This window comes from Amycolatopsis sp. NPDC041971, assembly GCF_055588925.1.
Genome location: NZ_JBVJCE010000001.1, coordinates 735,953 through 847,913, shown reverse-complemented (window position 1 = coordinate 847,913; position 111,961 = coordinate 735,953). Strand labels below are relative to the sequence as shown.

Below are 111,961 nucleotides of genomic sequence, written 5' to 3'. Positions count from 1 at the left end.
GACCGGACGTAGTTCTCGTCGCAGTTCCGGTCGTCCTGGACGATCTCCGTGTCCTTGGTGGCGCAGACCGCGGTGACCTCTTCCGGCTTCGCGGCGGTGTAGTACGTCGCCACCAAACCGACCAGGCCGACGGTCACGCCGGTGCCGATCAGGATCTTCTTCTTGGTCGAAGACTTCTTCTCGGCGGCGCGAGCGGCTTCGGCTTCGAGCGCCTCCTGGCGTTCCTGCTCGGCCAGAGCCTGCTGGCGTGCCCGCTGCTCGGCCAGCGAAGGCTGCCGCGCCTGTGTGCTGTCGTCCTGGAAGCGCATCGAGCCGCGCTTCGGTGGCTCCTGGGGCGGCTGCGCCCCCTGGTTGTCATCCTGCGTCATCGAAGCTCCGTAAATCGCCCTCGCCACGAACCCGTGTCCAACACTAACCACCCGGTACACGCACCTTACGTGCGGCGCGGGCATCATGGAGTCGATGTCTCAACAGGCCGAGCGGTTCCGTGATCCGCGAAACGCGCTGAGCACCCTGCGCATCCGGCTCGTCATGGCCGGTGTGTTCATGGGCGCGATCATCGCGCTTTCGCTGAGTGTGGCGTTCTCGTGGAACGTAGGCCCGGAGGGCGGTGCGGGCGGCGGCGCCCCCAAACTGTCGCCCGCCGCGGTCGAAGCGTTCCAATCTCCCCCGGGCACCTGCCTGACCTGGAACAACCCGGACGCCGCCGACGCGCGGCGCGTGCCGTGCGCGGAGGCGCACCTGTTCGAGGTCACCAGCATCGTCGACATCGGCGCGCAGTACCCGCCGGGGGTACCGAGCCCGAACCTGGAGCAGTGGCAGGAGATCTCCCGCTCCCGTTGCACCATCGACGTCAAGCCGTATCTCGGTCGCAACCTGGATCCGTACGGCAAACTGAGCATGAACCTGCTCCGGCCGACGCCCGCGCAGTGGGCGGACGGTGACCGGCAGTTGCGATGCGGTCTGCAATGGGCGGGTCAGGGCGGCAAGCTCCAGCCGACCAAGGGGCCGGCGAAGGAGCAGAACCAGTCCGCGGTGTGGGAGCCGGGCACCTGCCTCGCGCTGCTCAACAACAGCTTCGGCGACCCCGTCGACTGCGCCAAGCCGCATTCGTACGAGATGATCGCCACGATCGACCTCAAGACGAAGTTCAAAGACGGCTACCCGTCGCAGGAGCAGCAGAACACCTGGCTGGACACCGAATGCTCGACGGCCGCGCAGGAGTACACCGGCAACGCGGACCTGGCGGCGAAGAAGCTCATCCTCAGCTGGGACGTCCGTGAGCAGGAGAGCTGGGACGCGGGGTCGACGCTGGTGAACTGCAAGGTGGCGGCGGTCCTGCCGGACAACAAGGGGCTCGCGCCGGTCACCGGAAGCGTGAAGGTCGGCAAGGGCGACGCCCCGCCGCCGGAGAGCGGCCAGACGAGCCCGCCGACGTCCTCTTCGGCCCCGAAGACCGGAGGATGAGCCCGTGCCCGTCGAGATGACCCAGCAGCGCTTCGAAGAGCTGGTTTCGGAGGCACTGGACGAGCTCCCGCCCGAATTCGCGGACGCGATGGACAACGTCGTGGTACTCGTGGAGGAGTTCAACGAGGAGTCGCCCACGATTCTGGGGCTTTACCACGGGGTCGCCCTGACGGAGCGGACCCACGAGTATGGCGGGGTGCTGCCGGACCGGATCTCGATCTACCGGCGTCCGCTGCTGCAGATGTGCGACACCGAGGAGGACGTCGTCGAGGAGGTGCTGATCACGGTGATCCACGAGGTCGGCCACCACTTCGGCATCGACGACGCGCGGCTGCACGAACTCGGCTGGGGCTGAGCCGGTGGACGAGCGATAGCAAAGGTCCCTTGCTCCCCCGGCGGCGGATTCCGTGCCGAAGGCGGCGTGGTCGGTGATTTTTGTGCGTCGGGCACCAAGGGTTCTCCGGATTCTTAACTCGGTGTAACAACACCGCCACTTTGGGCGACAGCCCCGCTAAACTTTTCGACACGTTGTCGTCGGCCGGCGCCGGCGAATGCCTGGGGAGGCGGTGCATGGCCGAGTCGACGGCGCGCAGGAGGGGTGACCGTCGGTTGCGCTGGCTGCTCGCCTCCAGTGCGGCGTCGAACCTCGGCGACGGGATCGGCAAGGTCGCGTTCCCGCTGCTCGCGGTCACCCTGACCCGCGATCCGCTGCTCATCGCCGGGCTCTCGGCGACCCAGTTCCTGCCCTGGCTGTTGTTCGCGCTCCCGGCGGGCGCGCTCCTCGACCGGATCGACCGGCGGCGGGCGATGATCCTCGCGAACAGTGCCCGCGCGGTGGTCGTCGGCGGGACGGCCGTCCTGGTCGCGGTGGGCGGGGTGACGATCTGGGCGGTCTACGCCGCCGCACTGCTCATCGGCTTCGCGGAAGTGGTCGCCGACAGCGCCGCGAACGTGCTCATCCCGGCGGTCGTCGGCAAGGGCTCGCTCGACAGCGCGAACAGCAAACTCCAGGCCTGCGAGATCGTCGGTCAGACCTTCCTCGGCGGGCCGGTCGGCAGCCTCACCTTCGCGCTCTTCGCGACGTTTCCGTTCTTGCTCAATTCGGTGGGTTTCGCGATCGCGGCGGTCGTGCTGATCGGCCTCGCCGGAAGCTACCGGCCGAAGGCCGCGGAAGGCACCAACACCGACCTTCGCGCCGAACTGGCGGAGGGTTTCCGCTGGTTGAAGGGCAACCGGCTGGTACTGCGCCTGGTCGTCATCGCCGGGTTGATCAGCCTGGTCAGCGAACTCGCGCAGGCGCAGCTGGTGCTGTACGCGATCGAGTACCTGCGTCTCAGCGAAGCGGCCTTCGGGCTCTTCGCGTTCGTCGGTGGCATCGGCGGCCTGCTCGGCGCGGCCGTCGCCCCGCGGCTGGTGAAGGCGACCAGTCGTCGCGCGGTGCTCCTCGGGGGCACGGCCTGCTGCGGCGCGGCGTTCACCGGCATGGGCCTGACGAATTCGCCGGTGGCGGGGGCGGCGCTGTTCGGCCTGTTCGCGGCGGCCGTCGTCGCGGTGAACGTCGTGCTCGGGACGGCGCGGCACAAGCTTGTCCCCGGCGAGCTGCTCGGCCGGGTCCTCGGCGTGTGGCGCACCGTCGTCTGGGGTGCGATCCCGATCGGCGCGCTGCTCGGCGGCGTCCTCACCCACGTCCTCGGTTCCCCCGCCCGGACGTTCCTCACGTCCGGGCTTCTGCTGTTCGCCGTGGCCGGTTTCGCGTTCGTCTCGTTACGCCGAGGAGCCTTCGATGACGAATCGGCCACGGAGGTGCGGGTTCTCCACCAAGACCGATGAAAACAACGGACTTCGGTGCTGAAATAGCCCATCACCGCCACTGGTGACGGGAGGTCCGCGATGCGGCAGACACTGGTGCCGGAGGCCGGCGTGGGGACGAAAGAACCTTCCAGACGTCCGCAAGTCCTCACCGGAGTCGCCGGTTTCGTGATCGGCGGCGGCGTGATCGGCATGCTGTGGGCGCTCTCGGGCGTCAACGCGGGAGCTCTCGAAGACGCGCAGGACGCGTGCCGGGCACTGGCCAGGGTCGGCACGATCCCGGACACCACGGACTCCGCGCCCGGCGAACGGACCGTCGCCGTACTGGCCCCCGAGGTCCTGCACCGGATGACGGCCGCCCGCGAACTCTCCGCCGCGGCGGCCGCCGCCAACGTCACCTACCGCCCGCTGGCCGACCACATCGACGGCGTCAGCCGGATGGTGTTCAGCCTGCACTTCAACCAGATCGCCGGTCAGCGGCACCTGGCGCAGGCCGAACAGCTCTGCACCCAGCTCTAACCCTGGTGGACGGTCTTGACGGTCAGCTGGTTGCCGGGGATCTTCCCCGCGCAGCCGAGGCCCTGCACCGGCACGAAGTTCGACGCCGTCTCCTGCGGCAGGTACACCCGCAGCCCCCGGGTCTCGGTGGGCTTGCAGACCGCCTCGTCGTAGTTGCGGACGTTCACGAAACCGACGTCCGCGATCGCGCTCTCGCCGTTGCCGAGCTGGACCGGCGCGCCCTTCTCGCCGTCGCGGAAGGCGGCCTCGCCGACCTGACGGCCGTCCGCGCCGGTCACGTACGAGACGCCGGGGAAACCCTGAATGGTGCAGGGGTGCCCGCTCGCGTTGGTGATGACGAGCTTCCGGTACACCGTGCCCGCGGCGGCGTCACTGTCCTTGATGGACAGCTTGACGTCGCCCGCCTTGCAGAGCCCGTCGTTCTTCGGCTCCTGCGCGGGCTGCTGGACCGGCTGCGAGGCCGGTGCCGGGTTCGAAGAACTCACGCTGGGCGCGGCCGAGGTTTCCGGCGCCGAAGTGGACGGTGACGCGGAGGTGTTCTGCGCGACGGGTGCGGTTTCCGAACCGCAGGCGCTGAGCAGCAGGAGCCCGGCGGTACCCGCGATGAGACCGCCGATGGAGATCATCTTCGAACGAACCATGGTCATTCGCCTCCCTGTAGTCGGACGCTGCCGGACGCTGCCGAACCCTCCCGGGTGACCCACCGTCCAGTAGACGGGTTGTCCGCCGCGCGGGTTGCGCCGTCCCGGTTAATTCCCCACAAGGTGTTAATAGATCTTGTGGGTGTATTCCCCGGCGGGAGTGGAGGCAAACGTTCCCGGTCAGCCTTCGACGGGGACGTCGGCCCAGGTGAGGCAGGTCCAGCCGGTGGGGTTCGCGACGAGTTCGACGACACCGGTGTTCGGGATGAGACCCTGGTTGGCGATCTCGGCGGTCACGTTCCCGGCGAGCCATTCGCCACCCAGCCGGATCGCGCCGCCGTGGCTCACCAGCACCACCGTGCCGTCGGGGTCTGCCTGCTCGTGCTCGGCCCGCAGCCGGGCGACCGCGTCGAGCATCCGGGCGCGGACCCGTGCGCCGGTCTCGCCGCCGGGGATCGGCTGGTCGAGCTCGCCGAGGGTCCACCGGCGCACGACGCTCATGTAGGTCGTGACCGAGTCCTTGTCCGTCTTGCCTTCGAGGTCACCCGCCGCGACCTCGTGCACCCCGTCGAGCACCTGGACCTCGAAGCCGAGTTCGGCGGCCAGCGGCGCGGCGGTCTGCTGCGCGCGGACCGCCTGGGAGGCGTAGACCGCGACGATGGGCTCGCCGTCCAGCCGCGTCACGAGATCCCGGGCCTGCTCGCGGCCCAGATCGGTGAGTGGCGGACCGGGCAACGCGGTGTCGAGCGCTCCTCGCACGTTGCCCTCGGTCTGGCCGTGGCGGACAAGGAGAAGTTTCACGCCTGTACCCCCTTCCGGACCGACTCGACCCAGTCGATCGCGTCGGTGAAATCGTCGTTGGCGGCACCCGGTTCGATCTCGGTGGTGCCGTTGCCCGCGCGCGGGTGGGAACCGAGGAACCGCACGTTGCCGCACCGGCGGCGCAACGCGGCCAGCGCGTCGCCGATCCGGGGCTCGGCCACGTGGCCCTCGAAGTCGATGAAGAAGCGATACTCACCGAAGTTGTTCCTGGTCGGGCGGGCGTCCAGCTTGGTCAGGTTGATGCCGCGGACCGCCAGTTCGGTGAGCAGTTCCGCCAGCGCGCCGGTCCGGTTCGTCGCGGCGGCGACGATCGACGTGCGGTCGGCCCCGGTCGGCTCCGGCAGCACGCCGGGCGCGCGGACCAGCAGGAACCGGGTCTTGGCGTCGCGGACGTCGGCGACCTCGGTGGCCAGCACCTCCAGCGGATAGTGTTCGACGGCGACCGGCGCGGTGACGGCGGCGTCGAACTCGCCGGCGTCGACCGCGACCGCGGCCGCGGCGGTGGACGACGTCGCGACCGGATGCGCGCCGGGGAAGTTCGCTTCGACCCAGTGCCGGACCTGCGCGAGCGCGTGCGGATGGCTCGCCACGGTGCGGATCTCGGTCGTGCCCGGCCGGGTCAGCACGCTGAAGTGGACCGGCAGCAGCACCTCAGCCACCGCGACGAGCGGCTCGGCCTCGCTCAGGCTGTCGAGGGTGGCCGTGACCGCGCCCTCCACGGAGTTCTCGATCGGGACGCAGGCCGCGTCGGCCGCGCCCGAACGCACCGCGGCGAGTGCCGCCGGGATCGTCTCCGCGGGGATCAACTCCTCACCGGGGACGAGCCGGCGCGCGGCCTGTTCGGTGAAGGTTCCCTGGGGGCCGAAGTACGCGATCCGTGACACCCCGCCAGATTACGCACGACATGAGTGGCCACTTTCACTCGGACAGCCGGTACGCGCACCGGTTACGCCGGGTGCCTTTTTTTGCCATGCTTAAGGCGTGACCGCCGAACCGGGCACGCACACCGGCCACGACGACGTCGGCTCTTCGCACGCCCCCCTGACGGACCGTCCCACTCCGGAGCTGGTGCTGTGCGCCGTCGATGACCTGCTCGCGCAAGCCTGGACCACCGTCGCGGACACCGTGGACGGCCGGGTCTTCGTGCACCGCGGGTCGGTGCTCGACGTCTTCGCGCAAGCCGTCGTCAGCCCCGCGAACTCCTACGGCTGGATGCGTGGCGGCATCGACGCCGTCTACGCCCGCGCCTATCCCGAGGTCGAGCAGAACGTGCGCAGCGCCGTCCTCGCCTACCACGGCGGAGAGCTCCCGATCGGCGAAGCGGTGATCGTGCCCACCGGTGAGGCGGAGCCCGCCTGGCTGATCAGCGCGCCGACGATGCGGGAACCCGGCGAACGCCTCCCGCGCGACACCGTGCACCCGTACCTGGCCGCCAGGGCGGTCTTCCGGCAGTGGCGCGACGGGAGACTCGACCAGGGCCGGGTCCGTGACCTCGTGCACACGATCGCGATGCCCGGACTCGGTACCGGCGTCGGCGGGGTCACGCCCGCCGCCTGCGCCCGGCAGGTCGCCGCGGCGTGGAGCGAGGTCTTCACCCCCGACCGCCTTCGTAACGGACGGTAACGCCCCGAAGCGGGGTACATCACATCGCAGCGCGTTCACGAGCCCTAAGCCCTACCGTTGAAACGGCTTCATCCGGTTCGCGGCACGTTCACCCGCCGAGAACTCGTCAACACCGTTTTGTACGGCGCCAGCGCTGGCGACGGGCGAGGAGTGTGCGATGCCGCGGGTCCGTGAGCTCAGTCCCTACGTCGAGCTGCACCGTGAGCAGTGGCGCGAGTTGCGAAGGTCGACTCCTCTGCCGCTGACCGCCGCGGAACTGCTGCGGCTGCGCGGTCTCGGCGAACAGGTCGACCTGGCCGAGGTCGCCGAGGTCTATCTGCCGCTCTCCCGGCTGATCAATCTCCAGGTCGCCGCCCGGCAACGGTTGCACGAAGCCACCACCACCTTTCTCGGTGAAGACAGCCGGGGCACCAAGGTGCCGTACATCATCGGCATCGCCGGCAGCGTCGCCGTCGGCAAATCGACCACCGCGCGCATCCTGCGCACCCTGCTCGCCCGCTGGCCGGACCACCCCAGGGTCGACCTGGTCACCACCGACGGTTTCCTGCACCCGCGGGCGGAACTGGTCCGGCGCGGGATCATGCACCGCAAGGGTTTCCCGGAAAGCTACGACCGGCGGGCGCTGCTGCGGTTCGTCACCGACGTGAAGTCCGGTGCGGAACGGGTCAGCGCGCCGGTGTACTCGCACCTCGCCTACGACATCCTTCCCGACGAGGAGCAGGTCGTTCAGCGACCCGACATCCTGATCCTCGAAGGACTGAACGTCCTCCAGCCCGGCCCTCGGCTCACCGTCTCCGATCTGTTCGACTTCTCGATCTACGTGGACGCGCCGACGACCGACATCGAACGCTGGTACATCGAGCGCTTCCTCAAGTTGCGGCACACCGCCTTCGCGGACCCGGCGTCACACTTCCACCACTTCGCCGGCCTCCCGGACGACGAGGCCCGGGCCGAGGCGCGCCACCTGTGGCGCACGATCAACGAGCCCAACCTGATGGAGAACATCAAGCCGACCCGGCCCAGGGCGACCCTCGTCCTCCGCAAGGACGCCGACCACACGATCAACCGGGTCCGGCTGCGGAAGCTCTGAGGGAGCCTTCGGCCCTGATGTCGCCGTCAGTCACATCGGCTGCTTGACCTTCGCCCCTTCCCCTGTACATGAAGCCCCCTTCCTTGCGCCTAGGTCAGGGCCCCGGCAAAGTCGCATAGCCGCTGGTCGGTGGCGCTTTCGGTGATCCGAATTGGACTTCCTACGAGAGCGGATGACAGGGTGCCTTGAGCGTCAAGTGTCCACAAAGGACACCATTCGGCCGCTGAATGTCCATTTGATGCTTTTAGGTACGTTTTTCGACTGGGTCGTAAGTGAAATTTAGGGCTAGAACCCTCTTTGTCACTCACGACCCGGTCGAAAAACGCCCAAATCGGGCACCGTAGCCCTGGAGGTGTTCTATGTGGACAGTCGAGAAAGATGTCAGGCGACTGTGACGAGCCCGCCTCTGTCACCGCAACACCCACTCGACCAGCGGCTATGCGACTTTGCCGGGACCCTGGCGACTAGGTACAGGAAGGGGGCCTTCATGTACTGAGGCGCAAGGCATAGAGACGCAGGCCGCGGTGGTCGCACGGCCGTTCCCTCACAAGGACCAGCCTTCGCACCACCGGCGAGTCGGCGGTGCGCACCGGTCGCGCACCGCCACCGGTGAGCGGTGCTCCTCGGCCGATCGGCCGATCCACGCTCCGTACGTGTAACCGGTTGGCCGATACCGGCTACAGGCCCCCGAGGCGACCCTTGTGTCAGGGGAACAAGAGGTCCGAAAAAGGACCTTGAGCAGGGAGGAGGGTCACGATGTTCTCGATCATCCTGACCTGGATCGGCTCGATTCTCGGCCTCGCGCTCCTGGTGGCCATGGCCGCCGGCGCCTTCGTCGTCGACTTCGACGACGCCCGCGGGGACCGCCGCTGGAAGAAGTCCGAAGTCACGGAGAGCAAGGGCACCCCGGCCGCACCCCTGGGCTGAACCCGGCCTGAAGACGGCCTGAAGACGGCTCAGTCGAACGGATTGTGCACCTGCGCACCGAGCCCGGCCATGTCGGCGAGGTTGCGGGTGACCAGGGTCAGTTCGTGGACCCGGGCGGTCGCGGCGATCAGCCCGTCGATGGACGGCACTTTCCGCGGCGCGTACTGCCTGCCCCATTCGGCCGCGATTTCGGCGGTCACCGGAAGGATCCGTTCCGAGAACTGCCTGGTGAGCCCGGCCAGCCAATCGCCCAGCGCGTCCGCCCGCTCGGTGTCCTGATCCCCTCGATGTCTGAGTTTGCTTATCCCCCGCTCGATCTCCCCCACGCTCAGCGCGCTCAAATAGAGCCTGCTCGACGAAACCCCGCCCCACCAGCGGGCGAATCCCGGGTTCTGGGTGCGCCGCCGAGCTTCGGACACGATGTTCGTGTCCAGCAGAAAGCTCACCCGCTCACCTCCACGACATCTCTCGGCAGGTCCTCGGCGCGTTCGGCGGCGATCTCCTCCAGCACGTCGGCCAGCGCCTCCCCGTACTCGGGATGGTGCTGCTCACCGGAGAGCACGAGCTTGAAATCGACGGCTTCGCCGCCTCCTGCCAGCCTGCGGTAATCCACGATGTCCAGCACCACGGCCACCTCCTCCCCATGCTTGGTGACGAACTGCGGCCCGTCGGACGCGGCCCGGCGCAGCAGCTCACTCAGCCGCTGCTTGGCGTCCTGCACTTGCCAGGTTGCTGCTTCCATCTAGACAGACTAGATTTATTCGATGGGAGCTGCAAGCGGCTGACCCGTGTCGTCGCGTCGGGCGGCCGAGCCGGGTTCAGACGAGCAAGGCACGCGCCCGGGCGAGTGCGTCGTGGAGGTCGGCGGCGGCGTGAGCCTCCCAGGATCGAGTCGTCACGACCATGCTCGCGGGGTCCGGGTCGCCGATGCAGTGCGGGGCCAACGCCGCGTAGACGTCACCAGGGTCCAGAAGGGTCTCCGGAGTCCCGACTCCTGGTCGCGCACCGGCCAGCAGGCCGATCGCGACACCGAGGGGGATACCGGTGACCTCGCCCATCGTGAGGCCACCGGGAATCTGGGCGAGGGCGCAGCCCGCCGATGCCGGTTCGCCGTGACGGGTGCCGATCGCGAGGCCGAACAGGGGCGGAAGCCGCCGTCCCCGGAACGCGGGTTTGGCGGACGACCATCGATCGACGCGTTCGGCGATCAGTGCGGCGCGACGGGCCGACACGAGCCGTCGGTCGACGGCCGCGCGGATAAGGCGCAACCCGGCGATGGTGGCGGGGTCGCCGAACGCCACGTTGAGGCTGGTCGTGACCGACGGGAACGCCGCGGGCATCGTGAGCGCTTCGGGATGCCCGAAGGTCCAAGCCGTCCGCCGCCCGACCCCCGGGTAGTCGAGGCGCGTGCGCCGCAAGGCCGGTTCGTCGACCGGACGACCGCCTCTGGTCACGCGGATCGTCCCGGTGATCTGCTCGATGGCGTGGACGACAGCCGCACTCGGCACACCCGGTATCGACGCGGCGTCGAGTCCGCCGGTCGTGAGATCCCACCCGGTGATGATCTCGTCCACCCGATCGAGCTCACGCGCCGCCGAGACGGCCAGCAGATTCGACACCCCCGGACTCGCGCCCATCCCGACCAACGCGGTGCTCCCGGCCGCCTTCGCGGCCTCGTTCAGGCCGAGCATCTCGACGGTCGGCTCCCAGTCGTCGCAGATGTCGATGTAGTCGCGGCCCTGCGCGATCGCGGCACGCAGGATCGGCACGCCGAACCGGAAGAAGGGCCCGACCGTGTTCATCACGACGTCGGCGCGGCGTATCGCCTCGGTGAGGGCCGCGGCATCGGTGACGTCCAGGCCGATACTGCTCGCCCGGTCACCGAGGCCCGCCGCGACCTCGGCGGCTCGCCCGGCGTCGAGGTCGGCGACGATCAGCTCGGCATCTTCGTGGACCTTGGCGACGGTGCGGCACGCATGGACCCCCATCGCCCCGGCACCGCCGAGGGCCAGTACTCGCATGGTCGCTCCCCCTAGTATATTTACTGTCATGTCAGTAAATAAAGTAGGCCGTCCGGCCATGACCCGTCAACGACGGAGGCAGATCCTCGAAGCGATGGCCTCGGTCGTCGCCAGGGACGGCTTGGCAGGCACGACGATGGTGAACGTCGCCGCGGCGGCCGGCCTGCAGCGAACACTGGTGCTGCACTACTTCCGCGACCGCGACGAGCTGATGACCGCGTTCATCGCCGAAGCCGTCGCGGCCTACGGCGAACGGATGGTCTTGGGCGAGGAGGGGGACAGTGTCGAAGAGCGGCTGGATCGCTTGTTCGAGCCCGGGGCGTACCGGCACGCCGAAGACCTCGTCGTGTGGACCGAACTGGTGGCGCTCGCGGCCAGGGACACCGGCGTCCGACACCAACTGCACGAACTGTGGACACGGCGGTGGCTCCCCGCGGCCGAACAGCAGCTCCAGGCGGCGTACGCCACCGCATCGGCCGATCGCGTCGCCGGGACGGCCTATGCCATCGCCGGCCTCGTCGAGGCACAGTGGGCGTTCCACCTGCAAGGACTCACTGACAGCACGCGCCGCGGGCAACTGCGGAACGCGGCCAGGGCGCTGGTCGCCCAGCTCGGCGAACGACCTTGAGCCCGGCGACGGGCCTCCGGGTGGTCAGGCGAGTTCGCCGAGCGCCGTCCGGTAGTCGTCGACGTCGTAGTCCATCTCGTGTTCGCCGGTTTCGGTCAGCTGGGCGGACAGCGCGTCGATGAGGCGGTCGAAGATCTCGTCGCGTTCCTGCCCGGTGTCTCTCAGCCGCCGCACGGCCTGCCAGACCTCGGCGGGCTCGTCGGCCCAGAGCTGGTCGACGATCGTGGTCTTGAGCGCCAGCCGCATCCTCGGCTCACCGTCGAAGGTCTCTTCGGCCAGCGCCTCGTGGTACTCGGGGTGCTCGGCGATCACCAGCAGGCGACGCTGTTCGGGATCGGCGGGCTCGAGTTCCAGTTCCTCGTCGCCGATCTCCGCGTAGACGGTCGGGACGGCGAACATCCGGCGGGCGAGGGCTTCCGCGAGGTCCCCCGGGTCCTCGATGCCCTCGGAGCCGTCGAAGTAGACGTCGAGTGCGGAGTCCTCGTCCTCCGCGAACTCCTCCAGGAACTCGGTCGCGCCCTCGAGCAGCGCCACGCGCGCGGCCTCGGGGAGCCCGGCACGGTCGGCGGCCCAGGTGACCCAGGCGAGCAGGGCGGGCTCCAGCGCGCCTTCGTACGCCTCGTCGATCTCCATCTCGCCGTCCAGCAGCGACTCGAGGAACCGGGCGAGCTTCTCGGGCCCCACCCGCAGCGGGCTGCCCGGCTCGGTCGCGCAGCCGAAATCGACGAGCAGGCGCGCGTAGAACCGCGTCGCTTCGGTGTCGTCCACGAGCCCGGATCCGATGAAGTCGGCGACGACCTCTTCACGGGTCTGTTCGGGCCATTCGGTGATCTCGGGCGACGGTTCGGGAGCGGGAAGCGCCCGGATCCAGGCCAGCGCGAGCGCGTGGAACCGCGCGTAGTCCTCGCTGACGTCGGGTTCTTCGACGACGTCCGTCGCGGCGAGCCCGTCCGCGAGCAGCTGGTGGGCGCGCTCGGGCAGCACCCGCTCCAACGTGACCAGCTCCGGGTCGTCGGCGGCCTGCTGCCGCATCTCGCCCAAGACCTCCTGCGGCTTGTCGACCACGACGACGTCGCGGATCCGGCCGCCCTCGGTGAAGTCGACCAGCGCGAGCAGCCCGTGCTCGACACCGCCGCGCGAGAAGACGCAGAGAAGAGAGGACTCGTCACCGAAGACGTCACCGGTCCGCCAGCAGTCCCCGACGGTCACGGCGGCCAGGTCGCCCACCCATTCCGGCTCCGGGATCCCGCGCGCCAGGACCGTGTTCAGCGCCGCGGCGGCCGCCTCACGCTCCTCTTCGGTCTCGGCGAAGACCTTCAGCCCGGCGAGCAGCGCGGCCGCGGCGGGCGTGATCTTCCGCTCGGCGAACGCGATGAGTTCCATGCCGAGCGGCTGTTCGCTCTCCTCGACCTCGATCTCCCACCACTGGCCGAGCACCTCGGAGGTCAGCAATTCGACGTCGAGCACCTCGGGTTCGGCACCCAGGGTCGAGAAGTCCCGGAGGACGTCCTTGAAGAGGCCCGTCACACTCGGGGTGGAGGGCTGGGCTGCCTTCTTGCGGGCACGGCTGACCGGACTCATGGCGACATGTTTTCACGCGGGTCCGGCCGGGCTCGTCGCGGTGGTCCTGGGCGCGAAACACGGGGTCCCGGACGCGGGCGGACACCGGTTTTCCGGACCACCGCGACGACAACGGCCCGCCAGGGTGGCTCGACCTGCTTCGCCGGGTTTCCTCGGTTCGCTTCGAATAACGAAGGACGGCGGCCGCGGTTACGCCCTCACCGGTTTCGGAATCGCGATCCTCGCCGCCTTGACCTCGGCGAGCAGCCGTGTCTTGCGTTTGTGTATTTCCACCAAGGTGCTCAGGTACGAGCTGAATTCTTCAGCCGTACCGGCCTTTTTGTGCACGGTGCGCAATTTGCGCAGTTGCCGGGCCGCCTCGCGGTAGGAGTTCGGATCTTTCCGCGTGATCAATTCTTCGACATGGTCCCGATATACGGGAATGGTTTCAGCGGGATGGGCGACGGAACGCGATTCCGCGAGTTCGACGCGCACCGGCAAAGAGGCCTCGAAACGCACCGCCGCCCGCCAGGCCTCGTCCGCGCGATCCTCGCCGAGAAGCGCGTGGACGAGTTCGTCGGCGGCCTCCGTGGTTTCGGCGGCGAGCTCGCGCAACCGGGCCAGCGCGGTCTTCCGTTGCGCGACCCAGCGCCCTGTTTCCAGCGATTCCTCGCGCAGGGCAAGATAGGTCGTGGCCACGGGGTTCTCGTCGAAATCTTTGCGCGACAAGGGAACCGGCTCCGCTTCCGGCGGCGCCTCCTCCTTCTTGTCGTGTGTGAGCGCCCGTGCCGCGTGCGCGATGGCCTCGCTGTGCCGTCCCGCCGCGCGCAGCACGCGCACGATCTTGAGGCTGACGTCGACCCGCGGCGGCTTGGCGGTGAGGATCGCGACGAGCGCGTCGACGTCGCCGGACACCTCCGCCAGCTCCTCGCGCAACCGTTCCGCCGTCTCGCGTTTCGCACCGGAGGGATGCTCGGCCAGCACGCTGTCCACAGTGGACCGGATGCGTGCGAGCCCGTTGTCTCCCAACGCGGAAGCGAAGTCGGCCAGCTCGATGGCGGGCCAGCCGGGCCCGTCGAACTCGACTTCGAGGATCCAGGCGGCCAGGCTCTCCGGATCCGGCGGGCGCGCGACGCAGGCCCGCGCGTACAGCTCGACGGCCCTGTCCAGCCTGTCCGCGACCTCGCCGGAGGTGTCGTCGATCTGCTCCAGCATCTCGCTGATGTCGTCCACGGTCCGGCGGGCGAGCGGGGCGAGATCGGCACGGCTGCCGGCGTCGAGAAGCCGCTGTAGCGTGTCGAGGACGGAACCGACCTTCGCGGCGTACTCGACGTTGCCCGACATCACCGCGGTGTCGAGAAGACGGTGCACCTCGGCGAGATCACTCCCCTGGGTGGCGAAGCGGTTTTCCAGGGCATGCCGTAACACAGGGTCACGCTCGGCCTGGGCATGAAGCAGGTCCGCCAGCGTTTCCGCGTCCAAGGTACGCAGGTAGGGGCGCAGATCCGTCGGGGCACTCACCCGGACAAGTCTGCCCGAACGGTTCGCCGACTCGTGTGGGCCAACCGCGTGCTCTTTTCGGCGTAATCGCTCACCGGGTGTGACCAGGCCGGTGGCGTCGCTTCGAGCCGCGAAGGGCACCGGATGATCGAGATCGGGAGCCGCAGGACGATCGCCCTCACCACCCCACGAGCAGGCGAGATCACCGCGGCGACGGCCAGGCACGCGGCGTCCGCCGTCGATCGCGAGCTGCGCCGAGTGCTCGATCTGCCGCGCGGCGAGGAGGTCCGGCGGCTACTTTCCGTCAGGTGTCGATGCGCTCGGCATACGCGGCGTAGGTGGCGGAACGGCCGGCCGCTGCGCTTTCGGCGTCGTCGCGGGTCTGAACGGCTTACTGGACCGGGAATCCGCCAAGGAACAACGCGACGAGGACCCAGGCTCGTCCGCCATACGGCCGTTAGCGCACCGTGACGATCTGGTAGGCACGACACGTGACACTCGACGACCTCCACCAGCGCCTCCGTGACTTCGCCGCGGCACGGGCCTGGGAGCCTTTCCACACCCCGAAGAACCTGGTCATGGCCCTGTCCGGCGAAGTCGGCGAGCTGACCTCGCTGTTCCAGTGGCTCACCCCGGAGGAATCCGCGGAGTGGCGCTCCGACCCTGAACTGGCACACAACGTCGTCGACGAGATCGCCGACGTCACGCTGTATCTCCTCCAGCTGGCGAACAGTCTCGGGGTGGACCTGATCGAAGCGGCCAACGCCAAAATCGACCGGAACGAAATCCGCTTCCCGGCGCCCGATTAGACGCCTTTCGGAGCTTGTGGCGCGTTCGATCCACGGAAAGACTGGGCCGACGTCCCTGGAGGTGGCCCTTGTCGCGTTCGGCTCGCACCGTAATCCTGGCCCTGATGCTTTCCCTGAGCGCGGTCGCCGCGCCGTCGTACGCGGCGCCGCCGCCGACGTCTCCGCACCGGGATCCCGGCAACGGACCGGAACGCAACGACGTCGCCGCGACCGACCCGCCGATGAGTGCCGCGCGGGCCGCGGCGGGCGAGAACGTCGCGGGCGACCGTTCCGGCTATCCGCGCAAGACCAAGCTGCGCGTGTACCCGGAGAACACGGCCGACAAGTCGATCAAGCTCGGGCTCGCGCCGTACCACGCGATCGCGCCGAAGCTGAACGCGTTGCAGGCCCGCAGCGATCGGATCTCGGTCGAGATCGCCGGGCAGTCCGGCCTCGGCCGCGACCTCTACCTGGTGACGCTCACCGCGCCGGAGCACCCGGGCGAGGCACGGCGGCAGGACGCGTGGCGCTCGCTGATCGAGAACGACCCGGCCCGCGCCGCGCGTGACCCGTTCCTGCGTCACGGCTACAAGGCGCCGGTGTGGCTCAACAACAACATCCACGGCAACGAATGGGAAGGCACCGACGGCGCGCTCCGCGTCATCGAGAAGCTGGCGACGTCGAACGATCCCAAGACCGTCGAACTGCTGAAGCGCAACCGCTTCTACTTCAACGTCACGGCCAATCCGGACGGTCGCGTCGCCGGCACGCGGCAGACGTCGCAGGGCTTCGATCCCAACCGCGACTTCGTCACCGCGTCGCAGCCCGAGGTGCGGGCCATGCGCGGCATCGCCATCGGCAAGCAGCCGTTGATGATGCTGGACGAACACGGCTACGTCGAGAACACGCTCATCGAGCCGACCACCCCACCGCACGGCCAGAACTACGACTTCGACCTCTACCTCAAGCACGGCTACGCCAACGGCCTCGGCATGGAGAAGGCGGTCAAGGCGCTCGGACGGCCGGAGACGGCGAAGCCGGAGATCCCGTTCCGCGACTACGAACCCGGCAGCTGGGACGGCTGGGCACCGATCTACACCGCCCAGTACGCGATGTACCACGGCGCGGTGTCCTTCACGATCGAGATCCCGATGCGGGTCAACAACGCGGACTACGAGACGCAGCCGGTGGCGGAACTCCAGCGGCGCGCGGTGATCAACACCGAGGTCGTCGAGGCCACCATCGGCAGCACGCTGGACTACGTCGACCGCAACCGCCGCGAGCTCATCGCGAACCAGATCGAGATGTTCCGCCGCGGCGAGGCAGGCGAAGCGCAGCGCGAGATCCCCGACGGATTCGTGCCCGGCTTCGGGCCGGAAGACCGCTACCGCACGGAGTTCCCGCGCGCGTACGTCATCCCCGCCGGTGCGGACCAGCGTTCGGGCGTCGCCGCTTCCCGGCTCGTCGACCACCTGGTGGCCAACGACATCCGCGTGCGGCAGGCCGATCGCCCGTTCTCGCTGGCCGGACGCCGGTACCCGGCCGGTTCGTACCTGGTCGACATGCACCAGCCGAAACGCGGCCTGGCGAACGTGATGCTGGAGCGGGGCAGCGACATCTCGGCGAAGGTGCCGGTCATGTACGACATCTCCGGCTGGAGCCACCGCCTGCTGTGGGGCGCGTCGGTGGACATCGTGAAGCAGGGCAGGCTCGACGTCCGGGCGCACGACGTCGTCGCGGCGTCGCCGACCGGCGGCATCGACGCCGCGCCCGGCCGTGACCTCGCGCTGAAGCTCGTCGGCGAGCTGGACGTCAGCGCCGCCAACGACCTGCTGAACCGGGGCCTCGCACTGGGGCGTACGGACGACGGCACGATCGTCGTCCCCGCGTCGGCGCGCCCGGCCGCCGCCGAGGTGGCGGACCGTTACGGCGTCCGGTTCACCGAGGCGAGCGGGACGGCGACGCCGTTGACCCGCAAGACGATCGCGGCCGCCGTCGGCGCGGACGAGCTGAAAGCGCTGCGGGACATGGGCTTCGACGTGCGGCCGGTGTCGGCGGCGGTGCTCAACGCGGGCTTCGACTGGTCCAAGGTGGACTTGCTGTTCGTCTCTTCGGGACTACGGTACCCGGACCTCGATCCGGCCGCGAAGGACGCTTTGCGCGCCTTCCTCGCCCGCGGTGGCGTGGTCACCCGCGGCGCCACGGGCGCCCGATTCAACACTGACGTCGGACTTCTGGAAGCCCGCCCGGTGGCGGGCTGGGAGGACGGGAACGGCGTCGTCTCGGTCGTCAACGGGACCGGCCCGGTGGGTGGCGGTGCGCTGCCGGACTCGTTCGTCTACGGGCCGTTCTGGTTCACCGATCTCGGCTCCTCGGTCCGGGTCGAGCAGCATTACGCGAGTGGGAATCCACTGGTCGCCGGTCATTGGCGGACCCGGGACGACGGGACGGGCGGACCGCTGCAGGCGGCGGGCCAGGCCGCCGTCGTGTCCGGGACCTCGGGGTTCGGCGGGCGGGCGGTGCTGTTCGGCACCGAGCCGCTGTTCCGTGATCACCCGAAGGGCTTGTACTCGCAGGTGGCACGGGCGATCTACTGGGCGGCCCCGAAGTAACGTGCGGGGTATGGCCGTATCCCGTGGCCGGAAGCCGAAGAGGAACAAGAAGACCAAGAGGACGAAGAAGCCGCAGGTCGTGGAGCCGGCGGCACTGCCGGATTGGATGGAGGGATCGATCGAGAACGTCCTCGACGAGGCGGGCGTTCTCCTGAAGGCGCGAAACCCGCGCGAACTCGAGGAGGCGACGGCCTCGCTGCTCGGAGCCGAGCTGCACCGGGCACTGCAAGGCGAGAACGACGGCCTGGACTTCGATCTGTTCTTCGAAGCCGTCGTGCTCGCGACGGCGAACGCGGAGCCGCGCCAGGAGCTTTGGCTGCTGCTGCAGGGGATGAGCGCGATCTCCCCACCGGGCTTCGAGTCGTTCGTGCGCGCGAGCGTGAGCAGGCTGCGGAAGGCGTTGCGGTCGGAGGTCCTGCCCGAATGGGCTCGGCTGGCCGCGAAGATCAAGGCGACCGGTGACGTCTGGGAACTCCAGGATGTCTACGGAACGCGCCTCGGCGTGCTCGCGACCTTCTTCTATCCCGGTGACGCGGCCACAACGGTCTACGTGTTCGAAATCGACATATCGTGGATCCCACGCCTCGTCGGTGGCGGCGTCTACGACTCTCTCGATCAGGCGGCAGAAGCATGGCGGAACCGTTTCGGCGGGACGGCGGTGCCCGAGCCGGTCACGGATACGGGCCGTCTGGAAGGTCTCGTCAACCGCTCGGTGGATCTCCTCGGCGACGAATCGCGCACCACCCTCGACAATTGGTACCGCGCCGAGCGGCGGTACCTGGCCCTCGACACCGCGCTGACGAACCACGGCCCGCGGTTGCCGCCGAGCGACTCCTACTACACCGGCATCGACCCGACGGTGATGACCGTCCCCTTCACCGCCTGGCACCTCGAGACCTTCGGCGACGAGCCCGACGATCTGGTGATCGAAGATCTGGCCGCCGAATGGATGGAGGGGATCGTCCCCGCCACGTGGTTCGCCGTGTCGCCGGACCGGATCGGCCATATCCGCGCACTGATCGGTGACTGGGCGGACGGCCCCGTCCGTCCCGCCGCGCAAGCGTTGCTGCCGACGTGGGCGCGCTGGCTGGGCGAGCGGGCCGGTCTGCCGTCCACGCTGGTGGAAGGGTTGGTCGCCGACGCGACGAAGTAACGTGGGGGTATGCCGATCCAGGTGCTGCTCATCGACGACCACGAGGTGGTGAGGCGCGGCCTGCGTGACCTCCTCACCGACGAGCCCGACATCGAGGTCGTCGCCGAAGCGAGCGGGGTCGACGAAGCCCTCGCCGTGGCGATGCACGTCGAGCCGGACGTCGCGGTGGTCGACGTGCGGCTCGGCGACGGCGACGGCATCGCGCTCTGCCGCGAGCTGCGTTCGAAGCCGAACCCGCCGCAGTGCCTGATGCTGACCGCGTTCGACGACGACGAGGCCATGGTCGGCGCGATCATGGCGGGCGCGGCCGGGTACCTGCTGAAACAGGTCCGCGGCCAGGACGTCGTCAACGCGGTCCGCGAGGTCGCGGCGGGCCGGTCGCTGCTCGACCCGCTGTCGACGGCGCGGGTGCTGGACAAGCTGCGGCATCCGCCCGAGGACGAACTCGGTTCCCTCACCGAACGCGAGCGCGAGGTGCTGGACCTGATCGGGCAGGGCATGTCGAACCGCGAGATCGCGGAACGCCTGTTCCTCGCCGAGAAGACGGTGAAGAACTACGTGACGTCGGTCCTCGCGAAGCTGGGCATGCAGCGCCGCACACAGGCCGCGGCGTGGATCGCGCGCCGGGACAGGTAGTGCGCGAAAAAGGTACCCCCCCCCCGTCGTTTTGGGCGAAAGTCCCGCTCGACCCGGAGTTCCGCTCTTGGTTGACCAACTCGCCGGAACGACAGCTTCTCGTGGTCGTCCGGACGTTGACGACGCTGAACCGGCTCCAGGACATCTTGACGCTGACGCGTCCCGACCTCCGTATCCAGACGACCTTCACCTTCGACGAGGCCCGGCCCGCGATCCTCTCGGCCGGTGTGCGCGAAGCGTTGCGTGATCTTCGTGTCGCCGTCATCCCTTGGGAACAGGCCGCGAAGAACACCTTCGACCTCATCCTCGCGGCGAGCGAAAACGACGCCCTGCACGAACTGAACGGGCCTGTTCTGCTGGTGCCGCACGGCATCGGCTATCAGAAGTATTACCCAGGAGGACGGGTCACGTCGGGCATGGACCCGAGCAGGCTCGTGCGCCACGACCGGGTGATCCCGGCGGCGATCGCGCTCTCGCACTCGGTACAACGGGAGCAGCTGAGGTCGGCTTGCCCCGAGGCGCTGGACAGGGCGGTCGTCGTCGGCGACCCCTGTCACGACCGGATGATGGCGAGCAGGCACCGCGTGGCGGCTTACCGCGCCGCGCTCGGCACCGGGGACCGGAAACTCGTCGCGATCGCGTCCACCTGGGGCACGAATTCGCTGTACGCGCGGCATCCGCGGCTGCTTCGCGAACTGCTCAACGAATTGCCGCTGGACGACTACCAGCTCGTCCTCACCCTGCATTCCGGCGTGTGGGCGGCGCACAGTCCGTGGCAGCTGGAGTCCTGGCTGCACCCGGAACTCAGCGGCGGGGTCACGCTCATCCCTCCGGATCACGGCTGGCAGGCGGCCCTGCTGGCCGCGGATTGCGTGCTCTCCGACCAGGGGTCCGCCGCGCTGTACGCCGCCGCGGCCGACAAACCGGTGCTGCTCACCGCCTCCGGCGCCACCACCACGGTGGACGACTCACCACTGGCCCTCCTGACCCGGGCCGTGGCCGAACTGGCGGACACCGGACTGCGTGGCCAGATCGACGCGGCCATCGAAAGCCACGTGCCGGGGCGTTACCGGTCGATCATCGACCGGGCCGTCGAGGACGCCGCGAGCGGTCCGCGGCTGGGCGATGTGCTCTACGACCTCTTGGACCTGAACAAGCCCGAGCCTCCTCCCGATTTCCCGCCGGTGCCGGATCCGGCACCGGTGAGCCATCCCGTGGCCGCGCTCGCCGCCGGAATCGACGAAACCGGGAAATTCGTCCGCTTCCCCGCGTCGACACGACCGGAAGGCCTGAGTCACCGGCATGTTCTCGCGCACGCGGATCAAGCGACCCTTCGCGAACTCGACGGCGCGGACATCGTGTTCGTGGAGAACCCGGCCCGCTTCGACGAGCTACTCGCACACTGGCCGCTCGCTCGCCTGGTCGCCGCTCCCACGCCCGGCGGCTGTCTCGCCCGTGTCCGGGGCGACGGGGATTTCCTGCTGTCCGCGGAAATCGACCCGACGCTGCTGGCGAGTCATCTCTACACGAAACTCGCCGTGCTCACCGATCGCGCGGGGACGCACGAGATCAACGGGCAGCCGGTCACCGTAACCCGGCGTTAGCCAGCACCGCGCGGAACTCCGCCTCCCGTGGATGTCCCGCGTCGAAGTACGTCTGCCAGGCGCGTTGGAAATGCGTATACGCCCGGGCGTGGTCACCACGGCCCGCGCAGAGCCTGCCGAACTCCTCCTCGAATTCGGCCGTGTACTGCGTCGCACCGGACACCAGCCGCCACGCCTCGAGCAATTCGAGTTCGGCGTCGTCGTGCCGGCCGATCGTCCGGAGGTACTTGGCGCGCACCATGGACACCCGGCCGAGGTTCCGCGAATCCGTTGCGGGGAACTGCTGCGCGGATTCGGCGAGCAACGCCCAGACCTGGTCGTACGCACCGGCTTTCAGCAGCACGTTCGCCAGCATGCGACTGTGGATACCGAGCGACCGGCGTCCCGCGTCGGCCATCGCCCGGTCCAGCGTCACGGCTCGCCAGAGGAAATCCGCGGCGGCCGGGAGGAGTCCCTTCTCCTCGTGGAACCGGCCGCAGAACTCCTGCACGGACGATTCCAGTGCCGGGTTGTCCAGCGTCCGGACCGTCTCGAGAGCTTCTTCCAGCAGTGGCTGGGCGCGGTCGAATTCGTGCAGCAGGAAGAAGGTACGGCCTTGCTGACTGAGGATTCTCGTGGTGAGCGCCGGCTCGCCGAGCCGCTTCGCCGCGAGCAGACCCCAGTGGTTGATGTGGGCGAAGAGCCGATGATGCCCGCGGTTGAGCATGAGCACTTCCAGCGCGCCGCAGATCTGCCCGAGTTCGACATCCCGTTCCCGTTCGAACGCCTGCCGCGCCAACGCTCCGTAGGTCTCCCGGGCGTCGTCGACCCAGTCGAGCGGATGCTTGCCTTCGAAATCCGGGGCAGGCACGGAAATCGGCGCGTAACAACGCAAGCGGTCCGGGCTCGTGCGGTGATCCGCGGCGACGGCCTGGTCCCGGTAGAACTCCAGAGCCCTGGTGACCGCGACGTCCTTTTCGCCGCGGCGCAGCGCCCCTTCGCGGATCAAGTTGAACAGTTGCTGCCGGGGCGACCCCGTGGGAGCCAGGAATCCCGCGTCCGCGAGTTCGTCCAGCGCGTCGCCCACCGGTTTCCCGAAAACGGCCGTCGCCGAGGCGGTGGTGAAGTCGGGGCCGGGGTGCGACGCCAGCAGACGGCAGAGTTCGGCCGCGTCGGGCGACAGTTCGGCGAACGACTGCTCGAACGCCATCGCGATGACGTCGATCCCGCCCAGTGCCCCGGTTTCCCGGAAACCGGCCAGCACCGACGCGACCGCGCCCGGCCCGCGCCGCAGCCGCTTGCCGACGCGGATTCCCGCCAGCACCAGGGCGAACGGCATGTGATCGCACAGACCCGCCAGTTCGATGGCGGCGGCACGTTCCGCTTCGATCGCCGCCGGATCGGAGAACCTGCCGAGAAGTTCGAGGGAAAAGTCGCGTTCGAGGCCGCCGATCTCGATCGGCGGCGCCGGGTACTCGGCCAGCAGATCGTCGCCCGGTCGGATCGCGGTCACCAGCACCAGGCTCGATGGCGAAGGGGGCACCAGCTCACGGAGGTCCGCGGCCACCTCGGCGTTGTCGAGTGCCAGGAGAAACCGTCGTCTCGCGGTCACCGAGCGATACTGCGCCCACAGGTCGGCCGTGCCGGTGGACACCAGATTCGCCTCGACCCCGAGGCCGCGCAGGATCCGGGCCGCGACATCGGACCGGCGTACCACGCTGCCGTCGCGGTAGCCGCTCAGATCGACATACAGCTGTCCGTCCGGATAGCGGTCACGGAGATCTTCCGCGAGCTTGCAGACCAGCGCGCTCTTCCCCGCTCCCCGGGGGCCGGTGATCAGGCGGACGCCCGACTCCGCGGCCCTTCGCCGTTCAACGTCCCTGTCGACGAAATGCGCGGGCGCCCCTGGCACGTCACGCTCGCCGGCCGCGCCTTGGGCGAGAATCTCCTGAAGCCGCTCGGCGAAGGCGGGGTCGGATTCGAGCAGTTCCCGGACCGCGGTCTCCGCGCGGTCGGTGTCCGCGAGCAGCGACTCGACGTCTTGGGCCGCACGGCGCCGGGCGAGCCGCTTCGTGACCAGATCCTTCAGGCCACCGGCCGCGCCGGCCGCCAAGGTCTTCGCCACCTCGCCCGCAATGACTTCCCACACGACGTGTTCCCCTCGTCACGGCTTGTGCCGAGGCTACCAACCGGAGGGCCGCCCCGTACCGGCGAGCGTCACGACCTGCCGGTTGTGGAAGTAGTCGTCCTCACGCAGCACCGTGACGCTGCCGGGTGAACCGCGGAAGTCGACGTACCCGGCCGACTCGAGCGGCATCCGGATCCAGGCGGCGATCACGAAGGTGAGCGCGCCACCGTGCGTGACGACGATCTGGTGCGCACAGCGGCTGTCCAGGATCGACTCCATGGCCGAGTACACCCTCGCGGCCATCGCGCCTTTCGTTTCGGCGCCGGGGATTCCTTCGTCGTGTCCGAGCCGGTCGCCGACGGCGGGAGGCGGGACGAACCGGCTGTCCAGCCACTCCTGCGGCCGGCCACCGGCTTCTCCGTACGATTTCTCGCGCAGCCGCCGGTCCAGGATCGGTGTCACGCCGAGCCGTTCGCCGATCACTTCCGCCGTCCGCGCGGTGCGGCGCAGGTCCGAGGAGTAGAGCTCCACCTCTTCCGGCACCCTCGCCCGCAGCGATTCGGCGATGGCGGCGGCCGCGCGTTCACCGTCGGGAGTGAGTTCGGCGTCGAACCATCCGCCCACGAGGCGATCGACGTGATGGGTGGCCTCCGGATGCGTGACGACGTAGACGGTGCGCATGTCTCGAATCTAAACGCGGGTGAGCGTCGCGTAGGCGATGACGTTGTCGAGGTAGTTGCCGGTCGAGGAGTCGAAATCCCCGCCGCAGGTGATCAGGCGCAGTTCGGGCCCGGTCGTGTCCCCGTAGACCTTCTCCGTGGGGAACGACGCCTTCGAGTGCCGTTCGACCGCGTACACGGTGAACGTCGCGGTGCTCCCGTCCGCGCGGTGGACGAAGGCCTCGTCGCCGGTCTTCAGTTCCTTGAGCCGGACGAAGACACCGGGGACCTTCTTGTAGTCGACGTGCCCGGCGAGGACGGCGGGCCCGAGCTCGCCGGGTGCCGGGCCGCCGGTGAACCAGCCGGTGGTGATCGCGTCGTGCGGTACCTGCAGGGTGCCGTCACCGGCCAGGCCGAGGTCGACGATCTCGCCGGTGCGGACCCCGATCGCCGGGATCTCGAGCCTCGCCGGTTTGGCGCGCGCGAGCGGAGGCACTTCCACGGCCGAAGACACCGTGGAGGGTGGCGCCGGCGACGCGACCTTGCCCGACGGCGAGACGGCGCATGCGGCCAGCGCAGCCGCGAGCACCATCCCGAGGAGCGTGCCGATGACCAGCGGAAACGGCCAGCGGCGCCAGGAGGCCGGTGTCATCGTTCGGCACGCCGCCTGAGCGCCAGGGACGCACCCGCGCCCGCGGCGGTCAACAACGCCGCGCCGGCCAGCGCGACGGTGCTGGCCGCGACAATCTCCAGGGGACCGCCGTTGGCTTCTCCGCCGCCGGTCGCGACCCCTCCGACAGGTTTGACCTTCACCTGGCCGGATTTCGCGGGCTCGCCGAACCGGGATTCGCAGGCGTACCCGTCGTGATCACCGTCGAGCTTGTGCGGGTCTCGCGGGTTCCTCTTGAGCTCGGCCTGCGCGGCGGCCTGCGAGGGGAAATCCGCGCAATCCTTGTCGGCGGATTTCGCCGGTTTGGTTTCCGTGACGGTCGGCGGAACGGTGGGGGTGATCGTTGTGGTCGGCGCTGTTCCCCGTTTGGGCAGCGTTTCGCAAGCGATTCCGTCGTTGTCGTCGTCCAGGCGATGCGGATCGGACCGATCTTTTTCGAGTTCGGCCTGCGCGTCTTCCTGATATCGGAAGTCGCCACAGTCGAGATCGGCGATCGCGGGCGCCTCTACCAGCGCGAACGCGACGGAAGCGGGACCGAACAAGGAGAATCCGGCAAGGATGACGGCCGTGCCGAGGGCGCGACGAACCGAGGACATAGGGAGTCCTTTCGCTGGGAATCCGCGCTGTGAGCGCGTTCGATGCCTTTGAAGTCGCGCACCGGCCCCAGCCGTTACGGATTAATCCGAAAACGCTGATGATCACTCGAACGAGCGACAAAGAACCGTTAATTTCACACGGCTTGGTCGAGCGGCACGTCGAAAGCGACCAAAGTTCCCAGACTCGGCGAAGAATTGATCGAAAAGCGTCCGCCGGACGTCGTCGCGCGTTCGGCGAGATGACGCAGACCGCGTTTGGCGACCCCCTGCGGGACACCGGATCCGTTGTCCCGGACGCGCAGTTTGACGCCTTCCGCGTCTCGGCTGAGCGTCACACGGGTCTCGCTCGCCCCGGAATGTCTGACCACATTGGACAGTGCTTCGCGCAGGGCGGCGCGGATGTGGTCCGCCTGTTCGGCGGGGATGTCGGCCAGTTCCCCGGAAAGTTCGAGGGTCGGCGGGTAGCCGAGCAGCTCGCCCGCGATACGCACCTCGCCCCGCGCGGATTCGGCGAGGTCGGTGGCGGTGACCGTCTCGTTCGCGGGTTCCGGGCTGCGCAGGGCGCGCACGGTGCCGCGGATCTCTTCGATGGTCTGGTCGAGCTGGTCGATCGCCTCGGACAGCCGCGCGCCGTCGGCCTGCGCGAACCGCTTCCGCATGTTCTTGCGGACGCGGTCGAGCTGCATCCCGGCGCCGTAGAGCCGCTGCACGATGACATCGTGCAGCTCGCGCGCGATACGTTCGCGCTCTTGGTACAGGGTCACGCGGTGCCGCGCGTTGGCGCCTTCGGCCAGTGCGAGTACCACGCCAGCCTGCGCCGCGAAGGCCGTCAGGACCTCGACCGTGCTGGCGGAGAACGGCTCCCCGCCGTGGCGGCGGTACACGGTGAGCGCACCGAGGACGCGCCCGCCCGCGCCGAACGCCGACGCCGCGAAAGGCCCGAAGCCCTGGAGCTCCGGCGGCACGAACGGCGCTGTGCGAGGATCGACGGTGAAGTCCTCGCTGACCACCGGTTTCCCGCCCCGGGCGACCTGGCCCGCGGCGGAATCGGCGGAAAAGGCCAGCCCTCGAAGGCCCTGGGTGGTGTCCCCGTGCGCGGCCTCGGCGACCACCTGGCCGTCGTCCGCGCGCACCATGACGAGACCGAGGTCGGCCTCGGCCAGTTCGACGGCGCGGGCGACCACGGTCTCCAGCACGTCGCCCGGGTCTTCGCCGGACAGGGCGGTGCCGGTGATCTCGGTGGCGGCGGACAGTGCGCGCGCGGCAAGCGTGGGATCCATGAGCGCTATCGACATTAGCCCGCTCCGGCTCGTGTTCGCGCTGTGACCCGGCCCTCCCGCACCTCCAGGATCACGTCCGCGTCGCCGGCTTCTGCGGCGTTGTGCGTGACGTGGACGACGGTCTTCCCGGCGAGCGCCTCGCCGAGCCGTTCGCGGACGCTGCGCGCGGTCGGTTCGTCGAGATGGGCGGTGGGCTCGTCGAGCAGGACGAGGTCGGCCCGTGCGGCGCCGAGGACGGCACGTGCCAGCGCGACCCGCTGTGCCTGCCCGCCCGACAGTCCGGCGCCCGCGCTGTCCAGCATCGTGGCGAGCTCGACATCCTCGAGAACGGCCTGATACAGGGCTTTTCGCAGATCGGCCTCGGACGCCGCCGGCTTGGCCAGACGCAGGTTCTCGGCGACCGTGGTCGAGACGAGCATCGGTTCCTGCGGCGCCCAGGCGACGTTCTCGGGCGCGACGACCTCGCCTTTGCTCGGCTCGAGGAAACCGAGCAGGGCCGCGACGAGCGTCGACTTCCCGGCACCACTCGGGCCGACGACGGCGACGTGCGTACCGGGCGCGATGTCGAGGTCGACTCCGGTGAGGACCGGACGCTCGGTGCCGGGCCAGCCGAGGTCGGCGTTCCGGATCCGCACCCCGCCGGTGCCAGGAACGGTCCGTTCCTTGCGAATTTTGCAAGTAACGGTCCGTTCATTGCACGCGGCGAGGCGCAGACGGGCCTGGCGAAGGGTGTCCCAGTGCTGCGCGGCGGGCGGAAGAAGGGAGAGAACCTCCGCCAGCGCGAGCGGCACCAGGGCGACCACGGGCGCGAGTACCGGGTTCAGCGCGCCGGCGGCGACGGCGCTCACGGCGAATCCGGTGCTCACGACCGTGGCGGCCCCCGTCGCCAGGATGATCAGGGCGTCGGCCGCGCCGGCACCGAAAGCCTGTCGCCGTGCTTCGGTGGTCAGTGCGGCGTCGGTGGTGGCGATTCGGCGACGTCGCTCTTTGTCGGCCCCGTACGCGATCAGCTCGGCGGCGGCTTCGAACAGGCTCAGCACCTGCGCCGACACCGAACGCCGTCCGGCGGCCAGCGCGCTGGTCGCGCGGCGTTCCGCCCGAAGCGCGAGCAGCGGTGCGAACGCGCTGACCAGCACGGCCGCGGCCAGCGCGAGTCCGGCTTCTGGCAGCACGGCGGCCTGGACCGCGACGGCGCCCGCGGCCACCAGCGCGACCACGACCAGCGGCGTGATCACGCGCGGGAGCAGGTCACGCACGGTGTCGGTGTCGCCGACCAGCCGCCGCTGCTCCTCACCGGCCCGAAGCGCGCGTGCCGGCCCGAGCCGCACCAGCGACTCCCACAGCCGGACGCGCAGGCTCCCGGCGATCCGGAACGCGGCGTCGTGCGTGACCAGCCGTTCGAGGTAACGCAGCCCCGCGCGGCCGAGGCCGAACGTCCGCACGCCGACGATCAGCACCGTCAGGGTCAGGATCGGCGGCTGTTGCGACGCCTTGGCGATCAGCCAGCCCGAAAGCGCGGTCAGCGCGACCCCGGCGAGCAAGGCGGCGGCACCGAGCAGCGCCCCGCCGAAGAATCTGGGACGCAGCAGGTCGCGCCAGGGCAGCGGCTTGGTCGCCCGCACCACTTCCACGACCCCGGCTTCCGCCGCAACGGCAGTCGACATGTCGATACCGGACGTGCGTTCGTGTGCGGCGATGATCGCGGCGGCGCCGCCGTCGGCGGCTTTGCGGACCGCGGTCATGACCAGTCCGGCGTTGACCTCGTCGAGGTGGGCGGTGGGTTCGTCGAGCAGGAGCAGCCACGCGCCCGAGCGGATCCGCACCAAGGCTCGCGCCACCGCGACGCGCTGCCGTTGTCCCTGCGACAACTTGGAAACCGGCCGTTCCGCGAGTCCGGAGAGCCCGAGTTCGCCGAGGATGTCGTCGGCGCCGACCTCTTCGCGGACCGTGCCCCCGCCGAACACCGGCGACTGCGGCACCCAGGCGACGTTCTCGCGCCACTTCTCCAGATCGGCGTCGGTGAGGTCGGTACCACCGACGGTGATCGTGCCGTCGTGGGCCTGCACGAAGCCGAGCAGCGTGGCGAGCGTCGTCGATTTGCCGCCGCCGCTGGGCGCGCGCAACCAGGTGATCTCACCGGGCCGGACGCTGAACGTGTCGCCGTCGGGCGCGAATTTGCCGCGCCTCGCGACACGCAGTCCGACGGCATGGACGTCGCCCTTGGCCGGTGACTCGGAACCGTTGGGAGACAGGGGTTCCGCGAGCACGTCCGCGACCCGGCGCACGGCCTCGACGCCGTCTTCGCTGGCGTGGAACGCGGCGCCGACCGCGCGCAGCGGCTGGTAGCACTCCGGCACGAGGATCAACACGCCGAGCCCGATGGCCAGCGGCAAGTCTCCGGAGACCAGCCGGACGCCGATGACGACCGCGACCAGCGCGACCGAAAGCGTCGCGATCAGTTCCAGCGCGAACGCCGACCCGAACGCGACCTTCAACGTTTCGAGCGTCGTGCGGCGATGGCGTTCGGAGATCTTCCGCACCGTCTCGGCCTGCGCTTCGGCGCGGCGGAACGCGCTGAGGATCGGCAGCGCGCGGACGAGTTCCAGTAGATGCCCCGACAGCCGTTGTTCGGCGTCGGCGGCTTCGGCGACCCGCTCGGCGGTGTGCTTGCCGATCAAGATCGCGAACAGGGGGACCAGCGGCACGGTGAGCACGACGAGCACGGCCGACGGCCAGTCGGCGAACAGGATCGCGACACCGGCGGCGAGTGGCACGATCGCGGCGGCCACCAGCGCCGGGAGGTACTGGGTGAAGTAGGCGTCGAGCGCGTCGAGTCCCTTGGTGGTCAACGACGTCAGCTCGCCGTGACCACGGCGCGCGATCCATTCCGGGCCGAGTTTCAAGGCGTGATCGAGGGCCTTCGCGCGCAATTCCTCCTTCGCGCGGGCGGCCGCGCGAGCGGAAGCGATCCGCACCGCCCAGCCGGTCGACGCGCGCCCCGCGACGAGCGCGAGCAGCACGGCCAGCTGGGCGGTGCGGTCCCCCGGTGTTCCGCGGACGACCGCGGAGAGGACGTCGGCCAGCAGGAAAGCCTGTCCCACCAGCAAGATCGCGTTGACGAAAGAGAGTATTCCGACGAGTCGTAGGGCAGCTCGGCGCGCCGCACTCGAAAGTGGAGCCAGCGCGCCGAGCGGCCCCTTCCCGGGGCGCGCTGGGTCCATTGTGGACCCCGTGGCGGAAAGGGTGTCGCGGCCGGGAAGTTTGGTCATGGTGCGTGCACCGGTGGGATGTGCCGGGTGCCGATGCGCTTGCGGAACACCCAGTACGTCCAACCCTGGTAGATCAGTACGGCGGGCGCGCCGAACAGCGCGACCCAGGTCATCACGGTCAACGTGTACGGGCTCGACGCCTCGCCCGCGATCGTCAACGTGTTCGCCGGGTCCACAGTGGACGGCAGGACGTTCGGGTACAGGGCGGCGAAGATCGCGACGGCGGAAGCCGCGATGACCCCGCCGAGCGCGGCGAACGCCTGCCCTTCGCGGCCCATGCGAATCTTGAACCACGCGAGGACCGCGGCGAGGACGGCGATGCCGACGAGGAGCAGCGTCCACAGGTCGCCCGAGCGCAGTTGCACGAGGATGAGGAACGCGAGCAACGGCAGCAACGCGACCGGGAGCAGGCGAGTGGCCAGGTTCCGCGCCCGGTGACGGAGGTCGCCTTCGGTCTTGAGCGCGAGGAACGCGGCGCCGTGGACCAGCGAGAACCCGACGACCGCGAGCGCGCCGAGCAGCGTTTCGAAGCGGACGGCGGCGAACGCGCCGCCGACCCGGTCACCGTCGGCGTCGAGCGGGAGGCCGAGGACGGTGGTCGCGAGCAGCAGGCCGACGCCGAACGGCGGGAGCCACGAGCCGATCCCGATGACGCGGTCCCAGTCGCGGCGCCAGCGATCGGAGTCGACCTTGCCGCGGTATTCGAACGCGACGCCGCGGCCGATGAGGGCGAGCAGGACCATCAGGAGCGGGAGATACGCGGCCGAGAACAGCGACGCGTACCAGCCGGGGAACGCGGCGAACATCGCGCCGCCGGCGACGATCAGCCAGACCTCGTTGCCGTCCCAGACCGGGCCGATCGTGTTGACCATGACGCGGCGCTCGGTGTTGTCCTTCGCGAGGACCGGCATGAGCATGCCGACGCCGAAGTCGAAGCCTTCGAGGAAGAGGTAGCCGAGCCAGAACAGGGCGATGACGCAGAACCAGATCGTTTCGAGGGTCATCGGGCACTCCTGCTTGCTTCGTTCACTTCGAGTGCTTGCACTGCTTCGCGGGGGTTTGCCGACCGCCCTGCCGCTGCTCGTCCTGAGCCGTCGCGAAAGCCACTTTCACAACCTTGAGCGTGGCGAAAGCCACTTTCGCAACCCGCTCTGACCACCCGAGCCCGCCCCCGCCACCCCCGGTCGCCCTGAGTTATCCACAACCGGCGGAGTTGTCCACAGATTGGCTGTGGGTAACCCACCTGAGCGATACCCCCGATACGCTGGGTGCGGGGCCGTCCCCCGGGAAGGGCGGGGGGCTGGGTAGGTGAGGTCAAGAGGAGATCAGTAGGCGAAGGCCAGCGCGTCATCATCGCTGTCACCGCCTTCGGGGTCGCCGTTCTTGCTGGTCGAGGCCGGTTTTTCGGGTGGCATGACGGCGTCGACGCCGCCGCGTACGTATTTGCGCATCAGGAAGACCTCGACGACGCCCAGCACCGCGTAGACGGTCGTCAGAGCGATCAGCGACGTCCACACCTCGCCTGTGGACAACTTCGAAACCGCTTGCGCGGTGAACATCCACACGCCGTCGACACCGGTCGGATTCGGCACCACCACGAACGGCTGACGACCCATCTCGGTGAAGATCCAGCCGGCGCTGTTGCCGATGAACGGGGTCGCGATGCCGCCGAGCACGAGCCACGGGAACCACCGCTGCCCGGGGATCCGCCCGCGCCGCGTCAGCCACAGTGCGAGCAGCCCGATCCCGGCCGACATCGCGCCGAAGCCGATCATCGCGCGGAAACCCCAGTAGGTCACCGGCAGGTTGGGCACGTAGTCGATCGGCTTGCCCGCGAGCGAACCGAGTTGCGGGTCGTCCGGATAGTTCGTGCCGTACTTCGCCTGGTATTCGGCGACCAGGTTCTCCACGCCCTTGACCTCGGTCGAGAAGTCGTTGTGCGCCAAGAACGAGAGCAGGGCGGGCACGTTGAACGTCTTGACGTCCTCACAATTGGCGCCTCGGACGTCCCCGATCGCGATGATCGAGAAGCTCGCCGGTTTTTCCGTGTGGCATAACGCTTCCGCCGAGGCCATCTTCATCGGCTGCTGTTCGAACATCAGCTTGCCCTGCATGTCGCCGGTGATCGCCAGCACCGCGAACGCCACCACGCCGGTCCAGCCGCCGAGACGCAACGACGAACGCCACACCGTGCGGTGCTCGTCGTCCTCCGAACGCTTGCGCCACAGCTGCCAGCCCGCCACGCCGACCAGGAACGCCGCCGCCACCGAGAAAGCGCCCGCCAGCGTATGCGGGATCGCGGCCAGCGCGGTGTTGTTCGTCAGCACCGCCCAGATCGAGTTCATCGTCGGTTTCCCGTCGACGAACTCGACCCCGACCGGATGCTGCATCCACGAGTTCGCCGCCAGGATGAAATACGCGGACGCCACGGTCGCCAGCGAATACGCCCACGCGCACCCCAGGTGGACCTTCTTCGGCAGCTTGTCCCAGCCGAAGATCCACAGCCCCAAGAAGGTCGACTCGACGAAGAAGGCGACGAGCCCTTCCATCGCCAGCGGCGCACCGAAAACGTCGCCGACGAACCGCGAGTACGCGCTCCAGTTCATCCCGAACTGGAACTCCTGCACGATGCCGGTGACCACGCCCATCGCGAAGTTGACCAGCAGGAGTTTCCCCCAGAACTTGGTCATCTTCAGATAGCGCCGGTCACCGGTCCGGACCCACGCCGTCTGCATCCCGGCGACCAGGACCGAAAGCCCGATGGTCAGCGGGACCATCAGGAAGTGATAGACGGTGGTTATGCCGAACTGCCACCGAGCGAGATCGAGAACCTCCACGCCTCAAGCCTGCTCACCCAGGGGCGGGCACACCAGTTCAAGTGGTCCCGATCTCGCCGGGACGTAGGTCCCGCGTCCGGCTCAGCCGAGGCCCGCGAGCGTGAACCGTGCCTCATCGGCGATCTGCCGCCGCGCACCCGAATCCCCCAGTGTCAGCACGTGGACCAGCGCCAACGCGTACGCAGTGTCGAAAGCGGCCTCGACGTCGACGGTGATGTCGGGCCGGACGCCGACACCTTCCCAGTTGGTCCCCGTGACCGGGTTCACGGCCCGTCCACCCGGGACGGTGACATCCAGGTGAGTGTCCACTTTGTACTGCCGCCGCGGGTTCGCGCCGCCGACGGTGACCGCGCCGACCGTCTTCGCCCGCCCCAGTTGCTGCAACGAGTAGCTCAGATCCTCGGCACCGGAGAAGGTGTTCGGTCCGGTCAGCACCCACACCGGCTTGTCCGCGCCGAACTTCCGCCCCGGTACGTACGGCAGCGTCCAGAACTGGTTCGTCACGTCACCGTCGCGCAGATAGAGACTGTTGAAGTGCGTTGGCTCGTCGACCAGGTAACTGATCAGCAGCGCGACCGCCATCGGATCCCCGCCCCGGTTCTCCCGGACGTCGAGGAGCAGCGCGTCGGTGGTCGCGAGCAACGTCATCGCGGCGACCATCGCCTCGCCCGCGATGTCCGGCCCGTAGAACAGCTTGGTCTCCAGGTAGCCGACGTTCCCGGCCAGTCGGCGCGCCGACGCGATGCCGTGGCCGTTCAGTTCCGCCTCGCGCCGGAACTGCTCGGGATCGAACGACTCCCCGTTCACGTCGGGCAGGGGGTCGACGTGATGCCGTAGCCGCAGGTGCTTGTCCCCGTTGACCGACTGCAGGTCCTGGGTGACCGCGACGGCGAACGCCTGATCGTCGAGACCCGCGTACGCGCCGTCACTCCGCCTCGTCCGCAGGAGCACGGTCAGCTTCTCGGCGACGTCGGGGAACACATAGTGGTCCTTCAGCCGCTTGCACACCGCTTCGATCCGCGCTCTTTCGTCCATGATCACGGACGCTACCAGCGGAGCCTGAAAAAAGAATTCGGTATACCGAAACCTCAATTCCGCCCCGCCGCGAAATACAATTCGCCCGTACAGGCCGTGCGATTCGGAAAAGCCATCAGCTTGCCTTTCTCTGAATCACGCCTTTATCGTTGCAGTGAAAGGGGTGAAGAACCATCATGTCTAGCTCGATGCTGGCGCTGATCAGCGCGTTCGGCCTGGTACTGGCCGTGGAGCTGCCGGACAAGACCCTCGTCGCTACCCTGGTTCTCACCACCCGTTTCCGCGCGTGGCCGGTATTCGTCGGGGTCACCGCCGCATTCGCCGTGCAATCCGCGATCGCCGCCACCTTCGGCAGTGTGCTCACTTTGCTGCCGGAGACGCTGGTGACCGCGATCGTCGCCGCGATGTTCGGTATCGGCGCGTTCATGCTCCTTCGTGAAGGGTTCAGTCCCGGCAAGGACGGCGGAGAGGACGCGTCGCGGTCCGGGCCGAGCCCCGCGACCTTCTTCCGCTCCGCGCTGACGTCGTTCGGCGTGCTGTTCGCCGCCGAATGGGGCGACGCCTCCCAGCTCGCGACGGCCAGCCTGACCGCCCGCTTCGGCAACCCGTTCGCTGTCGCGCTCGGCTCCTTCGTCGCATTGGTCGCCGTCGCAGGCCTCGCCGTCTTTATCGGCGCGAAGGTGCGGAGCCGCATCCGCCCGAAGCTCATCCAGCGAGTCGCGGGCTTCGTCTTCGCCGGGTTCTCCCTGTTCGCGCTGACCCAGCTCGCGTTCTGAGGCGCACGGGGTTTTCACAGGTTCGCCGGGTAACCTTTCGGAAACGAAAAGGTGAACACCCGCCCCGACGTGCCTGGAGAAACCGGTCGTGACCTCCCCGAAGATCCTCGCGGCCCGTGCCGTCTCCCCCGTGCACGGCAGGCTCGCGATCTTCGGCATGGCCGTCGCCGTCGCCATCTCGATCGACCTGCATCTGCGGCTGTCCGGCCAGGTCAGCCCCATCTGGCAGACGCTGTCGGAGTACGTCTACGGCTACCTCTCGCCCGGCTCGACGGCGGCCCCGCTGTTCGGCGCGATGTGCCTGGCGCTGGGGTTCGGTTCGCTCGCGCTGCTCGGCGGGATCGCGAAGGCGCACCGCGGCGGCTACGAGTCCGTTCTCGTCCTGCTCGGTGTGTGGTGCGTCGGCCTGTTCGTCCTCGCGCTGGTCCCCGTCGACCCCGAGGGCCAGGCCCGTTCGCTGGCCGGGCAGATCCACAACTACGCCGCGCTGGCGGCCTTCCTCGCCCTTCCCGCCGCCGCGTGGCTGCTGACCCGTCCCGGCCGGGCGCGCTGCCCGTGGGAGCCACGCCGCACGACGATCAGGCGGCTTTCGGTGGCCAGCTTCGCCGCGGTGGTGATCGTGCTCGGTGGCTTCGTCTGGACGATGCTCACCGGGCCGTCGCAGCAGGAGGTGACGCTCGGTCTGTTCGAGCGGCTGCTGTTCGCGGTGGACCTCACCCTGCTGGCGACCATGGTGCGCCCGCTGCTCAGCGACCGCTGACGCGCTACTCGGGCTGTTTCAGCACCTCGGCCAGCCGGACGGCGGCCACGACGACCGCCGGGCCCACCACGGAGGCGTCCAGCGGCTCCAGCGACACGACGCCGATGCTGGCCTTCAAGCCCGGTACCCCGCGCACGGGCGCGGCGACTCCGGACGCGCCCGCCTCCAGTTCACCGGACGAGGTGACCCAGCCTTCGCCGCCGGGGCGCAGCGTGATCGCCTTGCCCGCCGCGCCGGCCGACAGCGGATGCCGGGTGCCGACGCGATAGGCCACGTGGAAGCTCGTCCACGACGGTTCGACGACCGCGACGGCCTGCGCCTGGTCCCCCTGCGCGACCGACAGGTGCGCCGTCGCGCCGACCTTCTCCGCCAGTTCGCGCAAGACCGGCCTGGCCGCCTCCCGCAGCTGCGGGAGGACCTGCCCGGCGAGCCGGAGCAGGCCGACACCCAGCCGCACCTTGTTGCCGTCGCGCCACACCAGGCCGCGTTCGGACAGCGGGACGAGCAGCCGGTAGACGGCGGCTCGGCTCGCGCCGATGGCGACGGCGAGTTCGGAGATCGTCGCCGCCTCGCCCCCGGCGTCCGCCACCGCCTGCAACAGCGCGAGCCCTCTGTCCAGAGTCAGCGACCCTTCGCGAGTCACAGCAACCCCGGCCAAGACTGACTCGACCGAGACTCACGCAACCAAGCCTCCCGCAACCGAGGGTTCCGCAACCGAGGCTCACGCGACCAAAAGTCCCTTGATCCCTTGAAGTCGCGCCTTTCGGCCGAAGGCCCCGCTATCGCGATGACAGGGCGCCCTCCAAGCACACGCGACCTCCTACGCTCACGAGCGCCCTGGCAGCGCGATCGCGGCAGCGCGATAGACAACACCGCGATGTTCAATGCAGCAGTCCGAGTTCTCCGAGGTCGGCGACGGGCTCCTCGAACGACGCCGCCGCGTACGAGGCGAAGAACCCGCGAACGGCTTTCGCGGCCGGTTCCGACAATCCCTTGGCCTCGGCGGCCAGTGCGGCGGCGTCGGTCGACGCGAGGGCGGCGCGCACGTCGCCGCCCGAGAGGCACCGCGCGGACGCGACGATCAGGTTCAGGAATCCGTGGTGGGTGAAGCCGCTCGTCTCCTCGGTGTGCCGGACGGCGCGGTGCAGGCTGTTCGTCGCCTTGAACGACGCCCCGCTCGAGCCGCTGACCACCGCGAGGAAGTCGGCGACCTCGTCGACGCTGGGGAAGTTCTCGCCCGCCTTGCCGCCGCAGCGGATCTTCGGCCAGCTGCCATGCTCGATCACCTTCCGCACGCCGTCCAGCCAGCCGACGCCGCGGCGTGGTTCGACCACGCGGATGACGTCCTCGGGCACGAACTCGGAGACGCGCTCCAGCCAGACCTCGTCGACGTCCGAGGGCGCCGGCATCTCCACCATGCGCAGCGCGAGGATCTCGCTGCGCGATTCGACGATGGAGATCGCCTTCGGGACCCCGCCGAGGCCGGTGTCGATGATCAGCGACAGCGGCAGCGGTTCCTTGGGTTTGATCTTGATGAGTTCGGTGATGAGCTCGGGCAGCCTCGACGCCTGGCACAGGAACACACCGAGGATGCCGGAGTGTTCACCGGCCCTCGACGCGAAGTACGCGCGCAGCGCTTCGGGCATGGACGCCTCGCCGGGCGGGAACAACGCCGAGTCGTCGACGAGCCGCGCGAACAGGGGAGGGATTCCTCGGGGGCCGGGTGGCGTGAGTTCCACAGCGCTTGACACGACTGACACGCTAGTAGCGTACGACATGAGGACAAAATCGTTCGCACAACGGACACGTTCCGGGGAGATTCCGATGCCTTACTACCGGCAGGTAGGCGAGATCCCGCACAAGCGCCACACCGCGTTCCGCAAGCCCGACGGGGGCCTGTACGCCGAGGAACTGATGGGTGTCGAGGGCTTCTCGGCGGACTCGGCGCTGCTCTATCACCGCGGGCTGCCCACCGCGATCGTCGACGCCGTCGCGGTCGAGGACGAACGCGGCCCGATCACCCCGAACCATCCGCTCAAGCCGCGCGCCTTCAAGACCCACGACCTCGAGTTCGGCGACGCCGACGCGGTCACCGACCGGCGGCGGCTGTTCGGCAACGCCGACGTCACCATCGGCTTCGTCCACGCGACCAAGCCGTCGCCGCTGTACCGCAACGCGGCCGGCGACGAGCTGTTCTACGTCCAGGGCGGCGGCGCGACCGTCGAGACGATCTACGGCTCGCTCGAGGTCGGCGACGGCGACTACCTCGTCATCCCGACGTCGTGCACCTACCGGGTGCTCCCGCACGACGACGGCGGAGTCAAGCTGCTGACCATCGAGGCGCGCGGCCACATCGGCCCGCCGAAGCGGTACCTGTCGGCGAAGGGCCAGTTCCTGGAGCACTCGCCGTACTGCGAACGCGACCTCCGCGGCCCGTCCGAGCCGCTGGTCGTCGACGGCACCGACGTCGAGGTCCTCGTGCGGCACCGCGCCGGGCTGACCCGCTACACCTACGCGACCCACCCGTTCGACGTCGTCGGCTGGGACGGTTGCCTGTACCCGTGGGTGTTCAACATCGACGACTTCGAGCCGATCACCGGCCGCGTGCACCAGCCGCCGCCCGTGCACCAGACGTTCGAGGGACCGAACTTCGTGGTCTGCTCGTTCTGCCCGCGCAAGGTCGACTACCACCCCGAGTCGATCCCGGTGCCGTACAACCACGCGAACGTCGACTCCGACGAGTTGATGTTCTACGTCCGCGGGAATTACGAGGCGCGTAAGGGGTCCGGGATCGAGGTCGGCTCGCTTTCACTGCACCCGTCCGGCTTCACGCACGGGCCGCAGCCCGGCGCCGCGGAGGCGTCGATCGGCGCCCAGTTCTTCGACGAGACCGCGGTCATGGTGGACACCTTCGCACCGCTGGAACTCGGCGAAGCGGCCGAGGCCTCGGAGGACCCCGGTTACGCGTGGACCTGGTCCGGACGCGGCCCCGACGCCTGAAGCGCCATGCATTCAGTCCTCTGAATGCGGCGTTTCGAGGCAGGCGCGAGCAGGTGCCCACGCATTCAGAGGACTGAATGCGGCGGGGTGGCGGGATAACTACCGCCACGGCCGCAACGGTTCGGCAACGCGATGCCTGGCAAGGCGAAACCTCCGGATAATCGGTGTCCCCACCGCTGGAGGTCCCCATGGTCGTGAATCCCGGGCAGTCCCGAGGCGGCCGGAAGGTGCTGGCGTTCGTGGCCGCGGCGGTGGTCGCCATCGGCCTGATCATCGGCTTGCGCGCGCTCACGAGCGATTCCGGCGAGGAGGCCGCGGAAGCGAAGTGCACGACGGGCGACGCGGTCAAGTTGCAGGTGTCGTCGTCGCCGGAGAAAGCGGGCGTCGTCACCGAGATCGCCAAGGGCTACAGCGGCCGCACGGTGGCCGGCCGCTGCGTCGACGTGCTCGTGCAGTCGAAATCGTCCGGAACCGCGATGCAGGCGTTGTCCCGAGGCTGGAACGAGGCGGTGGACGGCCCGCGGCCGGATGTCTGGACACCCGCGGCGTCCGGCTGGGTGAACCTGCTGCGCCAGAACCTCACCGGCACCGACCACCCCGCACTGGTCCCCGAAGGCGACCCGGAATCGGTCGCGAACGCTCCGCTGGTCGTCGCCATGCCGAAACCGATGGCCGAAGCGCTCGGCTGGCCTGGCAAGGGCATCGGCTGGAAGGATCTCGCCGCGCTCGCCACGGATCCGCAGGGCTGGGCCAAGTACGGCCACCCGGAGTGGGGGAAATTCCGGCTGGGTAAGACGAATCCGAACATCTCGACCTCCGGCCTCAACGCCACCATCGGCGCCTACTACGCGGCGACGGGTACGTCTTCGGACCTCACCGCGAACGCGCTCGCGAAACCGGAGGCGCGGACGTTCGTACAGAACGTCGAGCAGGCCATCGTCCACTACGGCGACAACACGCTGACGTTCCTGACGAACCTGCAGAAGGCCGACGACCGCGGTGCCGCGATGTCGTACATCTCGGCGGTGACGGTCGAGGAGAACTCGCTCGTCGGCTACAACCAGGGCAATCCCACCAACGACCCGGGGAAACGCGGGCAGCACGCGCCGCCGAAGGTGCCGCTCGTGGGGATCTACCCGAGCGACGGCACGCTCAACTCCGATCACCCGTTCACCGTGCTGAACTGGGCCGACGACCTCCACAAGCAGGTCGCGGCGGACTTCCTCGCCCATCTGCGTGGCGCCGAGGCGCAGCAGAAGTTCAGCGACATCGGCTTCCGCACGTTCGACGGGAAGCCCGGCTCGCAGACCACGAAGGAGAACGGCGCCGAGCCGGATGCGAAGCTCAACCTCATCCGCCCGCCGAGCCCGCCGGTGCTGACCGAGGTGCTGAAGTCGTGGAAGGACCTGCGGAAGAAGGCGAACGTGCTGCTGGTCGTCGACGTCTCCGGCTCGATGGGCGACGGTGTCGGCGGGACGGGGAAGAACAAGATGGATCTCGCGAAACAGGCGGCCGTGGCATCGTTGCCGCAGTTCAGCGACGCGGACAAGGTCGGGCTGTGGATGTTCTCGACGAAACTGAGCGGCGACAAGGACTACGTCGAACTCCGGCCGGTGTCGCCGATCGGCGGTGAGCCGGGCAGGCAGGAACTCGCGTCGCGGCTGAACGGGCTGACCCCCCAGAACGGGACGGGACTCTACGACTCGTCGCTCGCGGCCTACGAATTCATGAAGCAGCGGCTGGATCCGAACGCGATCAACGCCGTCGTCGTGCTCACCGACGGCCGGAACGAGGATCCGGGCGGCATCGATCTGCCGAACCTCATCGGGCAACTGCGGACCGAGGGTGGTGGCGAAGCGGTGCGCATGTTCACCATCGCCTACGGCTCCGACGCGGACTTGGACGTGCTCAAGGAAATCGCCGAAACCACCCAGGGCGTCGGGTACGACTCGTCCAAACCGGACTCGATCGACCAGGTCTTCACCGCCGTCATCTCGAATTTCTGAGATCCTCGGATATGCGTTTCGTCCGTGAGTTGGGTGAGCCGTGGGGACTGCTCCTCGCGGCGACGTCGGCCGGTGCGGCCTGGGCGGTGCAACTGCCGGTGCTCGCCGCGCTCGGCGTCGGCGTGACCGTGCTCGCCGCCCGCGCCGGGGTCGCCGCCGCCACGCGGCCGAAACCGGAGCCCGAACCCGAAGAGCGGGCTCTTCCCGACGTCGAGCCGAACTCACCGGAGGCGGGCTGGTTGCGGCGCGCGGAAGCCGCGGCCGAAGGATTCCGGTCGATTTCCGGGTCGCTCGGCACCGGCCCGCTCGCCGACCGGGTGGCCGACATGGAGCCGGTGGTGCGGGAAACCGTCGAGACCCTGCGGCGGCTGGCAGGCCGCACCTCCGCCACCGGGAAGGCGTTGGCACGCGTGGATCTCGGCGCGGTGTCGGCCGAGAAAGCCCGGCTGCGCAAGGAGTTGAAGACCGCCGACGACGACATCCGCGGTGACCTGACCCAGTCGCTCGAAGCCGTGCGGGCACAGGAAGACGTACACGGGCGGCTTTCGAGCGCACAGCGGAAACTGCTGGCACAGCTGCGCTCCGGTGCGCTCGGACTCGACGGCCTGGTCGCCAGGGCGGCCGAACTTTCGACCGCCGCCGGCGATTCGCTGCTCGACACCACGACCATCGGCGAGCTGAGCGAGCAGCTCGAAGGGATCCGGCGGGGTGTCGTGGAGACCGAAGAAGCGACGCGGCGCTCGCTCAGTTGACCGGTAGGGACGGTGGGAACGTGAATCGTCGCGGCTGAGGCTGGTGTGGGTGCGCGAGGCATCTACCCGAACGACTCACCACTTACCGCCCGAACTTGACCGGCCCGAAAACCGCGTGCCCGGGCACTCCGGCCTTCGCCACCTTCCCGGCCACCGGCACGCCGAGCACCCACAGCCGCCCGGTCGCGGCGATGTTCGCGGCCAGCGACGGATCCGAACCACCGGCTCGGACGGCGACCTCGCGACCGTCGGGCAGGACCGTCCGGCCTTTCACGGTCACCATGCCGAAGAGGTTGACCGACGCCGGTCCGGAAATGACGGCGAGTTCGGTCCACCGCGGCTCGGGCACCGGCCTGGACAGCACGAGCGCCGCGATGGCGATGCCGATCACCGCCAGTGCGCAGAGACCCGCGAGGATCCGCGCGTCCAGCACGATGACGCTGCGGCGGTCCGGGAAATCGACGACCACCCAGACCGAGAAGGCGGCCGCGGCCAGGGCGAGCCCGGCGCCGAGAAGGTAGTACGACGCCAGCAGCCGCCGTTGCAGCGAAAGCAGCCGTCCCGGCGAGACCGGCTCCGCGCCGAACTGCGTCGATCCCTTCGGCGGCGCGTCGCGGAATGAGCCGCGCCGTCCGGTGATGACGCCGGGAAGCAGGACGAACCGGCCCAGCACCCACAGCCTTCGCTGGGCCGCGAGTTGCGCGCGAAGCGGAGCGGGCAGCCGTACGACCAGCCAGCGTCCGTCGAGCGGGACGCTCACCTTCGCACCGGCCACGACGGCGCTGTCCAGCACGTTAACCAGGCGGAACGGCTCTTGGACAAGCTTCCGCATCGACAAGGATCCGGCAACCGTGAGAAAGCCGTAGTAAGCCGAAATCGGTGTCATGTAGGCAAGGAGGAAGACCGGCACGGCGATCCCGTACCGGCCCGTGGCCAGCAGGACCGCGCCCAGTACTCCGAACAGTCCGGTCGCGCAGGCCAGCGTGCCCGCGGTGACGGCCGAACGGTCGAGCGTGTTCACCAGGACCGGCATGTTCACCGCCGGAATCCCTTCGGGTGGTTCGAGCACCCGGATTCTGTGGTCCTCCACCTGGTCAACGTATACGCGTGCGGAGAGAAGTGATCCACGCTACTTCCACTCGACGACCAGATCAGGTTAGGCTCACCTAACCAGGAGGTGAGCCGTGACCACACCGACGTCCATTCGCCGCCCGCCGGCGCCGAACCCCGCGGAACGCGCGAAGACGATCGCCACCCGCAACGGCCCGGCGACGCTGATGCCGACCGCCGAGCAACGTGACCAGCCAGGACCGTACGGCCGCGTGATCCCCGAGCTGCACCACGTGCACCCGAGCGGCAGCGTCAGCATCCTGCTGCCGGACGAGTACCCCCTGGTGAAACGCGCGCACGAGGCCCAGCGCGGTGAGCTCGCGGTGATGGTCGAGCTGACCGATCAGGCGCCGGTCGACCTGCGCGAACCCATTCGCGGGCTGTTGTGGATCACGGGCTGGCTCCGCCCGCTTTCCGAGGTCTCGGCACGCGCCCGTGCCGTCTCCATCGCCGAAACCCGGCCGGACGAGCGGCTGCTGGACGTCGGGCACGGGCTGACGCTGCTGCGCCTGACCCCGGCGTCGCTGGTGCTCGCCGACGCCGAGGGCACGCATTCGCTCCGGCCGCACATGTTCAGCGCCGCGCCGCCGGATCCGTTCCACGATTACGAGGCCGCTTGGCTGCGGCATCTGGAGACCGACCACGCCGACGTCGTCCAGCAGCTCGCCAAGCACGTGCCCGCCGAACTGCGCGGCGGCTGGATCCGGCCCCTCGGGCTGGACCGCTATGGCCTGCGGCTGCGCGTCGAGGCCGACTCCGGCGACCATGACGTCCGGCTCGCGTTCTCGCGTCCGGTCGACGGGCCACAGCAGTTGAGCGGCGAGATCCGCCGCCTCGTCGGCTGTCCCTACTTTCCCCAGGGTTAGGCGAGCCCCGCCGGGAAACCGCCCTTGGCGACCGGGCCCCAGGATTCGATGGTGACGCGGATGATGCTCTTTCCCTGCTTCACCATCGCTTCGCGGTATTCGTCCCAGTCAGGGTGTTCGCCGGAGATCGCGCGGTAGTAGTCGACCAGCGGCTCGACCGAGTCGGGGAGGTCGAGCACCTCGGCGGTGCCGTTCAGCTGGACCCACTGGTCGTTCCACTCGTCGGAAAGGACACAGGCGGACACCTTCGGCTCGCGTCGCACGTTGACGACCTTCGCGCGCTTCGGGTACGTGGAGATGACCAGCCGGCCTTCGGCATCGACACCGCAGGTCACCGGGGAAAGCTGGGGGCCGCCGTCGGCCTTCGTGGTCATCAGGATGGCGCGGTGGCGGGTGGACAGGAAATCGACGAGCGCGGCGCGGTCGACGGTTTCGTTGGTCGCGATGCTCCTTGGCATGCCCCGACGGTAGCTTGTGTGGGATGAGCTGGCTGCGTCCCGAACGCCCGGCGCTGCCGGAATTCGTGGAAGATCCGGCGCGCCGCCGCGCGATCGTCATCGAACTGGTCGTCGTCTTCGGCATCACCCTCGGTCTGTCCGGGCTGCGCAGCCTGCTGTCCCTTGTGGACTCGCTGTTGCAACCGGTGCCGCTGGCACAGCAGCAGGCCCAGCTGAACGTCCCCCAGGCGACGCTGAGCCTGGTCGACCTGCTCAAACAGCTGCTGAGCGCCGGCCAGCTGGTCGGTTGGGGCGCGCTCGGGCTGTACCTGTTGTGGCGTGGCGGGATGAAGCTCGCGGAGATCGGGCTCGACCGACAGCGTCCCGGCCGCGACGTCGTCCATGGGCTGTTGCTCGCCGCTGTGATCGGGATTCCGGGGCTGGGGCTGTACTTCCTCTCCTACGGCCTCGGGTTCAGCCTGTCGGTGCAACCGTCCACTTTGGGCGAGACGTGGTGGCGTCCGATCACGCTGACGTTGTCGGCCTTCGGGAACGCGTTCGCCGAAGAGGTGCTCGTCGTCGCGTACTTGCTGACCAGGCTGCGCCAGCTCGGATGGCGCGAGAACACCTCGCTGGTCGCCTCGTCGGTGCTTCGCGGGTCGTACCACCTGTATCAGGGGTTCGGCGGTTTCGTCGGCAACATCGTGATGGGCCTGGTGTTCGGCAGGCTTTGGCAGAAGACGAACCGGCTGTGGCCGCTGGTCGCCGCGCACACCGCGCTGGATTTCGTTTCCTTCGTCGGATACGCGCTGCTCAAAGGGCGAGTTTCCTGGTTGCCCTAGCTAGGGTGGACCAGTGATTGACGAGACGACTCCACCCCGAGTTGACAGCGAAGTCGGCCCCCTGCGCGCGGTGCTCCTGCACAGGCCCGGCAACGAGCTCAAAAGGCTCACGCCTCGCAACAACGACCAGCTCCTGTTCGATTCCATCCCGTGGGTGGACCGCGCGCAGGAGGAGCACGACGCGTTCGCCGAGGTGCTGCGCGGCCGCGGCGTCGAGGTGCTGCTGCTGGCCGACGCGCTGCGCACGGCACTCGCCGACGCCCGCGCCCACGCGGCCGGGGTGCACGCGGCGGTCGACGAGCGGCGGCTCGGCCCCGACCTGGCCGATTCGCTCCGATCCCATCTGTCGAGTGTCTCTCCGGCGGTGCTGGCCGAGACCCTGATGGCGGGTATGACCTTCGAGGAACTGCCCGCCGCCGAGGGCGCCTCACTGGTCCGGCTGATGAACCCTCCGAACGACTTCGCCGTCGATCCGCTGCCGAACCTGCTGTTCACCCGCGACTCGTCGGCCTGGATCGGCGACCGGGTCGCGGTCTCCTCGCTCACCATGCCCGCCCGTGTCCGCGAGACGGCGGTGCTGGACCTGATCTACGCCTACCACCCGTGGTTCCGGCACGCGTCCCGCGCGTACGGCGCGCATTCGGCGCCGATCGAAGGCGGCGACGTCATGCTGCTCTCGCCGGGTGTCCTGGCCATCGGCGTCGGCGAGCGGACGACGGCCGCGGGCGCGGAGTCGCTGGCGCGGTCGGTGTTCACCGACGGTATCGCGCACACCGTGCTCGCCGTCCCGATCCAGCAGACCCGCGCGACGATGCATCTGGACACCGTCTGCACGATGGTCGCGGCCGACGCCGTCGTCATGTACCCGCTTTCCCGTGATTCGCTGACCGCGTTCACCATGCGGCCCACCGACGACGGTTCCGTGAAGGTGGAAGGCCCGGCGCCATTCCTCACGGCGGCCGCCGAAGCAATGGGAATCGAACGCCTCCGCGTCATCGACACCGGGCTCGATCCGGTCACCGCGGAACGTGAGCAATGGGACGACGGGAACAACACCCTCGCCCTCGCCCCCGGCGTCGTCGTCGGATACGAACGTAATGTGGAAACCAATGCCCGCCTGGAGGAAGCCGGGATCGAGGTACTGGCGATCACCGGCTCCGAGCTGGGCTCCGGCCGCGGCGGGCCGCGCTGCATGTCGTGCCCGATCCGGCGTGAAAGCATCTGAAACAAAATCAAGTAAGCCTTCCCTAATCGGTCGTAATCGATTAGGGAAGGCTTACTTAATTGAGGTGATCCTATTGTCGGTAATGGTAACCTAATAGGAGGCACATCACCAGAGCCAAGTGGAAATCGAATAGGTGATGACGTATCTTTGTACGCATGGCCCTCCTCAAGAAGCAACCGCGCTCGAAGTTCTATGAACTGCTGCAGGCGCAGATCCACAATGAGTTCAACGCCTCCCAGCAGTACATCGCGCTGGCGGTCTGGTTCGACGCCGAGGACCTGCCGCAGCTCGCGAAGCATTTCTACAAGCAGTCCGTCGAGGAGCGGAACCACGCGATGGCGCTGATCCAGTACATGCTGGACACCGACCACCACGTGGAGATCCCCGGCACCGGCGACGTGCGCAACACCTTCTCCGACGTCACCGAACTCATCGAGCTCGCGCTGCAGCAGGAAAAGGACGTCGCGACCGACATCCAGCAGCTGGCCAAGGCCGCCCGCGCCGAAGAGGACTACATCGGCGAGCAGTTCACGCAGTGGTTCCTCAAGGAGCAGGTCGAAGAGATCTCCCAGATGTCCACGCTGCTCAACATCGTCAAGCGCGCGAACGGCAACCTGTTCGAGGTGGAGAACCACCTGCACCGCGAGTCCGTCGGCGACAGCGGCGCCGACTCGGGGATGCCCCCGGTCGCGGGCGGCGCGCTCTGAGGCACTGACGCTCTCCCACCACAGGGAAAACCCGGGCTCTCCCCCTTGGAGCAGCCCGGGTTTTCTCTTTTCGCGGATGCCTCAGCTGAACTGGCACTCCTGGTTGATGCTGGTCAGCAGGATGCTCACGGCCGCTCCGTCGTCGGACACGAAGATCCGGTACGCGCTCACCGCGCTCACCGGTGCCACGTAAGCGCTGCCGTCCTTGATGCTGCCGGGATACGCGGCGAGGATGTCCGCCTCGGTCGAACCGACGCCGATCCCCTCCGGCGTGTGCACCGTGCCCGCCGGGTTGATGACGGTGATCCCGTCGCCCTCGGTCAGCGACACCGACGTCGGCCCCGGAACGGCGGCGCCCTCCGCGTAGCCGTAGGTGCAGGCGCCACGGACCTCTTTCGCCCGCAGCGGACCGGCGGTGGCTTCCGCCTCGGACTGGCTCATCCCGAGCCGGAGCTTGCCGAAGCCGACGGCGGTCAGCAGAGCGCCGGAAGTCACCTTGCCCTGCGTGGGCGGCTTCGTGGCGACAGTGCTCTTCGGCGGCGTGGCGGGCCCGCCGGGGGCCGTCGACGGCGGAGACGCGGACGTCTGGCTCGGCGGGGCCGCCGGCGAGGACACCGACGGCTCCGGACTCGCCGGCCCGGGCTGCGCCAAGCTCGACGAGGGTGCCCCCATGGTGAGCTGGTCACCGCCGGGAAAGGCAGCGCCGTTGTCCTTGTCGTGGATCGTGAAGATCGTGAGCCCACTACCCAGCATGACCACCGCGGCGGCCATCCCGCTCGTCGTCTGTATCAGCTGACGACGTCGACGGCGGCGACGGGCGCCCGCGACGATCGTCTCGGGATTCAGCGTGGAGCCCACGCCCAACCGGTCATCCGAGAACAGGTCACGCAGCTTCTGCCGCACGTCCTCTTCGGACATGTTCATCCCGCTTCCCTCCCTTCGTCCTTGGGCTCGATCAGGGCGAGCTTCGTGCGCAACGAAGCGATCGCCTTGCTCGCCTGGCTTTTGACGGTGCCCTGGCTGACCCCGAGCGAATCCGCGATCTCCGCTTCGGACAGCCCTTCGTAGTAACGCAGGACCATAACCGCGCGTTGCCTCGGCGGCAGCGCGCGTAACGCCTGCCACAGCGGCTCGTGTTCGAACGGGTCGGCCGGACTGTACGGCTGGGTCTCCGGCAGGTCGGCGACCAGGCTCTCGCGTTTGGTCCGGCGCCAGCGGCTGATGTGCGCGTTGGCCATCGAACGGCGGATGTAGGCCATCGGGTCGCCGGTCTTGTGCTGGACGTACGACCAGCGGGAACCGATCTTCTCCAGCACCGTCTGGACCAGGTCGCCGGCGTCGTGCGGATTCCCGGTGAGGGCGTGCCCGTACCGCAGTAGCCCCGGCAGGCCGGCCCGCACGAAGTCGCCGAAGTCGGTGAGCTCACCCGGCACGTCACTCTCCCGGCTCTCGCCGGTCCACCGGACGTCGGTCGCCGGCATGACCGTCGCGGCTGCGGTCACCGTATCGCCTCCTCCCGGAGTCACCCGGCCAGGTTCACCTGGCTCACCTCTCCCGAAACGCATGACCGCCCCCACAGGTTGTCTTCTGCCGCGAACCAATTCGAGAGACGCCCGTTCTCCGGAGAAGCCGCCTGCTTCAACGTCTCGACAGGGACTCGGGAATTCTGAACGAACCGTCCCCCTGAACAGGGAATTCGTGTACGGCCACCACAGCGTTACGCGGTATCGGGCCGTAGACGTGCGGGAACTGGATTCCCGCCGGATGCGGCGGGTCGCCGTCCTCCCAGACGACGGGCGCGCCGACGAGCATCGGGTCGATCTCCAGCAACACCAGATCGGTGCGGCCGGGGAACACGGCGTTGGCCGGGATATGCGCCGTTCCGGGGTCCGAACAGTGGATGAAGCCGTCGGAATCGAGCGACGCGGCGGTGTAGACGCCGCCTTCGGGCACGGCCGCCCAGTCGGCTCGCCCGCAGATGTGGAGGATCACGCGACCATCCTCGCGCATTTCGTCCTCTGAATGCGGTGGTTGCGCGTGCAACCACCGCATCCAGAGGACGAAATGCGAGGGGGTCAGCGGATGGTGAGCTGGCGGCCGATCAGGCCGTCGCGTGAGCGCCGCTCGGCGGCGTCGAGCGGCTCGGTGTCGAGGGACTTCAGCGCGGCCTCGAGCCGGACGCCGAGCTGGTCCTTCGCGTCGGCCCACTCGCGGGCGTGGGCCTCGGTGTCGAGATCCCACACCGGGACGAGCAGCCCGTGCGCGCGGAACGAACCGGCGTAGCGCGAGCCTTCGCCGAGGCCCAGCTCACCGGCCGCGGACAGCCGCGCAAGCGCTTGCAGCAGCAGGTTCTCCGGTTCGGGACGGACCCAGCGCAGGTGCGCCTTCTCACCGGCGAGCACCCAGTACACGCCCGCGCCGAGACGTTCGGTCGGCATGATCGCCGCGTTCGCGCGCTCGAGCGACAGCGCGACATCGCCGCTCGCGTCGGCGTCCTCGGGAAGCCACCAGGCGAAGTCGTTGTAGAGCGTGACGTCGAGTTCGGTCTTCACGTCGAGCAGGTCCTGGAGACGGGCCTTCTCGTCGGCGGTGGGCGGCGTCGTGGTGTCCGGCACGGACAGCACGTCACCCTCCTTGGCCTCCAGCACCCACCGCAGCGCGCGGCCGAGGTCGCGGCTGATGTCCGAGGACCGGGTCTGCACCTGCATCCCGATGTAGCGCTCGCCGTCGGACCGGACGAACGCGGCCGCCGCCATCGGCAGCACGGTGGCGAGGGTGACCTTCTCGCCGGAGCCCGCCAGCGTGAGCGTCGCCGTCGCCGACGGGACGAACTCGCGCAGCGCGATCAGCTCGGTCTCCGCCGCGAGCCCCTCGAAGGGCTGGCCGACGAAGACGTCGCGCACCTTCGGCTTGCGATCCGAGGTCGTCTTGGGACCCTTCTTGCGCGAACCCTTGCCCACGTCAGCCTCCTCAAAGCTCGGTTCGGAACGCTATCGCGGGAAGGGCGTGGGGCGCGTAAGGCCCCCCGCCTTCCCACGCGCGCTCAGGACCGCGCGTCCGGACGACGGCGCGCCGCCGAGAACCTTCGAGACCTGCTCCTTCTTGCCCTCCGGGACGACCTTCACCGTTGCGGGGCTCGCGGGCATCGCAGAGCATGACGAATAAGCGTGGAAATACCCCGGTTTCACCCCGACCCGAGGTTCAGCGGTATCGGTGACGAAAACATCTCGGATGGCACCCTGTCTCCCTTTAATCGACCGGATCGGCCGATTTCAGCGGCCATTCGGGTATCACGGAAACGTGCGGGAAAAAGGTCGTCGCCATCCGGATGATCGAACCACGGGTGATCAGCCTGCCCAATTCTGCTCACCGCGGCTAATAATGATCATGACGCCATCCGGGTGTCGTAGTTCAGCGAAAGGATCACTGATGAGCATCTTCAAGCGCCGGGCCACCTTGGCCGCGTTGCCCGTGGCACTCGGGCTGTTGCTGGCCGGGCCCGCCGTGGGCACGGCCTCGGCCACGTCCTCGTCCGATTCGGCCGACCAGGCGCGCTGTCTGCTGCTGTGTTCCAGCAATCACTATTACCATCCTTATTACCATCACCATTGGCACCATTGGCACCACGGCCATCTCCTGGGGCTCGGGCTGTAGCCGCGACCGCGGCCGTCGGCCGCGCCGGGGCGGACGCCCCGGCGCGGAGCCCGGCCGAGTTAAAGTCGGCGAGTGTTCGACATCGCCGACCCGGCCTTCCTCGCGAATCCGTACCCGTATTTCGCCGACCTCCGCGAGCACGGTGAAGTCCACCGGCATGACGGCCTCGGCATCGCCGTGGCGGTGTCGCACGCGGCGTCGGCCGCGGTCCTGCGGCATCGCGGGCTCGGCCGGATCTGGCAGGACGCGCTGCCGGTGGAGCGGTTCGCGTCGTTCAACCTGCTGCACCGCAGCTCGCTGCTGGAGAACGAGCCGCCCGCCCACACGCGGCTGCGCCGGGTGATCGCGGGCGCGTTCGGGCGCGGGCACGTCCAGCGGCTGCGGCCGATGGTCGCCGAACTCGCCGACGGCATGGTCGACGGGCTCGCCGCCGAAATCGCCGAGACCGGTTCGGCCGACCTGCTGGCCCATCTCGCGCAGCCGCTGCCGGTCGCGGTCATCGCGGAACTCCTGGGCGTCCCGGTCGAGGACGGGCCGCGCATGGTCGCGTGGTCGAACCACATCGTCAAGATGTACGAGTACGGCCTCGCCGAGGAGAAGCGCGACACCGCCGAAACAGCGTCCGCGGAGTTCGTCGAGTACCTGCGTGACGTCGCGAAGCAGCGCGCGGCCTCCCCTGGCGACGACATCGTCAGCGATCTTCTGCGCGGTGAGCTCACCGAGGACGAACTGGTCGCGACCGCGGTCCTGCTGCTGATGGCCGGGCACGAGGCGACGGTGAACGTCATCGGGAACGGCGTCAACGCGCTGCTGACCCACCGCGACCAGTGGGAGCGGCTGGTGGCTTCCCCGGATCTACTGGACCCGTGCGTCGAGGAGCTGATCCGCTTCGACGCGCCGCTCCAGCTCTTCGAGCGGACGGCGACCGCCGACGTCGAGATCGCCGGCTTCCGGGTGGCCGAAAGCGAGAAGATCGGCGCGCTCCTCGGCGCCGCCGCACGGGACCCGGAGGTCTTCGACCGGCCCGACACCCTCGACATCGGCCGCACCCCGAACCCGCACCTCGGCTTCGGAATGGGCATCCACTACTGCATCGGCGCCCCGCTCGCGCGGGTGGAGATCGCGGCCGCGCTGGCCGCCCTTGCCTCGAAGCTGCCGGGCCTGGAACTCGCCGAGCCCCCGGAGCGGCGGCCCGAGTTCGTGATCCGGGGGCTGCGCTCGCTGCCGGTCACCACGGGCTAGGGGTACTCGACGACGACCTCGTAGAGCGCGGCGTTGGGGGTCGCGACCTCCGCGGCACGTTCGGTCGACGCCTTGAACACCTGGTTCTTCCCGGCCGCTTCCCAGGCTTCCTTGCTGTCGTAGTGCGTGACGTTGACGAGCTGGAAGCGCGAATCGGGCAGCAGCGCCCGGTGGAGTTTGGCGTCACGGAAGCCGGGCGCGTCCCGCATCAGCTTCGCGCGCTCCCGCCACGTTTCGACGAACTCGTCCACCCGGTCCGCGGGGATTTCGAAGACATTGATGAAGGTGACGCCGTCGTCGCTCATGCTCACCAGTCTGGAACCTCCAGCGAACTGGAGGTCAACGGTGACGTGGCTCACTTTCCGGACGACGGGAGCAAAGGTCCAGTTCCCCGTGAGGGTCGTGAGTGGCGATGAGGGTTCTAATGGGCGCTCTCTTGGGTACCTACTTGCGTGACCTGCGGCGTTCCTTTGCCTGAGGTCGGGTGTGCAGTACATGAAGGACTCCTTCCTGTACCTAGGCGCAGGGCCCCGGCAAAGTCGCATAGCCGCTGGTCGGTGGGTGTTGCGGTGACAGAGGCGGGTTCGTCACAGTCGCCTGACATCTTTCTCGACTGTCCACATAGGACGTATCCAGGGCTACGGTGCCCGGTTTGGGCGTTTTTCGACCAGGTCGTGAGTGAAAAAGAGGGTTCTAGCCCTAAATTTCACTCACGACCTGGTCGAAGAACGTACATAAACGCGTCAAATGGACATTCAGCGGCCGGATAATGTCCTTTGTGGACACTTGACGCTCAAGGCGCCCTGCCATCCGCTCTCGCGGAAGTCCAGTTCGGATCACCGAAAGCGCCACCGACCAGCGGCTATGTGACTTTGCCGGGACCCTGACCTAGGCGCAAGAATGGGGGCCTTCACGCGCTGTCGCTGTGGCTAGTGACGCTACTGAGGCTCGAGGTGTCGTTCCGGACCCACCCGCAGTAGGTACCTAAGATACCCTTGGTTCCAACCCTCATCGCCACTCACGACCCGAGCGCGAAGCTACACAAGTGCCCAAAGCGGGCAATTCGATTCGGTCAGTGTCCTTTATGGACAGTCAAGAGTGCGCCGAGTCCACTCCCACGCCCTCTCTCGTCAAGTCTCGCGATTTCCCGCAGGTCAACGCACTGAAGAAGCCGGACGTTCACGCCGGTCCGGGTCCGGAGCCCCGTCCACCTTCAGCACGCGAAGCAGGCGAAGGCGCTTCTCCGCCACAGGCGCGAGCAGACCGGACATGCGCCTGACGAGCAGCGCCGTCGCCACCGCCAGCCCTGCCGCGGCCAGATCGGTCAGCGCGACCAGCACGACCCCGTCGGCCAGCGCCTGGACGCCGTCACGGAACCGCCAGACGAGGACGAGCCCGAGCAGCACCCAGTTGAGCATCCAGACGCCCCACCAGGTCAGCACGAGCCGCGACGGCTTCGGCCGGGTTTCCCGCGTCCGGCGCAGGACGGCGTGTTCGAGTTCGGCGACGATCGGCAGCACCATGATCAGGTTCACCACCGGCACCAGCGCGAACACCAACACCTGCCACTGCCGCCTCGGCGGCACCTCGCCGGAGGCGTCCGCGGCCGCGTGCCTCGCCACGAGCAGCCACCACACGGTGAGCCCCGACGGCAGCAGCGAAAGGATCGTCGTGAGCAGGCCGGCGGTGATCACGAAGCTGTCGGAGACGGAGACGACGGACGTCGACAACGCGGAGTCGCGGCTCTGCACCAGCAGGACGTAGCGCCAGATCTCCGACGCCGAGGCGGCGACGGCGAGGACGGCGAAGGTCCACAGCACCGGCATGAGGCTGCGCGTGATCACTCGCAGCCGCTCACCCGCGGTGACCTCACCGGACGCCGTCCCGGGGACCGCGGTCGGACGGCGCCAGACCAGGTTCGGGAAGCCCCACTTCGGCGGGACCGGGTACGACGGCGGACCGGAGTAGCGCTCGGCCACCGGTTCGCGCCGCCGCGGCCAGGCGCCGGGTGGCGGCGACGCGACCCAGCGGACGCGATGATGCGCCGGCTGCCGCGTCGGCGCCGGACGCACCGGTGGGAGTGGCGGCACCGGGGTTCTCGGCGGGTAGTGGCCTGGCTGCACGGTTACAGCACTTCGGGTTCGACGCCGGGATGCTCGCCGACCATCGGGCGCCCCTCCTGCTTCCAGGACCCCATCCCGCCGGCGACGTTCACCGCGTCCCAGCCGCTCGCGTTGAGCCACGCGGCGGCGCGGGCGGATCGGCCGCCGCTGCGGCAGATCACGTAGACCGGCTGGTCGTCGGGCAGTTCTTCGAGTTCGCCGACCCGCGCGGGCAGTTCACCCATCGGGATGTGCTTGGCGCCCGGGGCGTGCCCGGCGGCCCACTCGTCGTCCTCGCGGACGTCGAGCAGCGCGACGCCGTCCTTCGGCAGGTCACGGACGGCGGCGGTCGGGATGTCAGCAGGGCTCACCACGCTGCCATCCTCGCATCCCGTCCCGTTGCGCGCGCGTGAAGAGGCACTCAGTGCCGGACAGCGGAGCAGAGCCTGGCCTCGGATAAGCGCCCAGACGCGTGAACCCGCCCAGCCCGAAGGCCCCGCTATCGCGGTGGCAGGGCGCCCTGGCTACTTAGGTGACACGAAAGACCAGGTCGCGCCCTGCCGAAGTCGATCGCGCCGCGGGTTCACCGGCAGCCATTCAGTGCCGGACGGCCTTTTCCGCCCCGACGCCGGTGAGCGAGCGGACCTCCATCTCGGCGTACTTCTTCTGGTTGTGCTCCTTGGACAGCACGGTGCCGAGCCAGCCGAGGAAGAACGCCACGGGGATCGAGACGAGGCCCGGGTTGTCCAGCGGGAACCAGTGGAAGTCGACGCCCTGGATCATCGAGGCGCTCTTCCCGGTTTTCGCGTCGACGGGCTTACCCGAGACCGCGGGCGAGAAGACGATCAGGATGACGCACACGGTCAGCCCGCCGTAGATGCTCCACAGCGCGCCCTGGGTGTTGAACCGCTTCCAGAACAGCGAGTACAGGATGGTCGGCAGGTTCGCCGACGCCGCCACCGCGAACGCGAGCGCCACCAGGAACGCCACGTTCTGGTTCTTCGCGAGGATTCCGCCGAAGATCGCGACCGCCCCGATCACGAGCGCGGTGATCCGCGCGACGCGGACCTCGCTGTCCGGCGCGGTCTTGCCCTTCTTGATCACGTTGGCGTAGACGTCGTGCGCGAACGACGCCGACGCCGTGATCGTCAGGCCCGCGACCACCGCGAGGATCGTCGCGAACGCCACCGCCGCGATGAACCCGAGCAGCACCGGGCCACCCAGTTCGAGTGCCAGCAGCGGGGCCGCCGAGTTGGTCGTCCCCGGCGCCTTCGCGATCACGTCCGGGCCGACGAGCGCGCCCGCGCCGTAGCCGAGCACCAGCGTGAACAGGTAGAAGATGCCGATCAGCGCGATCGCCCAGACCACCGAACGGCGCGCGTCCTTCGCCGTCGGCACCGTGTAGAAGCGCATCAGGACGTGTGGCAGGCCCGCGGTGCCGAGGACGAGCGCGATGCCCAGCGACAGGAAGTCGAGCTTCGTCGTGCCGGTCTTCCCGTACTGCTTACCCGGTCCGAGCAGCGCTTCACCGGTCTGGCCACCCTTGTCGACGGCGGCCTGGAACAGGCTGGAGAGGTTGAAGCCGTACTTCCCGAGCACCCACAACGTCATCGCGAACGTGCCCGCGATGAGCAGGACGGCCTTGATGATCTGGACCCAGGTGGTGCCCTTCATCCCGCCGATCAGCACGTACAGGATCATGATCACGCCGACGACGGCGATCACCAGGTCCTGGCCGAGGTTCCCCTCGATACCGAGAAGCAGGTTCACCAGGCCGCCCGCCCCCGCCATCTGCGCGAGCAGGTAGAAGAACGAGACGGCGAGCGTGGAGACCGCCGCCGCCGCGCGGACCGGGCGCTGCTTCATCCGGAACGCCAGCACGTCGCCCATGGTGAACTTGCCGGTGTTGCGCAGCAGTTCCGCGACCAGCAGCAACGCCACCAGCCACGCGACGAGGAAACCGATCGAATAGAGGAAACCGTCGTAGCCGTTGATCGCGATCGCACCGGCGATACCCAGGAACGACGCGGCGGAAAGGTAGTCCCCCGAAATCGCGATCCCGTTCTGCGGTCCGGTGAACGCGCGCCCCGCGGCGTAGTAGTCGGACGCGGTCTTCGTATTCCGGCTCGCCCGGAAGACGATCACGAGCGTGATCGCGACGAATATCGCGAAAATGGTGATGTTGAGCGCCGGATTGCTCCCCTGTACGCCCGCTGCCAGCGTGTTCACCGTTCGGCCCCTTCGACCTCATGCCGGATCTTGTCGGCCAGCGGATCGAGTTCGCGGTTCGCGTAGCGGACGTACAACCCGGTGATCACGAAGGTGGACACGAACTGCAGGAGGCCGAAGACCAGGCCGACGTTGATGTTGCCGAAGAGCTTGGTGCTCATGAACCCGGTCGCGTAGTCGGCGAGGAGCACGTAGAGCAGATACCAGAGAAGGAACAGCCCCGAGACCGGGAAAACGAATACCCGGAGCCGTCGCCGCAACTCGACGAATTCCGGGCTCGCCTGGACCTTTTCCCAGTCGGATTCCGGATCGGACCCGAGGCCTTGATCGGTATCGCTCACGTCGGACTCCCACCTGCCGCAACCATTCGGTGATTTCGTTGTCACGGAAGATCATGCCCCTCTTGGGGCCGAAGAGGGGCAATCCATTTGAGTGAACGGTACGACTCTGCGTAGAGGTTCACGACTCGAAAGAGTGAAAGCTACTTCCGGTGACGGCCTTTACCGGTTGTTCGTGCCTTCTCTGCCTTCTCTGTCTTCTCTTCGGCCTGGCCGAATCGCGCGACCGCGCGATCACGCATGAAACCGAGCGGATCGGGCGCGTGCAGCCGCAGCATCACGCCGTGGACGTCGTCCGGCCGCCCGTATCCGGTCGCGCGGCTCACCACGTAGGTGGTCAGGAACGCCGCGGGCACGGTGATCAGCGCGGGCTGGCTCGAGAACCACGGCGCCCAGCCGCCGGTGTACTTGCTGACGATGTTGACCACCAGCGCGGTCAGCACCAGCCCGCCGCCGACGAGCATCCCGGCCAGCGCGCCGGGCCAGCTGAGCTTCCGCCACCAGACCCCGAGCAGCAGCAACGGACTGAACGTCGACGCGGCGAGCGCGAACGACATCCCGACCGAAAGCGACAGGTCCTCCGACGGCAGCAGCACCGCCAGCGCGAACGGGATCAGCGCCACGATCGCCGTCGCCACCCGGAAATCGCGGACGCGGCCGGGCAGGACGTCGGTGGACACGACCCCGGCCACACTCACCAGCAGCCCGGACGAACTCGACAGGAACGCCGCGAACGCGCCGGCCGCGGTCACCGCGCCCAGGATCTGCCCCCAGAGCCCGGGGAGGACGGCGGACGGCAACAACAGGACGGCGGCGTCGGTCTTCCCGGTCACCAGCAGTTCCGGGACGTACATCCGGGACAGCGCGCCCAGCAGTGTCGGGAACAGGTAGAACAGCCCGAGCAGCAGCAGAACGTGCACCGTCGTGCGGCGCGCGGCCTTGCCGTCGGGGTTGGTGTAGAAGCGGACCAGGACGTGCGGCAGGCCCATGGTGCCGAGGAAGGTCGCGAGGATCAGCGAATAGACCTGCAGCAGATCGGTGAAACCGCCCGAACCCGGCCGGAGCCAGTCACCGTTGGACGCGGGCGCGTCGCTGACCACCGGGACCGGTGTGCCCGCGGTGAACTTCAGCGTCGTGCCCTTCGCGACCTTGTGCCCAGCCTCCGGCGTCCACACCGCGAAACCGTTGGCGGGCGCGCCTTCCACCTGCCCGTACGCCTCGAGCACGGTCACCGAAGTGACCTTCAGTGTGACGTCGGCCTGCACCGAGACCGTGGTGTTCCCGGTGAACGTCGGCGGGGCGGGCTGTCCCAGCGGACGCGCGCTGCCCGGCCCGCCGGAACCGAGGAACACGATGCACAGGATGAACGTCGGTACCGCGATGGCGAACAGCTTCAGCCAGTACTGGAAGGCCTGGACGACGGTGATCGCGCGCATCCCGCCCGCGATCACGTTGAAGCCGACCACACAGGTCACCAGGATCGCGCCCGCCCACGCCGGCACGGGCAGGATGGTCGCCAGCGTCAGCCCGGCGCCCTGCAGCTGCGGGACCATGTAGAGGATCCCGATGAACACCACGAACGCCGTCGAGACCCGGCGCAGCATCGTCGAACCCAGCCGCATCTCGACGAAGTCCGGCAGTGTGTAGGCGCCGGACCGCCGGAGCGGCGCGGCGACGAACAGCATCAGCGCGAGATAGCCCGCGGTGAAACCGATCGGGAACCACAGCGCGTCGGCGCCGTCCTTGAGCACGATGCCGGCGACGCCCATGAACGACGCGGCGGACAGGTACTCGCCGGAGATCGCGGCGGCGTTGCGCCGGGACCGCACGGTGCGCCGCGCGACGAGGAAATCGTGCGTGCTGACGGCCGACCTCGAAGAGCGATGTCCCAGGTAGAAGGTCAGGACCGCTACCAGCACGATGCCGGCCAAGGGCAGTGTCATTTGATCGCGCGCCGACGGAAACGCGTCGACAGGGCGCAGTGATCCTGGGGAGTCGCGAAGGAGGTAAGGCGCCCTGCCGCCGCGTTTCCGTGGCCTGCGGCCGAAAGAGGGCGCGCGACGGTGAAGTCTCTCAGCGCTGACGCGCTTCGAGACCGTGTGGTCGGGTCAGCCTCACCTCTGGTCACGCCAAGGATCCTCGCATGTGCGGCTCCGCGGTCAGTTCTCGATCATGTCGACGAAGTCGCGTTCATGCCGTTCGGCGAGCCGGTTGTACCAGAGGCCGATGCCGAACAGGAACGGGAACGGCGCCACCCCGAGGATCAGCCAGGGCAACGGAATGCCCACGACGACCATCCGCCCGAAGGACGGGATCAGGTAGAACAACACCGGAAGTGAACACAGCGTGACCATCACGAGCAGCGCCAGCCAGGAAGCCGTCCGGAGCTGGATCTTCACCAGATCCCGGACCAGGAGCTTGCCCCAGCTGGTCTGTTCCTCGAGTTCGACCCTGGCCCGCAGGGTGCTGGTGGCCTGCCGCGGATCGGCGAGGATCACCCGCTGCCGCTTGGGTTTCGCGTGATGTTCGGGTTTGGCCTGCTCGTGCTTCGGGCCGGACGGCGCACCCGGCACGGGCTCGACGGCGGCACCCTCGGGCACCGCCGGTTTCCTGCTCTTGCCCAGCGTCGGGTCCGGCTCGCGAACGCCGTTGACGCGGCGGTAGTAGTCGTCGGTCACGTCGACCGGTTGGCGCCGACCAGCCTGTCCTTGAGCGCGCGCGTGTGGCGGCGGCTCACCGGCAGCACCTTTTCCTCGTTACCGATCACGACCTGATAGCCGCCTTGGCCCATGCGCAGTTCGGTGATCAGCGGCAGCGAGACCAGGAACGACCGGTGGATCCGGACGAAACCCGCTTTCTCCCAGCGTTCCTCGAGCTGCGCGAGCGGAATGCGGACCAGGTGGCTGCCGTCGTTGGTGAACAACCGGGCGTAGTCACCCTGCGCCTCGACCCAGCGGACCGAAGACCGCGGGATCAGCTTCGTGGTGCCCGCGAGCTCGACGGGAATGACCTCGTCGTCGTTCTTGATCTGCCCGGGCCCGCCTTCGGCGCCGTACTTCGGCGCGGCGTTGGCGGCGAGTTTGTCGATCACGCGGGTGATCGCGCGGTCGAGACGATCCTGCTGGTACGGCTTGAGCACGTAGTCGAGCGCGCCGAGATCGAAGGCGTTGACCGCCTCTTCGGCGTGCCCTGTCACGAACACCAGCGCCGGCGACGGACGCAGCGCGGCGAACACGCGGGACATCTCCATCCCGGACAGGCCGGGCATGTCGATGTCGGCGAACACCGCGTCCACGATCGGCAGGCCCCGCGACTTGCGGTCGGCCAGTCTCGGATCGTCCGCGGACAGCAGACGCAGCGCCTCCGAAGCGTCGATCGCCGGATAGACCAGGGCGACGTGCGGGCTGTTCCGGAGACAGTGGACGAGTTCGTCTAGCCCTTTGGGCTCATCGTCCACCGCCAGGACAATGAGCTTCCGGGTGTCATCGTGAGCACTCACAGTGAGACGCATCCTGCCCATTGCCGGGTTCCTTGTCCAGCCCGCTGCCCGAAACTCGAACGAAAAGGACGGCACCGCCCACCCCCGCGCCTGGGGTGGCCGGTGCCGTCATCTTTTCCGGTGACACGAACCGCCTCGCCGTGCCACACCTATTCCTTCACGGAGTGAAGGTGAACCAGTTGACGCTCACGAAATCGGCGGGCTGACCGCTGGTGAAGGTCAAGTAGACGTCATGTTTCCCGGTGATCCCGCTGATGTTCGCGGGAACGGTCCGCCAGCTCTGCCAGCCGCCGGTGTTCGCGACGGCGAAGCTGCCGACAGGCGGGGTGGACCGGCTGTCGAGCCGGACTTCGACGAGGCCGCTCACCCCGCTCGCGGCCCCGGACGCGACGCGCGCCTGGAACTGTCCGCCGGTCTGCGTCCCGAAGTCGATGCCCGGGTACAGCGCCCAGTCCCCGTTGCCCGCGGGGCCGATGTTCTGGCCGCCGCCGGAATCGGACGTGGCCTGTTTGGCGATCCCGGCCGCCTGGCCGTAGGACTCCGCCTGGATCGTGCTGTACGCGCTGCCACCGCCGGGACTACTAGTGGTGGTCGTGGGCGCAGTGGGTGTCGTGCCGCCGCCGCGGGTCAGGACGGTGACGTAGTCGACGAGCATCGGATGCCCCGGCACGATCCCCGGTCCCGGTGTGGTGGTGCCGGAGTTGTTGTTCGGGAAGGCGCCGCCGATAGCGACGTTCAGGAGCACGAAGTAGCCCGCGTGGTTCGTCATGTTGGCCCACGTCGTGGCGTCGACCTGATTCTGGTTGACGGAATGGAACTGCCGGCCGTCCACCAGCCAGCGGAACACGTGGGGGCTGACGCTCGTGTCCCATTCGAAGGTGTAGGTGTGGAACGCGCTCTGGCAGCTTGCGCCGGGGCAAGGGCGGCTGCCGACGAGGCCGGTGGTCTCGTCGCACGGGCCACCGGGGTTGACGCCGCAGTGCAGCACACCCCAGACGGTGTCGATGCCGTTGACGTTCTCCATGATGTCGAATTCGCCGACGGCGGGCCAATTCCAGTAGTTGCCGCGATACGGCGAGCCCAGCGCCCAGAACGCGGGCCAGTAGCCGAGGGCGGCGGCGCCGGTGACGTTCGGCATCTGGATGCGGCCCTCGATCCGCAGCGCGCCGCCCGCGGGCGGTTTGAAGTTCGTGCGCTGCGTTTCGATCCGCGCGGAGGTCCAGTTGCCCGCGCCGTCACGCAGTGGCGTGATCCGCAGGTTCCCGGAGCCGTCCTGGGCCAGGTTGGCGGGGTTCGCCGTGTAGTTCTGGATCTCGCCGGTGCCCCAGTTGCCCGGGCCGCCGGGGTAGCCGTGGCCGGTGTCGATGATCCAGTTCGCGCTCGACGGGAGCGATCCCGCGGCGCCGGTGAAGTCGTCGGTGAACACGGTGGTCCAGCCGGACGGCGGGGGCGGAACGGCGGCGGAAGCGGGAAGCGACTGAAGCGTGATCGGAACCGCGATCAAGGCCGCGCCCAGCGCCGAACCGAGTGCGATCTTCCAGCGGCTCGTTCGGCCCCGGAGGGGAGAAGTAACGGACATCGGACCTCCTCGTCACCACGGTCGAGGGTTTGTTGCCGTTCACAACAAAGCGGTATGTCCGATATGAGACCTGGTCTGAACCACTTACGCCTACCACTGTTCGGGTGAATCCAGTGCGGCCCCGAATGCAAGGAACGGTCCGTTCCTCGCAAATTTCGCAAGGAACGGACCGTTCATCTCACGAGGTCAGAGGCCGAAGCGGCTCCAGGCGGCCTTGGACTGAACGGCGTCCAGCAGCGCGCTAGCCGCGGCGGGGGCGCCGATGCCGAGCCGCGCCAGCAACGGCTTCTTCGGTTCGGCGATCGCGATCTCGGCGTCCGGGTACCGCTCGGTGATCACCTGGCGAAGGCTGCCGACGCCGTCGATGAGACCGAGTTCGACCGCGCGGGCGCCCAGCCAGACATCCCCGGTGAACAGGTTTTCGGAGCCGGACAGCCGGTCACCACGGCGTTCGGTGACCCAGTCGACGAACAGTTCGTGGAGCTGGCCGTGCATCTTCTTCAGCCACTCGACGTCTTCCGGTTTCTCCGGGCTGAACGGGTCGAGCCGGGACTTGTTCGCACCCGCGGTGTGCAGCCGCCGCTCGATGCCGAACCGTTCCAGCAGGCCGGTGAACCCGAACCCGCCGCTGATCACGCCGATGGATCCGACCATCGACGTCCGGTGCGCGTAGATCTCGTCGGCCGCACAAGCCAGCCAGTACCCGCCGGACGCGGCGACGTCCTCGGCGAAGGCCAGTACCGGCACGTTCTTCTCGTCGGCGAGCTGACGGATCCGCTCGGCGACCAGGCCCGACTGCGTCGGCGCGCCACCCGGCGAGTTGATCTGCAACGCGACGGCCTTCAACCGGTCGTGCCCGAACGCGCGCGTCAGCGCCGATTCGATGGCGGCGAGGTTGATCGCGCCCCTGGCCAGCGGCGACGGGGTCGGCGTGATCACCCCGTGCAGCTTCACCACGGCGACGATGTCCTTGCGTTCACCCCGATCGCCGATCATGGGGAGACGGGAGGTCAGCTTGTCCGCAACGCTCATACTTCCAGGTTACCGACGTTCACGACGGCAGCACGCCGCTGCGCGAACCGCTCACCCCGCTGGACTCGTTCGGGCCGCCCTGGGGCGGGACGGTGGCGCTGTCGACGGAGAAGTCCGGCAGATTCGGCCGCACACCGGGCATGAACTTCGGCACCCGCAGGGTCACCTTCATGCCGGCGCCGGGCGCCGTCTCGACCATGAGCGCGTAATCGCGGCCGAACACCTGCTGCATCCGCTGGTTGATGTTGCCGAGGCCGACGTGCGCGCCCGTGCGGTGCTGGCTGCGGAGATCCGCGAGCTTGGCGGGCTCCATGCCGATGCCGTCGTCCTCGACACTGATCAGCGCCTCGGCGCCGTAGTCCTCGGCGATCACCGTCACGCATCCGCCGGACGGCTTCGACGCGAGGCCGTGTTTGACGGCGTTTTCCACCAGTGGCTGGATGATCAGGAACGGGACGACCACCGAAAGCACCTCGGGCGCGATCTTCATCCGCACTTCGAGCCGTCCGCCGAACCGGGCGTTCTCGATGGTCAGGTACCGGTCGATGTTCCGCAGCTCCTCGGCGAGCGAAGTGAACATCCCCGACGTCCGGAACGAGTAGCGCGTGAAGTCCGCGAAGTCCTGAAGCAGCTCTCGCGCTTCCTCCGGGTCCGTCCGGATCAGCGACGAGATGGTGTTGAGCGCGTTGTAGACGAAGTGCGGCGAGATCTGCGCGCGCAGTGCCTTGATCTCCGCCTGCTGGAGCTGGTTCTTCGATTCGTCCAGGCGGGCCAGCTCGAACTGGGTGCAGACGAATTGCGCGACCGCGTCGGCCATCTGCACCAGCCGCCCGCGGGTGCGCCCGACGACCAGCAGCGCGGCCTCGGTCTCGCCCTCGACGATCAGCGGCACGATCACCGCGGTCCGCATCCGGCAGGTGCCGCGGTGGTTGCACGGCATCTTGTCGTGCGCGACGACCTCGCGGCGGTGCTTGCGGATCGCGTTGCCGATGGCATCGACGAGGTCGACGTAATGGTCGTTGGCCTCGCCGTCCCAGGACAGCAGCGTGCCTTCGCTGTCGGTGATGCCGACGGCGACACAGTCGAGCATCTCCAGCAGCTGGCTGGTGATCTTGTCGGCGACCTGCTCGTCGAGCCCCTCACGGAGGTCCGGTGTCGCCTTCGACATCCGGTGGACGGCCTGCAGTACCGCGTTCTCCACGATGCTCGCGGGACGCCGCAGCTTGATCAGCAGGACGATGACGAGGATCGCGAGCAGCAGCGCCACCCCCCAAGGGATGATCTGCGCGATCTCGAGCCCGGACACGGCGTCCATGCTCTGCGCTCGACCAACCGGGTGCAAGGTCTGCTCCCCACTTTCCGTTGAGTTGTGACAACCGAGGGTGGGGCCGACCCTACCCAAGACCCGGGCGCGGTCCCCATGGTCACTCCCCGTCGCGCGGGAAAGACTGTCCGCAGGCAATCGCTTCCGGGGAGGAACACCATGCGCGGATGGGGGAAGGTCGCGGCGGGGGTGCTGGCGGGGGTCCTGCTGGCGAGCGGGACGGCGGCCGCGGCCGGGGATCCGGTGCGCGCGGCCGTCGGCGACCTGGTCGGCGAAGGGGGATTCCCGGGCGCGGTCGCCCAGATCCGGAACGGTGAGGCGGTCTCGCGTTTCGGCGCCGGGTACGCGAACCCGGTCACGGGCGAAGCCGCGAAGCCGCACCACCGGTTCCGGATCGCCAGCAACACCAAGTCTTTCGTCGCCACGGTGGTGCTGCAACTGGCGGGCGAAGGCGCGCTCTCACTCGACGATCCGGTGGAGCGACGACTGCCCGGTGTCGTACGCGGACCGGGCTAAGAACCCGAAAAGCTCACCTTGCGCATGCTGCTGAACCACACCAGCGGCGTGCACGATCCGCCCGATCCGCACTTCTTCGACCCGTACCTCGTACAGGGGAACCGCGCGCACATCATCACGCCGTCGGAGGTGATCCGGCGCTCGCTCGTCGATCGGCCCCTGTTCGCGCCGGGCGCGGACGTGAAGTACTCGAACACCGGATATCTGTTGCTGGGCAAGGTGATCGAGAAGGTCACCCGCAACGACGTCCGCGAGGAGATCCAACGGCGGATCCTCGATCCGCTCGGGCTCGGACAGACGTATTTCCCGCTGCGGTCACCGTTCCTGCGCGGTCCGCATCTGCACGGGTACGACATGCGCGGTGAGGACATGACCGTGTTCAGCCCTTCGTACGACTGGACCGCGGGCGCGATGGTCTCGACCGTCGACGACCTCGCGACGTTCCACCGCGCGTTGCCGGCAGGACGATTGCTGGCACCCGCGCAACAGGCCGAACTCAAGCGGCTCGTGCCGTACAGCGAGTTCGGCTCGTACGGGGCCGGTGTCGAGACACTCAACCTGCCGTGCGACGGGGGCACGAAGACGGTTTGGGGCAACACCGGTGCCGGGCCGGGGTTCCACAGCGTCTCGATGAGCACCGCGGACGGCTCGAAACAGATCGTGCTGGCGCTCAACGTGTACGACCTCGCCGCCGAACCGCACGGCGGGCAGCGGGTGCCGAAGCCGCCCATACTCGCGGTGATGGCCGCCCTCTGCTGACTACTTGAGCAGTCGCGACATCCGCCGGTCCGCGAGGGGCTTCCCGCCGGTCTGACAGGTGGGGCAGTACTGGAACGACTTGTCCGCGAACGAGATCTCGCGGATCGTGTCGCCGCAGACCGGACACGGCAGCCCGGTCCGAGCGTGCACTCGCAGCCCGGACCGCTTCTCCCCCTTGAGCCGGGCCGCGGACTGGCCGACCGAACGCGTCACCGCACTGGTCAGCACTTCGCGAATGGCCTCCGAGAGCCCGTCGAGCGCTCCTTCGGACAGCTTTCCGGTTGTCGCGTAAGGCGAAAGCCTCGCCATGTGCATGATCTCGTCGGAGTAGGCGTTGCCGATCCCGGCGATCAGCGACTGATCGGTCAGCGCCGTCTTCAGCCGTTCGGTACGCCCGGCGAACAACTTCTCGAGCCCCGTGCGGTCCAGCGAAAGCGCGTCCGGCCCGAGCCGCGCGATACTGGCGACCTCCTTTTCCGGGTCACGCACGATCCAGACCGCCAGCCCCTTCTTCGTCCCGGCCTCGGTGAGATCGAAACCCGGCCCGTCGGCCGCGTCGAGGTGGACGCGCAGCGAGATCGGCCCCTTGCCGGGTTTGAGCGGCGTCGGCGACAACGCGTCGGACCAGCGCAGCCAGCCCGCTCTCGCCAAGTGGACGACCAGATGGAGATCACCGGCGACGAGATCCAGATGCTTGCCGAAGCGGCCGGCCCCGGTGACCTCCCGGCCGTGCAGCTCCGTCCACGGCGGTGTCGCCGTCTTCAGCACACTGAGGGACGACACGTCGACACGGAAGACCGTCTTGCCCACCGCGTGTTCACGCAGGTGGTGAGCGAGCGCTTCGACCTCGGGTAACTCGGGCATGGCCCCAGTCTCGCGCGTTCAGGCCGCCGCGACTACTCCACCGGGTGCAGCGGGCCGTCGAAATCCGGTAGCGAGTGCTTCTGGATCGTCTTGCTGATCTTCGAAACCTCGCCGCGCACGGTGAACATGCCGCGGATGGTGCCCACCCAGCGCTCGGACGGCCTGTCGCCCGCCAGATCGCCCTCGGTCTCGGCGACCACGGTCCACGGGCGGCGCAGGATCCACCGCAGCGGGAAGAACAACGCGATCAGCAAGAGCGCCAGCGGCACCCAGGACGGGATTCTCACGTCGGCGGGCGTCCACATGATGAGCACGATCGCGAGCAGCGCCGTCACGACGACCATCGCGATACCCGGGCCGTAACTGCCGGCCACATCGTGCTCGAAATCGTCCGCTGTCGCGGGAGCACGCCATTCCATCTGGGCTCGGACCACCCAGTCACGGCCGTCCTCGCCGTGCACCAGCCGGTTCATTCAGTCGCCTCCCGCGCGGCCGCTCGCTCGTCGTGAGCGAACTCCACCGTACCGTGACGGCGGCCGGATTCGCGAGAGTTCGAAGGCGATATCCCCGCTCGGGCGTTATGGGCAGGTCCGGTGGTCGATGCCCGGTTCCGGATAGTGGGAAGTCGGCTTCACCGGGTCCGGCTCGTCTTCCGACGGCGGCTCGGTCGCGCCCTCGGGTGTGCCGGTCGTCGGCGAAGAGGACCCGTCCGGGTCGGTCGTCGACTCCGGCGTGTTCGGCTCCGATGGCTCCGGCGGCTCGGTCAAGTCCCGCGGCGTCGTCGTGGGTGGGCTCAGCGACTCCTCGGGGGGATTGAGCGATTCACCCGGCGGGACGTCGTCCCGCTTCGAAGTGGTCTGGTTCGAGCCGGTTTCCGGCACCTCGTTCCGCGGCACGGTCTCCTCCTGCGGCGGCGTCTGCCCGGCCGGAGGCCGAACGACTTCACCGCCGCTGAGCTCCTTCCGCGACGTGCCCACCCCGGGCAGGCTCGGCAGGTCGGCCACACCGAGTTCGGCGTTCTGGCCGTGCGGGCTCAACCCGGTCTTGACCGGCTGGGCGCCCTTGCCGTGCATCTGGTCCTCGGCGATGCGCTGCGGCGGAAGCTCCACCGGCTCACCCTGCGCGGGCGGCGCGACCTGTGCGGGCAGCAACGCCAGCTCGGGCAAGCCACCTCCGGGCAGACCCAGGGTGTGCGTCACGTCCGTGCCGAACACGGCCGGACCGGCGACGATCCCCACCGCGCCCGCGGCGGCCGTCGACGCCACCGCCAGGCCGACCTTCACCTTCGACCCGAGCAGCAGCCCCTTGACCGACGCGGCCAGCCCGGACAACGCCCCGCTCGCGTGGGCCCCCGCGGCCGCCGGCACCAGCAGGGCCACCACCCCGGCGTGCGCCCGCAGCGACGAACAGACGTCACGCAGCTCGTCGTGCGTCGCCCGGCAGGACTGGCACGCGATCAAGTGGGTCTTGATCCGGCGGGCCTCGGCCCCGGTGACGCTGCCCGCGGTGAACCCGCCCAGCTTCTCCACCACCGACCGGCACGAATCCGGCCCGCGGCTCACCGACAGATGCGCCTGCAGGTACGCCGCCCGCAACCCTTGCCGTGCCCGCCTGGCCAACGCCGCCGTCGCGTTCGCGCTCAAGCCGAAATGCGGCGCGACCATCGCGGGCTGCTCGCCTTCGACCTCGGTCTGCCACAGCACCGAACGCCACCGCTCGGGCAAACTCGTGAAAGCGGTCGTGATCAGCGAATGCTCGGCCGTACGGGCGTTCGTGTCCGCCCCCGCCCCGGCCCGGAAACTCAGCTCGTCGTCGCTCACCGGCACGTCACGGCGCGCGCCGTGCCACTCCCACGAAACCCGGCGGGCCACCGTCAGCAGATAGGCCCGCACGTAATCCCGCGGCCCGGCACCCCGGCGCAACGCCTGAAGCACCCGGAAGAAGGTCTCGGCCGTGATGTCCTCCGCCTCCGACCGATCGGAGGCCAGACTGCGGGCCAGCCGCCGCACCGCGGCGGCATGAAGTTCGAAAAGCTCCCCGAAGGCGGCGTCCTCCCCATCACGGAGACGCTGGAGCAATGCCTGCTCGTCGGATCCCGAGGCCGCCTGAAGCGGCACCGTGCCCTGCTCGGTCATCCGGCCAGGCACCTCCTCCCCGAAGGACTCACCATTCGGTCGAATGGGGACACCATACGGAGGTATGCAGCCGTCGTCACCCCTTGTACGCCAGGTGTGACACCCAAGTACCCCCAGGGGTGGGTCAAACCGCTACTGACGGTCGGTGTATGGTGTGTCCACACTGCTTCAAACGAGTGTTGAAGCGTTGAGTGACATGCGGATGTAGCGCAGCTGGTAGCGCATCACCTTGCCAAGGTGAGGGTCGCGGGTTCGAATCCCGTCATCCGCTCGCATGTGAGCGTGGTGTGTCCAGGGAATGCCTGGACCAGGGCCTGCTCGCCATAACTCCCGGGGGCCGAGCCCTCCGGCCCCCCACGATTCGTTCACCTCGCCTTCTCTGGCGGGTATGGGGTACGTCGAACTTCTTCGGCCTTTCTTTCGCCCTTGCCGGGCGGTCTTGGCGGTTACTAAGTGCTACAGGTTCGGTGAGCGGAGTCACACGACCGTAGTAATTCGGCTTTGTGCATAAGTGGGGCCTACGCGCACCGGTGAAAACCAGTGCGCCCTCGGGCTCAGGAAGGCACGCAGGTGGGCTGCGGGCGCTTCCACAAGGTCACCAGCCGACCGTTCGGTAAGGGATGCGTCGTGACCGGCGTGAAGCCCGCCGCGGTCGCGGCGGACACCATGCCGGACGGATCCACCGCCGGCTCGAACTCGTTGATCGTCCCCGTCGCGGTCAACAACAGGCACGTCTTGGTCGCGTCACCGCTGTTGGTGTTCCGGTACGAAGTCAGCCAAGCCCGGTAATCCGGCTCGGTGTTCCCGTTTTCCGTCGGACTGACTTGCGGCAACGCCACCCCGTAGCCGAACCTCCGCAACATCTCCAGCTGCACGGTGTTGATGTTGAAGAGCCGGTCACGGAAACCGAACGCGGTCGCACCGCCCAACGCGTTGTGCTGCTTCACCTGATCGGCGGCCCACTCCGAAGCGGCCCGCCACTCCCGCACGGTCTCCACACTGATCGGCTCGGTGATCTGGCCATTTGGATCGACGTACACCTGCGGGGACCCGCGTCCGTCGGTGATCTTCGACGAACCCAGTACCGGCAGATCGACCTGCCAGGCATGAGCGGTCGGCAGCCGCAGATCCACCATCGGCACCGCGGCCAGCAGACCGACCGCCGCGACCACGAACGGCAAGGCCTGCCGCAGCGAGCGATGCGCGCGGTAGAGCCCCCACAGCGCCAGGATCGCCATCGACGGGATCAACGGAAGGAAAAAGGCCGTCCCCATGTTCCTCGACGTCAGCACCACCAACCCGCCGGCCGCGACGAGCAAGGCCGACGGGAACAGCGGCGACGCCACCATCGAGCGGAGGGTTTCCTTCACCGGACCGGTCCGGATGTTCGAAACCACCACGAAGATCGCCGCGACCAGCCCCACGCACAACAACAGCGCGTGCGGCAGCCCGTGGTCGAAGATCAGCTGCCGGAGCCGCTCGACCCAGGCGCCAGGGTTGACCACGCCCGCTTCCGAGCCGAACTCCACCGACTGCTTCCCATAGCCGAAACCCGTGAGGTATTCGAAGACCCGGACGCCGTTGGGCAGCAGCCAGATCGCCGCGACGCCGGCACCCACGACCGCCGCGACGGCGATCCACTTCAGCCGCTTCCGCCGGTCGTCGGAGGTCACGGTCTGGATCAGCGCGGCCAGCACCAGCCCTGGCACGAACGCGATCGCCATCGTCCGCGACAGCGGCATCAATCCGACGAAGACGCCGAAGAGCACGGCGAACTTCGGCTTCGACAGCCCCTCGGAGCGGACCAGGAAATAGACCGCGGCCATCGTCATGACGGCCGCGGGGAGCGCGAAGTGATAGGCGCGAGCCTCGTAGATCACCCCAGGGGCGGTGGCGATCAACGCCGTGGCGATCCAGGCGAAGGGGCGGCCCGCCACCCGGTTGGCCACGGCGTGCGTGAGCAGGATGAGCGCCACGCCTGCCACCAGTGGGACGAGGAACGCGGCGACCGTGCCCGTCCCGGTCGCGAAGAAGTGCAGCGAAGTCAGGGCGGGCAACAATGGTGCCTGGATCCCCGGCGCCTCGACGGCCTGGACCCAGCCGGTGAGACCGTCACGGAGCGCGGCGCCGTGGTTGTTCAAGGCCAGGACGAAGTAGCCGGCCTCATCGATGTCGAACACCTGGCCATCGCGGTAGAGCACGACCCACCGGAGGTTGACCGCCAGCCACCCGACGGCTACCGCGAACAGGACCCACGTGTTCACCTGTACCCGGCGAATCCCCCTGGTCAAAAGCATGGTCGAGAATTTAGCCGCGCGGCCGGGACCGGCTAGAGCGCGGGCGTTTTGAAGGGGTCGTGCTCGGCGAGGAGCTTGTCGACGCGGGCCTGGTCGACTCTGCTGACGACGGTGTTCTCGTCCTGCCGGTCACGGACGCACTTGGCGAGGGTGAACGCCGAAGTCGTCAAGAACAGCATGCCGAGTGCGAGGAAGCCGCGGACCCAGCCGTCGACCGGCAGGTACCAGATGCCGACGACGACCGCGAGCAGCGCCAGGCCGAACGAGAGGGCGGCCTGGACGAAGAACGCGACGGTGGTGGGAGGCGCTGCGGAGGTTTTCGTCATGCGTACCAAGGTCGCGCCGATGGCACCTCGATGTCTTGAGTACGGCTACTCAAGAAGGATCGCGATTCAGATCTCGTAGCCGTCCAGCACGGTCGGCGCGACCGGGGACAGGTGCTCGTCGCCGCGTTCGGTGACCAGGCCGCGGGCCATCCGGTACACCTTGAATTCGTTGTCGTGCTCGGGATCCTGGTCGTCCCAGACGTGCAGGAGACCGTAGGAGCCGGGGGCGAGGTCGCCGACGCGGGTGAACAGCTCCACCAGCTCGGGCGCGATCGCCGTGCCGTGTTTGTCCATACCGCCCAGGTGCAGCACCGGCACCCCGGCGGCCCAGCGCAGGTCGAGCAGATCGGCGTCGCCGAAGTCGCGGACGGCGCGGTGCACCCGATCGACGATGCGCTCGATCAGCGCCGCGTCGTCATCACCGGAAGGGCTCGCTTGGATGGTCACCCACCCGTGGTATTCGAACACCCGCCTGAGTTTAGGCAGGTCCGCCCGCCGGACGGTGGTCAGCCCGCCATCGCGGCCGGTGTCCCGTCGCGCCGGAGCACGTTCTTGAAGACGCGTTCGCCGTGCTTTTCGAAGGCGGGCACGAACTTTTCACCGTAAGCGCACAACGTCCGTTCCCACGGGTGCCCGAGCGTGCCGAAGCGGAAGTCGTGCGCCAGGAAGAGGTGGTAGTCCATCCGCGGGAACACCGGGACCGGCCACGGGTCGAGCGCGGCGTGCCGGTGCGGGTAGAAGCGGTACGACTGGTGCTGCCAGTGCAGCACCCATACCCACTCGTCCTCGGCGACGCAGTCTTTCAGCGCCGCGAGGGCGACACGGGCGACGTCGTTCTGCTCGACGGCGTACGGGCCCAGCCGGAATTCGGCCGACGAGCGGTCGAGTCCGCCGGGCGCGAGATCCCACGCGACGGACGGAGCGGGTTCACGGAAACCGGGCCAGGCATGCGCGTAGGTGCTCGGCCAGAACGCGAGCTTGTCGTAGACCCAGTACCAGGCGGGCTCATCTGCGACCCTGGAGATGGCTTCCCAAGCGTTGTTCACGAGCGACCCTCGGTGGTTCGGCCGATTAAGACTGGGAAAGCTTCGTGTTCGGGGCCCGAGTTGTCCAGCGGGTGGGCATACTCCGCGAAACTGTCACCTGATCAGGTGTCTTGCGCCGCCGCCGGAACCGTGAGAATGACGGTACGTGAACGGCGGGCCCGCGGAAGGCGGGCCCGCCGTCGTTCGCTCACGCGGCCGCCTCCCAAAGGCTCATGAAGGCCGAGGCCTCACTCCGTACCCACGGCCGCACCTTGTCGCGATCGCGCGGCGACAGCGCGAACTCCTTCGATCGCCGGACGTCGACCACGAGCGGCCGCCCGCCTGGGCGCAGCTCGTCCATGGTCTGTTCGAGCAGCCACAGCACCATCTGCGCCGCGTCCCGGCTCAACGGCTCCTCCTTGAAGTAGAGCCAGGTGACGTAGACGGGGCCATCGCCCTTGCGCAGGCCGAGATGCGGGTTGATGCCCACCTCGAGCGACCCGAGCCGCCATCGTGACCGGCCGACCTCGGCCAGCCGCAGGTCACGCCGCCCGACGTAGCGCAGCCAGCCGTTGGCGATCTCGGTGTAATGCGGCCGCGTGCGCTCGTCCGCGTTCTCGACCAGCGCCCGCAGTACCTCGCGATCCCGCCCGGAGATCCGTCCGGCACGGATCGCGTTCGCGGCGCGGAGGTAGAAGTTGAACCCGCCCCGGGCCGGGTCCTCGTACTGACGGCGCCAGCGCCGGACGAACGAGGAACGCGAAGGACCCGAGCTCGTGCTGTACCCCACGAACGTGGGCAGGGTGATGTAGGCCATCCGTGTCCGCCTTTCGCCGCTGTTCCTGCTGTACAACGCCCATTTTAGAACACATGTACGACAGAAACCGGGGCTTTACGGGTGACGTGGAGAAGGAGGCCAAGGACCTTCGAGCAGCTCGGCCGATTCCTCGAGGATCGGCACCTCGCAGACGTCCCTCGGGGTGAGGTCGGTGGGGATCCAGTTCTCGAGCATCGCCGACCAGCGCGTGATCCCCCGCAGCGACGGCGGGGACCCGAGCAGCTCGCCGACCTCGCTGATCAGCGCGCCGCCGGCCGCGGGCGAAAGGCGGCCGTCGACCATCGCGGTCAGCCAGCCGTGGATCAGTGACCAGCGGGCGGCCGTCGGATCGGCGGGCAGTTCGAGTCCCAATTCGTCGACGACCTGGCCGAACGCTTCGTCGACGGCGGCTTCGGCGGAGCACTCCAGCCCGGCGAGCAAGGCGAGGGACGGCGTGTCGAGTCCGGCGACGATCGCGTCCAGACCGGCCTCGACCAGGTGGGACGTACGGACGTCACGGCCGGCGAGCCTGCCGATGGCCAGCTCGCGCAGCACGCCGCGACAGGCGTCGATTTCCGTCATCCGATACTTCCCACATCAATCACCGTACCGGCGGGACCGGCCATCCGCGCCTGACCAGCCGAAAGAGGGACGAGGGGCGCACAAGATCAGAGCTGGACCAGGCCATGAGTGGCCGCAAGAATGAAGAAAGACCACATCAACCACCCATAAGGGTGCATGCAACACTGGCTGCCCACACCCGGCGGCAGGGGGCTGAATGAGCTGGCAAGACGAGCTTCGACTGCTGGACGTCGAGCTGGCCGCGGGACGCATCGGGCACGCCGAACACCGCCGGAAGCGCGACGAACTCCTGGCGGAGGCCTCCGGCGGGACGATGCCGTCACCGGTTCCCTCGCCGTTGCGGCGCCCGGGCGGGACGTGGCACAGCGCCAATCCCGCCGCGCGGCCGGGCGAACTGCCCACCGCCACGGTCCAGCAGCCCGAGCCGTACCGACAGCCTCAGCAGGTTTACGCGCCACCACCGCCGGAGCAGCGCACCCAGCCCTTCGAAACCGAGAAGCCCAAGCCGCGCGAAGAGAAGAAGGCAGGCATCCCGCGGATCGCGGACCACAAGACCACCGCGCCCTCGCCCGCCGACATCAATCCGACGGTCTACCTGCGTGCCACCCCGCCGCCTCCCAGGAACCCGCAGCCGGCCCGCGAGCCGCACCGGCCGCTTCCCCCACTGGCGCCCGAGCCCGGCGCGCGGCGTCAAGCGCCGACCGAGGACTACGCGGTGGTCGGCAAACGCAAACCGACCTGGCTGTTCATCGGCGCCGGCGTGCTGGTGGTGCTGGCGCTGATCATCGGCGGCACACTGTGGCTGGGCTCGTCCCGGTCCTCGAACGTCGCCGAGCAGCCGCCCACGCCGAGCGTCGCCCAGCCGCCGGACGGCCTCGCTCCGTCGGGTCAGCCCGACAGCACCCAGACGCCGTTGGAGGACCGGCTCCCCGCACTGCCGGGGACACCGTCGAAGGACAACTCGACGATGTCGGTCGCGAAGGGCGTCGAGCTCAGCCTTTACTCGAAGGCCGCGGGTGACTACCTCGCTTCGAAGAACGTCGCTTCCGTCACCTACAAGGGTTCGAGCGAGGGTACGAACAGTTACCTCGTCCTGGTGATCCCGGCGAACGACGCGAAGGACGCGGCCGCCATCGTGAAGTACTTCCGGGAGAACTCGATCGACGCGGGGCTGCGAGAGCAGCGTGTCGGCGATCGGCTCGCCCTCGTGGGCGCGAACCAGAACGGTCAGCTCAGCGGCATCGGTTACGTCTCCGGGACGATGGCCGTGACGACCTGGGTCTCGCAGCCGCTCGGTGGCGACCCGCGGGCGCTCGACACCCGTCTGGAGCAGACGCTGACCTCGTTGGACACCGTTCTCCCGGTGGGCTGAGAAGCGCAGGTCGCGGGGAGATCACGATTCGACCCGCGGGGGCGCGGCCGGGCCGGGCAGTGCAGAATGTGCGAGGTCACCGCAATGGTGGTATCGCGACGGCCGGGAGCGTTCCTCCCGGCGGGAATCGGATAAGGGGGCCGGTGGTGTCCTGGCAGGAAGAGCTGCGCAATCTGGACGAAGAGCTCGCATCTGGGCGGCTCTCCGCCGACGATTACCGGCTCCGCCGTGACCAGGTGCTGTCCTCGGCGGTCGCGTACGGCGACCCCGCGCAGCAGCAGGTCCAGCAGCCCGGCCAACAGCCGCAGCAGCCGTTCCAGCAGCAGCCGCCGCCGCCCGCTCCGCCGCAGCAGCAGGCGCCGCCGCAGCAGACCGCTCAGCCCAGCGCCGACTCGACGCAGATCATCGCGCCGGTGAACCCGCCGCAGCAGAACGGCGGCGAGGGCGAACGCACCCAGGTCGTCCCGAACTGGCAGCACCAGCAGACCGATCCGAACCGCACCCAGGTGGTGCCGCCGGTGGCGTCGCCGCCGGGTGGCTTCCCGCAGCAGGGCCAGGGGTCCCCGGCCGGTGGCTTCCCCCAGCAGGGTCACGCCTCGCCCGCGGGCGGCTTCCCGCAGCAGCAACAGCAACACGGTTACCAGCAGCAACAGCCGCAGCAGCAGGGCTGGACCGACAGCGACGCCAGCCCGCCGTGGGGTGGTTCGGACTTCCCGCCGATCTCGCCGGTCGGCAGCACGGAGTGGGTCAAGCAGGGTCCGGAGCTGTTCGAAGACAAGCCCAAGGGCAAGGGCGGAAAGATCGCCGTCATCGCGATCGTCGCCCTCCTGGTCCTCGCCGGTCTGGGTGTCGGCGGCTACTTCGCCTTCTCCGGTGGCGGTGACACCCCGCCGGACCCGACGGCCGCGCCGCAGCCGTCCCAGCAGCAACCCGCCCCGCCGTCGTCGAGCAAGCCGAAGACGCCCGAAGAGCTGCTGTTCGAGAAGATCCCGGAGCAATCCGGCGAGGAGGACTCGAAGAGCGGCGCGATCCCCGTGGCGCAGCTCGCCGAGATCACCGGCATGGAGAAGGCCGAGGCGGATCTGGTCATCGCCGCCGGCGTCAAGCAGGTCGCGTACCGGGGCTCGCAGAAGCAGCCGGACGAAACCGGGCCGCAGCCGGCGAAGATCTCGATCACGGTCATCCCGCTGACCAGCCCCGGTGCCGCCGGTGACCTGGTCAAGCAGCTGCGCCAGTACCAGACGGGCAACGGGTTCGTGCAGATCACCGAGCCGCTGCCGGGGATGCCGCCGAAGCTGAACTTCCAGAAGAAGATCGACGGCGACAACGGCTCCTACCGCGGCACCTGGATCAGCGGCAACAACATCGTCCGGGTCGACATCCTGCAGAACCCGCTCGGCGGGGAAGAAGGCGAGAAGGCGTTGAGCGGCACGTACCAGCGTGCGGTGAAGAAGACGCTGGAAAACTACGCCGTCACCAGCTGAGTAATGACCGCCGAGACGGCACGGCTGCTCACGACCCTGCTTTCCCTGGCCGAGGACACCGGTTCGCTGTCCGACGAGCTGCATTTCGCCGGCCGGGACGCCGCCGAGCGTGTTCCGCTCGACCACGGTGCCGCGAACGTCCTCCGGGCGCTCGTGGTGCCGAAGGCGGCGAGGGTGCTGGAGGTCGGGGCCGGTTTCGGTGGTCTGACGCGGTATCTGGGCGAGGTCTCGGAGACGGTGCACGCCGTCGAGGCCGACCCGGTCCGCGCCGCCGCGGTGCGGTTCCGCACCCGTGACCTCGCCACCGTGACGGTGCACGACGGGCCGCCCGCCGAAGGCTACGACCTCGTCGTCGTCCAGCAGCCGTACGCGACGCGAAGCCTGCTGGACTCGGTTCGCGAACGGCTGTCGCCGATGGGCGCCGTCGTGGTGCTGACGGCTTCGCGTGGCGTCGCCAAGACGCTGGCGGCGGCAGGCCTCGAAGTCCAGCGTGAGCTGCTCTGCTCCCCCGGTCACGAAGTCGCCCGCGCGGTGCGCGGCACGCGGATCGACACCGAGCTGCCCCGGCTGTCCGCGGCCATCGCCGGCGGCCCCGCCAACGGACTCGCCCTGCTCTGCGGTCCCGGTGCCGCCGCGCTCTGGCCCCCGTACCGGCTCGCGACCTACTTCAACACCGCCGAGCGCGCCGCGTTCGCCTGCACGCGCGCCGACGTCGTGCGCACCGGGGAGGGCGCCGAGGTCCGCCGCACACCGCTGGTTCCGTCGCCGCCGGTGGCCGGGATCTCGGTCGGACCGTGCGCGGACAAGGTGTACGACGCCCCGACGATGGTCGAAGTCCTGCTCGACGAGCCGGAACGGGTCGCGGAGCTGCTCGCCGGATGGCGGGATCTCGTCCGCGCGGAGGCCGCGCGCGGGGTCGAGGCGCTGTGGGATCTGGTGCCGCACAACGTCCTCGTCGACGGCGCGACGCTGCGCCCGATCGACCTCGAATGGCGGAACGCGCACGCCGGCGTCGCCGAGGTGATCGAACGCGGAGTGCTCGTACTGGCCGACAAACTCGCCGACACGGGCTGGTCCGCGGCGGCGGAGGGCGGGTCGATGCGCGACCTGGCGGGCTGGCTCGGTGTGCTGATCGGGCTCGATCCCTCCTTTGTGGACAGTGCGATGGCGCGTGAGGTCGCCTTCTCGACGATCGGCTCGTGCGGCACGGCGCACGGCACGGACGAAGTACGCGCGGCGATCGACGGGATTTGGCGAACGCGCCTCCAACGGAGGCCCGCGGCTCCCAAGCCGACCACAACGCGCGCCACCGGCCGAAGGCCTCGCCATCCCGATGGCAGGGCGCCAACCGGCGACGAGCGAGTGGACCTGTGATGCCCGCCCTGGCAGCGGGATCGCCGAATGCGCGCCGGGCCGCGGATGCCCCGAGTACCGTTCACCCAAGGTCGGCGCCGGTGTGGCGGCGAACGAAGACGAGGTAGCGAAGCGATGACGAGCCTGCATACCGCCGGCATCCTGACCCCGGCCCGGCCGGTCGGGCACATGTTCGAGCTCCGGGGCTGGACGACCGGGATCAGCCGGATCGGCGAGATGTCCGTGACCATTGCGGACGTCGAGGCGAACCTGTTCCCCGAGCCGTGCCCGGGCGCGCCCGAAGGCACCTTCGGCTGGCGCGCGGTCCCGGCGTCCTGGGTTCCGGCGGGCACCCAGGACATCGTCGTCACCGGCCCGGACGAGCGCGTGCTGAACCAGGCGACCGTCCACGTCGGAACGTTGCCGGGCGAAGAACCGCTGTGGTTGGGCGAACTCGAAGCGCCGAAGCAGGGTAAGGTCAGCGAAGGTCACGTCGTCTACGTGACGGGGTGGGCGTTGCTACAGGGTCGCGCGCCGAGCCTGATCGAGGTCATGGTCGAGGGTGGCGGCACGGTCAGCGCGCGCACCCGCCTGCCGCGCAAGGACGTTCCCAAGGAATTCCCCGGATTCGACGACGCCGCGGTGAGCGGTTTCGAGGCCTGGGTGCCTGTCGATCTCCCGTACGGTGAAGAGCGGACGCTGTCGCTTCGCGTCCGGTACCGCACCGAAGGCGTCGGCGAGGTCGTGTCTGCGAAGCGCACTTTCACGCTCCGCAACCCCGTCGCGGACTTGGACGACGCCGAACTCGCCGACGAACTGGCCGGGGACACCGCCCGCGCGATGGCGCGCGTGAACATCCCGACCGATCCGAAGCATGTGCTGGTCTTCACGCACAGCCTCGGCGTCGGCGGCGGACAGCTGTGGCTGCAGGAACTGCTGACCCGGATGGTGACCGATCACGGCTGGCAGGTCAGCCTGGTCAGTGAAACCGACGGCCCGCTGCGCGCGGACTGCCACGAACTCGGCATCCCCGTGCACGTCACGACGCACTACCGGAATCAGACGGTGCCCGCCTACGAAGGGCACGTCGCCGAGCTGGCGCGCTTCGCGAAGTGCTCCGGAGCGGGCGTCGCGCTCGTCAACACTCTCGGCGGCTTCGTCGGCGCGGACGCGGCGAAACGCGCCGGGATGCCGACGGCGTGGGTCATCCACGAAAGCTTCTCGCTGCCCGCGTTCGCTTACCAGAACTGGGGTCCGGTGAAGCCGCCCGCCGCGGTGTGGCGGCGCTGGGAAAGCACTCTCGCCGAGGTCGACCGGCTGCTGTTCGTCGCGGACGCCACGCGCGAGATGTTCCTCCCGTACAGCAAGCCGGAGCGGTGCCGGACCGTCCGCTACGGCACGCCGATGCACAAGTTCGGCGGCCGGACGCGGTCGGAGACGCGGCGCCAGGCGCGCAACATGCTCGGCTACGCGCCCGACGACATCGTGCTGGTCAACATCGGCATCGCGGAATCCCGCAAGGGGCAGGCGCCGCTGATCTCGGCGATGGAGCGGATTCACAAGGTCCACCCCGAGGCGAAGCTGTCGATCGTCGGCCTGCACCCGTCGCCGTACGGGCTGGCGATGGAGGAGTCGGTCGAGCGCGCCGGGCTGGAGAAATCGGTCAGCCTCGTGCCGATCCAGCCGGATCCGCTGCGCTGGCTCCAGGCCGCGGACATCTTCGTGAACAGCTCCGATATCGAGTCACTGCCCAGGTCGATCCTCGAAGCCGTCTGCTGTGGTGTCCCGGTCGCGGCGACCGACGTATTCGGCGCGCGGGAGATGATCGTCGACGGCGAGACCGGCTGGCTGTTCGAGACCAACGACGTCGACGCGCTGACGGCGGCACTGCTGCGCGCGCTGGGCACGTCGGCCACGCGCCGCCGTGAGATGGCGAAGGCCGCGCACGAGAAACTGCTGCCGTGGCTCGATCCGGCAGGCTACGCGCGCGAGTACTCCGAAATCCTGACCGAACTGAGTGGGGGCGTTCATGTCTGACACCGACATTCCCGGCCGTGTCCAGGCCGAGCTGACCCGGCTCCGGGCCGAGCGGCAGGTTTTCACCGCCGAGCAGGACCGGCTGAAGGCGAAGCTGGCCGCCACCGAGCACGAGCTGCGCGAGGCCACCGCCGCCGTGCCGGACGAAGGCGAGTCCGCCGAGATGAACCAGAGGCTGGCCGCACAGCAGGAAGAACTCGACGTCGCGAAGACGCGTTCGCAGGCGCTGGAGGCCGAGGTCCTGCTCGCCCACCAGCAGCGTGACTCGCTGCGCGCGGAGCTGAAGACCTGCCGCGAGGAGCGGGACAAGCTGCGGCTCGCGCTGCTCGACGCCGAACTCGTGGTGTCGGCGGGCGTCGTCGACGCGGACGTCCTGCCCGGTGGCGAGCCGTCGGCCGACCGGCAGCGGCTGCTCAACGCCGAACGTCTCGCCGCCGAGATGGCCAGGGAACTCGACGCCACGCGCCGCACCGTCAGCTGGCGGGTCACCGCGCCGCTGCGGGTCGTGCGGAAGAAGATGGACCGATCGTGACCGAACTCTGCTTCGTCTCCGCCGAGGGCGGTTCCGCCTTCATGGAGGAACTGCTGGAGGTGGTCGCCGACGCCGTGCGCACCGCGGGCGGCGAGGCCACGACCGCGATCGGCAAGTACCCCGAGGCGGGGAACGACACGGTGTACGTCGTCGTCCCCCACGAGTACTTCGTGACCGTCCCGGACGCCGACTTCCCGACCGCCGCGCAGTGCCGCCGCACCATCGGGTTCTGCGTGGAGCATCCCGGGACGGCGACCTTCGAGCGCAACGCCGAACTGCTGTCGATCCTGGGCGGCGCCGTCGACATCAACACCGATTCGACCGCCGAACTACGCCGGCGCGGGATCGCCGTCGAGCATTTCCAGCTCGGCTACAGCCCGCTGTGGGATCTGTGGGGCGGAGACCTCGACAGCCCGCGCGACCTCGACGTCACCTACCTCGGCACGGCCGAGCGGCGGCGTTCGGTGCTGCTCGGCTCGTACGCGCGGGACCTCGCGGGACTGCGGACGCGGCTGCTGACCCCGCCGCACGAGCCGATGACCGGTGCCCGCGTCGACTTCCTGCCGGGCAAGGCGAAGTTCGAGCACCTCGCCCGGTCGCGGTTCCTGTTGAACCTGCATCGCGAGCAGAAGCAGACCCTGGAATGGGTGCGCACGCTCGAAGCCATGACCAACGGCTGCGTGGTGGTCAGCGAGACCTCGGCCGACGTCGAACCGCTGGTCCCCGGCGAGCATCTGGTCCTCGCGCGGCCGGAAGCGCTCGGCTCGGTCGCCGCCGCGCTCGCCGACGAGCCCGAACGCGAACGGCACCTGCGTTCGGCCGCCTACGGTTTCGTGAAGTCGCTGGACATGCCGGCGTCCGCGCGTCGGCTGATCGACCTGGCGGCTTCGCTGGGCTCGACACCGGCCGCGGACATCGCCCCCGCTCGCGCGCGGGCGAAGAGCCTGCGGAACCCGGAGAACGCCCTGGCCGTCGACACCCCGTCGTTCGACGCTCGGTTCGCGGGCGACCGGTCCACCGGCGGCCCCGCCTCGGCTCGCGGGACGGCGTTGTCGGCGCGGATCGCACAGCGCGCGGCAGGTGCGCGACGGGTCGCCACGCGAGGCTGGGAGCCCGCGGCGGCTTCCTTGACGGGCACCGCCGACGTCGACGTGCTGATCGTGCGCCGGACCGGTGAAGCCGATCCGGACGAACTCGCGAACGACCTGCTCACCGGCAGCGCGGTGCCGCGGAAGGTGCTCGTCGGCGAGGACGGCGTGCACCCGTGGCCGCGTCCGCGCCCGTACGACGTCCTGCTGCACGACACCCCGCTCGGCCGCGGACTCACCCGGAACTCCCTGCTGGAGCGTTCGACGGCGTCATGGCTGTTGGTGCTCGACGGCGGAATGCGTGCTTCGGAGTTCCTGCTGGAGCGCCTGCTGGCCGCTTCGGAAGGCGCGGACGTCGTGCACTGCCCGGTCGCGGACCCGGTCGACGGCCTGATCGGCGCGCTGCCGCCGGAGGAACGGCGCCTGCGGACGCTGCCGTACCTGGGCAGTGGCTACCTGGTACGGCGATCGCTGATCGACGAATTCGGCGGGTGGAACACCGAGGTGCTGTTCGAGGGCCTGGAGGATCACCTGTTCTGGCGGCGGGTGGCCGCGGCCACCCGGCCGACGACGCTGGTGCAGCAGGTGCTGCTGCGGCGGCTGCGACCGGATCCGGACTCGCGGCCGATGGACCTCGACCCGCATCGGGTGTGGGCGGCGGTCGGGACCGCTCTGTAACCCCCTCAAGTGCTAGGAACGGTCCGTTCCTGGCAAATTTTGCAAGCAACGGACCGTTCCTGGCATCGGCCGTGGGCGTGGCGTTAGTCCGAAAGTGTGAGTTAGGCCGTGTCGGTGAACGTCCTCCCCCGGTGGCGCGCCTTAGGAGCAGAGCATCGGAGCGTTCGGATGCCGGACGAGGAGGAGCCGCCATGGCCTGGGAAATCGCCCTGGTCGCCGCGCTGGCCGTCGTGTTCTTGATACGGCTCGCGCTTCAGCTGAAACGCGGCTGACCTCGTCCGGTCACCCCATCGCCACCCGCCTGCCCAGCCGCATCTGCGGAAGCCGCCGCGGCCGGGCGGGCAGCGGGGAAAGCGGCGGGCCGTCCTCTCGCAAACGCTTTTTCACGTGGATCGTCTTGTATCCCGTGGTCAGATAGCCCTCGTTCTTCAGTTTCGTTATTTCGGCGTTCACCGACGCGGGGGAAGCGCCGATCGCGGACGCGATGTCCGCGTGATTCAGACCCACGTCGATGACGACTCCTTCCGCGCGGGGAATTCCGTACAGCGCCTGCAACCGGGCCAGGAACGCGGTCAGCCTGCTCCGCACCTTGGCCGTCGCGAAACCCAGCGCGATGTCCCGCCGCCGCAGCCGGAGGGCCGAGTCGGCGGCGATCCACGCCATCGCCTGCTTGTCTTCGCCGAGGAAGGCGTGGAAGGCGTTCTGCGGGATCTCCAGCACGCGCGCCGGCTTCGTGGCGATGAACGAAAGGTGACTCGAGCGGCAGGCAAGACAGGCTTCGACGCCGAGGACGTCACCCGCGCCGAGCAGGTCCACGATCACCGGCACCGTGTCACCCTGAGCCGTACGCAGCGCTTTCACGAAACCGAAGCGCAGGATCAGCACGGGCGGCGAGGGCTCCCCTTGGTTGAGCAGGGTGGCACCCGCCGCGTGGTCCACGTGCCTGCCGAGGTCGAGCAGCCGCTGCCGTTGGCGTTCGGTGGCCGCCGCGAGGAAGTCCGCGCCCATCAGCCGATCACCGCCGCGAACGCGTAGAGGATGGCCGGGAGGCCGGCCACGAGAGCCGCGACCGCCCCGATGACCTTCGCCGGCTGAGCGACCTTTCCGGCGAGCAAGAGCCGGGTGAGAATCGCGGCGAAGACGATGTAGGCGAGAACGACGACGCCCGCGGTGATCACCAGAAGGGGATCAGGAGTATTTGTCGTCAATAGTGACTCCCAGTGAGAAGTGGAAAGCGATCAAGCCCCTGCCCGGCCGGGTGAGAATCACGTCCTGTAGGTGACGTGCCCTGCGGCCGTTCTTCCGAAGAGTACTGCTCAGCGGCATTGCAAGAAAGCAACCCGAGGCACGCGGCACCCGTACAGGGCGCCCGTATTCGGCCTTTTCACGACGGAAAGTGACAACTGCTTCGACGCTCGCCGAAGCAGAAAGTCACGGACCGTAAACGAAACCGCCGCCAGTTTTCGCGGATCACCGTTGAAAACACCGGGAAATCCGGATTACCCGTACGGGCATATCGGTTGAGCCGCCCGAACGGAAATCGGCGGCCACTTCGCCGAGGGCGACATTTTCCCTGGTCGAAGCGAAAGTCCCTCGACCGTGACGATGCACGTGCAGATGCACGACCCTGGCGGCTTTGTCCGCGGCGGGGCTCGATCGGCGGTGATTTAACGCAGGGTCAGCGATCCGGGGCCCTCGATCACGACCCGTGATCTGGGACGAATTTCGGCAATCTCAGCTTTTTGGGGGAATCTCACTCACCCCCGGCGGGGGCTGACCAGGCCGGATTCGTAGGCCAGCACCACCAGCTGCGCCCGGTCACGGGCGCCGATCTTGGTCATGATGCGGCTGACGTGCGTCCGCGCGGTGGCCGTCGAGATCACCAGATGTGCGGCGATCTCGTCGTTCGACATGCCGCCGGCGACCAGGCCGAGCACCTCGCGTTCGCGGTCGGTGACCTCGCGGACGGCGCTCACGTCGATGCGGCGGTTCTCCGGCCGGTCGACGAACTCCGCGATCAGCCGCCGGGTCACGGTCGGCGCGAGCAGCGCCTCACCCGCGGCGACCACCTTCAGCGCCCGCAGCAGTTCCACCGGCTCGGTGTCCTTCAGCAGGAACCCGCTCGCGCCGGCACGCAACGCCTCGTAGACGTACTCGTCGACGTCGAAGGTGGTGAGGACCAGGACCTTCACCCCGGTCAGCTCCGGATTCGCGGTGATCCGCCGCGTCGCTTCGAGCCCGTCGACGCCGGGCATCCGGACGTCCATCACGACGATGTCCGGCCGATGTTCGACCGCGGCCGCGACGGCCTGCTCACCGTCGCCCGCCTCGGCACAGACCTCGAAACCGTCTTCGGTCTCCAGCAGCACCCGGAAACCGGCGCGCACCAGCACCTGGTCGTCGGTGAGGACCACCCGGATCGTCATCGTTCCCCCTCGATAGGCAAGGCCACGCGGACTTCGAACCCGCCGTCCACAAGGGACGTCGTGAGCGCGCCACCCAGCGCGGCCGCCCGCTCGGACATCCCGCGCAGGCCATGACCGGGTTCGGGTTCGACCGCGCCACGGCCATCGTCGCGGACGAGCAACGTCAGCGCACCGGTTTTCCGCTCGAACCTGACGTCGACACCGCGTGCCTGGTTCGCGTGGCGGACCACGTTGGTCAGCGATTCCTGCAGGATTCGATAGGCGGCGCCGTCGACGGGCGCGGGCAGCTCACCCGGTTCGCCCTCGACGCGGACCTCCAGCCCGGCGGCCCGCGCGTGCTCGAAAAGCTCGTCGGCCTGGGAAAGGCTCGGCGCCGGGGCCTTGTCCTCACCCGAACGCAGCACGGCCAGCGTCGCGCGGAGGTCCTTCAACGCGGAAGCGCTCGCCTCCTTGATGTTCAGCAGCGCCTCTTTCGCCTGCTCAGGACGGCGGTCGGCGACATGCGCGGCGACCCCGGCCTGGACGTTGATCATCGCGAGACTGTGGGCGACGACGTCGTGCACCTCGCGAGCGATGGTGAGCCGCTCCTGCTCGGCCATCCGGTGCCGATGCTCGTCGGCCTGCTCGCGTCGGGCTCGCGCGGCGGCCATCCCGTTGCGCACCGCCGTCCCGATCCCGACGACCGCGATCACCCAGACCAGGCCCAGCCCGGCTCGCAGATCGAAACCGGCGAACCCGTGCCGGACGAACAACGCGACCCCCGCGGCCAGGAGCAGGGATCCGCCGGTGATACCGGCGACGATCGGCCCGCGGATCTTCGTGAGCACGAACAACGCGATCGTCGGCAGCACGATCACCGGCCCGCCGGGGTTGTCCGACGCGTAGTAGCCGAGCGTCAGCGCGGAGGTGAACAGGAAGACCGCCATCGGGAAGCGGTGCACGATCAGCAGCGGCACCGCGGTGGCGACCAGCCACAACACGCCGGACGTGGTCAGCGGCGGCACGTCCGGCTGCCAGCGGGAGGCGCTGCTCGTGGCACCGAGGACGAACCCGAGCGGCAGCGCCACGCGCAGCACGCGGCCCACCCAGGGGCTCCACGGAAACCGTTCTTTCAGCAGCACAGGACGAAAGCTACCCGTGGCGAAGACGGGTCGCGTCCGTTGAAAAGCGGCTTCTCGGCTACGCCGCGTGCGGTAGGCGCCGCAGGACCGAGGTCATCAGCAGTACCCCGCCGATCACCTGGACGGCCAGCACCGGCACCTGACCGGCGGATCCCATGGTGAACGCGCTGAACAGCCCCCACGCCCCCGAGCCCGCCATCGCTCCGGCGCCGGTCCACACCAGCACCAGCCGCGGCCAGAACCGTCCTCGCGCCACGGTCGCCAGCGCGATCGCGGCGAGGACACTGAGCACCGCGATCACCACATCCTGGCCGCGAGCCGACATGCCGCCGGAGCCGAACGCCCAGATCGAGTGACCGATCGCGGAAACGAGTGCGGCGGTGATACCGAGCCCGCCCGCCACACCGATCGTGCCCGGCCGCACGGTGCCGGTGACGACGAACCACCAGCGATCACGCGCGTAGAGCACGAACGCGGTCAGCAACAGGACACCCTGCCAGGCGAATCCGCCGTAGACCACGGTCCAGACCCAATTCTCCAGCGGCAGTTCGGCCAGTTGGGGTTTCATCAGGTCGGCGACGATCACCGGGAGGTTCAGCACGATCGGGGCGAGCAGTCCGGTGCCGATCCAGATGGGGAAGAGCACGAGTGGCGCGGGGATCCGGCGGCCCCAGGAGTAGGTGAACGCCAGCGCGAGGATCACCGCGACGACGTCCATCCCGGCGGTGAGCAGATTCGCGAAGAGCAGCATTTCGGAGTCCACAAAGGACGGATCGCGAAGGCCGAGGCTGCCGCCGGTGACCCAGGAGGCCTTGAGGGTCAGGTACGGCAGCGTGCCCAGGATCGCGGCGTAACAGACGATCAAGCGAGAACTGGAGATCTTGGTGATGGAGACTGCTGCGGTCATGCTCTCAGCGTCGGCGTTCCCGCCGCGGAAAGACTCCCTCGCGAGCCTGGTCCGCCTCCCTCTTCAGAAGGAGCTGGGCAGTTTCGCGGCGGACTGAAGGGCGCGTTCGCGCTGGTCATCGGGATTCAGGCGGTACTGACGGTCGGCGTGATCACGGTGGCCCTGCGGCCGCCGGATCCGCGGAGCTGAGAAAGTTCGATTTCACCCGTCGGAGTTCCGGCTCCCCGAGCGACGATGGGGATGTGACGGAACCACGGGTGCACCGGGACCCGGCCTTCGCGCTGCTGTCGCTGTACGAGACGGCGTTGCCGGAGGTCTACGGGTACCTGCTGTCCCGGTGCGGCGATCCCACCCTCGCCGAGGAACTGACGTCGGAGACGTTCCTCGGCGCGGTGAGGTCCTGTCGCAAGGAGTACGCGCCTGCGGTGAGCACCGGGTGGCTGATCGGCGTCGCCCGGCACAAGCTCGCCGATCACTGGCGGCGCAAGGAACGCGAGGAACGCGGGCTGCGACTCGTCCACGAGGAGGAGTACACCGATCCGTGGGACGAGCGGCTGGACGCGCTTCTGGCGCGCGATGTACTCGCGTCGCTCGGGGCGCATCACCAAGCCGCGTTGACGCTTCGCTACGTCGACGGCCTCCCGGTACCGGAGGTCGCCGACCATCTGGAGCGCACGGTGCACGCCACGGAGGCGTTGCTCGTGCGGGCCCGCGCCGCGTTCCGGCGTGCTTATCAGGAGAAGGAGGGTCGCGATGACTGATCCTTTCGACGCGCTTCGCGCACCTTCGCGGCCTCTCGATCCTGACCCGCTCTTCGCCGCCGAATTGCGCGACAACCTGCGTCGCGCCGTCCTGAACGGAGCCGATGTGACAAATGCAGCCGAAGTACGTTCGTTGACGCCCTATCTCGTGGTCACCGACGCGCGCGCCGCGCTCGACTTCTATGTCGAGGTGTTCGGGGCGCGGCGGCGATCCGAACCGATCGTGATGGAGGACGGCCGGGTCGGGCACGCGGAACTGGCCATCGGGGACAGCGTGCTGATGTTCGCGGAGGAATTCCCCGAACTGGGCAACGTGGTGGCACCCGAGGGCGGCACGCTGATCCGGATCGAAGTCCCGGATACCCACGCGTCCGCGCGGCGGGCGGTGGAACTGGGCGGCGTGCTGGAGCGGCCCGTCGCTGACGAAGGCCATGGGCTGACCGGGACGATCAAGGACCCGTACGGCCAGCGGTGGCTGGTATCGCAAGCCGCTCCGCGTCCTTCTTCTGGCGCGAAGCCGGTCCGGCACGGCGAAGCGGGCTACTTCACCTTCCAGGTCCCGGACGACGAACGCGCGAAGGCGTTCTACGGCGCCGTTCTCGGCTGGCAGTTCTCGCCCGGGCGCGTCGAAGGCGGTTGGGGCGTCGAAGGTTTCGGTCTGCAGGGCGGACTCTGGGGCGGCCCGGGGCGCCAAGCGGGCTGGAAGATCATGTACGCCGTCGACGATCTCGCCGCCGCGCTCGACCGTGTCCGCGCCCAGGGCGGCCAGACCGGTGAAACCGAACAGCAGCCCTACGGCCTGAGCGCCGACTGCGTCGACAACCAGGGCATCGAATTCTGGCTCTGGGAACAGCCGCGCTCTTGAGTCACCACCCCAACCCCCGCCCGTCCCAGGGGGGCGACCCCGAAGCCAGTCTATCGCCGATGGGGGCGGGGAAACGGGCGTGAGCCGAGTTGTCCACAGGTGGAAGACGTTGTGGACAACCTAGGGCCGGGGCCCACGTAGTGAAGGCCTCCTTCCCTACCTTGAAAGGTAAGGAGGCCTTCACGGCAAAGTGAGCATCAGCGGCCGGCGGCGTAGCCCTGCATTCCGCGCGCGTTCGCGGCGGCCCGCAAGAGACCACCGGAGCGCGAGACGGCCGAAAGCCGTCCGAGCGCCCAAGGTCCGGCGTCGACGACGACGTGTCCACGCGCGGCCAGGGCGTCCATTGTGGACTGGCCGAGCCGTGATTCGACCACGAGTTCTCGCGGCGTCCACGAGCGCGGATAGAACGAACTCGGGAACGCGGTCGTATGCCACGCGGGCGAGTCGATCGACTCCTGCAGGTTCAGCCCGCCGAACGTGTGCGCCAGCCAGAAACACAGCTGCCACTGGTCCTGCTGGTCGCCGCCGGGGGTCCCGAACGCCAGCACCGGCTCGCCATCGCGCAGCCCCATCGACGGCGAAAGCGTGATCCGCGGCCGCTTCCGCGGCGCCAGCGAGTTCGGCAGGCCTTGTTCCAGCCAGAACATCTGCCCGCGAGAGTCGAGACAGAACCCGAGTTCCGGAATCGTCGGGCTCGACTGCAGCCAGCCACCCGACGGCGTCACCGAGATCATGTTCCCGGCCGCGTCGACGACGTCGATGTGCACGGTGTCACCCCGGGTCTCACCCAGCGGTCCGACCGTCGGCTCCCCTGTCGCACCGGAGCCGGATTCCAGTCCGCGCAGCTTGTCCAGAATCGCGGGCAGCCTCGGCGAGGGACCACCGGGCCGGAGTTCGGCGGACGCTTCTTCGGTGATCAACGCCCGGCGGGTTTCCGCGTACTCACGGGAGATCAGCAACTCGATCGGCACGTCGGGGGAATCCCCGTACCAAGCCTCGCGGTCGGCGAACGCCAGCTTCGCCGCCTCGACGGCCAAGTGCACGGTGCGTTCCGTCGGCACTCCGTCCACATAGGACAGGTTGTCGCGCAAGCCGTCCAGCAGTCGCGCCTGCTGCAGCAACGCCGGACCTTGCGTCCAGGCGCCCATCTTCACCAGGCCCCAGTCGCCGAAGTCGACCTGCAACGCGTCCTCGTACGTCGCTTCCCAGCCCGCGATGTCTTCACCGGTGAGCAGACCGGCGTGATCGCGGCCGGAGTCGTCGCGGAACGCCTTGCGGCTGAACGCATCGATGGCCTCGGCGACGAAGCCCTGCGACCACGCACGGCGACCGGCGTCGATCTGCGCCTCGCGTCCGCTGACCGACTCGGCCTCGGCGACCAGCCGCTCCCACGTGTCCGCGAGCGCCGGATTGCGATGCAACCCCTCGGCGGGTTCACCGTCCGGCAGCCAGAGCGCCGCCGACGTCGGCCAATGCTCGGCGAACAGGTCCTGGACCGCGCGGATCGTGTCACCGACCCGGCTGACCAGCGGAATCCCGTTGCGCGCGTACGAGATCGCGTAGCCGAGCACGTCGCGCAACGACTTCGTGCCGTAATCCCGCAGGAGCAGCAGCCAGCCGTCCCACGCCCCCGGCACGGTCGCGGGAAGCAGACCGCTGCCGGGGATCAGGTCGAGTCCGAGATCTGCGAAGTACCCAGGCGTCGCAGCCGCGGGTGAAACGCCCTGACCTGCGAGGACGCGCGGCGTTCGATCCGCGGCGGTGACGAAGATGCCGGGGACCTGCCCCGCCGGGCCGCACAGATGCGGCTCGGCGACTTGCAGGACGAACCCGGCCGCCACCGCGGCGTCGAAGGCGTTGCCGCCGTTTTCGAGCACCGCCATACCGGTGGCCGAAGCCAGCCAGTGCGTCGATGCCACCATGCCGTGGGTGCCGGCCAGTTCCGGCCTGGTCGTGAACACGGAGCCAATACTACGCTTTGCTAACTACTTGTTCAGTCCCAAAAGTTGAAGAGGACTTCGCCGAGGTTCTCGGGTCGCCAGTACCTGACTTCGCGATCGTTCACCCATGGCGGCGCTGTGAGGTCGATTGGCGCTTCAAGCTCTGCCCGCGTGTACAACCGGTGCCCGGGAAGTAATTCTCTCAGAACGGCCAGCAGTCCTGGCTCGTCGACAAAGGTGATCGATCCGTAGTTGACGGGCGCTTCGGCGATTCCGAAGATCTCGCACCTTCGGCCATCCCACTCTTGCGCCCACAACACCGCGGCGGTCCGGTGCGAATAGGCGATCTCCGCCTGATCGAAGTTCCCCGGCTCCTGGTACGACAGGAACCGGATGATCCGGCCACGTGTTCGCCGGGCAGCCTCGTAACAGACCTTCCGGAACTCCTTCTCATCCCTCACCCACCGAAGCTATCCCTGCGCGGCGACCGGAGTGTCATAGTTTTCCAGCGTCGCGGCATTGGCGGTGCGCGAAGTCAGCCACGTGAACACTCCCGTCATCGGCCGCGAACCCAGCACCCGGTACAGGAAGTTCCGGTAGCCGACCATGAACCGGGTCTTCGGCGCGATGAACGTGCCGATCCCGGCCGCCTGCTTCTGCGAAACCTTCACCGGACCACGCAGCTTCTCTTCGTAGCGGGTGAAAGCGACTTCGTGATCGCCGTGAGCGGCGGCGATTTCACCCGCCAGGACGTACGCGCCCAGCATCGCGAGCCCGGTACCCGAACCGCCCGGACCCGCGCACCAGGCGGCGTCGCCGAGCAGCACGACCCGACCCTGGGACCACTTGTCGAGGTGGATCTGGCTGAGCGAATCGAAGTACAGCGTGTCTGCGTCGCTGAGGCCTTCTAGCAGCGCTGGAACTTCCCAGCCGAAGTCGGCGTAGCGCTCGGCGAGGGCCTTCTTCTGCGCCTCGACATCGCGACGGTCGACTTCCAACGGCCCGGACGTGAAGACGAAGCTGACGTTGAGCGCCGAGCGATCGCGGCCGCCGGCGACCATCACCGTCCGGCCGGGGACGCTGCAGATCTGGCCGAGGTGGTCGAGGTCGAGGTGGTTGGGCGCGGTGAAGCCCGCGGTGTGAAGGCCGAGGTCGGCACGGAACCGCTCCTCCTCGCCGAAGACCAGCCGCCGCACTCCGGAGTGCAGGCCGTCCGCGCCGACGACGAGGTCGAATTCGCGCGCTTCACCGTGCGCGAAGGTGACAGTGACACCGTCCGAAAGCTCGTCCAGGCCGGTGATCCAGTCGCCGAAGACGTACTCGACGTCGTCTCTCGTGTGGTCGTAGAGGATGCGTGTCAGGTCTCCACGCTCGATCTCGACTTCGCCGCTGAAGAAGACCGACGGCATCTGGGCGACCTTCTTGCCTCGCGTGTCGACGATGACCTGCGCGCCCATCGCCGTCTCCTTCGCGCGGATGTCCTCGAGAATTCCCATGCGCTTGAGCAGGGTCATCTGCTCGCCGCGGAAATCGACCGCACTCCCGCCTTCGCGCAGGGCCGGGGCGCGCTCGACCACAGTCGGCGCGAAACCGCGCTTCCGCAGCCAGAAGGCGAGGGCCGGGCCCGCGATACCGGCGCCGGAGATCAAAACGGTGGTCGTCATGGTTGCTCCTCGGGGATTTCGATGTGATGAGACCGACCGTACGGCAGATTTGCACGCTTGGTCAATCCATCTGGTTAAACCATGTGGATAAACCGCGTGGTCTAGGATCCCGGGCATGGGCAATCGCGAGGACCTGATGGCGGGCGCCATCCAGTGCTTGAAGGAAAACGGCTGGTCACGCACCACGGTGCGGGACATCGCGACGGCGGCCGGGGTCAGCCACGCGGCGATCGGGTACCACTTCGGATCGCGCGAAGCCCTGCTGCTGACGGCGTTCTCCCAGGCGATGGACGAATGGGGCCGGGAAGTCCAGCAGGAGATGATGAGCGCCGTCGATCCCCACGCCTCAGCGGACGAGCAGTACCGGGCGTCCTGGCACGCGATGATCGACTCCTACGGGCGCAACCGGAAGCTGTGGATTGCCTCGGTCGAGGCGTTCGTACAGTCCGAACATCATCCTGAGCTGCGGAAACAGCTCGCCGCCGCGCAACGCGAGGGCCGCCGGGGGATGGCGGCCGGCATTCTCGGGATCGACGAGGACACCCTCACCGAGGCGGACGAGCGGCGGATCGGCGCGGTGGCCACGGCCCTGAACTCGGGCGTGCTGCTCCAGCACATGCTCGACCCGGAGAACGCACCGTCGGCCGAGGAGGTCGTGGACGGGTTGACGAAGCTCGTGTCCCTGGTGTCAGGAAAGGGTCGTTCAGGACATTCTTCGTCCTGAACGACCCTTTCCCGACACTCGCGGGAGGCAGGTGGTCAGGAGACGGCGACCTTCCGCCGCAGCGCCGCCCGCGGCCGTCCGACGCCCTGCCACGACAGCCCCACGTCCAGGATCCGTTGCGGGTCCAGGAGATTGCGCGTGTCGACGACCGCGTCGCCGTCCATCTGCTCGGCCATGTAGGTCCAGTCGAGCCGCTTGAACTCGTCCCATTCCGTCAGCACGACGACGGCGTCGGCCGCCTTCGCGACCTGGTACGGGTCGTCGACCACGGTCATGCCGTCGATCTGGCCGCCGACGGCGGGGTCGTAGGCGGTCAGTTCCGCGCCGAGCGCGCCCAGTACGGAAGCGACCGCGAGGGCGGGCGAGTCGCGCAGGTCGTTCGTCCCGGCTTTGAAGGCCAGCCCGAGGACGCCGATCCGCGAACCGGCCAGTGTGCCGCCGACGGCGCCGGCGATCTTCGCGACGATCCGGTCCCGCTGCGCGATGTTCTCCTCGATCGCCGAGGTGAGCAGGGTGAAGTCGTACTGCACCGACTCGGCGACCCGGACCAGCGCGCTGGTGTCCTTCGGCAGGCACGAGCCGCCCCAGCCGGGGCCGGGTTTGAGGAACGAGCGGCCGATGCGCCGGTCGTAGCCCATGCCTTCGGTGACCAGGTCGATGTCCGCGCCGAGGCGTTCGCACAGTTCGGCGATCGAGTTCACATAGGACAGTTTCATCGCGAGGAAGCAGTTCGCCGCGTACTTCACCAGTTCCGCGCTGGCCGCGTCGGCGACGACGACCGGGGCGGCGAGATCGGCGTAGAGATCGCCGACCCAGCGGGCGGCCGCGACGTCGTCCGAACCGACGACGATCCGGTCGGGGCCGAGGAAGTCCTCCACCGCGGTGCCCTCACGCAGGAACTCCGGATTCGACACGACCGGTACGTCCGTGCGGCCGAGCATCGCCTGGATGCGCTTCGAAGTTCCCACCGGGACGGTCGATTTGGTGATCAGCGCACAACCCGAAGGGATGACGTCGCCGATCTCGGTGGTCACGGCCTCGACGGCCCGCAGATCCGCCGAACCGCCCGCGCCCATCGGTGTCGGCACACAAAGGAAAACGGCCTCCGCGTCCCGGACTGCCTCGCGGGCGCCGACCACGAACTCGAGTCTTCCGCTGGTCAGTCCCCTCGACACCAGCTCGGACAATCCCGGCTCCAGGATGTCCACCCGTCCGGCGGAGAGCCTTGCGACCTTGGCCTGGTCGACATCGACACAAGTGACTCGATGCCCCAGGCCTGCCAGGCAGGCTCCCGTGGTCAATCCGACGTAACCGGTCCCCACCACCACGATCCGAGCAGTGCTCATGCTGCTGAAGGTGACAGCCGGAGTTGACCTGTAAGCGAACGGAACGCTTCAGGCCCGAATACTCCGCGCGACATGCTTCGCATCGACGTGAGCCAACACACGCGCCCCCGATATGCGAACGAGCGTTAACCTGGACGCGGTTGTCGACGAAAGGGAGAACATGCAGATCACCGATACCGCGGCGCTGGTCACGGGTGGCGCGTCCGGGCTCGGCGGTGCGACCGCGAAGGCGCTCGCCGCGAAGGGCGCGCGGGTCTTCGCGCTGGACCTCGCCGGCGCCATCGCCAACGCCGAGCAGGTCGAGGGCATCACCTACGTCGAGGCCGACGTGACCGACCCGGAGCAGGTACGGACCGCCGTCGCGACCGCCGCCGAAGCCGGGGTACCGCTGCGGACCGTGGTGAACTGCGCCGGGATCGGGCCGTCCGCGCGGATCCTTTCGAAGAAGGGCCCGCACGACCTCGCCCTGTACGCGAAGGTCGTCCAGATCAACCTGATCGGCTCCTTCAACGTGCTGACGCTGGCCGCCGAAGCCATCGCCAAGACCGAGCCGTTGGCCGACAACGCGCGCGGCGTCATCATCAACACCGCGTCGATCGCCGCTTTCGACGGCCAAATCGGGCAGGTCGCGTACTCGTCGTCCAAGGGCGGCATCGTCGGGATGACCCTGCCCGCCGCGCGCGACCTCGCCTCGCACGGGATCCGGGTGCTGACCATCGCGCCGGGCATCGTCGACACCCCGATGCTGGCGACGGTGAGCGAGGAGTTCCGCGCTTCGCTGGCCGAAGGCATCCCGTTCCCGAAGCGGCTCGCGCGGCCGGACGAGTACGCGCAGCTCGCGCTGTCGCTGATCGACCACGACTACCTGAACGGCGAGGTCATCCGCATGGACGGCTCGCTGCGCATGGCGCCTCGCTGAGCCTCCCCCACGTGAGAGGAACGGTCCGTTCCTTGCGAAATTTGCCAGTAACGGACCGTTCATAGCGCGTCAGGGGCTAGTCAAGCGGACGTCCAGGCCGTGGTGACCTCGCACGTGCGAACGGTTTCGGCGGCCGGAGATCAGAGGTCGTTCATGTACGGCACGGACGTCTGCGCGTGGTCGGTCATCCAGTTCCGCAGCGCGTGCGTCGCCAGGACGTCGTCCTCGTTGTAGCGCAGCAGGCGCTCCCGCTGGACGGCGTCCGGGATTCCACCGTCCATGCCGACGGCGTCGCGGTACCACCTCATCGACGCCTCGCCGCCCGCTTCCGGATCGCGCCAGGCGAATCCGGCGACCGGCGCGATCACCTTGAGCCCCTTGCCCTGCGAGCACAGGAACTGGTCGGTGACGCTGCGGAAGAGGTCGACCCACTCCTCGGAGTCCACAAAGGACGCTATTTCGGCCTTCTTGGGAACGCCGGGGTGGTCGCGGAACCGGTCGGCGGAACCGAAGAGCCAGCGGTTCTCGGCGAGCGCGTTGTAGCAGTAGGCGCGGAACGTCAGTCCCGCGGCGAGGGTGCGCTCGCGGACTTCGGTGAACCAGGCCCAGAACTCCGCGAACGACCGCGCCTCGTCCGCGGTCGGCAGCGGCTCCCACGTCGCGAACGCCCGGTAACCCCGCGCCATCCCGATGTCGGCGCCGGTCAGCAGCGAACCCCACAGGTACGCGCCGGAATCGCCGAAACTCTCCATGTCGACGTCGACCTCGACGTCGCCGCGCGGGACCTCGACGCGGTCGACCTTGCGCACCATCGTGAGCTCGGCGAGCCAGGCGCGCGCGAGGATGATCGCGTCGGCGAAGGTGCCGCCGGTCCAGTTCATCGGCGGAGGTTCGTCGGCCGGATCGAGCGCGGCTAGCTTGTCCACTGTGGACACGCCGGCGCGGCGGAGTTCCATCGCGTCCTCGCCGCGGACGACGAGGCTGACGTCGCGGGTTTCGGTGAGCACGACCTCGCAGGTCGGCCACCAGGGGCAGCGTCGGCATTCGAGGACGCGGGACGGTTCGGCGAGCGGCTCTTCACCTTCGGCGGCCGCGCTCGCGATGGCGAGCCTGTCGGCGAAGCGGCTCTGATACTCCGTCAGCGCGCTCCGGCCGCCCGGCCAGGTGCCGGCGGCCAGGTCGTGCCAGACGACGACGTCCGCGTCGAGCCCGATGACGCCGCCGATCGCACGGTGTCCTTCGTGCTTCCCGAGCGCTTCGAGCATCCGATAGAGGTGCGCGAGCCGCATCTGATCCCGCGGCTGCGAGCGGACCTTGCGCGCCGGATCGGGCAACCGGTGCGCCGGGTCGAGGTCGGTCATCACCGTGGTCGGCGCGCCCGTGCCGCGATCGGTGATGCGGTGCCGCACGACCAGCACCGGCACGTAGCCGGCACCGGTGTGGACGAGGAGTTCGGAGCCGCCACGCCGGTGACCGGCGCGATCCACCGGGAGCAACGCGCCCCAGACGTAGCGTGCTTCGGCGGCGAAGGCCTCTTCGGTGAGCTGAACGCGCTCGGCAGCCGGGAGGTCGCGAGGGATCTTTACCCAGCTCGCGTCAGGTCCCGTCGCGTCCATGAGCCGCCGCGCGATCGCCTCGCGATGCGCCGACGCGTCGGCGATCCGCTGCTGCGCGGCGGGGTCGGGCGGGGCGAGCGGGACCTCGCGCATCGCCGGATCGTGTTCGAGGTGCACGCGACGCCGGCAGCGGCTCACCGCTCCCGCGTCCAGTAGCACCTCGTTACTCACAGACAACACTCTAGAAGGCGACCGGCAAGCCGACATGCCCGCCACTTCGGGGACCAGTAAGTTCGTCTGTGACACAGCGTGGGAGGTGCCATGGCGCGCAAGGCCAAAGCCATCGAGGGCGAAGGCAGGTTCACCCCGAAGAAGACGAAGAACGCCGTCGCGGTGGCCAAAGTGCTCGGTCCGGCCGTACTGCCGGTGATCGCGCCGTACGCCGTTCGAGCGGCGGGTGCCGCACGGGAGCTGTACGACCGTTATCAAGCGAAGAAGCTCGGTGTGGCCGTCGACCAGCTCGGCGAGTACAGCGGGCGCGGTGCCGCGCTGCACGCGCGGATCGCGGGGCTGACGCAGGGCCTCGCGGAGCTGAAGAGGTCCGCGAAGGCGACAGACGCCGACGCGGCCTTCGCGAAGGACACTCAGGGGACGCTGGAGCAGCTTTCGGCGACCGTTCGCGCTTCGGAGCGGATGCCCGCCGCGCGGCGGAAGGCGGCGCACCGGGCCGTGGCCGGGGAGCTGGACCAGCTGGAGGGAAAGCTCCTCCACCGCCTGGGCATCTGAAGCCGCTTCGGAGCCCCTCAAACGCAAGGAACGGTCCGTTCCTTGCGAAATTTGCAAGTAACGGACCGTTCATAGCGCGCGCGGGGGGCTTCGAAGCGGACAGGGACGGCGGCCGAAGTCAGCCGAGAGGTCTCCCAAAGGACGCTCCGCGCCCGACGGAGACTTCACCGTCGAGCGCCCTCTTTCGGGCCGAAGGCCCACGCAAACGTGATGAAGGGGCGCCTCCACGCCCACCGCGAGGTGGAAGCGGAACGGCGCCCCTTCGGCACGTTTGCGTCAGCGCTCGATTAAACGAACACTGCGCTCGACAGATTCAACCGATGAAGCCCTTTTTCTTCATCCACTCGTAGGCGACTTCGCCCTGGTCACGGCCGTCGACATCGACCTGTTTGCACAGCTCGATCATCTGCTTGTTGTCGATGGCGGCGCTGACGGCTTCCAGCGGTCCGCGGATCTCCGGGTACTTGTCGAGGAACTCGGTCCGCAGCGTCGCCACGGCGTTGTACTGCGGGAACGCCTTCTTGTCGTCTTCGAGAACGCGCAAGTTCAGCCCGGCGATCCGGCCGTCGGTGGTGAAGATCTCGCCGATCGGGCAGGTCCCGCTCGCGACGGCCGAGTAGATCGTGCCGATGCCGAAGTTCTTGATCACCGGGTTCTGGAACCCGTACGCGCGCACGGCGGCGGGGAATCCGTCCTGGCGGCTGGTGAATTCGGTCTCCAGGCAGAAGACGTTCTGGTCGGGCTTCTGCTTGAGGAACGCCGCCAGATCCGACGTCGTCTTCAGGTTGTTCGCCGCCCCGTAGGTTTCGGTGACCGCGAAACCGTACTGGTCGTTCAGCGGCGAATAGTTCAGCCAGGAGATGCCGAACTTCGCCTCGTCGGCCGCCTTCGTGGCTTCGTACTGCGCCTGTTCTCCGCCGGGGACCGGGAGTTCGTTGCCCTGGTAGTTGATCCAGCCGGTGCCGGTGTACTCCCACGCGACGTCGGTCTGGCCGGTGAGCAACGCCTGCCGCGACGAGTTCGAGCCCTTGATGTCGGTCAGGTCGATGACGTCCGCGCCCGCCGCGGAAAGCGCCATCTCGGCCATGTAGCCCAGGATGATGTTCTCGGTGAAGTCCTTGGACCCCACCGTCACCTCGACCCCCTTGAGCGACTCGATGGGCTGGATCGAACCGGGTTCGATCTTGTACGGCAGCGCGGTGTTGACCTCGAGCCCGCACGCGGAAAGCGTGCCGCACAACAGGACCGCGCCGAACAGTGCTTTCAGCCGTCGCATGTCAGCGCAGTCCCTTCGGTCCGAAGAACTGTTCCGCCACCGCGCCGAGCCAGTCCACCAGCAGCGCCAGCGCGACGGCGAGCACCGAGCCGGTGATCAGCACCTTCGTCAGGTTGAGCTTGTAGCCGGTGTCGATGAGCAGGCCGAAACCGCCGGCGTTCACGAACATGCCGAAGGTCGCCGTGCCGACGGCCAGTACCAGCGAGGTCCGCAGACCGGCCAGTACCAGCGGGACGGCCAGCGGGAACTCGACCCGCCACAGCACGCCGGCGGCCGACATGCCGATGCCGCGGCCGGCGTCGACCAGGGCGGGGTCGATCTGTTGCAGGCCGACCATCGTGTTCCGCAGCACCGGAAGCAGCGAGTAGAACGCCAGCGGCAGCGCCGCGACCCACAGCCCGCCGGTCGCGCCGGTGACGATGAACCACAGCACCAGCACACCGAGCGCGGGAGCGGCCTGGCCGATGTTCGCGACGGCCAGGAAGATCGGAGCCGCCCATTTCGCCCATGGCCGCGTCGCGAGCACGCCGAGCGGCACCGCCACGGCGACCACGATCGCGGTGACCACGACGGTCATCGCCAGGTGGTCGCGCAGCGCGGTCAGCAGCCCGGCGGCGTTGAGGGTCGCCTTCTCCGTCGCGGTGAGGTCGCCGGTGAACACCCAGATCAGCACCCCGGCGACGATCAGCAGCACCACGGCGGGCTGGGCGAACAGCCGGACCCGTTCGGCGCTTCTCGACGAGGACTCGGTGGAGAAACCGGTGTCGACGGCCGTCATGCGGTCACACCTTCCGCCGGGCTGTCGTCGGAGTGCTCTTCGCGCAGCTGCTGGATCGTCGCGATGACGGTGTCGAGCTCGATCGTCCCGGCGTACTCACCGCGGGCGCCGGTCACCGGGACGCTGCCGCCCTCGGCGAGCATGGCTTCGAGCGCGTCCTGCAGTGTCGACTGGAGGCTGACCGAATCGCGCAGCGGTTTGCCCGCGGTGGCCAGCGACGTCGCCGCGGTCAGCTCGCGGACGTGCACCCACCGCATGGGACGACGGCGCTGGTCGAGCACCAGCACGAAATGCTTGCGCTGCCGGGTCAGCTTCTCGCGGACGTCCGACGGCGATTCGCTCACCGTCGCCGTCAGCGCGTCCTGCTTCAGCTCGACGTCACGCACCCGCAGCAGCGTCAGCTGCTTCAGCGAGGCACCGGCGCCGACGAAACCGGCGACCGTGTCGTCGGCCGGGTTCGCGAGGATCGCGTCCGGAGTGTCGTACTGGAGGATCTTCGACTGGTCGCCGAGCACCGCGATCTTGTCGCCGAGCTTCACGGCCTCGTCGAAGTCGTGGGTGACGAAGACGATCGTCTTCTTCAGTTCGGTCTGGAGCCGCAGCAGTTCGTCCTGCAGGTTGCCGCGGGTGATCGGGTCGACCGCGCCGAACGGTTCGTCCATCAGCAGCACCGGCGGGTCCGCCGCGAGTGCCCGCGCGACGCCGACGCGCTGCTGCTGCCCACCGGACAGCTGACGCGGGAACCGGTCGCGGAAATCGGCCGGGTCCAGTCCGACGAGGTCCATCATCTCCTCGACCCGGTCGTTGACCTTCTTCTTGTCCCAGCCGAGCAGCCCGGGCACCACCGCGATGTTCTGCGCGACGGTGAAGTGCGGGAAGAGCCCGGCCTGCTGGATCGCGTAGCCGATGCGACGGCGCAGGGTGTCGACATCGAGCTTCAACGCGTCGTCGCCGCCGATGGTGATACGGCCCGACGTCGGCTCGATCAGCCGGTTGATCATCCGCATGGTCGTGGTCTTGCCGCAGCCGGACGGGCCGACGAAGACCACGATCTTGCCCGCGGGCACCACCATCGAGAAGTCGTCGACCGCGGGTTCACGGGTGCCGGGGTAGCGCTTCGTCACGTTCTCCAGCTCGATTTCGACGCCGGATACGGTTTCAGGAGACTCAGCCACGGACACCCCTAGAGACGGTCAAACGGTTGATCAGGACGTAAACGGCGTCGAGGACCAGTGCGAGGACGACCACACCGAGCGTCCCGGTCAGTGCCTGGTTGAGGGAGTTCGTGCTCCCCGCGTTGGTGAGGCCGGAGAAGACCTCGGAGCCGAGACCCGGGCCCTTCGCGTAGGCCGCGATGACCGCGATGCCCATGAGCATCTGCGTCGCGACCCGCATCCCGGTGAGGATGGCCGGCCAGGCGAGCCGCAGTTCCACCCTGGTCAGCACGCCGAACCGGCTCATTCCGATACCGCGCGCGGCGTCGCTGACCGCTGGATCGACGCCGCCCAGCCCGACGATCGTGTTCCGCACGATCGGCAGCAGCGCGTACAGCACGAGAGCGATGACGGTGGTGTTCACACCGAGTCCGAACACGGGGATGAGAAGCCCGAGGAGGGCGAAGGAGGGGACGGTGAGGATCGTGCTCGCCAGCGCCGTGGCCACGGCCGACCCGATCGGGCTGCGGTAGACGGCGACACCGATCACCACGCCGAGCACGGCGGCGATGATCGTGCACTGCACGACCGCGCTGACGTGGAGGAGCCCCTGGAGGGCGAGTCTGTCCCACCGATCCGAGATGTACTCGAAGAGATTCATCGCGTGCTGGTTCTCCCGCCGCCTCTGGGTGAGACTCGTCACCCATTCGGAGTAGCCGTATCGGGAGCCTGACTACCCAGAACACGCGCGGTCAAACCCCGGTTTACCGCCCTTTATCCCTTAAACCTTCCCCATTCGGCCTAAATGGGCAAACGCACGCGCCGCCCCGGCGGTGTCTTTGCCACTGCTCATCAGCCGGGAGGAGATCGACCACGCGGCAGTACGTCGAATACTCTTCACCCGTGAGTAAGGGCCGCCATCACCGAAGCGCGTTGCGCGCCGTGCGTGGTGGCCTGCTCGGGGTGAGTTCCGCGGCGCTGGCCGTGACCGCTCACCTGATCGGGGACGGTGACCTGCCCGATACGGCGATGACGTTGCTGCTCACCGCGCTGATCGGCTGGAACGCCGCCGCGCTCGCCGCGAAGGCACGCGGACCGCTGGCCACCATCGTCGATCTCGGCGCCGGTCAGGTCGTGATGCATCTCGTGCTCAGCTCGCTGAGCAGCCACGAGCCGCACGGCGAACCCGCACCCCTTTCGGGTGGGCTCGCGATGACCGTCGCGCACGTCGTCGCCACGCTGGTCACCGCGTTGCTGCTGGCCAAGGCCGACGGACTGCTGCTCGGCGTCCTCGCCTGCCTGCGCGCGCTGGTCCCGTTCATCCTCAACGCGCTCCCGGTGCCCGCCGCCGTGACACCTTCGGTGCTCACCCGTCCGGCGGGTCCCGGTCATCTCGTCGGCGTGGACCTCCGCCGGGTCCACGGCAGGCGCGGCCCGCCGCTGTTCTCCTGAACCCAGCTCGTCCCCCGTAATCGGCGAGGTCCCCGTACCCGCCGTCTCGATCACGTTCAGGAGTTCTTCGTGTCCAAGCACGTCTTCAAGCGAGCCGGTTTCCTGGCCGCCGCCGTCGGTGCCGCCGGTCTGCTCTCGGCAGGGATCGCCTCGGCCCACGTCACCGCCGACGTCTACGGCCCCCAGCCCGAAAAGGGCGGTTACGGGTCGATCTTCTTCCGCGTCCCCAACGAGGAGAAGGACGCCGGCACCGTCAAGGTCGAGGTCGCCCTCAAACCCGAGTACGCGCTCAGCTCCGTGCGCACCAAGCCGATCCCCGGTTGGAAGGCCGAGGTCGTCAAGTCGAAGCTGCCCGCCCCGGTGACCACCGCCTCCGGCACCCAGATCACCGAAGCCGTCACCTTGGTCTCGTGGACCGCCGAACCCGGCACCAAGATCGCCGCCGGTTCGACCGAGTTCCAGGAGTTCCAGATCAGCGCGGGCCAGTTCCCCGCCACCGTCGACGCGCTGGAGTTCCCGGCGACGCAGACGTACGAGAACGGCAAGGTCGTCAAGTGGGACCAGCCGACCCCGGCCTCCGGGGAAGAGCCGGAGCACCCCGCGCCGACCGTGAAGCTCGCCGAGAAGAGCGGTGACGGGCACGGCGGTGGCCACGGCTCCGACGCGAAGGCCTCCGAGGAATCCCACGCTTCGTCCTCGTCGTCCGACAACACCGCCCGCTGGCTCGGTGGCGCCGGACTGGTCGTCGGCGCGCTCGGCCTCGGCGTCGGCGCCGGTGCCACCCTGCGCGCCCGCCGCGCCACCGCGACCGCCACCAAGAGCAACACCGAGGGAACCGAGTAAATGCGTAAAGCGATCGTCGCGCTGGCGATCACCGGGGTGGCGTGGCTCGCCACCGCCACCCCGGCGCTGGCGCACAACGTCCTGATCTCCTCGGACCCGGCGAAGGGCGCTTCGCTCGCCGCCGGGCCCGCGAAGGTCACGCTCACGTTCGACCAGTACGTCCAGAACGCGAACGTCAACCAGATCGCGGTCATCGGACCGGGCGGCGGCCAGTGGGCCGAAGGCCAGGTCGAGGTCCGCGACAGCGTCGTGACCGTGCCGCTGCGGCCACTCGGCCCGGCGGGCGAGTACAAGATCGGCTACCGGATCCTGTCCGCGGACGGGCACGCCGTGACCGGCGAGGTGCCGTTCACCCTCACCGCCGCGGGCACCGGGACACCGGCGAGCGCCGACGCCGCGCGCAGCAACGCGGGACAGGCCGAGACGACCCCCGCGACCGGTGGCGAAGGTTCGTCCGGTGTGCCGATCTGGGTGTGGATCGCGGGCGCCGTCGTGCTGCTCGCCGTCGGACTGACCGTCGCGCTGCGCACCGGCGCGGGTGACAAGGAGAAGAGCGGCTCATGACACAGGCCGAGACCACCTCGCGCACCCGCGTCGCCGTCCTGTTCTGCCTGGTGACGGCGGGCATCGTCGGCGCCCTGATCGGCGTCGCGCTGACGGCGACGGCCCCGGTTCCCGGGGTCGCGCAGGTCAGCGAGGTGGTCTCGGTCTCCATCCCGATCGTGCGGGTACTGCTGGACATCTCGGCCGTCGCCACGATCGGGCTGGCGCTGCTTTCGGTACTGGTCGGCTACGACCGGCCGAAGCTGTCCGAGCCGATCATGCGGATCGCGCGGCCCGCGAGCGTCGCGGCCGCGCTGGTCTGGGCGACCACCGCGCTCGTCGCGCTGATCCTGCAGACCGCCGAATACCGGCCGGGTTCGAGCACGCTGTCGATGTCGGACGTCGGCAGCTACATCGCCGACGTCGGCGCCGGGAAGGCGCTGCTGATCGTCGCGGTGCTGGCCCTGCTGCACGCGGGACTCGGCGTCCTCGCGCTGAAACACGGCGAAAAGGTGCCCGCGGAGGTCCGTGTCGGACTGGGCCTGTTCGCGCTGCTGCCGCTGCCGGTCACCGGGCACGCGTCGAACTGGAACTACCACGACTACACGATGATCTCGATGGAACTGCACGTGATGAGCGCCGTCGCCTGGACCGGCGGGCTCGGCGCGATGACGGTGCTGCTCATCGGGAACCGGACACTGCTGGCGCACGCGCTGCCGCGGTTCTCCAAACTGGCGACCCTTTGCCTGCTCCTCGGTGCGGCGACCGGGCTGTTCAACGGGCTGATCGAGATCTCGCTCAACCCGTCGCTCGGCTTCTGGGAAGGCGTCTTCACCACGCCGTACGGGCAGCTGGTGCTGCTCAAACTGTTGTGCACCGGCGTGATCGCGGGTCTCGGCGCCTACACGCGCTGGAAGCTGATGCCGCGGATCGTGCGGCACAACCGCACGGCGCTGGCCGCGTGGGCGACGCTGGAACTGACCGTGATGGGGCTCGCGTTCGGCTTCGCCGTCGTCCTCACGCGAGCCCCGGTCGTCCCGACGACCTGAGCCGGATCAGGCTTTCTTGGCCAGCGAGACGATCATCAGTGTCTCGGTGGACTCGGGTTCGAAGCGAATGTCGGCGATCCCGGACAGCTCTTCGCCGAGGCTCACCCTGCCGTCGTGATTCCAGACGACGAGGTCGTCGCCTTCACGGCAGAAGTTCCACTGGTGCAGCCCGTAGTAGTTCTCGCGTTCGCCCTCGTTCACGTTGAGCATCAGCACGACGGCGTGGCCCGGTTTGACGACCTCGAGCATCTGCCGCGCGCCGAGCACCGGGTCGTACACGTGGTCCAGCGCGTTCTGGCAGTACACCAGGTCGAAGTGGTCCACCGGGAACACCTCGGAGAGCTTTTCCACCTCGGCGTCCTGAGTGGCCACCAGGGGAGTCAGCTCGAGTTCGGCGAGGAGGGCGTTGTACTTGTCGGCGAGCGGGTCGACCGGGGTGATCTCCACCGTGCGGCCGGGCCATTTCTTGCCGACGCAGGTCAGCGGGCCGGCACCGACGTCGAGGATGCGAACCGTCGTTCCCTCCGGCGCGAACGGTTCGAGGTTCCGCGTCAGATGCGGTTGGTTCCGCAGATCCGAGTCCGGTCTCGTCCGCCACTCGTAGTCGTTGAAGCCTCCGCCGGCGAAGGCTTCGGGTCCGCCCGAAAGCCAGATCCTCCAATGGTCCAGCTCATTCGGCAGTCCTTCTTGCCAGCGGGTCTTGCCTGCCGTCTCCATGAAGATCCTTCTTTCACCCGATAGAAGTCTTGAACCCCATAACGGCCCCAATCTACTGGCGCCGATCCACGGCACCGGCCCAAGCTCCCGATCAGGTCCGGCGCTTGCTCCATCCGGCCGCGTTCGGCCGTTTTCACTGTCCTCTCCGGACGTGCACCGGAATGCTCCACGCGATCGCTGGGATCGACCCGAAGAGGGAAAGGTAGATGGGCGGCCCGTTGCCGGGTGAAAGTGAAGTCGGCACGCCACAGGTACCGCGCCGGCGATCGGCGGTCCGGCTCACCAGACACCGAGCCGGCGGTGCACCTGATCAGCGGTCAGGGCGGGATCGGGAAGACGGCGCCGGCCACCGCGTGGGGCCGCCACCTTGGACGGCGATCGGGACCAGGCCCGAGGCCGCTACGACCAGGCTTTGCCGATTTCATCGGCCTCGGCCGTCCGGAGGTTGACGCTCTGCGTACGCGTCTGGAACAGCTGTGACCCCGAAGGCACCGATCGGTACCCAGCGGTCAGGCGAACCCAGCGCAGTGAATGACACAGCGTAGCTGCAAGTTGCACATTTGGGGGAGCATTGGGCCGGGAGAAGTGATTAGTCCGGGCGAATTCATCACCGCTTGATGGGCAAATTCGAGCAAGCGGTGAACGGTCATTCGCCGTCGGCGAATGCACGTGCAGATGCCTTTCCCGGGTGATTCACCGATAACGGTTCCAGCGTGCGCCGGTACGTCCGTTCCGGAGATCGTTCAACCGTTTCCGCAGCTCATCCCGCACGCTGGGATGACTGCGGAGAATCGGGAGCACGCTCGTGGTGAGCTTCAGTTCACGGATCGCGCGCAGTACCGAGAACCCCGACCACGTGGTCACGTCGAATCCGTACCGCTGGGCGAACACGCGATAGCGGGCCGGTGGATCACCGAACCGTTCACGGCCGACGGCGAGCGGCGTCAGATCCCATTCCGGCGGCCCGACACAGGACGAATCGAAATCGCACAGCACCGGTCCGTCCGGCCCGTGGATCACATTCCCGGTGTGCGCGTCCCCGTGGACGAGGCCCTGGGGCAGGGGGAAGTCGAGCGTCGCGAGGGCGGCTTCGACCTCGGCGCAGCGTTCCAGCAGGAACCGCCGGTCGCCCTCGCTCAGCTCCTCCGCGTCCGAAACCCGGGCGCGGATCGCGGCGAACGGCGCCCATGCGGCGAGACCCTCTGGTGGCTCGAGCACGTGGACGCGGCGCAGCAGCGCGGCGAGGTCCGCCGACTTCGCCCTCCGGCCGCTCGGCGTCACCTTCCACCAGACCGTCACAAGCTGCTCGCCGACCGGCAACGGCTGGTCGAGGCCGGAAACCAGGCGGATGGCGGGCACGTCGTGCCGTTCGAAGTGCCGGGCGACCCGCACGACCGTGCCGACGCGGTGCCGCAGCCGGGTGGAGCCGACGATCCGGACGACGAACGGCGCGCTCGCCAGCTCGTAGACGGCGTTGTTGGTGAACCTCAGCAGTCGGGCGCCTTCGGCGTCCACGCCCAGCAGATCGCACGTCCGCTCGAGGGCGTCGCGCAGGATGTCGGGCGTGAACCGGCCGCCCGGACCGGTCGGCTCAGGCGGCGTAGAACGAGTTGAGGCGGTCGGCGAGGTCACGGGCGTCGGCGTTGTTCCGGCGGCGTTCCGCCTCGACCTGGAGGGGTCGCATCCGGTCCTTCACCCGCTCCGATTTGATCCCCTCGGCACAGTCGATGGCCTTCGAACCCACCTTGGCACCGTGGTCGAGATCGCCTTCGAGCAAGTGGTTCGTGGCCAAGGCGCTGAGCATGAACGTCTTGCTGCGGGCCATGTCGTCGGTGTAGGACTCGACGGCCTTGGTCAGCGCGGGGATCGCGTACTTGGTGTGCTCGGCGTTCTTCTCGGCGAGCACGGTGTGCACGGTGCCGATCATGGCGTAGACGTCGGTCTCGGTGAAGAACTTGACCCAGGACTCGGCCTCGGCCAGCTCGGCGCGGGCGAACTCGTCCTTGCTCCGGCCGAGCAGCTTCGTGGCCTGCTCCTCGTTGCCCATCATCGCGTAGGCCCAGGCCTCGTTGGCGCAGAGCACGGCGACCGCCAGCTCGGAGCCCGATTCCTGGGCGGCGATCTGGCCGAGCTGGAACAGTTTCAACGCGTCGTTGGGAGCGTCGTTGTGCAGGTAGACCCGGCCCATCCGGTACAGCACATTGGCCACCAGCGGGTGACTGTCACCCTGTTTGGCCAGGTCCAGCGCGTTCGCGAAATGTCCGCGCGCGGAATCCATGAGGCCGGTGTCGAAGGAGGTCCAGCCCGCCAGGCTGTGCAGGTCGGCGAGCGCGACGTACAGCCGGTTCTTGACCGGCTCGGTGCCGATGGATTCGAGCATCTGCTGTCCCCAGGACAGCTGGGCGACGACGGCGTCGCGGCAGAAACCGCCGCCGTACTGGTAGTCGAGGGAGCGGAGGGCCCTGGTCGCGGCTTCCACCTGACGGACGTCGGTCATGCCGATCCGCCCGGGGGCGGGCGTCTTCGCCGGTCCCGCCGACCACGTACCCGATTCCGGGCCGAACACCGCCGCACCCATCGTGACCTGGGCGGCGTGCGCGAGGAACCTCCGTCGCTTCACGGACTCGTCCTCCTCCGCCTGCTGGCCGTCGGCAGCGCCGACGACCTTTATCGCTGTCGCCTCGTCGTAGGCGAGACCCATGTATCCCCTGGGGACACCAAGGCCGTCAGCGATGCGGGTGAGCACGTCGTACGCCATCACCTGGCGACCCTTGAGGATCTCGGACACCTCGGACTGCGACTGGCCGGTCATCGCGGCGATCTGACGCTGCGAAACACCGTGCTTGCGCAACAGCCGGTACACCGACGAGATCTCCCGTGTGGCCAGCGCGGCTCGCATCTCCGGCTGCTCCCAGGCATCCGGCGGCACGGGGTGACTCTGCCGACCCGAACCGCCTACAGCGCCTACAGCGTCCGAGCCGGCGACAGCGCCGCCACCGATACTGGCGTCCATTGCGCCCCCTCACAGTTCCGTTGGGGTCGAGAAACAGCGTAAGCACACCTATTCAACCGTGCGAAACACCGGATTGCCCGTGGTGATCGGCCCGGCAGAAGTCCTTTGACCGCTTACCGTGAAACCTCGTCCGGTCACCGCTATGACGACGGTTCGACCTTCTATCGCACTCGGTTTCACATCACTGTAGTTGTCAGATCTCCGTGACCGACCAGCCACCGGCAGCGATCACAGAGAGCTACCAAATCTCCGAACCCCTCACGGGTACGGACACGCGGAACGAAGACGACGTGGAACGAGAGAGCGGAGAAGAGCCAGTGGAGTTCGTGGACTCGATCGCAACAGGCTCCATCACCGCGGGACGGCCCGGTATGGCCACGCGCCACCTGCGGGCGGCCGGCCCCGCCGGTCAGCAGCCGGTCGCGGTCGCCCCCGGGGTCAACCGGCCGGTCTCCCCTTCCGCCCCGGTCGACCCCCGTACCGCGAGTGTGCGCCGTTATGAAGGCGGACAGCTGGTCTGGCGGGTGCAGTGCGGCGATCTCATCAGCCGCGAACGCGCCGTCACCGTGTTCGTCGAAGACAACCAGGTGGTTCTCGTCTCGCCGCCAGGAGAGACCGCGCGCCTGACCTCCGGTCAGCTCGGCCAGCTCAGGGCAGCGCTCAACGAAGCCGCCAAGATGGCGGAAAGGTAACGGTGAGTTCTCCGTGGATCAGGTCCTAGGGCAAGTCCTCCGCAACGCGGTTTGGGAACGCCTCGACATGCTCTCCGATCTCGCGAACCGGGCCGACGCGCAGTCGCTCGTCTCGGTCGCCCGCTCGGAGCTCCCCCGCCTGACCGAAGGCTGGCGCGCGATGCTCCAGGCGCACGAGCCCGACGAGCGCGGGGATTGCCCCACCTGCTCGACCCGCTGGCACCGGTGCAAGGCCCCCTGCTCGGTTTGGCAGGTCGCGCACGAACACCTGGTCGCCGGCGGTCTCGCCCCCCAGCACACCGCGGCCTCCCAGGACCACCGGCGCGAAGCCCGCCGCCGCGTCCCCGGGCAGACCAGGGTGAGTCCGGCCGAAACCACCGGCAGGCACGCGCTGGTCAACCCGCGTCGTCCCGCCATCGGCGGCGTGCACATCTGAAAAGCCGGCGAGTGAACGGCGGTCCGAGCGCCCCCTCGGCAACCACGCCACGATCTCGCCTTCGCCGGCGGCGGTTCGCGCGTACCCCCGAACGCGACGAGCCGCTCTCGGTGATCACTCCGGTCCCCACCGCGATTAATCGAAGATTATCGGCAGAACACCTAGCGGAGCCAGTAATCGGTCGCTAGGTTGATGATCACAAACGCAACGCGAGATTCCTTCGGTTCCGCGTTGCCATCCCCCGAACCCCGCGGGCCGGTGCCGTTGCACTCCCCTCCCCCGACCGGCACCGGTCCGCGGTCTCCAATGTTCTAGCTGACGCTTCTCACCCGCGTGACCAGCACCGCGGCGATGACGGTGGACAGCGCCGAAGCCGCGAAGAGGCTCGGATATCCGCCCAGGTAAGCCAAGATCGGCGCCGTCAGCATCGGCGCCACCACCTGGGGCAGCGAGTTCGCGATGTTGATGACCCCGAGATCCTTCGCCCGGTCCTGCGCGGTGGGCAGCACCTGTGTGAGCATCGCCAGCGCGACGGCCATGTACGCGCCGAAACCGATGCCCAGCAACGGTGACGCCGCGAGCGCGGCCGTCCAGTTCTGCCAGACGACCAGCAACAGCGCGGCGACGGCCATCACCGCGGACGCGGCGAAGACGTAAGGCTTGCGCCGTCCCGACTTGTCGGAGAAGTGCCCGGCGATGAGCGCGCCCACGATGAGGGCGGCGCCGTAGAGGCCCATCATGATCAGCAGTCCGGTGTCCGGATCTTCGTAGTGCACCGCGTCTTTCAGGAAGAACAGCAGGTACAGCGTCCCGAAGGCGTTGCCGAGGTTGATCATGAAGTGACAGCCCCACGCCCAGGCGAAGTCGGGATGCTTGCGGGGAGAAATCCACAAGTTCGCCAGGACGTCCCTGGTCCGGACGGACGGCCGGTACGCGGCAGGCAGCCGAGCGTCCGGCGTGCGCAGGACGAAGGCCGCCGCGCCCGCCAGCACGATGGCCGCGCACACCGCGTAACCCAGCGGGAGACCGGCGAGGTCGAGCATCACCACGACCACCACCGCGCCGAGCACGGTCCCGAGCATCTGGGCGATGCCGACCAGCCCGCCGACCTGCGCGCGTTGCGGAACGGGCACCCGGTCCGCGATGGCCGAGACCAGCATCGCGAGCATTCCGTTCAGTCCCGCCTGGACCAGGCACCAGCCGAGCACCATGACCGCGACGTTCGGCGCGAACGCGAGGACGAGCAGCCCGGCCGCGGCGACCGCCGCACCGGCCGCCGTCCACGGATGACGGCGGCCGCGGGCGGAGCAGGTGCGGTCCGAGAGGAGGCCGATGGCCGGGTTGGCGATCAGTGCGACGACCGCGCCGATGCCGGTGACCAGGCTGAACACCGCTTCCTTGTTGGCCGCGTCCAGCAGTTCGGCCTGTTTCGGCAGGAGAACCTGGATGGGCGCGTAGACGCCGAGCCAGAGCGCGATGTTCGCGAAGAACAGCAGGCTCATCCAGCCCGCGCGGACCCTGGCCACCGGCTCCGCGAGCGCCTCGGGCAGTTCCCGGACCTCACTCATGGCGGATCAGTTTCCGGTACCAGCCGAAGGAATCCTTGGGTGTCCGCTTCAGCGTCTCGTAGTCGATGTGCACCAGGCCGAACCGCGGCCGGTAGCCCTTCGACCATTCGAAGTTGTCCATCAGCGACCAGACGAAATACCCGCGGACGTCGACTCCGGCGTCCATCGCCTCGCGCACCGCGACCAGGTGGCTGTCGAGGAAGTCGATGCGCTCCTGGTCGTGGACGTGCCCGTCTTCGGTGACGACGTCGTCGAAACTGCACCCGTTCTCGGTGATGTAGACGGGCGGGAGGTGCTCCCGGTAGCGCTCGTGGAAGCCGACGAGCAGTTCGTGCAGGCCGTGCGGGACGATCGGGGAATCGTTGGTGGTCAGGGGATATCCCTCGATCGCGCGAAGCTCGAAGGGCAGCGGGTTGCCTTCGCCCGGCGCGGCGACGCCCTGCGGCTCGTAGTAGTTCACGCCGTAGAAGTCGAGCGGCTGCGCGATGGTGGGCAGATCGTCGGCGAAAGCCGCCGGGAGATGTTCGACGACTTGTTCGGGATAACGGCCCAGCAGCACCGGATCCGCGTAAGTGCGATTGATGAGGGCGTCGATCCATTCGCCCGCGGCCTTGTCCTCCGGTGAATCGGAGGCGGGCCAGATCGGCGAATGGTTGTTGGCCGTGCCGACACTTCGGGCACCGGCGGCGCGGAGCGCCTGGACGGCCAGACCGTGCGCGAGATTCTGGTAGTGCGCGGTGGGCAAGGCGCCGAGCAGGAGTGTCTTGCCGGGCGCGTATTCGCCGATCGCGTAGCCGAAGATCGACATGACCATGGGCTCGTTGAGCGGGATCCACATTTTCACCCGATCGGAGAACCGCTCGCCCAGGATGGCGGCGTACTCCCCGAAGCGTTCGGCGGTATCACGGGAGAGCCAGCCACCCTTGTCCTCGAGCGCCTGCGGGAGATCCCAATGGAAGAGCGTTCCCGTCGGCGCGATGCCGGCGGCACAGACCTCGTCGATGAGTTCGTCGTAGAAGGCAAGGCCTTCGGCATTGGGCTTGCCTTCACCGCCAGGCTGGATCCTCGGCCAGGCGAAGGACATGCGGTAGGCGCCGACGCCGAGTTCGGCCATCAGCGCGATGTCCTCGGAGTAGCGGTGGAAGTGATCGGCCGCTACCTTGGCGTGCTCAGCCCGCGCGATCTTTCCCTCCGTCTCGGTGAAAGTGTCCCAAATGGACTGTCCGCGGCCGCCTTCCCCGGTCGCCCCCTCGATCTGGAAGGCGGAGGTCGAAACACCCCACAGGAATTCGGACGGGAAGGTCGGATTTTCCACCGGTGGCACACCTTTCCTCTTCAGACTCGCCGAACATGAAAAGTTCTCAGATACTATGCCTTCACTCGACCGGGGGGAACCCTGTCGGCACGATAAAGTCGCAGATCAGCGAAGGAGGAGCCAGAGTGTCCGACATCCAAGCCGCGAAACCGCAAGCGGAGACCACTCCGCTCCGGCGGCAGCCCGTCCAGCAGCGCAGCGCCAAGCGGGTGGAGCAGATGCTCGACGCCAGCGCCCAGCTGATCGACGAACTCGGTTACGACGCACTGACGACCACACTGATCGCGAAGCGCGCCGGGGTGGCCGTCGGTTCGCTGTACCAGTTCTTCCCCGACAAGCGGGCCGTGGTGCAGGCGCTGACGCAGCGGAACCTCGAACGGTTCATCGCCTCGGTGTCGCAAACGCTGAACGAGCTCGCGCCCGAACACTGGTGGGACGTCGTGGACTCGATCCTCGACATCTACCTCGCCATGCACCGCGAGGTCCCCGGCTTCTCGAAGGTCCACTTCGGTGACGTCGTCGACCGGCAGCTCTTGGACGGGACCCGTGACAACAACGCCGTCATCGTCGACGCGCTGACCGACGTGCTTTCCGCGCGGATCCAGTCGGCGCCGGACGACATCCGGTTCGCGCTGACGATCGCGAACGAGACGGCCGACGCTCTGCTGAAGCTGGCTTTCCGCCGTGACCCGCGAGGGGACGAGCGGATCGTGACGGAGGCGAAGTCGGTGGTGAAGGGGTACTTGGCGAGCAAGTTCGGCGAAGCCTGAGGGTTCCGCTCGCTTGCCCGGCTCCGGCTCACCCGCTCGGGGGGGGGGGGGGGGGGGGGGGGGGGGGGGTGGGCGGGGGGGGGGGGGGGGGAAATAGCACAGGCCCCCGGCACTGCCATTCCCTCAGTTACCGCGTTTGGAA

Annotated in this window: 107 protein-coding genes, 1 tRNA gene and 1 pseudogene (1 of these 109 only partly in view); 44 read left to right on the top strand and 65 right to left on the bottom strand. The window is 68.6% G+C overall.

Annotated elements, in window-relative coordinates; all coding sequences use genetic code 11:
* Window positions 1–368 carry the 5' portion of a hypothetical protein gene (locus ACZ6DT_RS04225; protein ID WP_465588331.1) on the bottom strand. The gene continues 247 nt to the left of window position 1, outside the view, so only the first 368 of its 615 coding nucleotides appear in the window; its start codon is at window positions 366–368; its stop codon lies beyond the left edge, outside the window.
* A gap of 94 nt (window positions 369–462) precedes the next feature.
* On the opposite strand from ACZ6DT_RS04225, the gene ACZ6DT_RS04220 reads away from it, so the two are divergent.
* The 4 genes from ACZ6DT_RS04220 (at window position 463) to ACZ6DT_RS04205 (ending at window position 3,795) form a co-directional block, all read left to right on the top strand.
* Entirely contained in the window at window positions 463–1,467 is a 1,005-nt protein-coding gene (locus ACZ6DT_RS04220) for a septum formation family protein (RefSeq protein ID WP_465588328.1), read from the top strand.
* 4 nt (window positions 1,468–1,471) lie between these two features.
* The gene (locus ACZ6DT_RS04215; protein WP_465588325.1) at window positions 1,472–1,822 is read left to right on the top strand and encodes a metallopeptidase family protein; all 351 of its coding nucleotides are present in this window, start codon (window positions 1,472–1,474) and stop codon (window positions 1,820–1,822) included.
* 215 nt (window positions 1,823–2,037) lie between these two features.
* Entirely contained in the window at window positions 2,038–3,297 is a 1,260-nt protein-coding gene (locus tag ACZ6DT_RS04210; RefSeq protein ID WP_465588322.1) for an MFS transporter, read from the top strand.
* A 60-nt stretch (window positions 3,298–3,357) separates the two neighbouring features.
* A complete protein-coding gene (locus tag ACZ6DT_RS04205) occupies window positions 3,358–3,795 on the top strand; it encodes a hypothetical protein (protein WP_465588320.1) in 438 nt (145 codons plus the stop codon).
* Here the strand turns inward: ACZ6DT_RS04205 and ACZ6DT_RS04200 are convergent.
* The 3 genes from ACZ6DT_RS04200 to pheA form a co-directional block, all read right to left on the bottom strand.
* Window positions 3,792–4,442: a DUF4232 domain-containing protein gene (locus tag ACZ6DT_RS04200; protein WP_465588318.1), complete on the bottom strand. Its 651-nt coding sequence runs from the start codon at window positions 4,440–4,442 to the stop codon at window positions 3,792–3,794. The two genes, ACZ6DT_RS04205 and ACZ6DT_RS04200, sit on opposite strands and share 4 nt — an antisense overlap.
* A gap of 174 nt (window positions 4,443–4,616) precedes the next feature.
* Window positions 4,617–5,237, bottom strand: coding sequence for a histidine phosphatase family protein (locus tag ACZ6DT_RS04195; RefSeq protein ID WP_465588316.1), 621 nt, complete (start codon window positions 5,235–5,237; stop codon window positions 4,617–4,619).
* Window positions 5,234–6,142 carry a prephenate dehydratase gene (pheA, locus tag ACZ6DT_RS04190; RefSeq protein WP_465588313.1) on the bottom strand — a complete coding sequence of 303 codons (909 nt, stop codon included), beginning with the start codon at window positions 6,140–6,142 and terminating at the stop codon, window positions 5,234–5,236. Before pheA ends, ACZ6DT_RS04195 begins: the two co-directional genes overlap by 4 nt.
* 97 nt (window positions 6,143–6,239) lie before the next feature.
* Here pheA and ACZ6DT_RS04185 point away from each other — a divergent pair, with 97 nt between their 5' ends.
* The 3 genes from ACZ6DT_RS04185 to ACZ6DT_RS04175 all read left to right on the top strand — a co-directional run bounded on the left by ACZ6DT_RS04185 (window position 6,240) and on the right by ACZ6DT_RS04175 (window position 8,898).
* Entirely contained in the window at window positions 6,240–6,881 is a 642-nt protein-coding gene (locus tag ACZ6DT_RS04185; RefSeq protein WP_465588310.1) for a macro domain-containing protein, read from the top strand.
* A 157-nt stretch (window positions 6,882–7,038) separates the two neighbouring features.
* Window positions 7,039–7,971 (top strand): type I pantothenate kinase, encoded by a 933-nt coding sequence (coaA, locus tag ACZ6DT_RS04180; RefSeq protein WP_465588307.1) that lies wholly within the window; start codon window positions 7,039–7,041, stop codon window positions 7,969–7,971.
* A gap of 756 nt (window positions 7,972–8,727) precedes the next feature.
* Window positions 8,728–8,898: a hypothetical protein gene (locus tag ACZ6DT_RS04175; protein WP_465588304.1), complete on the top strand. Its 171-nt coding sequence runs from the start codon at window positions 8,728–8,730 to the stop codon at window positions 8,896–8,898.
* A 29-nt stretch (window positions 8,899–8,927) separates the two neighbouring features.
* Here ACZ6DT_RS04175 and ACZ6DT_RS04170 read toward each other — a convergent pair whose 3' ends face one another.
* The 3 genes from ACZ6DT_RS04170 to ACZ6DT_RS04160 all read right to left on the bottom strand — a co-directional run bounded on the left by ACZ6DT_RS04170 (window position 8,928) and on the right by ACZ6DT_RS04160 (window position 10,919).
* Entirely contained in the window at window positions 8,928–9,344 is a 417-nt protein-coding gene (locus tag ACZ6DT_RS04170) for a PIN domain-containing protein (protein WP_465588301.1), read from the bottom strand.
* Window positions 9,341–9,640, bottom strand: a complete 300-nt coding sequence (locus ACZ6DT_RS04165) for a type II toxin-antitoxin system Phd/YefM family antitoxin (protein ID WP_465588298.1) — start codon at window positions 9,638–9,640, stop codon at window positions 9,341–9,343. The genes ACZ6DT_RS04170 and ACZ6DT_RS04165 overlap by 4 nt, the downstream gene beginning before the upstream one ends.
* Before the next feature lie 76 nt (window positions 9,641–9,716).
* Window positions 9,717–10,919 (bottom strand): saccharopine dehydrogenase family protein, encoded by a 1,203-nt coding sequence (locus ACZ6DT_RS04160; protein ID WP_465588295.1) that lies wholly within the window; start codon window positions 10,917–10,919, stop codon window positions 9,717–9,719.
* A gap of 58 nt (window positions 10,920–10,977) precedes the next feature.
* Here ACZ6DT_RS04160 and ACZ6DT_RS04155 point away from each other — a divergent pair, with 58 nt between their 5' ends.
* Window positions 10,978–11,547, top strand: coding sequence for a TetR/AcrR family transcriptional regulator (locus ACZ6DT_RS04155; RefSeq protein WP_465588292.1), 570 nt, complete (start codon window positions 10,978–10,980; stop codon window positions 11,545–11,547).
* Window positions 11,548–11,571: 24 nt separating this feature from the next.
* Here ACZ6DT_RS04155 and ACZ6DT_RS04150 read toward each other — a convergent pair whose 3' ends face one another.
* Together ACZ6DT_RS04150 and ACZ6DT_RS04145 are read right to left on the bottom strand one after the other, a co-directional pair.
* Complete coding sequence (locus ACZ6DT_RS04150) at window positions 11,572–13,128, bottom strand: DUF1841 family protein (protein WP_465588289.1); 1,557 nt, start codon at window positions 13,126–13,128, stop codon at window positions 11,572–11,574.
* A 189-nt stretch (window positions 13,129–13,317) separates the two neighbouring features.
* Window positions 13,318–14,628 (bottom strand): hypothetical protein, encoded by a 1,311-nt coding sequence (locus ACZ6DT_RS04145; RefSeq protein ID WP_465588286.1) that lies wholly within the window; start codon window positions 14,626–14,628, stop codon window positions 13,318–13,320.
* A gap of 470 nt (window positions 14,629–15,098) precedes the next feature.
* On the opposite strand from ACZ6DT_RS04145, the gene ACZ6DT_RS04140 reads away from it, so the two are divergent.
* From ACZ6DT_RS04140 to ACZ6DT_RS04120, 5 genes are all read left to right on the top strand, one after another.
* Window positions 15,099–15,416, top strand: a complete 318-nt coding sequence (locus tag ACZ6DT_RS04140) for a nucleotide pyrophosphohydrolase (protein WP_465588283.1) — start codon at window positions 15,099–15,101, stop codon at window positions 15,414–15,416.
* A 104-nt stretch (window positions 15,417–15,520) separates the two neighbouring features.
* The gene (locus tag ACZ6DT_RS04135; protein WP_465588280.1) at window positions 15,521–18,007 is read left to right on the top strand and encodes a M14 family zinc carboxypeptidase; all 2,487 of its coding nucleotides are present in this window, start codon (window positions 15,521–15,523) and stop codon (window positions 18,005–18,007) included.
* Between the two features lie 10 nt (window positions 18,008–18,017).
* Window positions 18,018–19,160, top strand: a complete 1,143-nt coding sequence (locus ACZ6DT_RS04130; RefSeq protein ID WP_465588277.1) for a hypothetical protein — start codon at window positions 18,018–18,020, stop codon at window positions 19,158–19,160.
* A 9-nt stretch (window positions 19,161–19,169) separates the two neighbouring features.
* Window positions 19,170–19,796 (top strand): response regulator, encoded by a 627-nt coding sequence (locus ACZ6DT_RS04125; RefSeq protein WP_125790547.1) that lies wholly within the window; start codon window positions 19,170–19,172, stop codon window positions 19,794–19,796.
* Window positions 19,797–19,867: 71 nt separating this feature from the next.
* Complete coding sequence (locus ACZ6DT_RS04120) at window positions 19,868–21,400, top strand: hypothetical protein (protein ID WP_465588275.1); 1,533 nt, start codon at window positions 19,868–19,870, stop codon at window positions 21,398–21,400.
* Here ACZ6DT_RS04120 and ACZ6DT_RS04115 read toward each other — a convergent pair.
* The 9 genes from ACZ6DT_RS04115 to ACZ6DT_RS04075 all read right to left on the bottom strand — a co-directional run bounded on the left by ACZ6DT_RS04115 (window position 21,381) and on the right by ACZ6DT_RS04075 (window position 33,853).
* Window positions 21,381–23,528, bottom strand: coding sequence for a hypothetical protein (locus ACZ6DT_RS04115; protein WP_465588272.1), 2,148 nt, complete (start codon window positions 23,526–23,528; stop codon window positions 21,381–21,383). The two genes, ACZ6DT_RS04120 and ACZ6DT_RS04115, sit on opposite strands and share 20 nt — an antisense overlap.
* 33 nt (window positions 23,529–23,561) lie before the next feature.
* On the bottom strand, window positions 23,562–24,188 hold the full coding sequence (locus tag ACZ6DT_RS04110; protein ID WP_465588270.1) for a histidine phosphatase family protein: 627 nt from the start codon (window positions 24,186–24,188) through the stop codon (window positions 23,562–23,564).
* 9 nt (window positions 24,189–24,197) lie between these two features.
* Window positions 24,198–24,818: a class F sortase gene (locus tag ACZ6DT_RS04105; RefSeq protein ID WP_465588268.1), complete on the bottom strand. Its 621-nt coding sequence runs from the start codon at window positions 24,816–24,818 to the stop codon at window positions 24,198–24,200.
* Window positions 24,815–25,432: an excalibur calcium-binding domain-containing protein gene (locus tag ACZ6DT_RS04100; RefSeq protein ID WP_465588265.1), complete on the bottom strand. Its 618-nt coding sequence runs from the start codon at window positions 25,430–25,432 to the stop codon at window positions 24,815–24,817. Before ACZ6DT_RS04100 ends, ACZ6DT_RS04105 begins: the two co-directional genes overlap by 4 nt.
* A 134-nt stretch (window positions 25,433–25,566) precedes the next feature.
* Complete coding sequence (locus ACZ6DT_RS04095; RefSeq protein WP_465588262.1) at window positions 25,567–26,712, bottom strand: GAF domain-containing sensor histidine kinase; 1,146 nt, start codon at window positions 26,710–26,712, stop codon at window positions 25,567–25,569.
* A gap of 14 nt (window positions 26,713–26,726) precedes the next feature.
* The gene (gene cydC, locus ACZ6DT_RS04090) at window positions 26,727–29,981 is read right to left on the bottom strand and encodes a thiol reductant ABC exporter subunit CydC (RefSeq protein WP_465588259.1); all 3,255 of its coding nucleotides are present in this window, start codon (window positions 29,979–29,981) and stop codon (window positions 26,727–26,729) included.
* Entirely contained in the window at window positions 29,978–30,985 is a 1,008-nt protein-coding gene (cydB, locus tag ACZ6DT_RS04085; RefSeq protein WP_465588256.1) for a cytochrome d ubiquinol oxidase subunit II, read from the bottom strand. The genes cydC and cydB overlap by 4 nt, the downstream gene beginning before the upstream one ends.
* Before the next feature lie 321 nt (window positions 30,986–31,306).
* On the bottom strand, window positions 31,307–32,818 hold the full coding sequence (locus ACZ6DT_RS04080; protein WP_465588253.1) for a cytochrome ubiquinol oxidase subunit I: 1,512 nt from the start codon (window positions 32,816–32,818) through the stop codon (window positions 31,307–31,309).
* Between the two features lie 81 nt (window positions 32,819–32,899).
* Window positions 32,900–33,853: a S41 family peptidase gene (locus tag ACZ6DT_RS04075; RefSeq protein ID WP_465588250.1), complete on the bottom strand. Its 954-nt coding sequence runs from the start codon at window positions 33,851–33,853 to the stop codon at window positions 32,900–32,902.
* Window positions 33,854–34,041: 188 nt separating this feature from the next.
* On the opposite strand from ACZ6DT_RS04075, the gene ACZ6DT_RS04070 reads away from it, so the two are divergent.
* Both ACZ6DT_RS04070 and ACZ6DT_RS04065 read left to right on the top strand, forming a co-directional pair.
* The gene (locus ACZ6DT_RS04070; protein WP_465588837.1) at window positions 34,042–34,629 is read left to right on the top strand and encodes a TMEM165/GDT1 family protein; all 588 of its coding nucleotides are present in this window, start codon (window positions 34,042–34,044) and stop codon (window positions 34,627–34,629) included.
* Between the two features lie 88 nt (window positions 34,630–34,717).
* On the top strand, window positions 34,718–35,389 hold the full coding sequence (locus tag ACZ6DT_RS04065; protein ID WP_465588248.1) for a DUF998 domain-containing protein: 672 nt from the start codon (window positions 34,718–34,720) through the stop codon (window positions 35,387–35,389).
* 4 nt (window positions 35,390–35,393) lie between these two features.
* On the opposite strand, the gene ACZ6DT_RS04060 is transcribed toward ACZ6DT_RS04065, so the two are convergent.
* A complete protein-coding gene (locus ACZ6DT_RS04060; protein ID WP_465588247.1) occupies window positions 35,394–36,032 on the bottom strand; it encodes an IclR family transcriptional regulator in 639 nt (212 codons plus the stop codon).
* Window positions 36,033–36,270: 238 nt separating this feature from the next.
* Window positions 36,271–37,128, bottom strand: a complete 858-nt coding sequence (locus tag ACZ6DT_RS04055; protein WP_465588834.1) for a hypothetical protein — start codon at window positions 37,126–37,128, stop codon at window positions 36,271–36,273.
* An 85-nt stretch (window positions 37,129–37,213) separates the two neighbouring features.
* Between ACZ6DT_RS04055 and ACZ6DT_RS04050 the strand changes: the two genes are divergently transcribed.
* The 3 genes from ACZ6DT_RS04050 to ACZ6DT_RS04040 all read left to right on the top strand — a co-directional run bounded on the left by ACZ6DT_RS04050 (window position 37,214) and on the right by ACZ6DT_RS04040 (window position 41,147).
* Window positions 37,214–38,389, top strand: coding sequence for a homogentisate 1,2-dioxygenase domain-containing protein (locus ACZ6DT_RS04050; protein WP_465588244.1), 1,176 nt, complete (start codon window positions 37,214–37,216; stop codon window positions 38,387–38,389).
* Window positions 38,390–38,577: 188 nt separating this feature from the next.
* Window positions 38,578–40,395 carry a substrate-binding and vWA domain-containing protein gene (locus ACZ6DT_RS04045; protein ID WP_465588241.1) on the top strand — a complete coding sequence of 606 codons (1,818 nt, stop codon included), beginning with the start codon at window positions 38,578–38,580 and terminating at the stop codon, window positions 40,393–40,395.
* 11 nt (window positions 40,396–40,406) lie between these two features.
* A complete protein-coding gene (locus tag ACZ6DT_RS04040; RefSeq protein ID WP_465588238.1) occupies window positions 40,407–41,147 on the top strand; it encodes a hypothetical protein in 741 nt (246 codons plus the stop codon).
* Window positions 41,148–41,229: 82 nt separating this feature from the next.
* Here ACZ6DT_RS04040 and ACZ6DT_RS04035 read toward each other — a convergent pair whose 3' ends face one another.
* Window positions 41,230–42,237: a hypothetical protein gene (locus tag ACZ6DT_RS04035; RefSeq protein WP_465588235.1), complete on the bottom strand. Its 1,008-nt coding sequence runs from the start codon at window positions 42,235–42,237 to the stop codon at window positions 41,230–41,232.
* A gap of 94 nt (window positions 42,238–42,331) precedes the next feature.
* On the opposite strand from ACZ6DT_RS04035, the gene ACZ6DT_RS04030 reads away from it, so the two are divergent.
* Complete coding sequence (locus ACZ6DT_RS04030; RefSeq protein ID WP_465588232.1) at window positions 42,332–43,123, top strand: DUF2470 domain-containing protein; 792 nt, start codon at window positions 42,332–42,334, stop codon at window positions 43,121–43,123.
* On the opposite strand, the gene ACZ6DT_RS04025 is transcribed toward ACZ6DT_RS04030, so the two are convergent.
* Window positions 43,120–43,581, bottom strand: coding sequence for a PPOX class F420-dependent oxidoreductase (locus ACZ6DT_RS04025; RefSeq protein ID WP_465588229.1), 462 nt, complete (start codon window positions 43,579–43,581; stop codon window positions 43,120–43,122). The two genes, ACZ6DT_RS04030 and ACZ6DT_RS04025, sit on opposite strands and share 4 nt — an antisense overlap.
* Window positions 43,582–43,604: 23 nt before the next feature.
* On the opposite strand from ACZ6DT_RS04025, the gene ACZ6DT_RS04020 reads away from it, so the two are divergent.
* From ACZ6DT_RS04020 to ACZ6DT_RS04010, 3 genes are all read left to right on the top strand, one after another.
* The gene (locus tag ACZ6DT_RS04020) at window positions 43,605–44,402 is read left to right on the top strand and encodes a CPBP family intramembrane glutamic endopeptidase (RefSeq protein ID WP_465588226.1); all 798 of its coding nucleotides are present in this window, start codon (window positions 43,605–43,607) and stop codon (window positions 44,400–44,402) included.
* 13 nt (window positions 44,403–44,415) lie between these two features.
* Window positions 44,416–45,627 (top strand): arginine deiminase, encoded by a 1,212-nt coding sequence (locus ACZ6DT_RS04015; RefSeq protein WP_465588223.1) that lies wholly within the window; start codon window positions 44,416–44,418, stop codon window positions 45,625–45,627.
* Between the two features lie 155 nt (window positions 45,628–45,782).
* Window positions 45,783–46,334: a ferritin gene (locus ACZ6DT_RS04010; protein WP_465588220.1), complete on the top strand. Its 552-nt coding sequence runs from the start codon at window positions 45,783–45,785 to the stop codon at window positions 46,332–46,334.
* Window positions 46,335–46,415: 81 nt separating this feature from the next.
* Here ACZ6DT_RS04010 and ACZ6DT_RS04005 read toward each other — a convergent pair whose 3' ends face one another.
* The 4 genes from ACZ6DT_RS04005 to ACZ6DT_RS03990 all read right to left on the bottom strand — a co-directional run bounded on the left by ACZ6DT_RS04005 (window position 46,416) and on the right by ACZ6DT_RS03990 (window position 49,294).
* Entirely contained in the window at window positions 46,416–47,258 is an 843-nt protein-coding gene (locus ACZ6DT_RS04005; protein WP_465588218.1) for a hypothetical protein, read from the bottom strand.
* Complete coding sequence (locus tag ACZ6DT_RS04000; protein WP_465588831.1) at window positions 47,255–47,767, bottom strand: SigE family RNA polymerase sigma factor; 513 nt, start codon at window positions 47,765–47,767, stop codon at window positions 47,255–47,257. Before ACZ6DT_RS04000 ends, ACZ6DT_RS04005 begins: the two co-directional genes overlap by 4 nt.
* A 205-nt stretch (window positions 47,768–47,972) precedes the next feature.
* A complete protein-coding gene (locus ACZ6DT_RS03995) occupies window positions 47,973–48,326 on the bottom strand; it encodes a DUF952 domain-containing protein (protein ID WP_465588216.1) in 354 nt (117 codons plus the stop codon).
* A gap of 83 nt (window positions 48,327–48,409) precedes the next feature.
* Window positions 48,410–49,294 (bottom strand): DUF5926 family protein, encoded by an 885-nt coding sequence (locus ACZ6DT_RS03990; RefSeq protein WP_465588213.1) that lies wholly within the window; start codon window positions 49,292–49,294, stop codon window positions 48,410–48,412.
* A gap of 469 nt (window positions 49,295–49,763) precedes the next feature.
* On the opposite strand from ACZ6DT_RS03990, the gene ACZ6DT_RS03985 reads away from it, so the two are divergent.
* Both ACZ6DT_RS03985 and ACZ6DT_RS03980 read left to right on the top strand, forming a co-directional pair.
* Window positions 49,764–49,988, top strand: coding sequence for a hypothetical protein (locus tag ACZ6DT_RS03985; protein WP_465588211.1), 225 nt, complete (start codon window positions 49,764–49,766; stop codon window positions 49,986–49,988).
* A gap of 72 nt (window positions 49,989–50,060) precedes the next feature.
* Window positions 50,061–51,230, top strand: coding sequence for a cytochrome P450 (locus ACZ6DT_RS03980; protein WP_465588208.1), 1,170 nt, complete (start codon window positions 50,061–50,063; stop codon window positions 51,228–51,230).
* Here the strand turns inward: ACZ6DT_RS03980 and ACZ6DT_RS03975 are convergent.
* The 11 genes from ACZ6DT_RS03975 to ACZ6DT_RS03925 form a co-directional block, all read right to left on the bottom strand.
* Window positions 51,227–51,535, bottom strand: coding sequence for an antibiotic biosynthesis monooxygenase family protein (locus ACZ6DT_RS03975; RefSeq protein ID WP_125780432.1), 309 nt, complete (start codon window positions 51,533–51,535; stop codon window positions 51,227–51,229). The two genes, ACZ6DT_RS03980 and ACZ6DT_RS03975, sit on opposite strands and share 4 nt — an antisense overlap.
* Window positions 51,536–52,384: 849 nt before the next feature.
* Window positions 52,385–53,302 (bottom strand): DUF4328 domain-containing protein, encoded by a 918-nt coding sequence (locus ACZ6DT_RS03970; protein WP_465588205.1) that lies wholly within the window; start codon window positions 53,300–53,302, stop codon window positions 52,385–52,387.
* A 53-nt stretch (window positions 53,303–53,355) separates the two neighbouring features.
* Window positions 53,356–53,706, bottom strand: a complete 351-nt coding sequence (locus ACZ6DT_RS03965; protein WP_465588202.1) for a rhodanese-like domain-containing protein — start codon at window positions 53,704–53,706, stop codon at window positions 53,356–53,358.
* A gap of 223 nt (window positions 53,707–53,929) precedes the next feature.
* Entirely contained in the window at window positions 53,930–55,561 is a 1,632-nt protein-coding gene (locus tag ACZ6DT_RS03960) for a solute symporter family protein (RefSeq protein ID WP_465588199.1), read from the bottom strand.
* A complete protein-coding gene (locus ACZ6DT_RS03955) occupies window positions 55,558–55,902 on the bottom strand; it encodes a DUF485 domain-containing protein (RefSeq protein WP_465588196.1) in 345 nt (114 codons plus the stop codon). The genes ACZ6DT_RS03960 and ACZ6DT_RS03955 overlap by 4 nt, the downstream gene beginning before the upstream one ends.
* A gap of 140 nt (window positions 55,903–56,042) precedes the next feature.
* Entirely contained in the window at window positions 56,043–57,842 is a 1,800-nt protein-coding gene (locus tag ACZ6DT_RS03950) for a sodium/solute symporter (RefSeq protein WP_465588194.1), read from the bottom strand.
* Between the two features lie 216 nt (window positions 57,843–58,058).
* Window positions 58,059–58,577 (bottom strand): hypothetical protein, encoded by a 519-nt coding sequence (locus ACZ6DT_RS03945; RefSeq protein WP_465588190.1) that lies wholly within the window; start codon window positions 58,575–58,577, stop codon window positions 58,059–58,061.
* Window positions 58,574–59,410 (bottom strand): LytR/AlgR family response regulator transcription factor, encoded by an 837-nt coding sequence (locus tag ACZ6DT_RS03940; RefSeq protein ID WP_465588829.1) that lies wholly within the window; start codon window positions 59,408–59,410, stop codon window positions 58,574–58,576. Before ACZ6DT_RS03940 ends, ACZ6DT_RS03945 begins: the two co-directional genes overlap by 4 nt.
* A 145-nt stretch (window positions 59,411–59,555) precedes the next feature.
* On the bottom strand, window positions 59,556–60,977 hold the full coding sequence (locus tag ACZ6DT_RS03935) for a carbohydrate-binding protein (RefSeq protein ID WP_465588187.1): 1,422 nt from the start codon (window positions 60,975–60,977) through the stop codon (window positions 59,556–59,558).
* Between the two features lie 186 nt (window positions 60,978–61,163).
* Window positions 61,164–62,009: a S49 family peptidase gene (locus ACZ6DT_RS03930; RefSeq protein ID WP_465588185.1), complete on the bottom strand. Its 846-nt coding sequence runs from the start codon at window positions 62,007–62,009 to the stop codon at window positions 61,164–61,166.
* Between the two features lie 19 nt (window positions 62,010–62,028).
* Window positions 62,029–63,324 carry a histidine kinase gene (locus ACZ6DT_RS03925; protein WP_465588182.1) on the bottom strand — a complete coding sequence of 432 codons (1,296 nt, stop codon included), beginning with the start codon at window positions 63,322–63,324 and terminating at the stop codon, window positions 62,029–62,031.
* Window positions 63,325–63,429: 105 nt separating this feature from the next.
* Between ACZ6DT_RS03925 and ACZ6DT_RS03920 the strand changes: the two are divergent.
* Window positions 63,430–64,608, top strand: a pseudogene (locus ACZ6DT_RS03920) (serine hydrolase domain-containing protein).
* Here the strand turns inward: ACZ6DT_RS03920 and ACZ6DT_RS03915 are convergent.
* The 3 genes from ACZ6DT_RS03915 to ACZ6DT_RS03905 form a co-directional block, all read right to left on the bottom strand.
* Window positions 64,609–65,472: an Fpg/Nei family DNA glycosylase gene (locus ACZ6DT_RS03915; RefSeq protein WP_465588179.1), complete on the bottom strand. Its 864-nt coding sequence runs from the start codon at window positions 65,470–65,472 to the stop codon at window positions 64,609–64,611.
* Between the two features lie 32 nt (window positions 65,473–65,504).
* Window positions 65,505–65,945, bottom strand: a complete 441-nt coding sequence (locus ACZ6DT_RS03910) for a DUF983 domain-containing protein (protein WP_465588176.1) — start codon at window positions 65,943–65,945, stop codon at window positions 65,505–65,507.
* A gap of 105 nt (window positions 65,946–66,050) precedes the next feature.
* Window positions 66,051–67,607: a sigma-70 family RNA polymerase sigma factor gene (locus tag ACZ6DT_RS03905; RefSeq protein WP_465588173.1), complete on the bottom strand. Its 1,557-nt coding sequence runs from the start codon at window positions 67,605–67,607 to the stop codon at window positions 66,051–66,053.
* A 198-nt stretch (window positions 67,608–67,805) separates the two neighbouring features.
* Between ACZ6DT_RS03905 and ACZ6DT_RS03900 the strand changes: the two genes are divergently transcribed.
* A tRNA-Gly gene (locus ACZ6DT_RS03900) sits at window positions 67,806–67,878 on the top strand.
* Between the two features lie 283 nt (window positions 67,879–68,161).
* Here the strand turns inward: ACZ6DT_RS03900 and ACZ6DT_RS03895 are convergent.
* From ACZ6DT_RS03895 to ACZ6DT_RS03870, 6 genes are all read right to left on the bottom strand, one after another.
* Entirely contained in the window at window positions 68,162–69,904 is a 1,743-nt protein-coding gene (locus tag ACZ6DT_RS03895; protein ID WP_465588170.1) for an ArnT family glycosyltransferase, read from the bottom strand.
* A gap of 32 nt (window positions 69,905–69,936) precedes the next feature.
* Window positions 69,937–70,230 carry a YiaA/YiaB family inner membrane protein gene (locus ACZ6DT_RS03890; protein ID WP_465588167.1) on the bottom strand — a complete coding sequence of 98 codons (294 nt, stop codon included), beginning with the start codon at window positions 70,228–70,230 and terminating at the stop codon, window positions 69,937–69,939.
* A 66-nt stretch (window positions 70,231–70,296) separates the two neighbouring features.
* Entirely contained in the window at window positions 70,297–70,698 is a 402-nt protein-coding gene (locus tag ACZ6DT_RS03885) for an immunity 7 family protein (protein WP_465588165.1), read from the bottom strand.
* Between the two features lie 38 nt (window positions 70,699–70,736).
* A complete protein-coding gene (locus tag ACZ6DT_RS03880) occupies window positions 70,737–71,276 on the bottom strand; it encodes a DUF2716 domain-containing protein (protein WP_465588162.1) in 540 nt (179 codons plus the stop codon).
* A 187-nt stretch (window positions 71,277–71,463) separates the two neighbouring features.
* The gene (locus tag ACZ6DT_RS03875) at window positions 71,464–72,072 is read right to left on the bottom strand and encodes a hypothetical protein (protein WP_007030508.1); all 609 of its coding nucleotides are present in this window, start codon (window positions 72,070–72,072) and stop codon (window positions 71,464–71,466) included.
* A gap of 75 nt (window positions 72,073–72,147) precedes the next feature.
* Window positions 72,148–72,654, bottom strand: coding sequence for a hypothetical protein (locus tag ACZ6DT_RS03870; protein ID WP_465588160.1), 507 nt, complete (start codon window positions 72,652–72,654; stop codon window positions 72,148–72,150).
* 196 nt (window positions 72,655–72,850) lie between these two features.
* On the opposite strand from ACZ6DT_RS03870, the gene ACZ6DT_RS03865 reads away from it, so the two are divergent.
* The 6 genes from ACZ6DT_RS03865 to ACZ6DT_RS03840 all read left to right on the top strand — a co-directional run bounded on the left by ACZ6DT_RS03865 (window position 72,851) and on the right by ACZ6DT_RS03840 (window position 81,198).
* On the top strand, window positions 72,851–74,026 hold the full coding sequence (locus ACZ6DT_RS03865) for a hypothetical protein (protein ID WP_465588157.1): 1,176 nt from the start codon (window positions 72,851–72,853) through the stop codon (window positions 74,024–74,026).
* A gap of 143 nt (window positions 74,027–74,169) precedes the next feature.
* On the top strand, window positions 74,170–75,510 hold the full coding sequence (locus ACZ6DT_RS03860; RefSeq protein ID WP_465588154.1) for a flagellar basal body-associated FliL family protein: 1,341 nt from the start codon (window positions 74,170–74,172) through the stop codon (window positions 75,508–75,510).
* Window positions 75,511–75,513: 3 nt separating this feature from the next.
* Window positions 75,514–76,884: a methyltransferase gene (locus ACZ6DT_RS03855; protein ID WP_465588151.1), complete on the top strand. Its 1,371-nt coding sequence runs from the start codon at window positions 75,514–75,516 to the stop codon at window positions 76,882–76,884.
* A gap of 114 nt (window positions 76,885–76,998) precedes the next feature.
* Entirely contained in the window at window positions 76,999–78,900 is a 1,902-nt protein-coding gene (locus ACZ6DT_RS03850; protein WP_465588148.1) for a glycosyltransferase family 4 protein, read from the top strand.
* Complete coding sequence (locus ACZ6DT_RS03845; protein WP_465588146.1) at window positions 78,893–79,432, top strand: hypothetical protein; 540 nt, start codon at window positions 78,893–78,895, stop codon at window positions 79,430–79,432. Before ACZ6DT_RS03850 ends, ACZ6DT_RS03845 begins: the two co-directional genes overlap by 8 nt.
* On the top strand, window positions 79,429–81,198 hold the full coding sequence (locus ACZ6DT_RS03840; RefSeq protein ID WP_465588143.1) for a glycosyltransferase family protein: 1,770 nt from the start codon (window positions 79,429–79,431) through the stop codon (window positions 81,196–81,198). Before ACZ6DT_RS03845 ends, ACZ6DT_RS03840 begins: the two co-directional genes overlap by 4 nt.
* A 282-nt stretch (window positions 81,199–81,480) precedes the next feature.
* Here ACZ6DT_RS03840 and ACZ6DT_RS03835 read toward each other — a convergent pair whose 3' ends face one another.
* The 5 genes from ACZ6DT_RS03835 to ACZ6DT_RS03815 all read right to left on the bottom strand — a co-directional run bounded on the left by ACZ6DT_RS03835 (window position 81,481) and on the right by ACZ6DT_RS03815 (window position 85,652).
* Entirely contained in the window at window positions 81,481–82,206 is a 726-nt protein-coding gene (locus ACZ6DT_RS03835) for a Crp/Fnr family transcriptional regulator (RefSeq protein ID WP_465588140.1), read from the bottom strand.
* Window positions 82,206–82,376, bottom strand: a complete 171-nt coding sequence (locus ACZ6DT_RS03830) for a hypothetical protein (protein WP_465588138.1) — start codon at window positions 82,374–82,376, stop codon at window positions 82,206–82,208. Before ACZ6DT_RS03830 ends, ACZ6DT_RS03835 begins: the two co-directional genes overlap by 1 nt.
* Window positions 82,377–82,955: 579 nt before the next feature.
* Window positions 82,956–83,624 carry a response regulator gene (locus ACZ6DT_RS03825; protein WP_465588135.1) on the bottom strand — a complete coding sequence of 223 codons (669 nt, stop codon included), beginning with the start codon at window positions 83,622–83,624 and terminating at the stop codon, window positions 82,956–82,958.
* Window positions 83,621–84,745 carry a sensor histidine kinase gene (locus ACZ6DT_RS03820; RefSeq protein ID WP_465588132.1) on the bottom strand — a complete coding sequence of 375 codons (1,125 nt, stop codon included), beginning with the start codon at window positions 84,743–84,745 and terminating at the stop codon, window positions 83,621–83,623. Before ACZ6DT_RS03820 ends, ACZ6DT_RS03825 begins: the two co-directional genes overlap by 4 nt.
* Before the next feature lie 58 nt (window positions 84,746–84,803).
* Window positions 84,804–85,652, bottom strand: a complete 849-nt coding sequence (locus ACZ6DT_RS03815) for a hypothetical protein (RefSeq protein ID WP_465588129.1) — start codon at window positions 85,650–85,652, stop codon at window positions 84,804–84,806.
* 242 nt (window positions 85,653–85,894) lie between these two features.
* On the opposite strand from ACZ6DT_RS03815, the gene ACZ6DT_RS03810 reads away from it, so the two are divergent.
* A complete protein-coding gene (locus ACZ6DT_RS03810) occupies window positions 85,895–86,413 on the top strand; it encodes an RNA polymerase sigma factor (RefSeq protein WP_465588126.1) in 519 nt (172 codons plus the stop codon).
* Window positions 86,406–87,278, top strand: a complete 873-nt coding sequence (locus tag ACZ6DT_RS03805) for a VOC family protein (RefSeq protein ID WP_465588123.1) — start codon at window positions 86,406–86,408, stop codon at window positions 87,276–87,278. Before ACZ6DT_RS03810 ends, ACZ6DT_RS03805 begins: the two co-directional genes overlap by 8 nt.
* 197 nt (window positions 87,279–87,475) lie before the next feature.
* On the opposite strand, the gene ACZ6DT_RS03800 is transcribed toward ACZ6DT_RS03805, so the two are convergent.
* Genes ACZ6DT_RS03800 through ACZ6DT_RS03790 form a run of 3 tightly spaced genes read right to left on the bottom strand, consistent with a single transcriptional unit; the run spans window position 87,476 to window position 90,882 of the window.
* On the bottom strand, window positions 87,476–89,239 hold the full coding sequence (locus tag ACZ6DT_RS03800; protein ID WP_465588121.1) for a gamma-glutamyltransferase family protein: 1,764 nt from the start codon (window positions 89,237–89,239) through the stop codon (window positions 87,476–87,478).
* Window positions 89,240–89,271: 32 nt separating this feature from the next.
* Window positions 89,272–89,679 carry a hypothetical protein gene (locus tag ACZ6DT_RS03795; RefSeq protein ID WP_465588119.1) on the bottom strand — a complete coding sequence of 136 codons (408 nt, stop codon included), beginning with the start codon at window positions 89,677–89,679 and terminating at the stop codon, window positions 89,272–89,274.
* 9 nt (window positions 89,680–89,688) lie between these two features.
* Window positions 89,689–90,882, bottom strand: a complete 1,194-nt coding sequence (locus ACZ6DT_RS03790; protein WP_465588116.1) for an FAD-dependent monooxygenase — start codon at window positions 90,880–90,882, stop codon at window positions 89,689–89,691.
* A gap of 115 nt (window positions 90,883–90,997) precedes the next feature.
* On the opposite strand from ACZ6DT_RS03790, the gene ACZ6DT_RS03785 reads away from it, so the two are divergent.
* Window positions 90,998–91,606, top strand: a complete 609-nt coding sequence (locus ACZ6DT_RS03785) for a TetR/AcrR family transcriptional regulator (protein WP_465588114.1) — start codon at window positions 90,998–91,000, stop codon at window positions 91,604–91,606.
* A gap of 35 nt (window positions 91,607–91,641) precedes the next feature.
* Here ACZ6DT_RS03785 and ACZ6DT_RS03780 read toward each other — a convergent pair whose 3' ends face one another.
* Window positions 91,642–92,952 carry a UDP-glucose dehydrogenase family protein gene (locus ACZ6DT_RS03780; protein WP_465588111.1) on the bottom strand — a complete coding sequence of 437 codons (1,311 nt, stop codon included), beginning with the start codon at window positions 92,950–92,952 and terminating at the stop codon, window positions 91,642–91,644.
* A 160-nt stretch (window positions 92,953–93,112) separates the two neighbouring features.
* Here ACZ6DT_RS03780 and ACZ6DT_RS03775 point away from each other — a divergent pair, with 160 nt between their 5' ends.
* Window positions 93,113–93,871 carry an SDR family NAD(P)-dependent oxidoreductase gene (locus ACZ6DT_RS03775; RefSeq protein ID WP_465588109.1) on the top strand — a complete coding sequence of 253 codons (759 nt, stop codon included), beginning with the start codon at window positions 93,113–93,115 and terminating at the stop codon, window positions 93,869–93,871.
* 140 nt (window positions 93,872–94,011) lie between these two features.
* On the opposite strand, the gene ACZ6DT_RS03770 is transcribed toward ACZ6DT_RS03775, so the two are convergent.
* A complete protein-coding gene (locus tag ACZ6DT_RS03770) occupies window positions 94,012–95,658 on the bottom strand; it encodes a TM0106 family RecB-like putative nuclease (protein ID WP_465588107.1) in 1,647 nt (548 codons plus the stop codon).
* 90 nt (window positions 95,659–95,748) lie between these two features.
* Between ACZ6DT_RS03770 and ACZ6DT_RS03765 the strand changes: the two genes are divergently transcribed.
* The gene (locus ACZ6DT_RS03765) at window positions 95,749–96,213 is read left to right on the top strand and encodes a DUF6474 family protein (protein ID WP_465588104.1); all 465 of its coding nucleotides are present in this window, start codon (window positions 95,749–95,751) and stop codon (window positions 96,211–96,213) included.
* 313 nt (window positions 96,214–96,526) lie between these two features.
* Here the strand turns inward: ACZ6DT_RS03765 and ACZ6DT_RS03760 are convergent, their stop codons facing one another.
* The 4 genes from ACZ6DT_RS03760 to ACZ6DT_RS03745 are packed head-to-tail and all read right to left on the bottom strand — an operon-like array spanning window position 96,527 to window position 100,082.
* Window positions 96,527–97,489: a glycine betaine ABC transporter substrate-binding protein gene (locus ACZ6DT_RS03760; protein WP_465588101.1), complete on the bottom strand. Its 963-nt coding sequence runs from the start codon at window positions 97,487–97,489 to the stop codon at window positions 96,527–96,529.
* Between the two features lies 1 nt (window position 97,490).
* Window positions 97,491–98,267 carry an ABC transporter permease gene (locus tag ACZ6DT_RS03755; protein ID WP_465588098.1) on the bottom strand — a complete coding sequence of 259 codons (777 nt, stop codon included), beginning with the start codon at window positions 98,265–98,267 and terminating at the stop codon, window positions 97,491–97,493.
* The gene (locus ACZ6DT_RS03750; RefSeq protein ID WP_465588096.1) at window positions 98,264–99,448 is read right to left on the bottom strand and encodes an ABC transporter ATP-binding protein; all 1,185 of its coding nucleotides are present in this window, start codon (window positions 99,446–99,448) and stop codon (window positions 98,264–98,266) included. The genes ACZ6DT_RS03755 and ACZ6DT_RS03750 overlap by 4 nt, the downstream gene beginning before the upstream one ends.
* Window positions 99,435–100,082, bottom strand: a complete 648-nt coding sequence (locus ACZ6DT_RS03745; protein WP_037308875.1) for an ABC transporter permease — start codon at window positions 100,080–100,082, stop codon at window positions 99,435–99,437. Before ACZ6DT_RS03745 ends, ACZ6DT_RS03750 begins: the two co-directional genes overlap by 14 nt.
* A gap of 302 nt (window positions 100,083–100,384) precedes the next feature.
* Between ACZ6DT_RS03745 and ACZ6DT_RS03740 the strand changes: the two genes are divergently transcribed.
* The 4 genes from ACZ6DT_RS03740 (at window position 100,385) to ACZ6DT_RS03725 (ending at window position 103,308) form a co-directional block, all read left to right on the top strand.
* Window positions 100,385–100,873 (top strand): hypothetical protein, encoded by a 489-nt coding sequence (locus ACZ6DT_RS03740; protein ID WP_465588826.1) that lies wholly within the window; start codon window positions 100,385–100,387, stop codon window positions 100,871–100,873.
* Window positions 100,874–100,942: 69 nt separating this feature from the next.
* Complete coding sequence (locus ACZ6DT_RS03735) at window positions 100,943–101,716, top strand: YcnI family copper-binding membrane protein (RefSeq protein WP_465588094.1); 774 nt, start codon at window positions 100,943–100,945, stop codon at window positions 101,714–101,716.
* Window positions 101,717–102,280 (top strand): copper resistance CopC family protein, encoded by a 564-nt coding sequence (locus ACZ6DT_RS03730; RefSeq protein ID WP_465588091.1) that lies wholly within the window; start codon window positions 101,717–101,719, stop codon window positions 102,278–102,280.
* Complete coding sequence (locus ACZ6DT_RS03725) at window positions 102,277–103,308, top strand: copper resistance D family protein (RefSeq protein ID WP_465588089.1); 1,032 nt, start codon at window positions 102,277–102,279, stop codon at window positions 103,306–103,308. Before ACZ6DT_RS03730 ends, ACZ6DT_RS03725 begins: the two co-directional genes overlap by 4 nt.
* A gap of 6 nt (window positions 103,309–103,314) precedes the next feature.
* Here the strand turns inward: ACZ6DT_RS03725 and ACZ6DT_RS03720 are convergent, their stop codons facing one another.
* The 3 genes from ACZ6DT_RS03720 to ACZ6DT_RS03710 form a co-directional block, all read right to left on the bottom strand.
* Window positions 103,315–104,025: a class I SAM-dependent methyltransferase gene (locus ACZ6DT_RS03720; protein ID WP_465588086.1), complete on the bottom strand. Its 711-nt coding sequence runs from the start codon at window positions 104,023–104,025 to the stop codon at window positions 103,315–103,317.
* A gap of 693 nt (window positions 104,026–104,718) precedes the next feature.
* A complete protein-coding gene (locus ACZ6DT_RS03715; protein ID WP_465588083.1) occupies window positions 104,719–105,657 on the bottom strand; it encodes a phosphotransferase in 939 nt (312 codons plus the stop codon).
* Window positions 105,617–107,038 carry a helix-turn-helix domain-containing protein gene (locus tag ACZ6DT_RS03710; RefSeq protein WP_465588080.1) on the bottom strand — a complete coding sequence of 474 codons (1,422 nt, stop codon included), beginning with the start codon at window positions 107,036–107,038 and terminating at the stop codon, window positions 105,617–105,619. The genes ACZ6DT_RS03715 and ACZ6DT_RS03710 overlap by 41 nt, the downstream gene beginning before the upstream one ends.
* Before the next feature lie 317 nt (window positions 107,039–107,355).
* Between ACZ6DT_RS03710 and ACZ6DT_RS03705 the strand changes: the two genes are divergently transcribed.
* Window positions 107,356–107,730 carry a hypothetical protein gene (locus ACZ6DT_RS03705; protein ID WP_465588077.1) on the top strand — a complete coding sequence of 125 codons (375 nt, stop codon included), beginning with the start codon at window positions 107,356–107,358 and terminating at the stop codon, window positions 107,728–107,730.
* A gap of 13 nt (window positions 107,731–107,743) precedes the next feature.
* A complete protein-coding gene (locus tag ACZ6DT_RS03700) occupies window positions 107,744–108,166 on the top strand; it encodes a hypothetical protein (RefSeq protein ID WP_465588074.1) in 423 nt (140 codons plus the stop codon).
* Between the two features lie 311 nt (window positions 108,167–108,477).
* Here the strand turns inward: ACZ6DT_RS03700 and ACZ6DT_RS03695 are convergent, their stop codons facing one another.
* Both ACZ6DT_RS03695 and ACZ6DT_RS03690 read right to left on the bottom strand, forming a co-directional pair.
* Window positions 108,478–109,734 (bottom strand): MFS transporter, encoded by a 1,257-nt coding sequence (locus ACZ6DT_RS03695; RefSeq protein WP_465588071.1) that lies wholly within the window; start codon window positions 109,732–109,734, stop codon window positions 108,478–108,480.
* Entirely contained in the window at window positions 109,727–111,049 is a 1,323-nt protein-coding gene (locus ACZ6DT_RS03690; protein WP_465588068.1) for a GH1 family beta-glucosidase, read from the bottom strand. Before ACZ6DT_RS03690 ends, ACZ6DT_RS03695 begins: the two co-directional genes overlap by 8 nt.
* 125 nt (window positions 111,050–111,174) lie before the next feature.
* On the opposite strand from ACZ6DT_RS03690, the gene ACZ6DT_RS03685 reads away from it, so the two are divergent.
* Window positions 111,175–111,819, top strand: a complete 645-nt coding sequence (locus tag ACZ6DT_RS03685; RefSeq protein ID WP_465588065.1) for a TetR family transcriptional regulator — start codon at window positions 111,175–111,177, stop codon at window positions 111,817–111,819.
* Window positions 111,820–111,961 lie beyond the last annotated feature (142 nt).

What these genes read in the sequence shown, in the direction of transcription:
- ACZ6DT_RS04220 (WP_465588328.1), top strand. Translation starts at nt 463, where the DNA reads ATGTCTCAACAGGCCGAGCGGTTCCGTGATCCGCGAAACGCGCTGAGC.
- ACZ6DT_RS04210 (WP_465588322.1), top strand. Translation starts at nt 2,038, where the DNA reads ATGGCCGAGTCGACGGCGCGCAGGAGGGGTGACCGTCGGTTGCGCTGG.
- ACZ6DT_RS04205 (WP_465588320.1), top strand. Translation starts at nt 3,358, where the DNA reads ATGCGGCAGACACTGGTGCCGGAGGCCGGCGTGGGGACGAAAGAACCT.
- ACZ6DT_RS04200 (WP_465588318.1), bottom strand. Translation starts at nt 4,442, where the DNA reads ATGACCATGGTTCGTTCGAAGATGATCTCCATCGGCGGTCTCATCGCG.
- coaA (WP_465588307.1), top strand. Translation starts at nt 7,039, where the DNA reads ATGCCGCGGGTCCGTGAGCTCAGTCCCTACGTCGAGCTGCACCGTGAG.
- ACZ6DT_RS04175 (WP_465588304.1), top strand. Translation starts at nt 8,728, where the DNA reads ATGTTCTCGATCATCCTGACCTGGATCGGCTCGATTCTCGGCCTCGCG.
- ACZ6DT_RS04165 (WP_465588298.1), bottom strand. Translation starts at nt 9,640, where the DNA reads ATGGAAGCAGCAACCTGGCAAGTGCAGGACGCCAAGCAGCGGCTGAGT.
- ACZ6DT_RS04160 (WP_465588295.1), bottom strand. Translation starts at nt 10,919, where the DNA reads ATGCGAGTACTGGCCCTCGGCGGTGCCGGGGCGATGGGGGTCCATGCG.
- ACZ6DT_RS04155 (WP_465588292.1), top strand. Translation starts at nt 10,978, where the DNA reads ATGACCCGTCAACGACGGAGGCAGATCCTCGAAGCGATGGCCTCGGTC.
- ACZ6DT_RS04150 (WP_465588289.1), bottom strand. Translation starts at nt 13,128, where the DNA reads ATGAGTCCGGTCAGCCGTGCCCGCAAGAAGGCAGCCCAGCCCTCCACC.
- ACZ6DT_RS04135 (WP_465588280.1), top strand. Translation starts at nt 15,521, where the DNA reads ATGCTTTCCCTGAGCGCGGTCGCCGCGCCGTCGTACGCGGCGCCGCCG.
- ACZ6DT_RS04130 (WP_465588277.1), top strand. Translation starts at nt 18,018, where the DNA reads ATGGCCGTATCCCGTGGCCGGAAGCCGAAGAGGAACAAGAAGACCAAG.
- ACZ6DT_RS04125 (WP_125790547.1), top strand. Translation starts at nt 19,170, where the DNA reads ATGCCGATCCAGGTGCTGCTCATCGACGACCACGAGGTGGTGAGGCGC.
- ACZ6DT_RS04110 (WP_465588270.1), bottom strand. Translation starts at nt 24,188, where the DNA reads ATGCGCACCGTCTACGTCGTCACGCATCCGGAGGCCACCCATCACGTC.
- ACZ6DT_RS04105 (WP_465588268.1), bottom strand. Translation starts at nt 24,818, where the DNA reads ATGACACCGGCCTCCTGGCGCCGCTGGCCGTTTCCGCTGGTCATCGGC.
- ACZ6DT_RS04100 (WP_465588265.1), bottom strand. Translation starts at nt 25,432, where the DNA reads ATGTCCTCGGTTCGTCGCGCCCTCGGCACGGCCGTCATCCTTGCCGGA.
- ACZ6DT_RS04095 (WP_465588262.1), bottom strand. Translation starts at nt 26,712, where the DNA reads ATGGATCCCACGCTTGCCGCGCGCGCACTGTCCGCCGCCACCGAGATC.
- cydC (WP_465588259.1), bottom strand. Translation starts at nt 29,981, where the DNA reads ATGACCAAACTTCCCGGCCGCGACACCCTTTCCGCCACGGGGTCCACA.
- cydB (WP_465588256.1), bottom strand. Translation starts at nt 30,985, where the DNA reads ATGACCCTCGAAACGATCTGGTTCTGCGTCATCGCCCTGTTCTGGCTC.
- ACZ6DT_RS04075 (WP_465588250.1), bottom strand. Translation starts at nt 33,853, where the DNA reads ATGGACGAAAGAGCGCGGATCGAAGCGGTGTGCAAGCGGCTGAAGGAC.
- ACZ6DT_RS04070 (WP_465588837.1), top strand. Translation starts at nt 34,042, where the DNA reads ATGCTGGCGCTGATCAGCGCGTTCGGCCTGGTACTGGCCGTGGAGCTG.
- ACZ6DT_RS04050 (WP_465588244.1), top strand. Translation starts at nt 37,214, where the DNA reads ATGCCTTACTACCGGCAGGTAGGCGAGATCCCGCACAAGCGCCACACC.
- ACZ6DT_RS04045 (WP_465588241.1), top strand. Translation starts at nt 38,578, where the DNA reads ATGGTCGTGAATCCCGGGCAGTCCCGAGGCGGCCGGAAGGTGCTGGCG.
- ACZ6DT_RS04040 (WP_465588238.1), top strand. Translation starts at nt 40,407, where the DNA reads ATGCGTTTCGTCCGTGAGTTGGGTGAGCCGTGGGGACTGCTCCTCGCG.
- ACZ6DT_RS04025 (WP_465588229.1), bottom strand. Translation starts at nt 43,581, where the DNA reads ATGCCAAGGAGCATCGCGACCAACGAAACCGTCGACCGCGCCGCGCTC.
- ACZ6DT_RS04020 (WP_465588226.1), top strand. Translation starts at nt 43,605, where the DNA reads ATGAGCTGGCTGCGTCCCGAACGCCCGGCGCTGCCGGAATTCGTGGAA.
- ACZ6DT_RS04010 (WP_465588220.1), top strand. Translation starts at nt 45,783, where the DNA reads ATGGCCCTCCTCAAGAAGCAACCGCGCTCGAAGTTCTATGAACTGCTG.
- ACZ6DT_RS04005 (WP_465588218.1), bottom strand. Translation starts at nt 47,258, where the DNA reads ATGAACATGTCCGAAGAGGACGTGCGGCAGAAGCTGCGTGACCTGTTC.
- ACZ6DT_RS03985 (WP_465588211.1), top strand. Translation starts at nt 49,764, where the DNA reads ATGAGCATCTTCAAGCGCCGGGCCACCTTGGCCGCGTTGCCCGTGGCA.
- ACZ6DT_RS03975 (WP_125780432.1), bottom strand. Translation starts at nt 51,535, where the DNA reads ATGAGCGACGACGGCGTCACCTTCATCAATGTCTTCGAAATCCCCGCG.
- ACZ6DT_RS03950 (WP_465588194.1), bottom strand. Translation starts at nt 57,842, where the DNA reads ATGACACTGCCCTTGGCCGGCATCGTGCTGGTAGCGGTCCTGACCTTC.
- ACZ6DT_RS03940 (WP_465588829.1), bottom strand. Translation starts at nt 59,410, where the DNA reads ATGCGTCTCACTGTGAGTGCTCACGATGACACCCGGAAGCTCATTGTC.
- ACZ6DT_RS03935 (WP_465588187.1), bottom strand. Translation starts at nt 60,977, where the DNA reads ATGTCCGTTACTTCTCCCCTCCGGGGCCGAACGAGCCGCTGGAAGATC.
- ACZ6DT_RS03930 (WP_465588185.1), bottom strand. Translation starts at nt 62,009, where the DNA reads ATGAGCGTTGCGGACAAGCTGACCTCCCGTCTCCCCATGATCGGCGAT.
- ACZ6DT_RS03925 (WP_465588182.1), bottom strand. Translation starts at nt 63,324, where the DNA reads ATGGACGCCGTGTCCGGGCTCGAGATCGCGCAGATCATCCCTTGGGGG.
- ACZ6DT_RS03915 (WP_465588179.1), bottom strand. Translation starts at nt 65,472, where the DNA reads ATGCCCGAGTTACCCGAGGTCGAAGCGCTCGCTCACCACCTGCGTGAA.
- ACZ6DT_RS03910 (WP_465588176.1), bottom strand. Translation starts at nt 65,945, where the DNA reads ATGAACCGGCTGGTGCACGGCGAGGACGGCCGTGACTGGGTGGTCCGA.
- ACZ6DT_RS03905 (WP_465588173.1), bottom strand. Translation starts at nt 67,607, where the DNA reads ATGACCGAGCAGGGCACGGTGCCGCTTCAGGCGGCCTCGGGATCCGAC.
- ACZ6DT_RS03895 (WP_465588170.1), bottom strand. Translation starts at nt 69,904, where the DNA reads ATGCTTTTGACCAGGGGGATTCGCCGGGTACAGGTGAACACGTGGGTC.
- ACZ6DT_RS03890 (WP_465588167.1), bottom strand. Translation starts at nt 70,230, where the DNA reads ATGACGAAAACCTCCGCAGCGCCTCCCACCACCGTCGCGTTCTTCGTC.
- ACZ6DT_RS03875 (WP_007030508.1), bottom strand. Translation starts at nt 72,072, where the DNA reads ATGGCCTACATCACCCTGCCCACGTTCGTGGGGTACAGCACGAGCTCG.
- ACZ6DT_RS03870 (WP_465588160.1), bottom strand. Translation starts at nt 72,654, where the DNA reads ATGACGGAAATCGACGCCTGTCGCGGCGTGCTGCGCGAGCTGGCCATC.
- ACZ6DT_RS03865 (WP_465588157.1), top strand. Translation starts at nt 72,851, where the DNA reads ATGAGCTGGCAAGACGAGCTTCGACTGCTGGACGTCGAGCTGGCCGCG.
- ACZ6DT_RS03855 (WP_465588151.1), top strand. Translation starts at nt 75,514, where the DNA reads ATGACCGCCGAGACGGCACGGCTGCTCACGACCCTGCTTTCCCTGGCC.
- ACZ6DT_RS03850 (WP_465588148.1), top strand. Translation starts at nt 76,999, where the DNA reads ATGACGAGCCTGCATACCGCCGGCATCCTGACCCCGGCCCGGCCGGTC.
- ACZ6DT_RS03845 (WP_465588146.1), top strand. Translation starts at nt 78,893, where the DNA reads ATGTCTGACACCGACATTCCCGGCCGTGTCCAGGCCGAGCTGACCCGG.
- ACZ6DT_RS03835 (WP_465588140.1), bottom strand. Translation starts at nt 82,206, where the DNA reads ATGGGCGCGGACTTCCTCGCGGCGGCCACCGAACGCCAACGGCAGCGG.
- ACZ6DT_RS03825 (WP_465588135.1), bottom strand. Translation starts at nt 83,624, where the DNA reads ATGACGATCCGGGTGGTCCTCACCGACGACCAGGTGCTGGTGCGCGCC.
- ACZ6DT_RS03815 (WP_465588129.1), bottom strand. Translation starts at nt 85,652, where the DNA reads ATGACCGCAGCAGTCTCCATCACCAAGATCTCCAGTTCTCGCTTGATC.
- ACZ6DT_RS03805 (WP_465588123.1), top strand. Translation starts at nt 86,406, where the DNA reads ATGACTGATCCTTTCGACGCGCTTCGCGCACCTTCGCGGCCTCTCGAT.
- ACZ6DT_RS03790 (WP_465588116.1), bottom strand. Translation starts at nt 90,882, where the DNA reads ATGACGACCACCGTTTTGATCTCCGGCGCCGGTATCGCGGGCCCGGCC.
- ACZ6DT_RS03785 (WP_465588114.1), top strand. Translation starts at nt 90,998, where the DNA reads ATGGGCAATCGCGAGGACCTGATGGCGGGCGCCATCCAGTGCTTGAAG.
- ACZ6DT_RS03780 (WP_465588111.1), bottom strand. Translation starts at nt 92,952, where the DNA reads ATGAGCACTGCTCGGATCGTGGTGGTGGGGACCGGTTACGTCGGATTG.
- ACZ6DT_RS03775 (WP_465588109.1), top strand. Translation starts at nt 93,113, where the DNA reads ATGCAGATCACCGATACCGCGGCGCTGGTCACGGGTGGCGCGTCCGGG.
- ACZ6DT_RS03765 (WP_465588104.1), top strand. Translation starts at nt 95,749, where the DNA reads ATGGCGCGCAAGGCCAAAGCCATCGAGGGCGAAGGCAGGTTCACCCCG.
- ACZ6DT_RS03760 (WP_465588101.1), bottom strand. Translation starts at nt 97,489, where the DNA reads ATGCGACGGCTGAAAGCACTGTTCGGCGCGGTCCTGTTGTGCGGCACG.
- ACZ6DT_RS03755 (WP_465588098.1), bottom strand. Translation starts at nt 98,267, where the DNA reads ATGACGGCCGTCGACACCGGTTTCTCCACCGAGTCCTCGTCGAGAAGC.
- ACZ6DT_RS03745 (WP_037308875.1), bottom strand. Translation starts at nt 100,082, where the DNA reads ATGAATCTCTTCGAGTACATCTCGGATCGGTGGGACAGACTCGCCCTC.
- ACZ6DT_RS03730 (WP_465588091.1), top strand. Translation starts at nt 101,717, where the DNA reads ATGCGTAAAGCGATCGTCGCGCTGGCGATCACCGGGGTGGCGTGGCTC.
- ACZ6DT_RS03725 (WP_465588089.1), top strand. Translation starts at nt 102,277, where the DNA reads ATGACACAGGCCGAGACCACCTCGCGCACCCGCGTCGCCGTCCTGTTC.
- ACZ6DT_RS03720 (WP_465588086.1), bottom strand. Translation starts at nt 104,025, where the DNA reads ATGGAGACGGCAGGCAAGACCCGCTGGCAAGAAGGACTGCCGAATGAG.
- ACZ6DT_RS03710 (WP_465588080.1), bottom strand. Translation starts at nt 107,038, where the DNA reads ATGGACGCCAGTATCGGTGGCGGCGCTGTCGCCGGCTCGGACGCTGTA.
- ACZ6DT_RS03695 (WP_465588071.1), bottom strand. Translation starts at nt 109,734, where the DNA reads ATGAGTGAGGTCCGGGAACTGCCCGAGGCGCTCGCGGAGCCGGTGGCC.